Here is a 94,903-nt window from a genome sequence, read left to right on the forward strand (position 1 = left end):
GGATCCGAATTAGGAAAATTATATCGTAAACTGGAACAAGTAAACCATGGTCTCGAAGGGTTTGGTTTTTTTGATTGGAATGAAGAAAGTGGTCTGCACGGTCATTTTTTAGGCGATTTCCATGAATTCGTTACAGCTGAAAGCAAGGAAATAATAGACGACTACATGGATTTATTAACAAAGAGACCAATCTTTAATAAACCTGAAATTAAAGAGGCAATTCTACGAATATGTGAAAATCGTTTAATAGAGATTGGTTCACCCGTACTAACAAATCAAGATGCATCACCAGAAAACTGGTTAGTGGATAATGGACAATTTCGGATCATTGACCCTTTACCTATCTTATATATAGGTGAAGTAATGGCAGCAAACTTTATGAACCTATATGAAACATTATTTGTGGAACTTGCGCATACAGAACGGTATGGTAAACACCGTTTTCATGAATGTAGGGAAACATTACAATCGATAGCAAATGGTTTTGAACTGGGCTATTGTGGACAGAACGCTGATTTAATCCGCAAATTGAGAGGTGAACAGATTATTCAAGTCCTGAATTGCGCCGTCAGCCACAATCAAATGTTTATTGAAGGTTTGAACGAAGAACAAATTATCCGTTACGGCACAAAAGAAGATGTTGAAAATCGGCTGACTGTATTTGCCGAAAAACTAATTGAATTACAAGACCAGGTATAAATTTTTATCATGGTTAACCTGATTTTTTATAATGAAGTTACGAGTAAGAAACATATCTCATACAATTAACCCAGATATGAGGAGCGAAATGACAAAGGTCATTTTGCTCTTTTTTGTATGACGTAAATGCCAAAAGGTCAGACTGAGACCGATAGAACACTCAAAGATGTAGAGAAGCGCTAAAATTTTTTAGATTTTCAGAGTTGTAGAATTGCGTTTATAGAACTATACTGATGTGTAAAGATAGATGATGACAAGTGTCAAGACAAGGAGAGCTCGCATGACGACAATAAGAGAAAAAGAGAATAAACCGATTTCCCGGAATAAATTATTGGGAATTGCCGGTCTTGGGTGGATGTTCGATGCGATGGACGTAGGAATTTTATCTTTCGTTATAGTAGCACTCGCGAATGAATGGGCTCTAACTCCTGGTCAAATGGGATGGATAGGAAGTGTAAACTCCATCGGAATGGCAGTGGGGGCCTTTGTGTTTGGGATATTCGCTGATCGGATTGGACGGAAGAATATTTTTATCGTGACACTTGTTCTATTTTCAGTGGCGAGTGGATTGTCCGCGTTGTCTGCTTCCCTTACAATCTTTTTGATATTCAGATTTTTTGTAGGAATGGGTTTAGGTGGGGAACTGCCTGTTGCATCTACATTAGTATCTGAAAGTGTGGAAGCAAAAGAACGTGGTCGAGTCGTGGTATTGTTGGAGAGTTTCTGGGCAGCTGGATGGCTGATTGCAGCAATTATTTCTTATTTCGTTATTCCAGTCCATGGCTGGAGAGTTGCCTTAATCATTACTGCTTTGCCAGCAATATATGCAATTTATCTACGATTGAACTTACCGGACTCTCCGCAATTTACGGCAAAACGAGTTCGGGAGCGCACATATGCTCAAAATATTAAAGCGGTATGGTCAAAAGCTTATGCAAGGCCAACGTTGATGTTGTGGATCTTATGGTTTACAGTTGTGTTTTCATATTACGGAATGTTCCTATGGTTGCCGAGTGTCATGGTAATGAAAGGCTTTACGTTGATTAAAAGTTTCGAGTACGTGCTGATCATGACTATTGCACAATTACCAGGTTATTTTACTGCAGCATGGTTAATTGAAAAAGCAGGTCGTAAATTCGTGTTAGTCACTTACTTACTAGGCACAGCTACCAGCGCATTTGTATTTGGGAATGCGGATACTACGATGTTATTGATTGTATCTGGCGCGTTCTTGTCGTTCTTTAATTTAGGTGCATGGGGTGCTTTATACGCGTATACACCTGAACAATATCCTACTGTTATTCGAGCAACTGGTACCGGTATGGCGGCTGCTGTAGGACGAATTGGCGGGATTTTAGGACCATTATTGGTAGGGACACTTATTACAAGGGGCTACGATATCGGTTGGGTGTTCGGCATTTTCTGTATCGCAATCGTTATTGGTGTGTTGGCAGTTGTTTTACTGGGGAAAGAAACGAAACAGCTGGAACTCGAATAATACAGACGGGAGATTCTCTTTAAAAGGGAATCTCCTTTTTTATGGTTTTCTTTGAAATTGGATGGAAACCTTTCATTCTCCGTAAACGTATAACAAGTTAAAGGGGGATTTGGAAATGAGTGTAAGAGAATTCGATATAAATATCAGTCCCGTTGAGGCAATGAACAAAATTCATAATGGGGTGATCGGAGGAAGCATTTCGGGAAAACTAGTAAACTAGTAGATTACTATGAACGCGTTTCTGGAGATCATCAAGTTGTGGTATTTGTTCTGGAAAAATTCTTCATGCGAACGAGTAATCGCTCTTCCATGACGGTAACCATTGATAATTTCGGTGACGCAACGAAAGTGCATGCCGTGGCATCCGGAAGTTCTGAAAGTCCGTTTTTTAGATTTGATTGGGGAGCGGGCGACAGTTTTGCGAATAGTGTGGAAAATGCGCTGGCACAACATATTATAAGTTGATAGAATAAAGCTACTAAATATGTGTGGTAAGGGAGAGTCGGCTATGTTCAAAAGAATTGACACCGTTTTTTTACCAGTGCAAGACACAAAACGCTCAATCGAATGGTTTAAAGAGAAGTGTGGATTTAAATTGCGATGGCATGATGAGGAAAATGGTTATGCAGCAATGGACATCGGGAATGGAGAAACAGCTTTTACGCTCGTGAGAAATCCACAAATGGGTTCGAGTAAACCTGAAGAACATGAATGGTTCAATCTCTATACAACGGATATTCATGCTACCCATCATTTCATGTTAGACGCAGGAGTCGATGCAACACATGTGCAAACTGGAGGAAACGTAGAATTCTATCAATTTAAAGATATTGATGGCAATACGATTGGAGTCTGTTCATTTGAAGAAGACGCAGCTTAAGCATAGAAAAATCCTGATTGTGGGATCGGGAGGAGCTGGGAAATCCACGTTATCTCGCCAATTGGGTGAAAGGCTGGGTTTGCCTGTCGTGCATTTGGATGCTATGTTTTGGCAACCAGGATGGAATCCTTCACCACGTCCTGAATTTATGGAAAGAGTAAAGAAGGAATTAGCGAAACCCGAGTGGATCATTGATGGAAATTATGACTCCACCATCGAATTACGTGCGCAGTATGCAGACCTTATTATCTATCTTGATTTCTCGAATGTCGTATGTCTCTATCGCGCATGTAAACGTGCGTGGATATATCGAGGGACAACACGGCCGGATATGGGGAAAGGTTGTCCAGAAAAAATAGATTGGGATTTTGCCCGGTGGATTTGGCGTTACCCAAAAGATGCACGGCCTGAGATGCTCGCTGTTCTAGCCAAAGTCCAGACAGACGTCATAACACTGAAAACACCAAATGAAGTGGAACAATGGCTACAACAAATAGATGACATAAAAAAGAGTGAATCATCCACTTAAGGATGATTCACTTTTTTTTATGATGTTTTTAACGTCGAGTAAACGACAAGGCGATCTTCGTAATAAGAACCTTTTTTATTGTATTCAACAGTACACGTGATGAGGTTCAATCTACTGCCAGTGCTGAATCCGAATATCTCTCTAAGGGGGGATTCATCAACCGGGTAGATTTCAACTCGATCCACAATGAATACAAGTTTCGCACCATCAAATCTATCCGAACCACAACAGAATTCGCCTCCTTATCACTTGGAAAAGGTTTAAATCTTCCTCAATTTGGACATTGTATATTTAAGAGAGTTCATAATCTGCGGTGGTAGTATCGTATGCATACTCAACATTCAGACTGTCAACTTTCCATCTCAAAAAGGTAGGGATTCCTTTTAACGTTAAATTTGTGTGTATAAGCAATCCTCCTGTATTACGAATAAATAATTCAGAATATTCGTTAAATGAATATTAAAATATTTATTCAAAACTGCTAATTTAATATACTATCAAAAATTTCGACAGTCTAATTAAAAGAAGGAGAGTGAAGGCATGGCGAAGAGAGTGAAGAAGTTTTCTAGACGTGATTTCCTGAAAACTTCAGGGGTGGCAACTGGTGCACTTATTGGAGGGGGAATTCTTGGTGGTTTGATTGGCTACAATTCAAAAAATGCAACGACTACGCCGACTGAAACCAAGCATGGAGGTCACACGGAAACGGGGACGACGGATAAAGGTCTAATGTTTTTTACAAGCGAGCGAGAGTTTCAAGTACTAGCCAACGCAACTGAACGGATTTTTCCGAAAGACGATTTAGGTCCTGGTGCTATTGAGCTTGGGGTACCGTATTTTATCGACAGTCAATTAGCAGGGCAGTATGGTAGTAACTCTAAGGAATACATGCAAGGGCCATTTGCTATTGGTGCGCCTACCCAGGGATATCAAAGTCGTCTGACACGTGCTGAAATCTTTAGACAAGGTATTGCAAAAATGGAAGCCGAGTCGTCGAGCAGATTCGATAAAGGATTTTCGGATCTAGAAGGTGCACAAATGGATGAAATATTGACAGCAATTCAAAAGGACGAAATAAAAATGGAAGGAACAACATCTGCATTTTTCTTCCGTCTACTTCGGACTGCAACACTGGAAGGTGCTTATTCAGACCCTATGTATCGTGGGAATAATAATATGGACGGTTGGAGAATGAAAGAGTTTCCTGGCCACCAAATGGCTTATATCAATGTAATCGACAAAGCGGAATTCCAAAAAATCGAACCACAATCTTTAAGTGGGAAGCACTAGGACAGGGGGGAATTAAATGGTAAAAACTTTACCGAAAGTAGACGTTGTGACTGTAGGAGTTGGATGGTTAGGGGGAATCATAGCAGCCGAATGTGCAAAGGCAGGCTTGAAAGTAGTAGGCTTGGAGCGCGGAAAAGAACGAAGTACTGAAGATTATATGAAGGTGCATGACGAATATAGATATGCAATAAGGTACGAACTCATACAGAATCTATCAAAAGAAACGATAACCATTCGGAATAACCGTGGGATGCAAGCACTTCCGATGCGACAATTAGGTTCATTTCTTTTAGGAGAGGGACTTGGAGGCGCGGGTACACACTGGAATGGACATACATGGCGTTTTCTTCCTTACGACTTCCAAATAAAGACACTAACAGAAAAAAAATATGGTCCCAAAAAGTTGTCTTCAGACTATTTACTTCAAGATTGGGGTATTACATATGATGAGTTGGAACCCTACTTTTACAAGTTTGAAGAAACCGCCGGAATCTCAGGTGACGAAAAAAATCCATTTGCGGGCAAACGGTCAAACCCATTTCCAACGCCACCGATGAAGAAGACACCAATATTGCAAAAATTTGAAACGGCAACGTCCAAACTTGGCTATACACCATTTATGCTACCGTCAGCAAATTTGTCAGAAGCGTATACAAATCAGGATGGACAAACGATCAATGCCTGTCAATACTGTGGTTTTTGTGAACGTTTTGGTTGTGAATATGGGGCAAAGTCATCTCCTGAAGTTACGGTCGTTCCAACGGCAAGAAAAACGGGGAATTTTGAAGCACGCTTTGAAGCCAATGTGGTGGAAGTCATCAAGAGCGGAAATAAGGTTACTGGCGTCAGGTATTTGAACACGTTGTCGGGTGAAGAGTTTATTCAGCCTGCTGAAGTGGTTGTTCTAACAAGTTATGTCATGAATAATGCAAAATTATTAATGATATCGAAAATTGGTGAGCAATATAATCCGGATACCGGGCGTGGAACATTAGGTAAAAACTATTGCTATCAAATTTTACCGGGCGCAACGGGTTACTTTGAAGAACAAATGAACACGTTCATGGGGGCAGGTGCACTGGGGATAAGCATTGATGATTTTAATGGCGACAATTTCGATCATAGTGATTTGGATTTCATTCATGGTGGGAGCCTCTCTCTCCTTCAATCAGGTGCAAGACCGATTGAAACAAATCCGATTCAAAAAGATGTACCTACGTGGGGCGCGGAATTCAAGAAAGCGTCCATATATAACTATACCCGTACTCTTTCAATTGGGGCACAAGGAGCATCCATGCCACATAAAGAGAACTACCTATCATTGGATAGTAAATATAAAGATGCATACGGTTTACCTCTTCTTCAAATGACATATAATTTTACCGATCAGGACCGTGCGCTTCATAAATATATTACGGAAAAGTCTGCTGTTATCATGAAAGAAATGGGTGCAAAAACAGTCGAAAGCCGAACCCCGATCACGGATTACGATATTGTCGCCTATCAAACGACGCACAATACGGGTGGGACAATTATGGGTAGCAGTCCCGAAAATAGTGTAGTGAATAATTATTTGCAGCATTGGGATGCGGAAAATCTATTCGTTGTAGGTGCGGGTAACTTCCCACACAACGGAGGATACAATCCTACAGGTACGGTGGCAGCATTTGCGTATCGTGCTTCGGAAGGCATTATCAAATACAGTAAATCGGGTGGATCACTCGTATAAAAAAGGAGGAATACAAATGGGTGGATTAGGAGCAATAGGAGTACCGGGATTAATCATTATTCTTGTCATTGTACTCATCGTATTCGGACCAAAAAAATTACCAGAAATCGGATCGGCAGTAGGTAAGACATTCTCGGAATTTAAAAAGTCGACAAGAGGTCTAATGGATGACGACGAGCCAGTGAAAAAAGATGAAAAGAAATCTGAAATCGTATAGAAGGTGTAGATATGGACCCATACGAACATCACGACAAGAAAATACTAAGTCCATTGGACAAGAAATTGGTGGAAGAAGTAGGCGCAACAACTGAAATGGTTGATGAAGATGCGATTGAAAGCGACGAAGGCACCCTAGTGGATCATCTAACGGATTTACGGAAACAAATCATTAAAAGTGTGGTCGTGTTTCTTTTTTTCTTCATTGTTGTATTATCATCCATAAACCTATGGTTTCCATTAGTGACTAGAGGCAATGAACTGATTGTGCTTGGGCCACTTGAAGTGGTGAAATTCTATATGTCGATTTCCAGTGCACTGTCTCTCGGTTTTTCACTACCCTTTATCTTTCATTTTCTCGGGCAATTCGTTAAACCGGGATTGAATCATACAGAGAGTCGATTTATTGGTATTTACTCTCCACTTATGCTCGTCCTGTTTGTGGTTGGTATTTCATTTGGATATTTTGTTGTGAATCCCTTGAGTTATCAATTCTTGATTAATATTGGCGAAGTGAATTTTGAAGTGATGGTTTCAGCAAGTGAATATATTCACTTTTTATTAATGACGACGGTCCCGCTAGGCCTGCTTTTCGAATTGCCTATCATCGCAATGTTTTTGTCAGCCATAGGCGTTTTGACATCAGTAAATATGAGAAAGGTTCGAAAATGGTCTTATGTGATACTGGCGATTATTTCGACAACAGTGACACCACCAGACTTTATTAGTGATTTCATGGTGCTGATTCCGATGATATTGTTGTATGAAATCAGTATTTTGTTAGTCGCAAAACTTGAACGCAAACAAATTTCAGCCAAAGAATTATCCATCTCCCAAGACTAGGGGGATGGATTTTTTTTGTTTATCGTACATTTACGCTAGCGGCATGTTTTGCATGAGCAAAAAAGTATGAAAACCACATACTTGTGGGTCTCACGCTTGGGCCCACATGAAGTGGCGTTTTTAACCTTCGTCTTTGCTTGCCAGGCGCAAATACACTCTTTCATTTGTTCCTATAGCTTCTTTTAAACATTAATAGTTAAGGAATCAGCGCCACTCAAGCGGAATAACGGGATGGCGAGACCCGATTCCCGAATTTTAAAGAAAAGAATGTTCTATTAATCGACTGGCATTCGTTCACAATCATTTTAAAATTTTCTAAAAAGAGTGACATTTCCGGAGAATTTGTGTAATATCTACTATTAAAAACGATAGGGAGATAGAATCGGATGAAATTCAATGTGTTTATTCAACCTCAGGAATTTGAGGATAAAGCTAAACCGTTTCTAAAGCAAAATGAAGATTTATACAGTTTGTTTAACGGTGTGCTGCAGGGAATAAAAGCAGGTCGTTATGAAAATCCATTCATGGCTACGGTCGAAGAGGATGATCAAGTCGTGGCTCTCTTTCAAATGACACCCCCTCATCCACTGAATATTATTGTGGTTGATGAAACAAAAATGGCTGACATTTTGTCATATGCGGCGCAAGAGATTTCTAAAAGAAAAATTCCAGTTCCGTCGGCTGTCGGAGTGAAGCGTGTCGTAAATGCTTTTTCAGAAAAATGGCAGGAGCTGACGAAAAGTAAAGCCCGATTATTGATGGATCAAGGCTTGTACCGTCTGGATAAAGTCGAACAATCACTCGAAAAAAGTTCGGGATCTTGGCGCTATGCGCGAAAAGACGAAGCGCCATTACTGGCAACTTGGTATAAAGTGTTCGAACAGGATACGGGACTTAAAAGTTCCCCACCTGAAGTGATTAATGAGCGCGTCATACAGTTTCTTGAGGATCAGGAAGTATTCTTTTGGGAAGACAACGGGAAAGTCGTATCAATGATGAAAAAAGCACGTCCTTCTGATCGAGGGGTTACCGTATCATTTGTTTTTACTCCTCTCGAGGAAAGAAAAAAAGGCTATGCGCGGACGATGGTCGCTGCTGGAAGTGAAGAGTTGCTCAAAACATATGACTTCTGTGTACTATATACAGATATGTTGAACCCGACGTCCAACAAAATTTATCAGGAAATCGGTTACCGGAAAATTGCGGATTCCATTCACTTAGAATTTTTACCGGAAGATGGGCAATGAACTGTATTTTTTGCCGCATCATAAAAGGTGAGCTGCCAGCGAGAGTGGTAAAGGAAACAGAGGAAGCCATTGCATTTTTGGATATTGACCCCATTCAGAAAGGCCATGTGTTGGTTTTGCCAAAACGTCATGTGCCGGATTTAACAGACATGACAATAGAAGAAAATATGGTGGTTATGTCTCTTTGTCAAAATGTCATGAAATCCATAAGGGAATGTTATCCTGCAGAGAGTGTAACGATTATGCAAAACAATGGAGCGTGTATGGAAGTTCCGCATGTCCATTTTCATATCATACCGAGGTTTTCAGAAGATGGCTTCAAAGTGGTGGAACCTGTTATTGAAATAAGTAATGGTGAAATGGACGAAATTGCGCGTCAATTGAAAAGAAATATGGTATAATTTTGTTACTAAGTATGAAGGGACGATGGGTGACTGATGGATATCTAATCTGATTTCTATGCAAATGAACATTTTTGCAAAACGGAAATTGGATTCGTCTGCCCATTTATCCCATCATCTTAACTCTTTTTGTACATAAAGAGCTTTTTTGTGATGACTATAAATGATCAGTGAATCCTTCCGTACAAAAACGGAGGATTTTTTTATTTCTCCGAAATTGGAGGGATCATGATGACCTTACTAGGAAAATTACAGAACGTATCGATTCAATTTGGAAGTAAAACAATCTTGAAAGATGTGACGATGGACATCAGGCAAGGGGGATGCATTGGAATTGTCGGCGCAAATGGCGAAGGAAAATCAACCTTGCTGTCAGTCCTTGCGAACGAAAAGGAACCAAGTGAAGGGTTTATTCAGTGGTTCGGTGGCATACCGTCGATGCATTATTTTAAACAGCAAGTATCTGAACCACAAGAATTTTCCCCTGCTCAAAAGAGGGAATTGCATAAATGGCAAGTTCCAAAAGGTCGCTCATATGAATTAATGAGCGGTGGTGAACAAATGAAACAGAGGCTAGTGCAAGCTTTTTCAAATCAAGTTCAGTTACTGATTTTAGACGAACCGACAAATCATTTGGATCAGCAGAGCTTACATGAATTAATAGCGCAAGTTAAGCGTTTCAAGGGGACTGTTATGGTCGTTTCACACGACAGGCATTTCCTGGATGAAGTGGCTGATGGGATTTGGGAAGTGGAACATCAAGGTGTCAAAGCGTATGAAGGGAATTATTCGGTTTATTGCACTCTAAAAGAAGAGAGGCGAAAAGCGCAAACTCATCTATTTGAGGTGCAACAGAAAAAAATTGCCCAGATTGATGAACAGATTTCTTCTCTTCAAAATTGGTCTGCAAAAGCTCATTCACAATCGACCAAGCAAGAAGGATTTAAAGAACATTATCGGGTAAAAGCAAAAAGGATGGATACTCAAATCCGTTCGAAACGTAAGAGGCTTGAAGGAGAAAAAGCAAAAGCCGAGCTCAATCGTCCAACAGAAGAGAAAGCAGTGTCATTTTCGATTGAAGCAAACCGTAAGCAAGGAAACCGAGTGATTGAATCCAAGTCCGTCACTAAGACTTTCGGAAGTCACACACTTTGGAAAGATGCTTCATTCACCATTAAGCAAGGTGAAAGAGTTGCACTCGTGGGACCGAATGGATGTGGAAAGTCCACTTGGTTGAAAATGCTGATGGAAGAAGAACCGTATGAGGGTGAACTGTGGAGAACAAAAGCGATGCGTATAGGCTACTTGCAACAGTCCATAGATGATTTACCGGAAGAGAAAACTCCGGAAGAATGGTTTGTCCCTCATGATTTTGACTCCCGGGGAATGATTCAAACTTTGATGATCAATCTGGGATTCGGGAAAGATCATTGGCGATTGCCGATCAAGTCCATGAGTATGGGAGAGAAATTGAAATTAAAATTAATGGCATTCATGCTCGAACAAAAAGATGTATTGCTACTGGACGAACCGACAAATCACTTGGATTTACCTTCGCGTGAACAACTGGAGCAAACTTTGTCTACGTATCCAGGGACCATTATCGTTGTGACGCATGATCGATACTTTCTTGAGAAAATCGCCACAAAACTCCTGGTCTTTGAAGGTGGATGCATGAAAAAAATCGACATGACTTTTAAAGAATGGCAAAATCGCCAAGTTGAAACGGCACAACAGCAACAACTGTTGAAGCTCGAAACAGAAAGACAGGCAATCCTAGGCGAAATCAGTTTTATATCCAAACAGGATTCGAAATATGAGGTACTTGACCAACGTTTCAATGAATTAACTGCTCAAATAAATGCTTTAAAGTAGTAAGCTGCATCCACTCGATTACACTAATCGAGTGGATGTGTTTTTTTATGAATAAGTCTAAGAAAATATGCATATTTCATATGATTAACGGGTAATAGAAAAAGGATATACATACTGAAGCTTAAAAGGGGCAGAGGCTGTGATTCGATTTAATAAAGTAACGAAAAGGTTTGCGGATGGGACGGAAGCATTAAAAGATGTTTCATTGACCATTCCGACAGGCATGTTAACGGTGATTATCGGTCCCAGTGGATGCGGTAAAACCACATTGATGAAGATGATTAACCGACTGGAAGTACCTACCACAGGCGATATATTAATTGATGACCAATCTATTAAAAATCAAGATGAAGTGGGACTTAGAAGATCTATAGGTTACGTCATTCAGCGTATCGGCTTATTTCCCCACATGACTATCGCTAAAAACGCTGCATTGGTACCTACATTAAAAGGGTGGACTGCAGAAAAGACACAGGCCCGTGTCAACGAACTGATGGACATTGTTGGACTCGATCCGGAAACGTATTTGAACCGATTTCCACTTGAATTGAGTGGAGGTCAGCAACAACGTGTAGGCGTAGTACGTGCACTGGCTGGGGACCCGAACATTGTCTTAATGGACGAACCATTCAGCGCTCTCGATCCAATCAGTCGTGAACAACTTCAAGATGAATTGCGAAATCTTCAACAAGAAATTCAGAAAACCATTGTTTTTGTCACGCATGATATGGATGAAGCGTTGAAAATAGCTGACCATATTATTGTATTGCGAGATGGAAAATTGGAACAAGAGGGATCTCCAGAAGAGCTTATCCATCAACCTGCCAATGAATTTGTACGGAATTTTATCGGTGAAGAACGCATTAATCGTAAACGGTCATTTGGCAAATGGAAGATTGGGGAGTTGTCACCGTTTTACACTCAATCCAATATGAGAGAACAAATTGTTTCTATTAACTCTTCAGATGACGTGGAACAAGCAATTACCTTATTGGAAAAGCCCCATACAGATGTATTGGCGGTTTATACGAATGAAGAATTTGTCGGCTATCTTGACCAATCTTCGTTGTTGAAGGCAGTACTCGCAAAGGAAGAAGGTGCTTCTTCTTATGACTGATTTTTTGGATACGCTCCAAAGTCGCTCTGATCTTATTCAACAAGCGTTCCTCGAACATATCTATTTATCTTTCGTGGCACTGGCTATAGGCATTGCGATTGCCTTGCCGCTTGGAATGATGATTGCACGCTATCGAAAATACGCAGAACCTGTAATAGGCATAACTGCAATATTTCAAACGATACCGAGTTTAGCATTATTCGGTTTCTTGGTACCTCTCATCGGAATAGGCTCAAAAACAGCACTCATTGCACTTATTATTTATGCTTTGCTACCAATCCTCCGCAACACCTATACAGGGTTGACTAGTGTTGACTCATCGATTATTGAAGCGGGACGCGGAATGGGAATGACACGGACCCAGATATTAAAACAAATTGAGTTTCCGCTTGCTTTGCCATTTATAATGGCAGGTATTCGAACAGCTACCGTCTTGACAGTTGGGATTGCAACACTCGCCACGTTTGTGGGTGCCGGTGGTTTAGGGGATGTCATCTATCGAGGGTTGCAATCGTATAATAACTCGCTCGTTCTTGCCGGTGCACTTCCGGTAGCATTACTGGCTATCAGTTTCGATTTATTATTGAAATGGGTTGAAAAGAAAGCGACACCAAAAGGGATGAAAACACATTAGGAGGAAATGACATGAAGAAAAGGTTAGCGGGTATAGTACTTTTAACATCGTTAGCGTTAGTTGGCTGTGGCTCATCAAACGATGCTGGTGGCGACGTAAGTGAACCGATTGTAATCAGCGGGAAACAATTTACCGAGCAGTTTATTTTACCCCAAATACTCGGCCAGTACGTGGAATCCAAAACAGATTACAAAGTGGAGTATAAAGAAGGGTTAGGCGAAGTGGCGATATTGACACCTGCGCTTGAAAAAGGTGATATCGATGTCTATGTAGAATATACGGGAACAGGGTTGCAATCGGTTTTGGAGGAAAAGTTGGAACAAGATGAAAGCTCCGAAAGTATTCTGGAACGTGTTCGTAAGGGATATGAAGAAAAGTTCGGTGTCACATGGTTGGAACCATTGGGCTTTGAAAATACGTACACTTTAGCTTACAGCAAAGATAAACCTTATAATGCTGAGACCTATTCTGACTTGGTTGAAGCGTCGAAGTCAGAAGACATCGTGTTCGGTGCACCTCATGCTTTTTATGAGCGACCTGGGGATGGTTATGATGCATTGCTGAAAGTGTATCCGTTCGAATTCTCTGGTGAGGAAAGTCTGGATCCAAACGTAATGTACGAAGCGGTTAAACAAGGAGATGTTGATGTCATTACGGCCTTTACGACAGATGGCCGAATTGAACGATTCGATTTAGCCATCACAACAGACGATAAAGGTTTCTTCCCTAAATATGATGCAGCCCCACTTGTTCGTGAGGAAACACTCAAAACGTACCCTGAACTTGAAGATGTGTTAAACGAATTAGCAGGAATGATTTCTTTGGAAGATATGCAAAAGATGAATGCACGTGTCGATATTGATGGTGAAAAAGCAGAGGATGTAGCACATGACTTCTTGATTGATAAAGGTCTAATCAAGAAATAACTAATAGATGTAAAACAAAAAGCGCAACTCCTCAAGAGCTGTGCTTTTTGATCTTTACATAGTGTTTGGAATAGTTTCTTGTTTTTGTTGAACGAAAGGCCATAATACTTCGGCCCATACTTTATATCCGCGATCGTTCGGATGAATGCCATCCTTTAACGTAGATGGAAGGGTTATGTTTTTTGAAGACATATGGTAGAGCATAGCACCATGTGTATCAAAATAACGCCATCCCTGTTTTTTGATATAGGCAGCCGTTTCATCAACATAATCTGTAAACTTCAGGCCAAACTGATTAAGTGTTGGTCCAAATTTATTTTCGGTGCATGGATTTGGCGAAAGAAAAACGATGCGAGTTTCCGGTAATGCTTCAGCGTACAATTTGTATAGAGAATCCAATGATTTAAACGTATCATCCAAAGACACATTTTTATTGTGGTTATTAATTACAGATGTCTCAATAAATAAAACATCCGGTTGCTCTTTCAATATGGGAGCAGTCACATGATCTTCGAGTAACCTTACCGAAGTATAGCCTGAGTAACCATGATTTGAGATGATGAGGTCTTTCAGAGAATGGTTCGTATTTCGAAGATTTGCTTCGATACGTCCACGCCATGTTTTCGATTGATGGGAAGATCCAGATCCGCGTGTGACACTACTGCCAGTAACGGCCATTTTTGCTTGTCCTGAAATCATAGAACGGAAAACTAGATAATCGGCCAATGATTGGTTCGGATTGTATTTTGGATCGTACGTTTTAATGAGTGTTGGATTTGCGCTTACTTGATCTTGCTTTGTATCCGTTCTTGTATAAAAGAAGAGGAGTGAGCCCGCTGCAATCCAAATTAACCACTTCCAGTTGTTCATGCAGTCAACTCCTTATTAGCTTGTTTAAATAATATAATATTCAGTTAACTGTAATTCAATAGGAAAATAGATGTATGCAAGGGCGATTTATACTGATTTAGACGGTATTGGGTACTTTATGGCATTTTTCTTCATTTTTTCACGGGCCGCTAACATTAAATCTTCACCGATTACATCGGAGAACTGAAGCAAGTAAATGAACACGTCAGCCATTTCATCCACGATGGCTTGTTTGTCGTGAGCAATAGCTTCTTCGCCTGAACGCCATTGAAAGCATTCTAAAAGTTCACTTGCTTCCAATGAAATAGAAATGGCCAGACTACGTGCATCATGATTGCCTTCCCATCCACGATCGTCTCTAAATTGATTGATTTCATTTATTATCTCTTTCATTCTTATCATCCCCGTTTCAATAAAATTCAATGTATGCGCTTATTATAATAAGGCTATGTTTGTTGATAATGGATAGAAAATACGTGATTGCAGTTGAGCCTAGCAAGAATATGGTCAAAGGTGCTTGACCATATTCTTTGCTCCTACGATTATCGTCGAAGTGATGCTCCATATCACTAAATAGTAAGTGATGCTATCTTACTTACTGTAGTGGAAAGCGTCAGCCTGTTTCTGCATCGCTATAGCTTAACATAGTTAGTCTATAACAATAGAAAGGGGAATGTACATGAATTTCCAACCTATATCAGCCGACTTTTTTCAGCAAGCAACTATTAATCTTGCGAAAAATCTAATCGGACAATACATCGTCCATCAACATCCATCGGGTTTGGTCGTGGCCAAAATAATAGAAACGGAAGCATATATGGGACCTGAAGATCGTGCGGCTCATAGCTTCGGAAATCGTAGAACGAAAAGAACGGAAGTCATGTTTGGGGAAGCTGGCCTTGTTTATACCTATCAAATGCACACACATACATTGATGAATATCGTGAGCGGACCTGTCGGTAAACCCCAGGCTGTGTTATTACGCGCCGGTGAACCTATTGAAGGTCTCGACTTAATGCAACAATTTAGGGGGACAACCCCGATGAAAAATTGGACAAATGGGCCAGGTAAGCTTGCAAAAGCACTGGGAGTGGGCATGGGTTACTATGGCCACCATTGGTCAGAAGAACCTCTTTTCATTGCACCTGGACCGGGTAGTGAAGAAGTGGAAGTGGGTCCGCGTGTTGGCATTCAGAATTCTGGTGAAGCAGTTCACTATCCATATCGTTTTTCAGAAAAAGGACATCCAATGGTTTCAAAATACCGATAAGATGTTTAACGGTATATTTCAGTGGAATAATTAGTAGGAACAAACTTTAAGGAGTGAGTTGGAAATGGCGAAAATTGCAACTTTAATCACGAAAATGTTTGAAGACATTGAGTATATGGATCCCACGAGAGCTTTTAACGAAGCAGGTCATGAGGTATTTACAATTGAAAAAAAAGCAGGGAAAGAAGTGAAAGGCAAACAAGGGGAAGCGATGGTGAAGATCGATCACGGAGTCGATGATGTTAAACCAGAAGACTTTGATGCACTCTTTATCCCTGGTGGATTTTCACCTGATCTATTACGGGAGGACGAACGGTTTGTAGTATTTTCAAAAGCGTTCATGGATGCAAAAAAACCAGTATTTGCAATCTGCCACGGACCACAGTTACTAATTACAGCAAAAACTTTGGAAGGTCGAGATGCCACAGGCTATAAATCGATTGCTCAAGATATGTTGTACGCGGGAGCAAAATATGTGGATAAAGAAGTTGTGGTTTGCCAAAATCAATTGGTCACAAGCCGACAACCAGATGATATTCCTGCTTTTAACCGAGAGTCCTTGAAGTTACTAGAACAAATATAATCGGAAAATGTCTCGCATTAGCGAGCCATTTTTTTATATTATACTAGTAAGGAAGTAAATCTCTTGTTAAAGAGCTTATCATTTACTGGGGTGAACAGGTTTCATCTGAAAAAAATTACTAGTTCATTCCAAATAGGATACGGTATTTAGAAACGACATGTTCATGAGGTGAAAGGTATGAAGGAAAGTAATGAGTCACACAGGGCAAGAATAAATGAAGTGTTTGACTATTTGCATGCACATCCCGAAGTAAGTTGGAAAGAAGTTGGAACAACTGCTTACTTGAAAAAATTAATCGAACAAGAAGGGTTTACCGTTCAAACATTCGATGAATGCACGGGTCTTGTCGTTGAAGTAGGAGAAGGGGAAACGTGTATAGGGATTCGAGCAGACATGGATGCCCTTTGGCAAGAAGTGAATAGCGTATTCAAAGCAAATCACTCATGCGGTCATGACGCACATATGACAATGGGTGTTGGAACCTTGCTTGCGATGAAAGAAATAGGATTTCCCGAGGGTATTCGTCTTAAGTGGATTTTTCAGCCGGCTGAGGAAAAAGGGCAAGGTGCATTGAAACTATTAAGTCTTGGCGTTTTGGACAATGTTGATTATTTATATGGAGTTCATCTTCGGCCCATTCAGGAAATACCGAACGGGACTGCATCAGCTGCCATCTGTCATGGTGCTGCAGGTTTAATAAGAGGCACTATTCAGGGGGAGGATGCCCATGCGGCAAGACCTCATCTTGGAAAAAATGCCATTGAAGTCGGTGCTGCTATTATTCAGGGTTTGCAAGCAATAAGAATGGATCCACTAATCCCATGTTCCGTAAAAATGACCAAACTACAAGCCGGAAGTGAGACAGGTAATATCATTCCGGGAAAAGCATCCTTTACACTTGATTTGCGGGCTCAAACAAATGATGCCATGCGTACACTTCGAACAAAGGTATGCGAAGTGATTCAAAGTGTGGAATCAATATATCATGTAAAAATCCAATATATTGTCCATGAAGGATTGGTAGCGGCAATCGTGAATGAAGATGCCTATCATTTGATGGCAGAGGCAATCAGCGAAGTAATCGGTGCCGATAATTTACAACCTCGAATTGAAACTCCTGGTGGTGAAGACTTTCATTTTTATTCCTTATATAAACCAAATATAAAAGCTACGATGTTAGGTCTCGGCTGTGATTTGTCCCCAGGACTCCATCACCCGAACATGACATTCAATCACAACTGCTTACATACCGGAATCGCAATACTCACCCAAACCATTTTGAATACAATTAAATCGATTTCTGCAAAATAAGATTGCCTTGGCAATCTTATTTTTTTGTATGGATCTAATAACCGTCGGTATTTATAATTCAGTATTGCATACATAAGTGAATGCTTATATAATCGTATTATTATTAATGGATTAGGAGACGCTTATGGACTATATAGCACTAGAACAGTATTTAAAAGGCATTGGTGACCAAAATCGGTTAAGAATCTTAACGTATCTCATGCATGAGTCATTATGTGTCTGTGAGTTAACGGAACTTCTTGAAATGACGCAACCGGCAATCAGTCAGCATATGCGAAAGCTAAAGGCTGCAGGTATTGTGAGTGAAGAAAAGCGTGGTCGTTGGACAATTTGGTCATTAAACGTTCGTCATCCACAATATCCGGTATTAATACATTTGCTCAGTTTACTACCTACGCCTGCACGTACGGTAGAAGATTTAATTATAGAAGGCAAAAAAGTCATGTGTGAGGCATAAGTGGAGGAACTAAAATGGTTTTATGGTTAGCAAGTATAGTTTTTATCGTGACATTAATTTTTGTCATCTGGCAACCGAAAGGGTTATCGATTGGTTGGTCGGCGATGGCTGGAGCGGCAATCGCACTTCTTGTAGGTGTAGTTAATTTTCAGGACGTCATTGATGTAACAGGATTCGTCTGGAATGCAACACTGACGTTTATAGCGTTGATTATTATTTCATTGATTTTGGATGAAATCGGTTTCTTCGAATGGTCGGCACTTCATATGGCCAGCTTTGCAAATGGAAGTGGCATTCGCATGTTTTTGCTCGTGACTCTACTTGGGGCTACAGTCGCCGCTTTATTTGCGAATGATGGTGCAGCTTTAATCTTGACGCCGATAGTGTTAGCAATGGTACGTGCACTTGATTTCAAAGAGAAAATGATTTTACCATTCATCATGGCTTCTGGATTTATTGCGGATACCACATCCTTGCCATTTGTGATCAGTAACTTGGTGAACATCGTTTCAGCTGATTTCTTTGGCATTGGCTTTATCGAATATGCGTCACGGATGTTAGTACCAAACTTATTCAGTGTAGCGGCAAGCATGCTCGTCCTGTATTTGTTCTTTGGTAAATCAATTCCAAAACACTTTGACGAAAAAATGTTAAAAGAACCAAAGGAAGCATTGAAAGATATCCGGATGTTCCATATTTCATGGTACGTACTGAGTGTATTACTAGTTGGATATTTCTTGAGTGAATCATTGAATATTCCCGTTTCCTTCATTGCCACTGCAGTAGCATTGATTTTCTTATTCCTTGCCCGCAAAAGCAAAGCCGTTCACACACGGAATGTCATCAAAGGGGCTCCGTGGGCTATCGTTTTCTTCTCTATTGGTATGTATGTTGTTGTATATGGTCTTCGCAATGTAGGCTTAACATCAGTGTTGACTGATTTAATCGAATGGACAACCAGTCATGGCCTATATGCAGCAACGATTGGGATGGGCTTCATAGCGGCAATTCTATCATCAATCATGAACAATATGCCGACGGTCATGATTGATGCAATTGCCATTGCCGATACGAATACATCCGGCGTGATGAGGGAAGCGTTGATGTATGCAAATGTCATCGGGTCTGATTTAGGGCCGAAAATGACGCCAATCGGTTCTCTGGCAACGTTATTATGGTTGCATGTTTTAAGTCAAAAAGGCGTAAAAATCTCTTGGAGCTATTATTTTAAAGTAGGGGTGTTATTAACCGTTCCTACACTATTCATTACTTTAACAGGACTGTATATATGGTTGACGATAATTCACTAAAAAGGATGAGACTGATGGAAAAGAAAATTTTTTACTTTTTATGTACAGGCAATTCATGTCGTTCACAGATGGCAGAAGCTTTTGGTCATATGTACTTAGGTGACGAGTTTGAAGTTTATTCTGCTGGTATCGAAGCTCACGGTCTTAATCCAAATGCGATTAAAGCAATGGATGAAATCGGGATCGATATTCGCAACCAAACATCAGATGTTATCGACCCAAGACTTTTGAACAAAGCAGATTTCGTGGTTACTCTATGTGGTGACGCTAATGACAAATGTCCCATGACTCCACCTCATGTGACTCGTTGGCACTGGGGCTTTGACGATCCTGCCCGAGCTAAAGGAACTGAAGATGAGAAATGGGCGGTATTCCAACGCGTGCGTGACGAAATTGGAGCACGTATCAAACAATTCTCTAACACAGGAAAATAAACCAAAAGAGACATCGTGGGATCCTCCACGATGTCTCTTTTAAAAATTTTTACCCATATAAAACTCGTTTACGTAACTTCCATCAATGAGTAATGAGTTAGGGCGGTTGCCTTCAATTCTATAACCCATTTTTTTATATAGTCCCAAGGCACGTTCGTTTTTCTCCACGACTGTCAGTTCCAAGCGGGTTATCCCAACTTCATGTGCCCAAGTCTCTGCTTTTTTCATTAATGATGTCCCCACATTTTGTCCATAATACGCTTGTCGTACACCGATTACGAGCGAAGCGCGATGATGCGCCCGGGGGGCAGGACCGGCAATCAATGCAACGAAACCAGCGAATTCGCCATTAAGAATGCAAACAAACATCCCGGAGTTTGCGGATTTTTTCCACTCACCGATACGTTTGCGAATGGACTGGACGGTCATTTTTCGTTCATCTTTTCCAAATAACATAAAATCCGATTCTGCATCAATATCTTGATACAGACGAATGATTGCACGTGCATCGTCCAAGTCTACGGGACGTATAATTATAATATTTTCGGGTTTATTTGAAGAAGAAGGATCATAATCGAATGCTTCGGTTACTTTAACAAAAGTTACGGCTCTACCTAAGTCAATGCGTTTTACTGTATAATCTGAGTCAATCCACGCCAAGAAATGAGATGCAGGAGGTTTCGTCTTTTTCCACCAGCTACTATTTAAATAAGCTGCGTTTGGCAATTGTTGACCGACAATATTTTCGATTGATGTATATGTAAGGGTGACTTCATTTTGATTAGCTTCTTCAAAAAAAGTTGCTAGTGGAATATACTTCTTCTCCAGTTTCTTTACCATTATTGACCTCTTTTCTGTATCAAAAGCAATGTGTTTAGATTAGTATAATAATATCACTTTTATCTAATGTAATCACTACTAAATTCATACTATATTCATAATATATCACTAAAAAAAGAAATTATCGCCTATAAAATGTAAAAAAATATTGAAATTTATAATATTCCTGTTTTGTAACAGTATCTAAAGTCCTAAGGAGTGAATGATATAAATGATTAGAAAATTGATTGAAGCCGATCGTCAAATAACGATGGATTTCGTAGGGCAAAAACCTGCAGAGAATGTTTTTATTATTGGGGATATTGAAGGGCATGGATTCCATTCAAACATCCAGACGCTTTGGGGTGACTTTAATGAAAAAGGGGATCTAAGGGGCGTTTTATTAAAATACGATCAAAACTTTATTGTGTATGCACCAGCTGCTTTCGATGCAGAAGGATTTGCCAATATTATTAATAAAGATTTATCCTTCAGCTATTTATCGGGAATTGAAGAAATGGTGAATCAATTAGCGCCTTACATAAAAATTCCACCTAAAAAACCTCGCGTTCTCTATTATGCAAAATGTGAGACGGTAGAACACCTGCCTGCAATTCCTGCTGACATCAACTTGGAAAAAGCTCAAGCGGATGATGCCCGTGCAATCATCGCGCAAATGAAAGCAATTCCAGAGTTTTCAGAAGGCAATTCCAGCGTTGAGAATAAACGAGAATCACTGAAAAAAGGTCTGGCCCGTGCATACTTAATCAAAAATAATGGAGTCATTGTAAGTTCAGCTTCAAGTACAGCTGAAAATAGTCAGTCTGCCATGATCGTAGGGGTAGGGACATTGCCTGACTATCAGAAGAAAGGGCTCGCAACTTACTGTATGTCCAAGCTTTGTAGAGAGCTGCTAGAAGAAAATAAAATGTTGTGTCTGTTTTATGACAACCCTGCTGCAGGTGCAATCTATAAGCGAATTGGCTTCGTTGATATCGGAAAATGGTGCATGTGGACATATTAAAATACACGAATCTGTTGAATGGGAGAAGTGTACGATGGTTTAATAGAGGAAAGAGATTGCTAGAGGAGTTTGAATGCAGTGCTTCACTATAAAACATACATCGTTTCTCCTGATGCACCGTGGGTGTCATTTGTTCACGGCGCAGGAGGAAGTTCTTCCATATGGTATAAACAAATTCGGGAATTCAGAAAAGAACACAACATCTTATTAATTGATCTTAGGGGTCATGGTAAATCAGCTCGCGGCCGTTGGAAAAAAGGCGATTCATTTGCCCATATTGCCGAAGAAGTGATAGATGTTCTTGATGAATTGAATATTGAACAAACACACGTGATTGGCATGTCACTTGGGACAATCGTTGCCCAAACAATGGCTGAACGTTTCCCTGAGAGAATCTCATCGCTGATTTTAGGAGGGGCCGTTATCCGCCTGGATATCCGAACTAAGCTTTTACTTTGGACCGGGCGTGTGACGAAGCGCTTCATCCCATATATGCTGTTGTATAAATTGTTTGCCTGGATTATCATGCCAAAGAAAAGACATGAAGAATCCCGACTAGTTTTCGTTAACCAAGCAAAAAAGATGTGTCAAAAAGAATTTATCAAATGGTTTTCGTTAACCAAGCTAATCAATCCCTATTTAACAAGGCTTCAAATGAAAACGAATGCCATTCCGACTCTATTTTTAATGGGGGAAGAAGATTACTTGTTTATACCGCCGGTTGAAGAATTGGTGAGACGGAATGAGGAATTTAAACTAGTTAAGATTAAAGATTCTGGTCATGTCTGCAATATCGATCAACCGGAAAGATTCAATGAATTGTCGATTGATTTCATTTCTGCTATACAAAAAAACAAAGCTATCACCGCAGTTGGGTGATAGCTTTTTTGCTTTGTTAAACGGTAAATTAGCGTACATTTGCTCTTGCCGCACGTTCCGCATTAGCCAACAAGTATGAAAACCACATACTTGTGGGTCGTCCGCGAAAAGGGCACATTAAAATCAACCGTAAAAGTTAAACATAGCCTTTTGTTTTATGCGTGAGCTGGTTCCAGAGTAACTGCCGGCCCGAAAAATTCGAAGTGTACATTTTCTTCAGAGAAGCCTAACTCATAAAGGCTATTCACGACTGCTTTCATGAATGGTACTGGACCGCAAACGTAAATATCACTATTTGCAAGTACATTTTCCGCTAAGAACTCTTTTGTGATGAGTTGATTATTATCGGAATACTGTGTGGCATAAGTCGTATCTTCCATAACGGATAGTAATGTATGAACTTCCTTGTCAAATGCATGTAATGACATATTTCTCGCTCCATGTAGGAAAGAAACAGGACGACTTGGTGAGTTTTTTGAAATCGTCTGCAACATACTCATCATTGGCGTAATGCCTACTCCACCACTGATTAAAGTGACAGGTTGTGAACTATCGACGTTTAAATAGAAATCTCCCGCCGGTGCACTTACTTCAATTTGATCTCCGATTTCAACAGTGTTGTGCAGGTAACAAGATACTTTACCATTTGGATTCATTTCACTTTCCTTTTTCACGGAAATACGGAATGTTTCATTCCCTGGTGCTTGTGACAGACTGTATTGACGATTAAACATATATGCTTCACCCGGAATGGATAAACGCACCGTAATGTATTGACCAGGTTGGTACGTAGTGACAGCTGAACCGTCTGTCGGTTTTAAATAGAAGGAAGTAATAATATCGCTTTCTTTTACTTTATCTACGATGACAAAATCTTTGAACTCATTCCAACCATTGGATTGTGTAGCCGCTTCTACATACATTTCATTTTCGACTTGAATGAATACATCTGCAATAACGCCGTAAGCTTCTCCCCAAGCATTAATGATGTCGTCAGTCGCTGCATCACCCAACACTTCTTTAATTGCGCCTAATAAATGTGCTCCTACAATCGGATAGTGTTCCGCTTTTACACCTAGTGAACGGTGTTTATGTGCAATTTGTTTGACTGCCGGAAGAAGGACGGCTAAATTGTCGATATGTTGTGCCGCTGCATAAACAGTATTGGCAAGAGCCGTTTGTTGGCGTCCTTGTTTTTGATTGGCATGATTAAATATGTTCAGCAATTCTGGATGTGCAGAGAATAAATTTTTGTAAAAAACAGTGGTAATATTCTGGCCGTGCTCAGCTAGAACTGGGACAGTTGATTTTACGATAGCGATTGTTTGAGAAGATAACATGTTTGTTTCCTACCCTTCATCATTTGATACTTTCACCATACGCCTGCCTGTTTCTTAAAGCAATATATAAAATACATCTTTAGTATTTCAGACACATTTCTTTCACGGAAAAGACATAATAGCTATAATGATGTAGGAAGAAAGAGCGGTGAAATAATGCGAATGACAATGTATACCGATTTTTCCCTCCGCGTCTTGATGTATGTGGGGGCGAAAGGAAAATCGGAACTATCGACCATACAGGAAATTTCAACTGCCTATGGAATATCAAAAAATCATTTAATGAAAGTCACATATGAGTTAGGAAAACACGGATATATAGAAACAATCCGGGGGCGGGGAGGCGGAATACGTCTGGCTCTCCATCCTGAATCCATAAATATTGGAAAAGTCGTAAGAAAAACAGAAGACGATTTTTATTTAGTAGAATGTTTCAACTGTGCCACAAACCAATGTATCATCACCCCCGTCTGCAAATTGAGAAGAGTATTGCGTGAAGCAATGGTGGCGTACCTAGCTGTTTTGGATGGCTACACCTTGCAAGATTTACTCGTCAATAAAGAAGAGATTGGAGCCATTTTGTTTACGAAATAGGTATGATAAAATAAAAAACGTGAAGTTTGAATTATTGGAGGATACACATGGAAAAGGTATATGTACTAGGACATAAAAACCCAGATACAGATTCAATTTGCTCGGCGATCGTTTACGCTCATTTGAAGCGTGAATTAGGCATGGACGCAGTAGCGGTCCGTCTTGGCGATGTACAAAATGAAACTGCATTTGCTTTGGACAAGTTTGGTTTTGAAGCACCGCTTTTAATTGAGAAAGCATCACCAGATGTAAAACAAGTAATTTTAGTCGATCATAACGAAAAACAACAAAGTGTAGATGATATTGATGATGTTCAAGTAATCGAAGTTATTGATCATCACCGTATTGCGAACTTTGAAACAGCAGACCCATTGTATTTCCGTGCAGAGCCGGTTGGATGTACAGCTACGATTTTAAATAAACTGTTTAAAGAAAATGGTGTAGAAATTCCACCAAACATTGCGGGCATGATGCTATCGGCAATCATTTCAGATTCATTGCTATTTAAATCACCAACTTGTACCGTTCAAGATATTGCGGCAGCAAAAGAACTTGAAGTACTTGCAGGAGTAAATGCAGAAGAGTACGGTTTGGCGATGTTGAAGGCGGGAGCAGATTTAAGCGACAAGACACTTGAAGATTTACTGACACTCGATGCAAAAGAATTCGGTATGGGTAAATACAAAGTAGAAATCGCACAAGTAAATGCAGTTGATGTCAATGATGTAATGAGCCGCCAAGCAGAATTGGAAGATTTAATTTACCGTAAAATTGCTGAAAAAGAACTTAACTTGTTCTTCTTCGTTGTCACAGATATTTTAAACAACGATTCAGTTGCCTTGGCTTTAGGCGCCCAAGCTGAAAAAGCAGAAAAAGCTTTCGGCGTTCCGTTCATCAATAACGTTGCTTTATTAAAAGGTGTTGTATCACGTAAAAAACAAGTTGTTCCTGTATTAACAGAAGCATTAAGTGAATAAGAAAAGTATAAAAGCCGATTCCTTAAGGGAATCGGCTTTTAAATTGCGAGAAAGATAAATGGTTGCTCAGTCTTACTTTTGGGCAAGAACGTCAGAAGACTATCCTTGCGTTGACTCTCTAGTCAAACTAAAGTTCCAGAAGATGACGTAAATATCGATTCGGTTCTTTCAGGAAATCTGCTGTCAAACGTACATGCTCCACTTCATTAAAAGTTGTGGGTGTCAGTTCATTTTCGTTAATTTCGAGTAGTGTGGCCCCTGGATACGCCATGACAATTGGAGAATGTGTGGAAATAAGGAACTGGGCACCATCTTTCACCATGTCATGTAACAAGGCTAGGAATGTAAGTTGTTTATTTGGCGATAAAGGTGCTTCAGGCTCATCCAAAATATAAAAGCCATTAGGTTTGAATCTTGCTTGGAACAAATCAAGAAAACTTTCTCCGTGCGACCTTTTATCCAGACCCTGACCATATAAGTGGCGAAGCTCAGAATATGTACGTGCGTAGGGCAATACTTCAAGGCTATGAGGATTCCGTTTTTTAATTTCTTGGATGGCAATTCGCGCTTCTTCCCGCATATTGGCGAGCTCTCTTGTATAGGTAATGAAATCGGATGCCCTGAAGAAAAAACCATTGCGGGTTCGTACGGACCAAATCAATTTGAGCTCATCAGCCAGTTCATAAGCGTGTGAAAACGACTTATCTTGCTCCATATATTCACCGCTAATCAGGATGCTATCACTTGCTGCAGCAATACCTTCAAGCAACGTTGTTTTCCCGGAGCCGTTATCACCTGCAAGTATGGTAACGGGATGGGTGAACTTGAGTGATTCAAATGCCTCGATAAGAGGAAGATTAAATGGGTATTGATCTTGTACCGTACGACGTTTTCGAACAATTTCCCGTAAAATCATGGTCAAAAACACTCCTTTAAGAAACACTTTAGCACATTAACAAAAAGAACCGCACCATAAGTTCGGGCCGAGCAGAAAAATTGCACTGCCTATTCGAACGCACTACAATAACCATGAGGTGAATGGAATGAAAATTGAAGTATGGTCGGACTATGTATGTCCATTCTGTTATATAGGAAAACGTCGGATGGAAGAAGCAATCGCTACTACCGGGTTGGCTCACAATATCGATGTTCAATTCAAAGCGTATGAACTGGATCCAAATTCGCCAGCGATTTCGGACAAGTCGACATATGAAATGCTTGCCGAGAAGTATCAGACGACTCCTGAAGCGGCGAAACGAATGACAGCTTCGGTTAGTCAACAAGCACAAACAGTAGGCTTGACATATGATTTTGATCGTATTAGTCCAGCCAATACGTTCGATGCTCATCGGTTGGCGAAATGGGCGGAAGCACAAGGTAAACCGGCTGAAGTAAGCGAACGTTTGCTTAAAGCATACTTCATTGAAGCACAAGAAATCGGCCGACATGAAGTACTGTTAAATTTAGCAGAGGAAATCGGCTTGGATCGTAAGCAAGCTGCTGAAATATTATCCTCGAATGCATACGAGGCTGAAGTGAATCAAGATATCCAGGAAGGTATGTCCATTGGTGTGCAAGGCGTGCCGTTTTTCGTCATCAATCGAAAATATGCAATTTCTGGAGCGCAACCTGCTGAAGCATTTGCCGATGCTTTAAGAAAAGTAGCAGAAGAAGAAGGTATTTCTACCAAGCTTCAACAATTGGGACAAGACAATGTGGGCATTTGCAAAGACGACAATTGTGAAATCTGAAAAATGGAGAGCAAAGTTTTTGACTTCTCTAATGCTCTCCTTTAATATTGCATCATATCTCGAATTGAAGATAAATAATTTTAAGATATATAACTTTCTAATAAAAGGAGATCTTCCATATGAATGTTTTAGTAGTAAAAGCAAATAACCGTCCTTCTACAGAAGGCGTTTCAAGTAAAATGCACGATGTATTTTTAAATGAAGTGACTAATGCAAAAGAATTGAACATCAACACATTTGATGTATTTAAGGAAGATATGCCTTATTTCGGTCAGGATTTCTTTGATGCGATGGCAAAATCAGCTCAAGCTGAACCGTTGAACGATCTTGAACAACGTATCTTGACTGCAGCAAATAAAGCAATGGATGCTTTTTTGGATGCGGATGTTGTGGTATTCGCATTCCCACTATGGAATAAAACGATTCCAGCTCCATTACAAACGTTCATTGATTACATTTACCGTGCGGGTGTAACATTCAGCTTTAGTGAAAATGGACCAGTTGGTTTAGTACCAGATAAAAAAGTCATTATTTTAAATGCACGTGGTGGTGTTTACTCGACACCAGAAATGGCACCATCTGAAATGAGCGTCAACTATGTGCGCATGATCATGAATTTCTTCGGTATTACTAATATTGAAGAAGTCATTATTGAAGGGCACAATCAATATCCAGACCGTGCAGAACAAATTATTGCAGATGGAATGGCTGAAGTGAAAGCTGTGGCAACTCGTTTGGCGACAGTAACAGTTTAAAATGCAAAAAGGATTGGGCACATTGTGTCCAATCCTTTTCTTTTTACTCTTCTTTTTTCTTTCGCTCAAACCCTTTAAACCGCGATCCTTGAAAAGTGAGCATCCCCAAGTCTTCTTCGGCTAGTAACCCAAACTGGGAGCCATCAACGCCCAGTTCCATACGATCTCCACTTTGTACTTGAAACGTCACGTAATACCACGTGCTTGCAGACGAATCTCCATGACCGCCGGAAGTTTCAGTGCGTTTCGTTACGACTTCAGCCGGTACGGTCAATACCGGTGATTGATTGTTTTTCGACCATTGAGATATTCCTTTGATTATGACAAAAATAAAAGTCCCGATTACTAAAGTGAAAATGAGAATGAAAAATGTAAAGAAAATGCCTGTTCCGAGTCCAGAAAACATAAATGAATCCATAATTTACAACCCCCCCTGTAGTAAATGATACGTATTACGAGTAAAATAGTTTCAATATTACAAAGAGGGTGACAACCATGATTCGCTATCCAAATGCTCTTCAACCAGGACAGACTATAGGATTCACTGCTCCTTCCTCCGGTGTTGAAGAAGTACTTCACCACTTGATTCATCAGAGCCAGAAACAGTTTGAAAATCGAGGCTATAACATAGAAATTGGGGAAACGGTGTGGACACAGCATAAAGCCGCTTCAGCCACGAAAGAAAAGCGAGCGAAAGAACTGAATGCGATGCTTCAAAACAAAGATATCCACACAATTATCCCTCCGTGGGGAGGGGAAATCCTACAGGAGATTTTGCCGCTTATTGAGTGGGAGCAAGCACAACCAAAATGGATTCTTGGCTATTCGGATACAAGTACTCTGTTGTTCGCATTGACATTGAAGACGGGTATTGCAACCGCACACGGAACGAATTTCGTCGACGTGAGAAGTGACGAATGGGATCCAACTACGAGTAAATTCTTGGATGTCCTATCTGCTGAAGAAGGAGCAACCATCCATCAAGCTTCTTCTGTCAACTATCAATCTGAATGGTCTCATGATAGACAACCAAAACCGTACGTTTTCAATCTTGATACTGAGACGAAGTGGGAAACAGTTTACAATCGGCCGGTAGAAATGAAAGGTCGCCTTCTCGGTGGTTGCATGGATACCATTCACCATTTAATCGGTACACCTTACGGAGACGTGAAAACGTTCCAGCAAACATACTTGGCAAATGAACCAATCGTGTGGTTCCTTGAGAACTGTGAAATGTCCGCAACAGATTTCCACCGTACGCTAATGCAAATGCAGCAAACCGGTTGGTTTGATTATGCATCCGGAATCGTTTTTGGACGCACACCAGCAGGTCAGGAGGTTGGGGGATTCACCACGCTTGATGCAATGGAAAGATTGGCAGAATCGACAAACTTACCTATTATCTATAATGCTGATATAGGTCATGTGCCGCCGCAGATGACTTTCGTCAATGGAGCGTATGCAGTGATTAAAGCTTCAGACGGTAAAGGTGAAATGATCATGACATTGAAAAGATAACAAAAAGCTGTTCTTCCCTGAAATAGAGAAGAACAGCTTTTCTTATGATAATCCTTGGCCTAATGCAAATTCTTTGTACAACTTATGATCTTTGAATAGTTCACTGTGAGTACCGAAGCCTGTAATTTGCCCTGCTTCTAAAACGATGATTTGATCTGCATGAAGAACCGTGGCCAGTCGATGCGCTATGATTAATGTCGTTCTGCCTTCCATTAACAATTGCAAAGCTTCCTGCACTAAAATTTCTGATCCGCTATCCAAGTTGGATGTGGCTTCATCAAGAAGTAAAATCTGCGGATTGTATAGCAATGCTCGTGCAATGGCGATTCGCTGGCGCTGTCCCCCTGATAATTTCATCCCTCGTTCACCTACCAAAGTTTCAACACCTTGCGGTAGATTTTCAATAAATTCCCACGCATTTGCCGCAATCGCCGCTTCTTTCATCTGTTCAAATGAAGGTCTTTCTTCCAGACCGTAAGCCATGTTGTCCAGTATGGAGCCATTCATTAACGGACTTTCCTGCGAAACATAACCAATTCGGCCACGCCAGTCACCTAATGGGAGATCTGTGATTGATGTCTCTCCGATCAAAATGTGTCCACAACTCGGTTCGTAAAAACGTTCTAATAACGAGAAGATAGTCGTTTTTCCGCCGCCGCTTGGTCCCACAAATGCCGTAACTGTTCCAGGTTTGGCTTCGAAAGAAACGTTTCTCAGAATCTTTTTTTCTTCTGAATAAGAAAAATGAACTTGTTCAAATCGCAAGGTTTCTTTTTTTATTAGTGGGGGACCGAACGAATCAATTGGAAAAATTGTGTGGATGATGAACTTTCTGTCTTCAAAGTGTATGTCGTCCCTTCGTATCATTAAAATTAGTTAGTAATACCCAATTTTAATACTAATCTATCAGAGAAACATTGACTATCTTCCGACATTAATCGACAATAATATAGGAGATGAATATTGCATACATTTGGCATTTATATACAACATTTGTAAAACGAATGAATTGGGATAGATAGGGGAGGTGACAATGTGTCAAATAGACAAGTACAAGCTTATTTTTTGTTGGTTATCATTTTATTGACAGTTGTTACCTTAACTATTTTTAATTATAAATCTTCAAAAGAATTTGTCCAAGAAACTGTAAAAAAAGAAAATCGTTTATTACTTGATAACTTTACAGATGAAACAAATAAGTTCTCAAATGAACGTGTAGCCGAGCTTGAGTTGATAGCTGATTACATAGCGTTACTTAAAACAGAAGAAGACATCGTTCAGTTTCTGAAGAATCAGCGTGAAAAAATGCCGTTTTTTTCTTCACTAGGTTTCATAACACCTGAAGGGGAAGTGTTGGCGGGAGATGGTTCTCGTTTTAAAGTGAATCAACAAGAATCTTTTGATCGTGCTTTGCAGGGGGAGCTGGTCTTTAGTGAATTATTTCCTTACTATCAAGATTCCACACAGTTGGTAAGTGCAGTCCGAATTCCTGTATTCCAAGACGGCAATATCATTGGCGTACTCTCTGGAGTATTCAATATGGGCAATCTAGTTGGTGCGATCGCATCAGATTCAAACTTACCGGGGACATTATTTTTATTTAGAGGGAATCAAGTGATTTTCTCTAATTCCAATCATGATTTTGAAACAGCTGTACCTAATGGATCTCAAGTCCTGTCCCAAATAAACGCAACCGGACAAGGGACCATCATAATAGACGAGAATAAAGCACATTATGTTATGTATCAGCATACTAGTGGCGGTTGGACATTTGTAGTTGACTCCTATAAAGAGAAGACTGTTCAGCAGATTTCCTCCATTTTTTGGCGTAATACGATGATTGTAGTATTAGCAATTATCTTTCTTTGTAGCATTCTCTATTATTTGAAACGTAATGAACAACGTGAAGAAAACATGTTGAAACGTGATTTATTAACGAATTTGCCAAATCGGGTAATGTTAGAAGAACGTTTAAAAAAAGGATTGAACCCACAGAATTTTAAAAGGTTCACCTTGTACTTTATCAATTTAGATAGATTTAAAGATATAAATGAACGAAATGGCTATCAGTTGGGTGATAGAGTGCTATTTGAGACAAGTCGAAAAATCCAGGCATTTGCCGGCAAGAATGAGTTGTACAGAGTTGGCGGAGACGAATTTGTTCTGCTTGTACCCGCTCATTCGGAAGAAGAATTACGAACCAGGGGACTTGAACTAGTGAAATTAATGGAAGTGCCCATCGAATTATCTTCAACGGAAAGTATGTGGGTAACATTCAGTGTCGGGATTCGTAAGTCTCAATTAGGTGACTGGCCAGATCTAATGATGCAAGATTCAACATTTGCAGTACAAGAAGCAAAAAAACAAGGCGGAAACCGTGTTGTCTTCTTCTCTCAGGAGCTTGCCAATCAAAATGAGCGTGTTCGCTTGATTGCTAACAATGTGGTTCATGCGTTAGCCAACAATGAATTTTTCATGGTCTATCAGCCGGTTTATGATTTATCTACGAAGAACATAACGAGCTATGAAGCTTTGTTGAGGTGGAAGTCTCCAACTATTGGACAAGTGTCCCCTGTGGAATTCATACCTTTATTGGAAGAAAGCGATTTGATTATTCCTGTTGGAAAATGGATTTTGCGCCAAGTGACGGCACAACTGAATCGTTGGGAAGCAGAAGGACACGAAGATTTTCAAGTGGCTGTCAATATCTCCGTCAAGCAAATGATGCATCCCGATTTTTTATATGATGTAAAATCCATTATTCACGAAGCTAACATATCTGCACAGCGATTAATTTTTGAAATTACGGAAACCGTGGCAGTACAAAATAGTGAACTAGCCAATCAAATTTTGACCGAGTTAAACAATCTAGGTGTCAAAACAGCACTGGATGATTTTGGTACCGGCTATTCTTCTTTATCAATATTAAAAATCTTACCAATCCAGCAACTAAAAGTAGACCGATCATTTATCGTGAAAATGGAACTTGAAGAAGACAAATCACTGGTGATTTTACAAGGGATTTTGGACATTGCTCGAAATCTTGGAATGACTACTGTAATGGAGGGTGTAGAAACACCCGAACAGCTCGATTTATTGAAAAATATGGGTGCTCAAAAAATCCAAGGTTTTCTCATCAGTCAAGCCGTAGTGGCGGAGCTTGCAATTGAACTGCGAAAACAAACATGGCTGCATTAAAAAAGGAACTTCTCTCGAATGAAGAGAAGTTCCTTTTGCATTCTTTTTTAATTAGAATTTTTCTACGTTATCTCATGTCTAGTTCCAAGCGCCAACTCGTACATTATTGGAAAGAAGGCTTTCAAATCAACCTTCCAAAGCCGGCGTCGAGTTGGAGTGGCGCTTTTCACCTTTCAATTAAGCAGGATTTGCTTCAAGTTCTACAGTGATTTTAATGTCTTTTCCTACTAATACACCGCCAGTTTCAAGCGCTTGGTTCCATGTCAAACCAAAGTCGTCACGGTTGATTTTCGTTTCAGCTGTGAATCCAACTACTTCTTGGCCCCATGGGTTTGTGCCTTTACCTTCGTATTCAGCTTCAAAGACAACCGGTTTCGTGATGTCTTTAATCGTTAAATCTCCAGCAATTTTATATTCGTCGTCATTTTTCGAGATGTTGTTAGCCACAAATTTGATTTCCGGAAACTCTTCAACATTGAAAAAATCACCTGAACGAAGGTGGTTGTCACGATCTTCGTTACCTGTATTAATACTTGCCACGTTGATGTTGAAGGCAATATTTGCATTAGTTAAATCTGCTTCATTCGCTACTACAGTTGCACCGAAATCACCGAAATTTCCACGTACTTTTGATACCATCATATGTTTTACAGAAAATCCAATACTTGAGTGAGCTGCATCGACATTCCAATTTTTCATTTTTTATTCCTCCATGTTGTTTTTTATTTTCTATAAACTACTATATGCAGGTAATATCTCGATGTCAATAGTTCTTAATTAAAATATCTCGAATTAAAGATAATTATTTTTTATTAATTAACGACAATATTTATCTCTCTAAAAGTAAGTTGTTAAAAGTAACCTGCTATTAAAAGGTAATTAAATTACTGTATGGTTTACGTGGGTTTTTATTTACGTTATAATGACTAACTATAGAGGTGATTTCATTGAAAGAAACTACATTATGCCCACGTTTATCAAAAGCGATGGAACTCATCGGGAAAAGATGGACTGGCTTGATTTTATATCAATTATTAGAAGGTCCTCAGCGATTCAACGAAATTGAATCAGCTTTGCCGGTTAGCGGACGTCTTCTTTCCGAACGCTTGAAAGAACTTGAAAAAGAAGGATTAGTTAAAAGACATGTTTTTGCCGAAGTACCTGTGAAAGTTGAATATTCTTTGACAGATAAAGGAAAAGGGCTGAAAGATGCAATTGCCAACATCGAACAGTGGTCAAAAGTATGGTTATCTTAAAATTACTTGTCAAATAGATCGTCAATACGCATACTATATAATGGAAAGTGTTAAGGGAAAGGATTTGGCTTTTCATGACTAAACAGCGTTGGTTTGACGATTTAACAGAAAAAATTTCACACGAATGTGTAAAAATAGATGAACCACTTTACTTGCACACGATGACAAAAATGGGTGGCCGGGCCGATTTATTTGTATCTCCGACTACCGAAGAAGAAGCAATTTTTGTTGTGTCATATTCCCATCAACAACAGATACCCATGCTTTTGCTAGGGAATGGATCCAATATGGTGGTCCGAGATGGTGGAGTACGTGGAATTGTCTTGAATTTGTCTAAGTTAAATGAAATAAAAATTGATGGTACGCGTGTATATGCTCAAAGCGGTGCTGATATCATTGATGTATCTAAAGCGGCAGCAAAAGAAACCTTATCAGGTCTCGAATTTGCGTGTGGTATCCCAGGTTCAGTCGGTGGTGCAATGGCCATGAATGCGGGCGCATACGGTGGCGAGATAAAAGATGTTATTTTCCAGTGTACTGTATTGACTCATGAAGGGGAAAAGCTGGTCTTATCGAAAGATGAGCTGGAGCTGGATTATCGCATGAGTGTGATTACGAAAAAAGGCTATTATGTATTATCTGCAGAATTTGACTTAGTTAGTGGCGATCAACTAACCATTGATGCGAAAATAGCAGATTTGACACATTTACGTGAATCTAAACAACCTTTGGAATATCCTTCAGCAGGAAGTGTGTTTAAACGTCCTCCAGGTTATTTCGCTGGGAAACTTATTCAGGATTGCGAGTTGCAAGGCAAAGGGTTTGGTGGAGCTGAAGTGTCGACGAAACATGCAGGCTTTATTGTAAATAAAAACAATGCCACTGCTACTGACTATATTCAAACGATTGAAATGGTCAAAGAGAAAGTAAAAGAACAATTCGGTATTGAATTAGATCTTGAAGTGAAAATTGTAGGCGAAAATGAATAAATGAATAAATAAAGAAGCCTCTAATTCCATTGGGATTAGAGGCTTCTTTCATTCCGTTAAACTAAAGATACAATCTGTGCGAAGAATTATTGAAATAATACAAGTGGGATGGACTGTGACAGGTCATGTCCACTTGTTTTTTATTTGGAAGGACTTTTTTGGTCAAAGTCGAAATAATATAGTAAGAAAGTATCAGGGGGAGAAAGAAGTGAAGAGGAAGAGAAAAATAGGAAAGTGGATTGCTTGGATTGTCGGCAGCATAGCGCTGATTCTTTTAGCCGCAGTCATTTTTTTGAATGCCTACATCAGTATATCCAAACCGCAAATTGAAGGGAACATGGCAGTGGATGTACTGGACAAGGAAGTAACGGTTACCCGTGATGAACAAGGGGTACCTCATATCAGCGCGAAAAGTGATGCGGATTTATATCGGGCTCAAGGATTCGTGCAAGCACAGGATCGCATGTTTCAAATGGATTTAGCGCGACGGCAAGCTAGCGGTCGTTTATCAGAAGTGGTGGGTGCAGCAGCGGTAACAACAGACCAGTTCTTCCGTACGTTCAGTTTGAGAGAAGCTGCAAAAGATTCTTGGGATGGATATGACGAAGGCGCAAAGCAAGTGCTCTCTTGGTATGCAGAGGGCGTGAATGCGTACATGGAACAGGCGAGTGAGCAAGGCAAACTGTCATTTGAGTTTAAATTACTGGGATATGAGCCTGAGCCTTGGACAGAAGTAGATTCTTTAACAATCGGAAAATTCATGGCGTATGATCTTGGCGGAAATTGGTCGAGTTTAGCTGTTCGCCACTGGGCACTGGGGAACTATCCTGAAGATAAAGCTCGTGAGTTATTCATTACATATCCAGAAGATAAACCAGCGATTATTACAGCGAATTTAGAGAATCAAGTACCAGTTGCAGGTCAAATTGACCCTACTATTGTTCCTAACGAATTCAATGGTAGCAATAACTGGGTGGTTTCCGGAGATAAAACAAAGTCGGGCCTTCCATTGCTTGCGGACGATCCGCATTTAGGATTAAGCACGCCGTCCATTTGGTATCAAATGCATCTCCAGTCACCAGAGCAAAATGTAAGCGGTGTCATCTTTGCGGGAATACCAGGCATTATTTTGGGACATAACGACGAAATCGCTTGGGGTGTAACGAACGTTGGCCCTGATGTTCAAGATCTTTATATCGAAACACCAAATCCTGAGAACCCAACACAATTCAAATATGAAGGGAAATGGGAACAGGCTGAAGTTCGTAACGAACCGATTAAAGTGAAAGATGGTGAAACGGTTGACTTCGAAGTTGTCGTTACCCGCCATGGCCCAATTATTTCAAATGTAATGTTTGATGAAGAAGAACCAACGGCGCAGTTCTCCATGCAATGGACAGCACTGGAGCCCACGCGGGAACTACAAGCCGTGCTGAATATGAACAAGGCTTCTAATTGGGATGAGTTCGAAACGGCATTGGAGGATTTTCATGCTCCCGCACAAAACTTTGTTTTTGCAGGAAAAGATGGAACCATTGCGTACAAAGCGAATGGTCGTATTCCGATTAGAAAATCGGGGGATGCCCAGTTGCCAGTACCAGGTGATTCCGAGGAATACGGTTGGCAAGGGTACGTTCCGTATGATGAACTACCGACTGTTGTGAATCCTGATGAAGGGTATATCGCAACTGCAAATAATCAAGTGGTAGACGATTCGTATCCTTATCACATTACCGACTTTTGGGCTCAATCCTACCGCTATGAACGGATTGCGGAAGTATTGGAAGAAGGCGATGATTTCACGAAGGAAGATATGATGGCTCTTCAAATGGATCAACATAATCTACAGGCACGAGAGTTCTTAAAAGAGATGGTTGCATCCGTTGAAAAAATTGATAAAGAAAATAAATATGATGATATAACGGATATGTTAAAAAAATGGGATCAAGTGGACTCCGTTGATGCTGCTGCACCTCTCGTTTTCCATAAATGGATCAAACAGTTGCCTGCCACTCTATTCAAGGATCAAATGCCAAAAGATATTTACGATTTATTGGCAGGGAAAGGCAATATTACGGATGCCATGATGCGTGAAAGTTTCCAAAATCAAGAAGGGGCATGGGTGAAGGAGCATGGTGGGGTGGATAAGTGGATGATGGATTCATTTGAAACGGCCGTCAATTCTATTACGGAGGAGTTTGGCGAAAAATCGGATGACTGGAAGTGGGGAGATTACCACCAACTCACATTTGACCATCCATTAGCAGGTGCGTCACCAATTTTTGCTTATTTCTTGAATCCATCACATGTACCGATTGGTGGTTCCAATATTACGGTTCAAGCTGCAGGGTTTGCGGCAGATGGCTCGGTCGATCACGGGGCTTCTTGGCGTTTTGTAGCAGATATGAAGGACCTATCAAGTGCCCATCACATCGTAGGACCTGGTCAAAGCGGTCATATGAAGTCAAAATGGTTCCATAATCAAGTGAATGACTGGGCTGAAGGAGACTATCATGAAACGATGGTAAATGGTGACATACAGGATTCCCATACGTTAACATTAAAACCATAAGAGGGTATGTTAGGGCGTGTTAATCGTATGAAGGAATTTTTATTAGTGGGCATCGGTGGAATGATTGGTGCATTATTGCGTTATAGCGTGATGTTGGCGACGCCAGATACGCTTGTTTTATGGATAGTAAATCCAATCGGTAGTTTCGTTTTGGGATGGTTGGCAGGACGTGCTGCCACTACCGGAAAACCTGCTTCCGTTTTATGGACAACAGGAGTTCTCGGTTCATTTACTACATTTTCAACTTTTTCTGCAGAATGGCTAGATCTGATGCAAAATCATTTTTTGTTGGCAATGGCTTATGGTCTTGGCATGACATTGACTTGTTTTGTTACAGCCGCGTTAGGCTATAAGTTTGGAGATGCATGTAAATGACACTTTTCTCAATAGTACTTGGTGGTTGTTTTGGCGCAATGTTGAGATATGCCATTTCCCTAAAAATCCAAGGTATGAAAGGAATTCTGTTGATTAACTGCGCAGGTTCCTTCTTGATGGGCTTATCCCTTTATATAGCCGTGGAAACGAGCTGGTTGCTCATATTTTGGACGGTTGGTTTTTTAGGTGCATTCACAACTTTTTCGACTTTTGCCGTTCAATTCATTGAAAGCTGGTCGAAAGGACAGCAACGCAAAGCAGTAGGTTATGCATTTTTCACCCTCGCCGGCGGTTTTTTGTCCGTCACCCTCGGATGGTGGATTGGAACTGTTATATAGCGATAATAGAGGGAAATATGAAAGCAGTAAAGGGTCTTCCGTGAGAACGGAAGACCCTTTTTATTAAAAAGCCCCTTTTTTAATGACTCTGCCTGAACGGCCCGTTGTAGTTTCAGCGAAGCGAATAGACTGATAAACAGATTCTTCCGTAGCTTCAATCACCGCTTGAAATAGTTCATTCATAAGAGGATGGTCATCCCTTAATAACGTTTGTGTTTCAAACGGATGACCTGATTCATGTGAAATGATATTAGCATTAGAGAATGCGATAACAATGTCACCACTGCCGTTATGTATGTGTGTACCCGTTCGGCCGAGTCCGATTGCTGCACGTTTCGCCATTCGTTTCAATTGACGTGCGTCTAGAGGAGCGTCGGTTGCAACAATGATAATGACGGACCCATCTGGTTTGTCCAAATTGTCTTGTGCCCAATTTGCCATTCGACACTCATGAGCACGACCGAAATTCGTTAGTGTAAGAACTCCCACGGTAAAAGCGTATTCTTCATGTTTAGCAATTCGCGATGAACTGCCGATGCCTCCTTTCACCCCGTAACAAATCATCCCGGTACCAGCACCAACTGCACCTTGTTCAAAACTACCAGGTGTAGCGTTCTCCAGAGCTTCAATCGCATGTTCGGGACGAACCGCCATAAGGCGCATCGAATTTAAATGACTATCGTTGCATTCTCCCACTACCAAATTAAGCGAACTCGTGGAATCTCCGATTGCTGGATTTTGTTCCAACATGAAGGAGAGTGTGCCCTCTAATACCGCTCCGACACTGAATGTATTTGTCAGCATTATGGGCGATTCCATTAATCCTAGTTCTTCAAGTTGAATGAGACCGACCGTCTTGCCGAAGCCATTCAGGACAAAACTTGCAGCAGGTACTTTATGTAGGAATGGATTTTGCTCATGTGGCAATATCGCAGTGACCCCTGTACAAATCGAATCTTTTTCATCCAAATATTGTTTCAACGTGACATGTCCCACTTTTACACCGGGTACATCTGTAAGTAAATTTAATGGACCTTTTTCCACTGGATCATCTCCTGAACTAACATAAAGACTGACCAATGAATTGGTCAGTCTGAGTTCGAGTTTATAGTAAGTACTGAATTCATTTGCTTCAAGATATTTATTTGATTAGTAGGACAGGTGAATGTACACGTTTTGCCACTTTATGACTTACACTACCAAGCACCATTTCCTGTAGGGTATTTAACCCCCGGCTGCCGATTACCACGATATCGTAATTTTCCTGGTTCGCATGCTCCACAATGACAGGACCGGCTTCACCATGCAGCAATTTAATTTCAGTTGAAATCCCTTTGGACGTAAATAATTCTTTTATAGGCATAATCTTGTTTTTGCGATCTATATGCAACTCTTCACTACTCATGCTATGAATGACATCAGTCCTTGTTTTATCGTAATCCAAAACATATAACAAGGTAACATGCGCATCCGGACTTGAGCTCGCCAGGAAAACAGCGTGAGTTGCTGCTCTCTTCGAATGTACAGAACCATCTACGGCCACCAAAATTTGTTTATACATCCTCAACCCCCCTTAGTGAAGTGATTCTTCTCTGACCTTTGCTTTACTTGAATTGTTAAATTCAAACCTTATATACATGATATATATTCTCTAGAGTGAAAGCTAAATCCTTTATTTGCGCAGATACATTTTTTTATTTGGAGTAAGCAAAGCAATCTTTGAGTACTTCCAAAGAATCAAAACTACGGAGAAAGAAATTTGTGCAACCTGGAATGCCATTCTGTCTACCTGGAACCCCAAACTGTCAACCTGGATCACGAAACTGTCTACCTGGAACCCAAATGTGTCAACCTGGACCTCGATTCCAAATCATAACGCTTAAGAAATGGCTCATGACCTGGAAAAACTTCCATATACCATACAATTGAGCCGAAAAGCATTGCGTATTATTAAAGAAAACATTATGTTTGCAATAGGCTTAAAAATAGTGGCGTTACTGCTGATCATTCCAAGGTGGCTGACTCTTTGGATTGCGATCTTTGCAGATATGGGGGCAACGTTACTCGTTGTATTGAATTCAATGAGATTACTGCGCATTCAAAAGTAACGCAGTTCGGGGGAAGAGCATGCGATTAACAGAATGGACAATGGAAGAGCAAGAACAACTGATACATTTTATGACCACAAATACCTGGCCTTTTCACGGAAATTCAAATCCTGCGAGAGAAATTATTGAAAAGACTATTGAAGAGGGCGGGTACGAATCAGACGAAGTCAAAACGTTTTGGGTCGAAAATGATGATCAGCAAAAAGTTGGTATTGTAAAAGTGTTCGATTTGCAAGATGAAATACCCGTATTTGATTTGCGGATTGCTGATAGTTATCGGGGTCATGGATACGGTCCCGCTGCTTTAATCAAAGTGGCGGAATATGTATTCAATTTGCCTGAAAAGAAAATTCGTGTGGAAGGGCATACTCGACAAGATAACTTTGCCATGCGCAAAACGTTTGAACGTGCAGGGTTTGTAAAAGAAGGTCATCTTCGAAAAGCTTGGTTTTCACCAAAAGAAAATTCCTATTATGATGCTATTACGTATGGAATAACAAGGGAAGACTTTATTGAAGGTACGACTACCCCGGTCTTGTGGGATGATCAGCAAGTACCTGAGCAATCGGAAGCGAAAGTACATGTCGCGATGCGTAATTTCCCAGATTCATTTGAATCGGAGAGACTCTTTATCCGTGCACCAAAAGTTGAAGATGCACCACTGGTGTGGGAAAGTGTCAAAGTATCCCACAAAGCCCTCCAACCGTGGATGCCATGGGCACAAAGTAGTCAAAAAATCGAAGACACAACTGAAAATACAAGACAAGCTGTTGCCGATTTTGTCACAAGGAAAGATTTGCGACTTCATTTGTTTTTAAAAGAAACAGGTGAGTTTATTGGAGCAAGCGGCTTTCATCGTATAAATTGGGACATACCTAAAGTTGAAATTGGGTACTGGTTGGACAGTCGATTTGAAGGGAAAGGCTATATGACGGAAGCGGCTGAGCGCTTGACTGAATTTGCTTTCGAAGAGTTGGGAGCCAGAAGAGTGGAAATTCGGTGCGATACAGATAATGTGAGAAGTCGGGCTGTCGCTGAACGATTAAAATTTACGTTAGAAGGAATTCTGAAGCAAGAGTCGCTATCTGCGGATGGTAAATATATACGTGATACTTGTATCTACGCCAAAATCAAATAACATAAGAAGGGATGTCCGTAATATACGGACATCCCTTTTGTTACAGTTTTCGTTTACCCGTTACTAATTGTACGACTAAAATGATACCTGCAATTAATAAAATCAAGTGAATCAGACCGCCGCCAATATTAAATACAAGTCCTAATAACCAAATAACTAGTAATACGACGATGATCATCCATAATATTCTACCCATTCAAGCTCATCCTCTCTGCATTTAGGCCGCTTTTATATTGGTAAAGTACCCCTGATATTTTCGCCATAAACCACTCAAACTAAAATTATTATAATTAAGTTGTTTTTTGTACGTTTCGGCATATATAGCTTGCACAACCTACATAATTAGGAGATGCAACTTTGTAATTAACTCTTTTGGGGAGTATCTGCTGTTAATGATCATTCAGCGTCTGTGTAGATTTTAGCATCCTGTTGCACTTTGCTTTATTCATTGAGAACGATAAGCGACTATAGTACACTTATATAAGCTATGGAAAGAGAGGAACAGAGTGATGCCGACACCTAGTATGGAAGACCATATTGAACAAATCTATATGCTGATTGAGCAAAAAGGATATGCGCGTGTATCGGATATCGCTGAATCTCTTTCAGTTCTTCCTTCTTCTGTAACGAAAATGGTTCAAAAACTCGACAAAGATGGATACTTGATATATGAACGCTACCGAGGTCTGATGTTAACACCGAAAGGGTTGAAATTAGGAAAGCGGTTGGTTAAGCGTCATGATTTGTTGGAACAATTTTTGCGTTTAATTGGCGTACAGGAAGACAAAATATATGAAGATGTTGAGGGAATAGAACATCACTTAAGCTGGAATTCGATCGATCGTATTGCAGACTTGATTCAAGCGATGGAAGAAAACCCTGACTTTCTTCAAAAACTAGAAGAACTTAAAGAACAGCAACAATCAGAATAGGAAAAAGCGAAAGGAGTTGTCCGCTATGAGCGAAAGCGAAATGATATCTGGAGAAATTGTTGACTTACAGATAAAGTCACAGGAATCTTCTAAATGGATACTATCCAATGGTGAAATTGAAGTACCAATCAATGGATCTGAAGCACCTGAAGGAGTTCAGGAAGGCGATACAATTAAAGTATTTTTATTTAAAGACCGTCGTGGCAATTTAAGTGCAACTTCCACATTGCCACATATCACAAAAGGTACTTACGGATGGGCAAGAGTCATTAAAATGGACGAGCGTGAAGGTGCAGTCGTCGATATCGGCAGTTCACGTGAAGTAATTGTGAAACCATCTGACTTGCCATTATTAAAAGAGCTATGGCCAAAAACTGGTGATCATTTATACATGACATTGAGAACCGATTTTAAAGGAGACTTATTCGGTCGACTGGCAACCGAAGATCGCGTAGCTGAAACATTCGTGGAAGCACCTACATCTGTAATGAATGAAAATTTGAAGGCTAGAGCATACCGCTTATTGCCAATCGGTTCGTTTTTCATCAGCGTTCCTCAAGGGTACAGAGTATTTGTTCACCACACGGAACAAATGGCTGAACCACGTATAGGTGAAGAAGTTGATATTCGGGTGATTGGTGTGAAAGAGGATGGGTCATTGAATGGCTCGATGCTGCCACGAAAACAGGAGCGCTTGATGGATGATGCAGAAACACTGTATCGTTACTTGCAGGATGTTGGCGGTAAAATGCCATTTACTGATAAATCGACTCCAGATGAAATTTACGACATGTTCAATTTGAGCAAAGCTTCTTTTAAACGTGCACTAGGAAAGTTAATGAAAGAAAAGAAAATAGAACAAAAAGATGGTTGGACTTTGGTCAAATCTGACATTTAAGTTTAAAATACACCTTCAATGGGCACAAAAAGAATGGGGAGAAAAATCTCGCCGAAACTTTTTGTGCCTATTCGTCGTATTATCAAAAGGGAAGCATATTCATAGACAGAATGGCTTGACCCATCACAATAAGAATTGTTCGTTCTGAGAGGAGAAATATCAATGAAAAAGAATATTGTCCGCTTTGCTTCATTTCTATTAGCTGCCTCGTTGCTAATGCCTTCAGGTGCTTTGGCAAGCACAGGTTCCTCATCTTCTGGAGATGTAATTAATGAAAAATTTGGCATGCCAATCGTCGTGTACGGAGCTGATTTAACAGAAGCTGAAAAACAAAGTGTCAAAGACAGTCTGAATGTGACGAGTGAAAGTGAAGTCGAAGAAATCTCAGTAACTGGAGATGATTTAGTTAAGTATATTAAAGATGGAGATTCATCAGCCCGTATGTTTTCATCCGCAAAAATTACACGCGAGGATGCAGGCAAAGGCTTAGTGATCAAAATCGTGACAGAAGAGAATATCACGCAAGTAACCGCTGAAATGTACGAAAATGCAATGTTAACTGCCGGAATCGAAGATGCAACGGTTGAAGTAGCAGCACCAAAGAAAGTAACGGGTCATTCCGCTCTAGTGGGGATTTACAAAGCATATGAAGTCAGTGGAGAAACATTGGACAAAGAGCGTACGGATGTAGCGAATGAAGAACTTTCCGTGGCAACCATTTTAGCTGATAAATCGGGTATTGATGATGCAAAAGTAAGTGAACTGTTAACGGAGATTAAAAAAGACATCGCAGAACAAAATCCTGCAACTAAAGAAGAAGTTGAAAAGATTGTTCAAAATCAATTGGAGAAACTCCAAATTGAGTTAAGTCCAGAAGACCGTCAATTATTGGTCGATTTAATGGATCGTATTCGACAACTGGATATCGATTTCAGTAAATGGTCTGATCAATTGAATGACTTAAGCAAAACAATTGAAGATAAAATCGGCAACATTGTTGATAATGAAGGCTTTTGGCAAAGTGTTAAAGACTTCTTCAATAGTTTAATCGATTCCATTCGGTCATTATTTAATTAAGTGAAAAACCTCCCAAGTGGAGGTTTTTTTTCATGAAGTGAAATGTTTAAATCTTGTACATGCAGCTACTTTCTAGCAAGGCTAAATTGGTCTAGCTCCAGTGCCAGAAAGGCGAAATATACGTTTTCTTCCTTCCGTCGCCAGTATCAAACTAGAGCGGAACTTTTCGCTTTTCTACATTGAAACAGAACAATTGCGCATCCTTTAATTGCGTGATAAACTAAAAGAAAAAATATCTCGAATTCGAGATATTATTATATAGGAGGAATTATTATGGAATTGGCCGGTATTCACCATGTATCAGCAATTACAGCGAACGCTGAAAAAAACTTTGATTTCTTTACTCGTATAATGGGTATGCGACTCGTGAAAAAAAGTGTGAATCAAGATAACACATCGTCATATCATCTGTTTTATGCGGATGCGGTAGGTACACCTGGGACGGATATGACCTATTTTGATATTCCGCACGCAGCAAAAACGGTACCTGGTGTTTCAAGCATCAGTAACACAGCTTTTCGCGTAAAAAGTGAAGATGCCCTGGCTTTTTGGAAAGAACGCTTTACGGAACACAATGTTTATTTCGAAGAAGTGATTGAACGTTTCGGAAGAAAAACGATGTATTTTGAAGACTTTGAAGGATCACGTCTCATGTTGGTAGTTGATGATGGAAAAGGAGTACCTTATGGAATTCCTTGGACAAAATCAGCGGTTCCTGAAGAATTTGCAGTTGTTGGATTAGGGCATGTCACTTTGACTGTTCGTAAAGCGGAACAAACACAGCTTGTCTTGACTGAAGTATTAGGTTTTACAAAAGTAGGCACGTATCCATCACCTATTCAAGGCATGCCTGAGATTACGGTTTTCTCCACTGGGGAAGGTGGGCCTGCGTCAGAAGTGCATATTGAAGAACGTCCCGATTTGCCAATGGAGCGACCAGGTCGTGGGAGTGTCCATCATGTGGCGTTCCGGGTAAAAACGTTTGAAGACTATGATAAATGGGAAGAGTTACTCCGTTCAAAAGGATTTATGACTTCTGGCAAAGTTGATCGCTACTACTTTAAATCAATTTATTTCCGTGAACCGAATGGAATATTGTATGAACTGGCAACTGATGAGCCAGGGTTTGCTACTGATGAGTCAATGGATACATTAGGTGAAACCCTTGCATTGCCACCGTTTTTGGAATCACGTCGTGAACAAATTGAAGCCTCACTTCGCCCGCTTTCATTGAAAGAGTAAATTATGCTACACTGAAAAAAAGGAGTGGTGGTAATGGAGTTCCAGTTTAAAGAATTAGGTCATGATGCATACGCATTTGTGCATGAAAAAGATGGTCAGGCCTTAGGGGAAATTACATGGACGTTGCTTGGGGATGTAATGGTGATGGATCATACATTTGTTTCTCCGGCACTTCGGGGGCAAGGGGTAGCTAAACAATTACTCGATCGTTCAGCAGCATATGCTCGGGAAAACGTATATAAAATGGAAGCAGTTTGTTCATATGTCGTGTCTGCTTTCAATCAATCAGATGAATATGAAGATCTTAAAGCATAAAAAAGGCAATCCGCTAATTCATTTAGTGGGTTGCCTTTTATGTCGACTTCGTCATATTGTTTATCCCTCACATTTGAGTAAAAATAAATAAAAAACCAGTTAATACGGAAGCACCTACCATTGTGTACATGAAATCTGATTGACTGAAGACTAATTTCTTTTCCATCGTGCATCATCTCCCTCCATTATGGTATTACTAATTGTGTACCCGTGCATTCCACGTTTAAAACAGGTTTATTCATAATTTCTTAAGGGAATATTGAATAAATGAAACCATATTACTTGTGGTTCGTACATAATATAGTAAATAAAATTTAAGAGGTGAATGCTTTGAGCAGAGCGGGAGAAGTAACATTAGGTGTAATTGGTACTATATTAAACGGCATTTTATTAATTTTTGCGACGCTTGCAGTTGTGGGGGCATCCAATGCAAACCCCGATGAATTGAAACAAATGTTCGAAGAAGAAATAATGTTATCCGATCCGTCCATGACAGCTGAAGACATTGCGATATTTAATGATGCTGTTGATGTCGGTCTGAATGTAGTCGGCGTGGTAGGATGGGTAATTGTTGTAACTTTACTTATCAGCGTCATCTTAAGTATATTGGGCGTTGTGAAAGTGTCCAAAAACAAGAGTCCGAAAGCTGCAGGAATCTTATTCATCTTTGCAGGGTTATTGTCAGGTATTTTGTTATTGGCGCCAATTTTGTTCTACATTGCAGCAATTATGTGTTTCGTGCGTAAAACACCTGTAGAAGATTCTTACTACAACAATGAAGTGCAACATCAAAATTAACCACAACAACCATTAAAAAAAGTGGAAAGCGCTAATCAGTCTAAATCTGGCGCTAACCATATTCAGCTTTTACATGAGAGTTTTAAGTTTAGTAGCTTAACTAGATAAGAAAACGCCTGTTAACATTTAACTGTTAACAGGCGTTTTTAAATTATAAACATATTTAGCTGTCGATAAAGGGTGTCCTTCAAAAAACTCATCGAACTCTTCGACACATGTAAAATTACTACGTTCATAGAATGTACGACCTTTTTGATTTTCGCTTTCAACGTAAACAAATAATTGTTGAGCATCTTGAATGTGTTGCAGTCCTTCATTTAATAACTGCTTCCCATATCCTAAATGCTGATGCGAAGGCAATAAATAAATGGCTGTCAGTTCGGCATCTCCATCTTCATCTACGCGCGTGAAATTGGCAAACCCAATAATTTCGTTATCATGAATAGCGACATACACAGATGTTTTTTCTAAACGTTTCATCATCATGGCATTTGAATAAGCCCGTTCAATAAATAAATCTTGAATTTCAGCTGGAATAATACCTTCATAAGTATCATGCCAACTAATCTTAGCGATTTGCTGTACCGCAGCAATATCGTCTTGTTTCATCGCTCGTATCAAATCGTCTCACCTCAAAATTCTTTCAACTATCATACCAAAGATTTCACTTGTATGCCATAGCTGTGAAATAATATCCTCAAGGGGAGTGGAAAATATGTGGACAATCAAATCATTTCAAGAGTTATCAACATACGAACTTTATACATACTTACAATTGCGAGTGGATGTCTTTGTAGTAGAACAATCATGTCCCTATCCCGAGATAGATGGATACGATATGGATTCATACCATCTCGCTTATATTGAAAATGGTGAATTGCTTTCATATGCACGCATTTTACCTGCCGGGATAAAATATAACCGTATTTCAATTGGTAGAGTGATTGTGAACAAAAAAGCACGGGGGAGAGGGCTGGCAAAGCAATTAATGGAACAGGCAATATCTTTTAGCAGTGAGAAATGGCCAAACGGTGATATTCAATTGCAAGCTCAAACGCAGCTGAAACATTTTTATGGAACTTTTGGCTTTGAGGAAATTTCGGAAGAGTATAACGAAGATGGAATTCCACATGTCGACATGCTATTGCACAAATGTTGATAATGTCATCATTTTGTCATCATTATGAAGTGTTGAACATGAAAATAACGGGTATCTAATAGTTATAAAAAGAAATTAGATTTTTTGGAGGATTGGTGACAATGGGAAAAGGAAATAATCGTACATTACTGTTAGCCGGACTAGCAGCAGGAGCATATGCTTACTTTAGTAAACCTGAAAATCGTGAAAAAGCACTAGTGGCTTTCAATAATACGAAAACAAAATTCAATACCTATATGGAATCACAAAAAATGAATAAAACAGAATTGACGAAGGCAGGTCATTCAGAACCTCATGATATTGACGACAATAAAATGGTAGGCGAAGGTGCCATGACAAGTGTTCATTATTACAATCAGTCAGTCCAGGATAAAAACAAACAATCGGATTCAAATGATACAGATCCAATTGAAAAGAAATTGGATAAGGAGAATGAATAAAAAAGAAGGCTACGCTACGAGCGAGCGTACCTTCTTTTTTTATGAAGGTGATTAAGGTCAAAAGTATCGCCGTTAAACATACTAAAGAACTATTCGCGTGATTACATTTAGAATCCGAGGGATCTTCGGAAATAACTAGCATATCGCTGACTGACAGGAATTCTGGTTCCATCAGTCATCTCCAGTAAAAAAGTCGAATGGGAATCAGGTTGAATTTCTTTAATGAATGCGATATTGACTATGTATGAACGGTGACATCTGATAAAGGTTTCCGAAGAAAGAAACAATTCCAATTCACTTAAATTAAAACGGTGATAACCTTCCTTACTTTCGGTTTTCACAAACGTTTTTCTTAACTGGGTCTCCAGGAAAAGGACATGTTCATGTTTAACAGGATACCAATTTTCCTCCGTTTTTATCGTCATATATTGACTTAAAAATGGAGAAGGTTGATGGGGAAGTATTGCAGTTACTGCACCTTTGGTTTTACCTTCTTCGATAATGGGGATACTCATTCCATAATAAGAAACACCAAAAAGATCAGGATCTATAAACTCGTTCACTTTTTGACCATATAAAAGAGCTTTATATGTTGCCGTTCCTTCTTTTATCGGATCACCTGGAAGTATTTTTAAATCAATTCTTTTACTCGGTTGATAATACACATACTCGTTGGTATTTGATATCGCAATGGATGCTTGCTCAGGAAAAAACTCCTGTATGACTTTCATGATTTCATTAATTGATTTTGTGTCCAATTACTGCACCTCATTTTTAAACGAAATTCTCTATTTCACACTATTTTACCATATAAAACACTTAGGGTCAGAGGAGGTATTTTCCTTGAAAAAAGCCTTGTTTATGATAAATCCTTCATCAGGTAAAGAATTAGCAGAAACCTATATGCAAATAAATGGTAACTAATATTTGTATAATATCTGTTAAAAACCTAATATATTAAATGTCTCTTGTTTCATTTGATGGAGCATGTCGTGTAGGTGTGATAAAATACCTAATAATACAGAAAATTTACAAAAAAGAAAAAAGTAATAAAACTATATTCATAGAAGACAATTAATTATATAGTTAACTTATATGGTGAAATACGGGTGGTGAGTTTTTATGCAGTTAAATCAATCAACAGGCAGTGAAACAATAGCTAAAAAATATATGAGTGAAATTGAAATATCCTCTCAGTTTGAAGGAATAGATGATTTCTTTGAATTGGAAGCTAAGCTTTTGTATGAAATTCACCATTTGGAAACGGAACAAGCAAAGAAAACCTTGCATCTAATTATCGATCTAATATCTCTGAGAGCAGGTAAGCAGACGATTCGTGGAGTTAAAAATTACTTCAATGTGCTGTCATCCATTATGGCGAGGAAATTATATGAAAACCAAGTGCCTTCAAAAAAGGCTTTTGCTTTTAATGCTGCCTGTATCGAAATGATTGATTTTCATATGAGTGACGCGGCATTCCTTCAATTTGCAGATGATTTAATCGATTTTTTTGTGTCCGTAATTTCCGAAAGAAAACAACCTACCTTCAGTCATCAAACCGTAAATAAAGTAATTTTGTTTATTAACGAGGAAGTAGAATCTGAATTGACAGTAGAAGATATTGCAAAGCATTTCCAAGTCAGCACGAGCCACCTATCACGAATTTTCCGGGAACATGTTGGGATTACGCTGGTAGAATATTTAAATGTCAGACGTGTGGAAGAATCACAATACTATTTGCGCCATACAAACAAAAGTATTTCAGCGATTTCAAGACAATATCATTTCTGCAATCAGAGCTATTTCACCCGAATATTTAAGAAATATACAGAGGTTACTCCTAAACAATTTCGTGACCAAAAAGAACATGAATATTTTAGGTTTACATTACCAACAACAGTTTAAAGAGTCGTCCATACGACTCTTTTTTCTCTGGATTTGAAATTTGGTAGTCATATAAGGTATACTTTTCTATAGTTTAAAAGATGAAGGTGAACCTATTGAAGAAAAAAATCGGATTACTGTCAATGCTTGTGATGGCTGCCGTAGTTTTAAGTGGTTGTTCGGGTGTTGAAAATAAGGAAGGGTATTTCTATGACTTTTTAGTATACCCTTTTGAATATTCGCTTAACTTTTTTGGTGATTTGTTTAACGGAAGTTTCGGCTTAGCTATTATTGCGATTACTGTATTGATTCGACTTATATTAATGCCTTTAATGTTGCGTAACTATAAAAATCAACAAGGCATGAAAGTCAAAATGGATGCAATGAAGCCAGAAATGGATGAAATCCAAAAGAAAATTAAAGCATCGAAAGACAAAGAAGAGCAAATGAAGTTACAGCAAGAGATGATGGGACTTTACCGTAAACATAATGTAAATCCATTAAATATGGGTTGCTTGCCTATGTTGATACAAATGCCAATCATTATGGGACTTTATTTTGCGATTTTGCATTCTCCAGAAGTAAAGGACCATCAATTCTTATGGTATAGTTTGGGATCACCTGATATTATCATGACGTTGATTGCAGGTGCTGTTTACTTCTTACAAGCAAAAGTGTCATTATGGACCGTTCCTGAACAACAAAAGCAGCAAATGAAGATGTTTGTGTATATCTCACCAATCATGATTATGTTCGTGTCATTTACATCGATGGCAGCTTTACCACTTTACTGGACAGTTGGTGGTTTACTGTTAATATTCCAAACCTATTTAGGACGCAAGTTTTACTCGAATCATCCTGAAAAAGCATTAGAAGAATAACATGAAAAAGTCGGTGGCACATTGCCCCGACTTTTTTTCTAGGAGAGAGCATGATGAAGACTAATTGGTTAATCGGTTTACTCATGACCGTTTTAAGTATATTGGCCATTGTATTTACTATTAAAGGGAACATTAACATGGCTGTTTTGTTCATGACCGCGATATTTGCCATAACGAATGGTTATCGTGCGATGAAGTTAAAAGAAAGTGGATTTGGCAAAGAGGCTAAGTGGATGAAATCGGTAGCCATATTGTTTGTACTTACATTTTTCGTAACACTTTTAATGATGTTTCTTTAAAAGTGTATAAACTATAAATTTTAAGCCATCATGCTAATGAGAGACTATATTCATGCATGGAGGTTTTTAGATGAAAAAATGGATGATAGTATGTGTTGCTATACTTATATCAGGATGTATTCCCCAAAAAGATTCAATTCCAGTAAGTGGTGTGATTGAACATTCTCTTGCAACCACTATTGTAGATGCCACTGGTAAAGGAATAGGTTCAGCAGAGTTAACCGAAACAGAATCGGGGGTTAGAATTCATCTAATGCTGAAAGGACTGCCACCAGGAGTCAAAGCGGTTCATTTCCATGAAGTAGGAAAGTGTGAAAATCCGAAGTTTACAACTTCAGGAAGTCATGTGAATCCTGCAAAAAAACAACATGGTTTTGAGAATCCCAAAGGGTTTCATGCCGGAGACCTTCCTAATTTGACCGTGAACGAAAATGGCGAAGTAGATTTAGAAATTACTTCTCCGCATGTGACACTAGAAAAAGGAAAATCAAATTCATTACTTGATGATGATGGAAGTGCATTAGTGATTCATGAAAAAGCAGATGATTATGTGACGGATCCTTCAGGGAACTCGGGAGATCGAATTGCTTGTGGAATACTCAAATAAAAAACGTTCGTAGCCTTTAACGGTTACGAACGTTTTTTCTGTTTATTGTCTCTGTTTTTGTCTCGGGTTCTATCTTCTTTACGGTTTTCTAAGAGTTCATCTAATTGATGCATTAATAGTAGCACATCGAATTTTGAGATTCGTGACATATAGACACACTCCTGTCTCGATTTTGTTACTATATGATTCGTATTGCAAGATAGTTTTCTGTCCGTCTAATGAAAAAAGTTATTAATATGAGAACTTTTTTCTTGTAAGCAGTACGATAACGATGGATGGGATGGAACATAACGTCATGCCCAAGAAAGCGGCCCCTGGATGAATTTCATATAAATATCCGCCTGCCAACGTCAATATAGCAGTACTTAAACTAAAGGCAAATGCGGCATACATTCCTTGAGCCGCAGGGATGTCACTGGGAGATAGACTCCTTGAAATATACTGGATAAAGGCATAATGCGCCACACCAAAAGAAGCAGCATGAAGCAACTGAGAGATGTTAAATACCCAAACGTTGGGGAAAAGAAAGATCAATACCCAACGAATAGTGGATCCGATGCCGGCAATCAAAAACATGGTAGACACTTTGGTGTTGGCGAAGAGTTTATCTGCTCTAGTGAAAAATAAGATTTCCAAAAGAACCGCGACATTTAAAACTAACCCAATATATAAACTGTTCACGCCAAGATCTTGTAAGTAGATATAACCAAAGTTGTAATAGGAAGCATGGGCTCCTTGAAGTAATATAGCAAGGATCAACACGGTTACAAAAGGTTTGGAAGAAAGTAAACGTTTGAAATTGGATTTTCTGTTTTCTCCATCAATAGACTTGTGTTTCAAGGTAAGAGAAACAGGAGCTGGACGGGTATGCGAAACCCACATAAAAGCAAGTCCAGCCAACATAACCCATAGAATAGCCTGTTCCGACCATATTGCCACAACCGCTCCGATGAGTAAGAGACCTACCGTATAGCCAATTGAACCAAAGGAACGACTTTTTCCGTAATGTATTTGTTCATTTTGAATTAAAACCGACGCGCTACTTTCCATCGCAGGAAGCAAATTTGGATAAACGAAATTAAAAGCAATAGTGATAAGTAGTAATGACACAAATGTGTTGGCGGGAATATACAATGCCATGACCAACAATGACAAAAATGCCGTCCACATCATCACTACACGAAGAGAGAAGATTTTCGTAGCTGAAGGAAATAACACAAATGTAGATATGGCACGCGCCAGCATCCCTGCACCCATAATAAGACTTGCATGAGAAACGGAAAGTCCTTTTTCAGTTGTTAACCAGCCTGTCCAAAAGGGAAGGAATACGCCCCATGTAAAGAAGAAAGCGAAGAAATTAGTAGATAACCATTTTTGCGAATTTATCATAAATGAAACCTCTTATCTATTTCAATTGTCTAATGTATTATAGCGAAAAAATATTGATGGGTGTCATCTACAAACAATTTAATGGTAAAATAAATATAAGTAAAATGAAAGAAGGCTTCTCATGCAATCTCCAAAATACCGTTTTAATAAAAAAGATAAAAAGAATTGGCCAATCGTCCTCGCTGTTATTCTAGGTTTCCTTGTATTACTTGCACCTGTGGTTTGGATGGGATTACACAACTGGAGTCTGGATGAAAGTATAACCGCTATGGATTTTCGAAAAACAGGTGAACCTGAACCATCACATAGTACGGACAAACCGGTGGATGAAGTAAATGAAGACCCAAATCAAACTCAAAAGCCGGAACTGCCTAAAGAAACTATCCCTCCAAAGAAACCGGAAAAGACTGAAACACCAGTCGAGCCGAAAGAAAGTCCATCACCACCAGTTGAAAAACCAGCAAGCGATGAATATATACCAAATCAAAAATATCCATCAACCCCGACACTCGTAGAAGGGTTTGTTATTGCAAATAAACACTATCCATTACCAACAGACTACAATAAAGGCGAAGATTCAAAGGCCCGTGAAGCTTTCGATCAAATGGCAGCTGCCGCTAAACTTGATGGCTTTGAACTGGTAGCATTCAGTACGTTCCGTTCTTTTGAGCGACAAGAGACATTATATAATCAATATGTTGCGAAAGACGGTCAACAAGCTGCAGACCAGTATAGTGCACGCCCGGGATACTCTGAGCATCAGACAGGTTTGGCTTTCGATATCGGGGAGAGAAACTTTGAACAGCACTGGGCTTCTGCTTCTTTTGGAAAAACACCAGCTGGCCAATGGATTGCAAATAATGCCCATAAGTATGGGTTTATCATGCGATATCCACTTGGGAAAGAAGAAGTAACGGGCTATATGCACGAGTCATGGCATTTCCGTTATGTAGGTGTAGAGCCTGCTACGGATATGTTTACAAACAAACAGACGCTAGAAGAATATTTAGATCTATAAATGAATAAAGCAATCACCAAAGAAGAAGAGGATTCGTTCCTCTTCTTTTTATATTGTATCGATATGTTAATATGGTTTTTCATAATCTGGATGTTGTGTAAAGTGTCTAACCTCACACTCTTCCGGGAACCACTTTGCGTACCAATGTATAAGATGGGGTAAAAGGAGTCCATACATGACGGTTAGTGAAAATACCCAATATGTCTATACGGTTCAGCCTAGTGATACCCTGTACAGCATTGCCAGGCGTTTTGGCAGTACAGTCGCTGCTATTGAACAAGCAAACTCCCTATATCCGCCCTTCACCGATCCTGGCTTGATCTTTCCCGGTCAAGTACTCATAATTCCAGGGGGAAGATTCGGTTTTCAAAATGAAGTGTATTACGTAGTCTCCCCAAGTGACACTTTGTTTTCCATAGCACAACGGTTCTCTGTGTCTACTGACCTTTTATTTGGCATTAACTCACAGATAGCAAATCCCAATTTTATTTTTTCAAACCAAGTCATTCTTGTCCCGGCATTCATATATGAAATATCTAGTGGAGACTCATTATCGCGAATTTCCAGTCAAACAGGAGTGTCTCTGGAAAAGATAATTAGAGCGAATGAACGTCGGGCAGGATTTTCCCCTGAAGTGCTGTATCTTGGCTATCGCTTACTTATACCGTTACCTGCTTCCCGCAACATACTGGTCCTACATCCATTGCCAGGGGATGTACTTCAATCAGGTGGCTTAATTCAAGGAATGGCAAGGGCTTTTGAAGCAAATGTACTTTATAGCATCTTGGACACACAAGGAAATGTGGTATCCAAGGAGAAAAGCATAACAGCCCGTGCAGCCGGACCTGAATATGCTGAATTCTCCACCAATGCTCAATTCGAGCTTAAACCCTCCACGCCTACAGGTGAATTAAGAGTCTATACACGAAGTGCCAATGATGGAAGCATTCAAGATTTGGTAAGAGTAAAGGTTCGGTTTGAAGAATAATAAATAGTCTATGTTAAACTATCCTGTTGTTTATCGTACATTTTCGCTTACCGGATCGTCCGCGGAAAGGGAGCCGATTCCCTCTCTATTTTTATATCTATATTAGCTAACCGTATAGTTTAAAAGAGCATGAATCAAAAAAGACACTCAAATTTCTGAGTGTCTTTTTCTTGGTTATATATTATCGATTATCAATCGTTTCTGGATACATGTCGTGATTCATCATTCGATGTGCAGCCATCTCTTCATATTTGGTACCAGGTTTTCCATAGTTCGTATAAGGGTCAATACTGATGCCTCCACGCGGAGTGAATTTACCCCAAACTTCGATGTAGCGTGGGTCCATCAGTTCAACCAAGTCGTTCAAGATGATATTCATGCAATCTTCATGGAAGTCTCCATGATTTCTAAAGCTGAACAAATATAATTTTAGTGACTTACTTTCGACCATTTTAATATCAGGAATATAACTGATATAAATCGTAGCGAAATCGGGCTGGCTCGTGATTGGACATAATGAAGTGAACTCCGGGCAATTGAACTTCACGAAATAGTCTCTATATGGATGTTTGTTATCGAATGATTCCAACACACCGGGATTATATGAAAAATCATATTGTACATTTTGATTCCCTAATAAACTGATTCCTTCTAAATCTTCTTTTTGACGGCCACTCATCTTATTTCCTCCTAGTTAGACACCGCGTTTATTTCCCCAAACTAATGCGTGCAATTGGGGCAATACTTTAGCATCGTTCATAATAGTAGATTTCATGGCACGGTCAATCAGCCATTCAAATCGGGTCAATAGAGTCGAAACCAATGCTTGGTCATCGACGGTTAGTACATCTTCATTTCCGACCTGCAAGTAAAAAGGAACGGCCGGATAACGCATGTGTATCATTTCTGCAAAATCAAAGTCTTCTTCATTGAAAACGACAACCTTCAGACTGATATGGGAGTCTTTTAAAGTCATCATGAAAGTATCAAGTTTGTTAAAATCAGTCACCATTAGCGAGCTCGGTGGTTTTGGGGAAATCGTGATATCATCGATTTCTGTTAGCCAGTCTTGCCAAAATGATCCTTGTGTTTCAATGGCCACTTTCCATCCTTGCTCGTGACATTGGTTGACGAATTCACCCAACCCTTTATGAAGAGCGGGATTGCCCCCTGAAATCGTTATATGTGAAAAAGCGTCTCCGCCGATTTCTTTGAGCGAAGAAATGATTTCCTCTGCTTTCATCGCAGTACTTTTACCGGTTCCATCCCAAGTGAATTTGGAGTCACACCATGAACATGAATAATCACATCCGCCCGTACGGACAAACATCGTCTTTTGTCCAATGACCATTCCTTCACCTTGTATGGTGGGTCCGAATATTTCCATCACAGGTATTTTCATAGCAGATCCTCCGCTTTTGGACGATACACAACATAGCTGGTAGGGGTTTCACGAACCACAACTTGAATACATTTTGGTTGGTTGGACAAAGTCATCAATTTCTGTTGGATGGTCGTCCAAATCACTTGAGCTACTTGTTCGGTCGTAGGGTTATTCTGTTTGAATTCTGGATGATCATTCAGCACTGTATGATCATATTTTTTGTGAATGAGATGTTTAATCACTTTGAAATCAATAAGAAAACCCATTTCATCCAGTTCGTCTCCAGCAATCGTAATGTTGATGAAGTACGTATGGCCGTGCATATATTGGCAGTTACCCGCGTCGGCATGTGGAATGAAATGCGCCGCAGACAAATGCATATCTTTGTTTAATTCAAATCGGTAAGTATGAGGTGTTTGTGGGTAAAATTGCTGAATCACTGGGCTCCACTCCCTTGTTTTTCTTCAAGGTAAGTTGTTAACCCATTTTTGCGCAATACGCATGACGGGCACTCGCCACAGCCATCCCCGCGAACTCCTTCATAACAAGTGAGTGTTTTGGTGCGGACGAAATCCAACGCGCCTAATTCATCAGCGAGTTTCCATGTTTCCGCTTTATTCAACCACATTAATGGTGTTTGGAATTCAAGTGAAGTATCCATAGCCAGGTTAATGGAAACATTAAGTGCTTTTACAAATACATCACGACAATCTGGGTATCCACTGAAATCAGTTTCACAAACGCCTGTAATGATATGGCGTGCCCCAATTGACTGAGCATAAACGGCCGCAAATGATAGGAATAAATGATTTCTTCCTGGGACGAATGTTGATGGCAATTCACCATCGACTGCATCGGTTACTGCAATGTCATCTCTGGTAAGTGCATTGGCAGATAACTGGTTGATTAGTGTCATATCCAACACTTTAAATGGCACGTTTAATTCCTTGGCAATTTCTTCTGCACATGTAATTTCTTCGATATGTCTTTGACCGTAGTCAAACGTAACTGTATACACTTCTTCGTACTGTGTTAAAGCCCACAGTAGACAAGTGGTACTGTCCTGGCCACCACTAAAGACGACCACTGCTTTTTCTTGTTTCATTGCTCATTTCTCCTTTTGAAGAATGAGTATTCGACATCTCTATTTAGGTGATTCAGTTTTTGAACATCACATATAAACATGAAAATGGCAGTCACCGAGCGAATCGGCGGATGCATGAACTGAATTGGGGCTGATTAAGCACAAAAAACTGTAATGCTAAGCAACAGTTTTCACCTTAGTTTTTTATAGAGGGAGTTTGCGAACCTCTTCCTATTTTGTTACATCGTACATAATAGCACAGAACGGATAGAGTGCATATAAAATGGGGGCTTTTAATCGTGTTGAACCCGTTGCACCAAATAAAAAGGCATGAAGATTAAATTATCTTCATGCCGGTTTTAAAGTAGTCATTATTAAAGAATAGGAGATAGAAGTCTGGAGAAAGACTCCTTCAATTTAATTATTCTTGTCCGGGATTCATAAAGTTCCCATGTTAACTCCTTGGATAACAACATATCCTGCTCAAATAACTCAGCCAATTGATGGGAAGTTTCCCGATCATAAATAAAGGCATTCACTTCGAAGTTTAATTTGAAACTGCGTACATCAATATTTGCTGTCCCAACAGTTGAGGCTTCATCATCGACTACAATCATTTTCGTATGCAGGAAACCATTGTCGTAAATATATACTTTTGCCCCTGCTTTTATTAGATTGCCGACGTACGAGTAAGTTGCCCAGTAAACAAACATATGGTCAGGTTTATTTGGAATCATAATCCGTACATCAATACCGGATAGACAAGCAATGCGAAGTGTATCCATAAAACTCGCATCGGGAATGAAATAAGGTGATTGAATATAAATATATTTCTTAGCCATCGTAATTAACTTCAAATAACCATTTTTGATTTGTTCCCACTCTGAATCAGGTCCACTTGAAACAATTTGCAAGCCGACTGATCCTTTCAAAGGAATAGCAGGGAAATAACGATCGGAGTATTCGATATCCTGTTCCTTCGATGCCGCTTGGTTCCAGTCCAAAATAAATCTTGTTTGCAAAGGGTGAAGAGCACTGCCTTCAATGCGTAAATGTGTATCGCGCCAATAGCCGAATTTGCGGTCTAATCCTAAATACTCGTCTCCTACGTTAAATCCACCAATATAGCCGACGCGTCCATCAATTACAACGATTTTGCGATGATTACGGTAATTCAGTCGAGGATTAAGGAGCGGCATGATCGAAGGGAAAAATGCTTCCACTTCGCCACCTAAATCCATAAGTTCCTTGAAATGTTTTTTACGAACTCCCCGTGAGCCCATATCATCAAAAAGTAAACGGACCTTCACGCCTTGCTTTGCTTTTTTAATGAGTACATCATAGATGCGACGACCGAGACCGTCTAAACGGAAAATATAATATTGAATATGAATGTGGTCTTTCGCGTGTTCCAGGTCTTCTAATAAAGCGGAAAACTTTTCATTTCCATCATTGTAAATCGTCAATGCATTATCCTGTGTTAGTACAGCATGATTGTTACGTAAGTGCATGTAAATCATATCTTGATAGTCTTGGGAATCGTCAAGACGATACTCAAAAGTTCCTTCTTCGATGGCATCAATTTGATAATCTATCAAGTTATCAATCCCGATTTTACTGCGACCTTCCCATCGGAATAAATGTCTTTTGCGTAATTGTCTACCCAACAACAAATAAAGAATGAATCCTAGGATAGGAATAAAAAATAAGACCATTAACCATGCCCAGGTTGAAGAGGCATCTCGCCGCTCAAGGAAGATTAACACAATGGCTAGAAAAATATTAAGTATGATAATGGCGGAAAAGCCGATGCCGAGTAAATTGGCAGCCATATAGTCCCTCCTAAATAAACTGATTTGGTCATATTTAAGTATAGCTTAAAGTAACATAAGAAAGAAGGGGGTGAAAAATCGAACAGTTAAATGAATGTTTCTCGACTCCTTAAGCTTTTGGCGCATGTGTTGACTTTATTATGAGCAGGGGGGATTATTTTGGATTATTTATTTATCTTTATCAATGCCGCCATATTGCTACTCTTAATTGGACTTCTTATATATATGGGACGGAAGCATATTTCATTTTCAAAAAGGGTGTTCACAGGACTTGGCTTAGGGATTGCATATGGTCTAGTTTTACACTATGTATATGGGACAGATTCTGAAATACTGAGTGAATCAGTCCAATGGTTCAATCTAGTTGGAAATGGTTACATCAAATTGCTTCAAATGATTGTTATGCCATTAGTGTTCATTTCTATCCTTTCAGCCTTTACCAAGATTACAATCGGGAAAAATTTCGGCAAAAAGACGGGTCTTATTTTAAGCTTATTGATTGGTACTACAGCAGTTGCTGCTGCAGTCGGAATCCTTTCAGCGGTTGTATTCGATTTGGATGCTTCCCAAATTGTGAGCGGAGACGCTGAAACCGAGCGCGGTGCTTACATTGAAATGCGTACGGCAGAAGTGGCTGATCGAACATTGCCAGAACAGATTGTTGATTTGTTACCAGGAAACCCATTCCTTGATTTCACAGGTGCACGACCGACTTCCACTATTGCTGTTGTCATTTTTGCTGCATTTTTAGGCTTCGCTTATTTAGGAATAGCTAGAAAAGAAGTAGAACATGCGGCGGTACTAAAAAGTACCGTGGATGCAGTGTATGCATGGATCATGCGTGTTGTGAAAATCATCTTACGTTTGACGCCATATGGAATTTTGGCCATTATGGCACGCACCGTGGCCATGTCTGATTTTGATGCCATTTATGATTTAGGTAAGTTTGTTATTGCATCATATGTCGCACTGATTATTATGTTTGCTATTCACTTATTGATCGTTTCACTTTCTGGATTAAACCCATTCACTTACGTGAAAAAAGCAGCTGAACCATTATTGTTTGCTTTCACTTCACGATCAAGTGCAGGTACTTTACCACTGACAATCAATGCTCAAACTACTCGTTTAGGTGTACCAGAAGGTATTGCTAATTTTGCAGGTTCATTCGGGTTATCCATTGGCCAAAATGGTTGTGCAGGTATTTATCCTGCGATGCTTGCGGTCATGATTGCGCCAACAGTAGGACAAAATCCATTAGAGCCGATGTTCCTGTTAACGTTGATTGCTGTCGTAGCTATTAGTTCGTTCGGCGTGGCTGGGGTTGGCGGAGGCGCAACTTTTGCTGCTATTCTCGTATTGTCCGCATTGGATTTACCTGTTGCATTAGCCGGGTTACTAATTTCAGTCGAGCCTTTAATTGATATGGGACGTACAGCGCTAAATGTAAGTGGCGCTATGGTGTCAGGTGTTACGACTTCTAAAATAACAGGCGAACTGGATACTGATATGTACAATGAAGCAATCGATAACCAAACAGTGTAAGGATATAACGTTTTATTGAATGACGGGGGTACTCCATTAGTGTATAACACTTTTGGGGTACGCTCGTTTTTTACTTGTTTCATATTGTAATTTTGCATGAAGCTTAGATAAAACACTCCTGACGTCCGTATCCTGCTACGTCTGTAGACGGATTAATTACATACGCCTCCTTGATATCCTTAAGTACATAATATTACGGGTAAGTGAGCGGGAGGAATTCATATGTTTGCTATCGTCAAACCACAAGGGTTTTTTGGTTGCAGAAGAGACATGAACTTAGAAACGACCGTATCGTCTGAAAAAACGGGCAGGGTGGAAGTTGCCCCGTTACCGATGGACGTGAAAGAAAAGGATTCAAACAACCATAAGATTTTATGAATAAGGGCCGTGCAAAGGATATGCACAGCCCATCTTTTTATGAGGATGGGGGTTTTAAAGGGAACTGTATAAAATTTCTTTAAAATGACAGAACTTCCAGTCCCCTTAAACGTCCAATTTAATAAAGTGGAAGGTGCATGCAATGTATTGGTGTAAAATCGCTCGAACAGAGAAAGAATTTGAGGCAATAGCTAAACTGAATTATGAAACATTCGTAGAGGAGATACCTCAGCATGAACACCATCCTAGTGGCAAACGTACAGACGAATTCCATGCTGAGAATACATATTTAATCGTACTGAAAAACCAAGAACTAGTGGGAATGATTGCCCTTCGTGATGAACGCCCATTTTCCCTGGACCGCAAAATGGGACCGGTAGAACATGGGCTTCCTGAAGAAGCGTTGGACGGCAAATTATGTGAAATACGATTGCTTTCGGTCCGCAAAGATCATCGGAACGGTCGTGTATTTTTCATGCTAGCACGTGCATTGGCTGACCATGCCTATGAAAAAGGCTATGGGGCAGCTGTCATTTCAGGAACCGTCCGGGAATTAAAACTTTACGGTCAACTCGGTTTCAAAGCGTTTGGAAAACCTGTAGGGAGTGGGGAAGCCGTTTTTGTCCCCATGTATTTGACTAAACAGCATTATGAACAATCGGTTGCTGCTCGCTTTCAAAGCAAGCGCTATACTTTCTACCCGGGTCCGAATGAATTAAGTGTGGAAATGAAAAAAGCTTTTCAGCGCTCACCGATCTCCCATCGATCATATCAATTTGAAGCGTCTCTGAAACGGGTACGGACCATGCTCTTGGAAATGACAGGGGCATCACATGTTCATTTGCTGGCAGGAAGCGGGACACTTGCCAATGAAGCCATGATCGCCCAAATTACACAGCTCAAATCTAAAGGGGTAATTTTGGTTAATGGTGCATTTGGGGAACGTTTGAAACAACAGGCTCAAAGATGGGGTCTGGCGTACGACACTATTGAAATGGAGTGGGGAGAGCCATTCGATTATTCAGAAGTGGAACATCATTTGAAGTCTGGTATGTACGGATGGATTTTACTGACTCATGGGGAAACCTCCACAGGGATGCTGAATGATGTGGCTCCGATCAAGAAACTTTGTAAAGAACTTGGAATCAAAGTGTGTATGGATTGCGTCAGTTCGTTCGGCGCAGTTCGCTTTCAGCTTAAAAATATATACTTGGCAACGGGTGTAAGTGGGAAAGCCATCGGTTCGATGTCTGGAATGGCAATGGTTTTTTCAAATCACATAATCGAAGAATCACACACCATTCCAACATATTTGGATCTCGGGTGTTATTCGAATGGTCAAATCCCATTCACTTATTCTTCTCAAATGCTTGCAAGCCTTGAGATTGCGTTGGGTGCATACAAGCAAAATGAACGTTATGACTTGTTAAATACCCGCTATCAAACGCTTTTAATGGCGGAAACCAACAAAGAGCTTGAATTTTTGACTGGGCAGGGCTATCCAATGATTGTGACCCTCAAAGTTCCGTCGAAAACGGAGTACCTTGTCAAGGATGCGAGACTTTCCGGATTTGATCTTCATGCTCAAAGTGAATATTTGAAGCAAAGAAAGTGGGCCCAACTGTCACTCATACAACCAGATTTTGAAGAAGCTTTCGAGAAATTCCTATTGTGGCTTCATCATTACAAAGCATATGAAAAGCAGTGAACTCAGAAGGAGTCACTGCTTTTTAGCAAGTCGTTATACGTATGGAGAATAAACGTTTTATATGGTGTTTCGGGTAACGGTAGAATCAAGTCATGACCAATCTTGGCTTCATTCACCGCTTTTTCTTTATCACCAAGTTTGGCGTAGCATTTCGCACGATAGGCATGAACCTCATAACTCATTGATAAATCAAGTGGGTGATGGATATAGTCGGGTATTTTATATTGGTTTAGTAGCGTCAGCGCTTTATTGATTTGACCCAGCCCATATAATGATTTTCCTTTTTCGAGCAGGTAGTGGTTTGTATCCTCTGTATTCTTATATAGTTCGTTTCCGAGTTCTAGAAAACGTTCGATATGGGTCAGCGCTTTATCGTACTCATGTGCATAGGAATTGTAATAATGTGCTTCCAGTAATTCTGCCATGGCTGTGGAATAAAGATTTTCTGCGAATTCCCCGTATTGTCTGACCTTGCGGAGATAGTATTCACGGTCCGCATCGTTTCCGTTGATAATGGCCTGGGCTCCAGCAAATCGATATAAATCGTCGATGCGGTAAAAAATTCGTTCTTCTTTTGAGTAAATTAAGGCTTCATTCATTTTCAACTGGGATTCTTCATATTTGCCAACTGCGGAATATAAAATGGATTCAATGTACATGTAGTCAAGGGTGGTCACGGCATCCAGTTTGATGGAGGGTGAATCAAAACGGGCATGCTCTTCCAAAATAATCGACAAGGCTTCTTCGTAAGCGTGTAGGTTGAACTTGATTAACCCTTTAAACATCGCTAGCGATGCCCACTGATTGTATAAATGCAATTGCTCGTAAAGTTTCATTGCCTGATTATAATAGGTTTCCCAATCATCACGTTTTAAATAGTAGCCGCATTTACTGTAAATCTCGAGTAAACGTGCTGATTCGTAACTGATTGACAATTTATCGACAACCGGCTGCACGAGTTCAGTGATTTGTTGGTGTTCGTCCATTAAATCCGAGAAATCCACTTTATATAATTTTTCCACTTTGGCCAACAAACTTCTTTTTTCCGTTTGACTGACGTCTTCCATCAATTCGGACGATTCAATCCCAAGTCTTTTTGCAATATAAGATAAACTCTCCATAGAAGGTTGGGCTTTGCCGTTTTCAATTAAACTCAACATCCCTTTTGTTAGCTGATCTCCAGCTAATGCTTCCAATGTGAGTTTCTGTTGCTTGCRTAATTTTCTGATGCGTAATCCAAGTGAATCCATAACAATCGCTCCATTTCTAATTAGTTTAATTATATTAAACTTTTGGTTGCAAGGGAAGTTTTTTCGTGTTATTATTTGTTTAATTAAATTAAACTTTCGAAAAGGGGAATGAGTCATGGAAGAATCCATGAAGTTAAAAAAAGCGACCTATCACTTGTGGACGTTCACCATTAGTAAATTAATTTCGACGTTCGGTGTCAGTGTCTTTTCGTTTGGAATTAGCTTTTATATTTTATCGGTAACAGGTTCTGCAACTAGCTTCGCTATAGTGCTGATCTGCAGCATACTGCCAAGAGTTCTTGTTGCGCCGTTTGCAGGGTATGCAGCGGATAAATATTCGAAAAAAATGATCATTATCGTTGCACAGATATGCAGTGTGTTGGCGGTAGGCGGGTTATTGGTTGTTAGTTTAACTTTTGGTCTTTCACTGATCGCCATTTATATTACGCAAATCATTTTATCAATTACCTCGTTGTTTTCTGGGGTTACATTCAGTTCTTCCATTGCAAATTTGGTGGATGATGCAAGAATTCAAAAAGCGATGTCTTTCAATCAAATGTCAATGTCAATCGCATCAATAGGAGGACCTGCGGTAGGAGGTCTATTGTTCGGTCTGGTATCCATGAAAATGTTCCTCATCATTCACATGGTCAGTTACATCATTGCTGTCATTCTTGAATCCACTATGGATTTCAATTTGTACTCGAAGAAAGCGGCTGAATTTATAGAAGAGAAAAAAGAAACGATGCTTGAAAACATGAAAGCTGGCATCACTTACTTGAAACAGCACAGGGTACTTTCGGTAATCGTATGGGTAGCGTTAGTAATCAATTTCTTTTTCGGTGCGTTTACGGTTGGTTATTCTTACATCCTCGTAGAAGAACTGAAGGTTCAATCCGCCCATTTCGGTATAACGGAAGGAGCACTGTCTATCGGAATGCTCTTGGCTTCCATTTATTTATCCGCACGCAAGGATATTAAGTTTCCGCTTATTGTCTCGAAAAGAGGGATTATTATAATGGGGCTTCTGATGGCCACTGCCACGCTGCCCTTACTTGTGACTCTTTCTTATATGGGGATTGTCAGTTTCTATTTCGTTCTCATGTTCTCATTCGGTGTCGCTATGATTTTTGTTAATACACCGATTGGCGTCATGATGCAAAAACAAATAGCGGAGGAGTACAGAGGTCGGGTTTTCGGACTCCTTGAAACGATGGCTATGTCATTGATGCCACTTGCGATGGTGTTGTTCGGTTTCTTATTCGATATCGTACCTGCACAATATGTATTGCTTGCTTCAAGCTCCATTATGTTGGCAGCCGTCATTTACATGCTTCGACCATCCGTTATGAAACAAGCACATCCGGATTTGGAAGAAGAAATGGTTTCTGAACCAATTAAAGCCGTATCAACTCATTAAAAAAATCCAGCCCCTCAAATCATGAGGAGGCTGGATTTTCGTTTTTCAATGACTTACTGGAGTTGCGGAACAAGATAATTAAGACAATAGAAATCAGCGCAAGAACAGCTGATAAAACATATACGTTATCTGGCTGTACGGTAAAAATCCATGTGAACAGAAGGGGACCGATAATACGACCCATATTGTCCATCGAATACGTCATGCCTGCCGCTGTTCCATATCTGCCACCAGACTCTTTTGTCGTCAATGAAACCAATACTGTTCGTGCAAGTGCATTTCCGGCCGTAAAGACACTGAGTGCAAAGCCGGCCCACAGAAGGCTACCTGTAAATAGCAATAGTATCAGTCCAATGGCTGTTACTACCTGTGCCGCCATAATCCATTTCGTTTCCTGACCATTTTTCACACGTCGAACGACACCGCCTTGAATAACGGCATCTACTAAACCACTTGCCATAAATAAATAGCCGAGTTGCAGAGGAGTAATCGATATTTTATCAATCTGGAACAACTGGAATGTAGCTTCCAGACCTGCAAGCAGAAACGTCACCATAAATGAGAACAAGAAGAGGTAGCGAATTCGATACTGCCAGAGTTTGTTGGCATCTTTTGGCACAATGGCTCTTTTTCTTGCTTCCCCTCTAGATGCCGGTTCTTTTAATAAAAGACCCGCATACACCATCAAGGCTAATATCAATAAAGCCGAAACAATGAAGGGAAGTTGCAGTGTAAGGCCACCAAGGACACCGCCAATAGCAGGTCCGAAAATGAAACCGAGTCCGATTGACATCCCAAGCAAGCCCATATATTTGTTGCGTTCTTCTTCAGTCGTCATATCAGCTACAAACCCGGTAACGGCTGTATATAATGCACCGGAAAAAATACCTCCGACGATTCGTGAGACATACAACATCGGCAGCTGCTCAATAAAGAGAGCGAAAATCAAAAAACTCATACTGAAACCTAATAGGCCAATCAGAATTAATTTTTTTCTTCCTGTTCGATCCGATAATGAACCCCACAGTGGAGCTGTAAAGAAGGAAGCTAATGCATAAATCGTCAGTAATCCGCCAACGTGAACTTCACTGTAACCCTGCTCCAAAACTACCTCAGGCAAAATTGGAATGATGATTCCAAAACCTAAATACACAAAAAATTGTACAGACATCAATAACAAAATGGCTTTCTTCATTCAAAAGAACCCGCTTTCTAAACTCAATCCATATAATTCATTTTACTCGCAAATCAACCTTCAAACAACAAAGGACAAAAAGAAAAGTGTGAAGCGCATACCTAACCTGAGGGTGCGTGGAACTAGACATATAAAAACTTGAAAGAAAGATAATACATATAAAAATTCATGCTTTATTATATGTGGAAAAAAACCCGCAGATCGTATTCTGCGGGAGAAAATTAAAGTTTAGCACGTTGAAGACGCAGTGCATTTAATACAACCGAAACCGAACTAAATGCCATGGCAGCCCCAGCAACCCATGGTGCGAGTAATCCGACAGCCGCAATCGGGATGCCGATTGAATTGTAGGCTAATGCCCAGAATAAATTTTGTTTAATATTTCGTACTGTCAACCGACTCATGAGTATTGTCTCAGGTACACGTAGTAAATCTCCGTGCATCAATGTTACGTCTGCCGCTTCCATCGCAACGGCCGTTCCAGTGCCCATGGCAATTCCGATATCAGCAACGGCTAAAGCTGGAGCGTCATTGATGCCGTCACCGACCATGGCAACCTTGCGACCTTCATCTTTCAGTGAAGTGATGACTTCCGCTTTTTTCGTAGGGAAGACACCTGCAACGACATGCTTGATGCCAACTTGTCTCGCAATCGCCTGCGCGGTTGTTTCCTGATCGCCAGTTAACATCACCACGTGAATGCCCATTTGCTGTAACTTTTGAATAGCTTCCTTTGAAGTTTCTTTTACTTGATCGGCGATTGCAATCGTGGCGACATGAACATCATCAACGGCCATGAACATGACCGTTTTCCCATCCTGTTCGAGTGAAGGAGCTTGATCCAATGCCGAGTCTAACTCGATCGTGTGGTCAAACAAAAGTTTACGTGTACCAATGACAATTGCTTTGGAATTAATAGTACTCTTAATGCCGTGCCCTGGAATCGCCTCAAATGAAGAACTCTTATACGGGATTTCATTGATTTCCTTGCCAAAAGAAGTAATCGCATGTGCTACTGGATGCTCAGAATTACTTTCGGCAGCCGCAGCCAACAGAATAAGTGTTTGTCGATCCTGTTGATTTGCAACAATAAACTCTGTTACAGCAGGTTTACCTTTTGTGATGGTTCCAGTTTTATCGAACACAACCGTATTTATAGATTTTGTGTTTTCCATTGCTTCAGCTGTCTTGAATAATATCCCAAGCTCAGCCGAGCGACCTGAACCCGCCATAATTGAAGTAGGAGTTGCAAGCCCAAGCGCACATGGACAAGCAATGACCAGTACAGCAATAGTACTTTCCAGTGCCGAGGCAAAGTTACCGATGTCCACAAAAAGGTACCAAACTACGAAAGTCAGAAGAGCAAGACCTACAACAACCGGCACAAATATACCCGAGATTCGGTCTGCCAATCTTTGTATCGGAGCTTTGGATCCTTGTGCTTCTTCAACCACACGGATAATGGAAGACAGAACGGTTTCTTTACCGATCTTTGCAGCTTTTATTCGCAGTGCTCCATTCGCATTGATTGTTGCAGCGAAGACTTCATCATTTTGTGCTTTTTCAACAGGCAAACTTTCTCCGGTAAGCATGGATTCATCCACCGCAGATGAACCGGAAAGGACAACGCCGTCAACAGGAATGGATGCACCTGGCTTAATAAGCAAGATATCGTCTTTTTGCACAGATTCTATAGGGATTTCACGCGTCTGGCCATTTTCCTCAATTATGGCTATTGACGGTTGAAGATTCATTAATTTCTTTATAGCATCTGAAGAATGCCCTTTCGCACGCGCTTCGAAGACTTTCCCTAGTAAAATAAGGGTAATCAACACTGCACTTGTTTCGAAATACAGCCCGAGCATATGTGTTTCCCCGTGTCGCAAGCTATCCAATACGAGATAAACACTGTAAAAATAAGCTGCCGAAGTACCGAGAGCAACTAAGACATCCATATTGGCACTCTTATTGCGAAGTGCAAAATACGCCCCTTTATAAAACATCCAGCCAATCCAAAATTGAACCGGTGTCGCTAATGCCCATTGAACAAATGGATTCATTAAAAGCTCTGGAACATATAACGATGAAGTAAATGAAAAATGTCCTAACATTGTCCATAAAAGGGGAAGTGATAGAATGGCAGAAATCCAGAACAAACGAGTTTTCTTTTGAATGTCAGCCTTTTTATAATCAATGGCTTCGGCCTTTGCATCATTTTTGAAAGTTGCATCGTACCCTAAATCTTGGATTTTCTTCACAATGTCATGTGGGTTTGTCTGATTAGGATTAAATGAAATCTTTCCTGTTTCAAGCGCTAAATTTATGGCTGCTTCATTTACACCAGGCAATTTACTCAATCCTTTTTCAATACGGGTTGAACAAGCTGCACAAGTCATTCCTTGAATTCTCAGGTCAACTTGCTCACTGATTACGTCATAGCCAAGTCCGCGTACTTGGTCTTCTAACTGATTCGGTTGAATGGTTTTCGCATCGTATGTAATATGTGCTTTTTCAGTTGCAAAGTTAACGGTAGCGGAAGATACACCTTCCATTTTCTGAAGCCCTTTTTCAATCCGATTTGCACAGGCTGCACAAGTCATACCGGTTATCGATAATTCTTGTTGAGTTTCAATCATAATTTTACCTCCTTATATATACCTTTACGGGGTATATAAAATGTTGAAAAAAAACTGCGAATTTCGCAGTCTTATTTTAATATTTATTTAGCTACCGAGTATCCTTGCTCTTCAATCGTATTCGTAATTTTTTCAACTTCAACTACGTCTTTGTTAAATTCAACACCCACTGTGCCGTTTTCCAGATGTACCTGCACGTTATCAACACCAGAAATTTTTGTAACACTGCTTTCAATTGCTTTAACACAATGTCCACAAGACATACCTTCCACTTTTAATGTAACGTGATCTACCATTGGAATTCCTCCTCGTTATTTTCGCATTAGTTTTTGAACCGTTGTTAGTAATTCATCCAGCACATCATCTTCGCCTGCAGCTAATCGTTCTTTCACACAGCCTTTTAAATGACCATCAAGAAGAACTTTTGCAACACTGTTTAAGGCAGATTGAGTTGCTGATAATTGGGTAATAATATCATCGCAATACACATCTTTATCAACCATGCCTTTAATCCCGCGTATTTGTCCTTCAATTCGGTTTAGCCGGGTGGTTAAATCTTTTTTTATGGAATCTGGATGATGGCTTTTTCTACAAGTCGTTGGTTCTAGAGGTTCCTCAGGTGGTGAAGCATCAGTATTAGTGGTCATGATTTTATCACCTCCAGATTTTCTTAAGTATAAAGTACCGTCGGGGGGTATGTAAAGAAAAGAGAATCAAAAATCCCCAAACTTGAAAAATAAGTTTGGGGGGTTGTTTAAAGATGTCTCGGTTCTGAAATTTCATGGAGAGCTTGAGAAGCTTCATGTGCTGTCTCACTTGGTACAGATAAATCTGCAAGAGCTACGAAGCCAACAAGTTGTTCATTCTTGATGACAGGCAGTCGGCGGATACGGTGTTGCGCCATGATTTCAGCCGCTTCCTGAGAAGTAGATTCAGGACCTACAGAAATGACTTCATCCGACATGACATCTTTTACAAGACGCTTGCCATTTTTTGCAACAGACCTTGTAACGATATCTCGGTCAGTAATCATCCCGATTACACGTGAACCTTCAACTACTGGCATACATCCGATGTCCAAAGCACGCATGCTTTGGGCAATTTCCGATATTAAATCGGTAGGTGTACATGTCACGATATCTCGTGACATGATGTCTTTAATTTTCACAAGAATCCCTCCTTATAATAATGGTTAGTATGATTTACAAAGGACTAAAATATGTAACAAAATTGAAAGATTTAAAAAAGGCTAAACGTGGTATAATAAGTGTATAAAATAGAAAGTCAAATTAATAAAACGATTTTCTTGAACCTGAACCTTTTAGTAAATGAATACGTTCCTAAACTAGAGGAAAGATAGAGGTGGATTGGATGACGAAAGAAGTTGATTTGCGAAAAATCGTTTCGAACTTGTCAAAGTTGGGTGTCACCGTAACGCTTACCAAGTCTCGTCTCGAAATGTTAAAAGCACTCGCTGCACCAACTCAGACTCCACATGCTCAAGGCTGAATCCACAACTTAGATCACACATTCGAGACACCTACTCAAAAGTAGGTGTTTTTTTATACGAACTTTTGATAATTTTTAAAATGATTCTTATAAAAATTAGTGGGAACCGGCTCCCTTTCCGCAGACAAAACAGCTAGCCTCCTAACTGTTATGTAGTTTGCATACTTGGTGGCTCATACGGAACGTGCGGCTAGCGCAAATGTACGTTAAACAAAAAAGGATTACGCGATAATTGCGTAATCCTTTCTTATTATTCATCGTCAGAAGAACCAAACATATACGTGCGGTGATGGAATTTCATGCTGAACACCAATCCTAAAGCCAGCATATTCCCCATTAACGAACTACCCCCATAACTGATAAAAGGAAGCGGGATACCCGTTATCGGTAATAGCTGAATGGTCATCCCGATGTTTTGGAATACGTGGAATGTTATCATGGCAATAATGCCGGCACATACATACGTACTAAATGGATCTTTCAGCGTTAATGTAATTTTGGTCAAGTGGTAAATCAGCAAGAAAAACAGACTCACGACAATACTTGCACCAATAAATCCATACTCTTCACCGATTACCGTGAATATAAAATCCGTATGATTTTCAGGAACGTATACTTCACGTCCTTGATAGCCTTTACCGGTAATTCCACCAGAGCCGATTGCGGTCATCGCATTAATCAAGTTATAGCCTTCCGATGTTGAATAGGAATACGGATCAAGCCATGAATAAATACGACCGAACTGATAAGGCTTAAAGCCGAATTTTTCCGAAAGAAAATCCTGCATGAAAACAGCCATCCAGAGCAAGGAACCTCCGATTAAAGCGGTTCCCGCAAAAATCGGAACAATCAACTTCCATGTGACACCACCCACAATAATCATTGCTGCGGTGATGGCCAAAAATACAAGTGAAGTACCAAGGTCTGGCTGTTGCATGATGAACAGTAAAGGTATAAGTGCCGTCGCCATGATTTTCCCCAATAGAATCAGGTCTGTTTTCATTGTTTTTAACACGAAATTTTCATGATGATTACTAATCATGCGTGCCATTGCTAAAATAAAGAACGTTTTCATGAATTCCGACGGTTGAATGCTCCCGATACCCGGTAAGTGGAACCAACTTTTTGCTCCACCACGTTTTTCAGCGATTTGACCTTCGCCGCCCGGTGCCAAAACAAGGGCAATTAAAATGAGAATCCCAATAGCATAAAGAACCCACGACATCTTTTTATATTGTTCGGGTTCGAATAACATAGTGAATCCTATAATCACTGCACCCACGATGTACCATAAAACTTGTCTAGGGATGAAATTAATCGGGTATTGACCTGATGTTTGTGCAGACGAAATTGCGAACAAACTTACAATGAATAGCAGTAATAATATAAAAGCCAACGTCCAGTCGAAACGATCAGCAAATCCTTTGTTATTTTCCATAGTTGTCACCTGAATTTCTAATTTAAAGTTATAACTTATCAATTATACCGTAAAAGATAAGCAAATGCTTGTGCAGTATGTACTGACGAAGAACATCTTAAAATGTTTCATTCTTCTCAAAGTGAGATTATAATGAAAGGAGGAATGGAGTGATGATAATGGTGAAAAAGGCACGTGATACAGAAGATTACCTTCACCATATTTATATACATATGAACGAGGCTGATCAATTTGTGATCTTCAGCGGTCTTACAATGCAACAATTTGTCCAAAATGCAGGACCATTGCAACATCTATTGTTACTTAAGCATGAATACGAAGATAGTTCTTTTAACATGCATACCCAGCTGGAATTTGTACCAGATGAAGAGGTCTTGTCATTTACCAAAGAATTTATGGATAAACCAACTGATTTGAGATGGATTGATTTTGCAGATGAACGCAGACTCAATATGTTAACGCCTCAGGAACAAGCAGAACTATTATATATCGGGCATAAAAAAGAACCGATTCGATCACCATTTTATTATCAACTCCAAAATCGATACGTCTATTTATCCAATGAAGAAGAGAGTATGACGAAAATTTATTTTCGTGAATTGAATGATTCAATTCATTTGGTCGTTAATATACTAAATCAAGTGGTCCGTGACAAAGAGAGGGGTGCTCCTTTTTGGCGCAGGAAACAAAAAGAAGGTTACCCTGAACTGACGGTGGACCAATTTATTACACATAAACCTTTGATGAAGGAAGGCGTACTGCTTTCGTTATTCAAACTCGAAAAATCAAAAGCAAGCTATGATTTAGAAATCCGTTCTTTGCCAGAATCGGTATTCCCCGATGAAATATGGGACGAATTAACTGCAGTCATGAAACAAAATCCGGACGAAACCATCCGATTCTAACTACAATCCCTTGCAAAGATGAGTGCAAGGGATTGTTTTTTGATTAGTGTACGTGGGTAAACATGGTTCATGTTAAAATAACAGTATCCAATATTGTGGAGGTATTAAAATGAAAAAAAGAATAGGTTTATTATACGGTGGGAAATCTGCCGAACATGAAGTATCTTTATCGACAGCTCGTGCAGTGACACAAGCTTTAAATTTCAATGAATATGATGTGTTTCCAATATACATTACACATGAAGGCGAATGGCGTAAAGGTGCCCAATTATTGGCGCCGGTAGAAACAATTGAACAATTGCAATTTGATAATACATTCAATCAAGAATTGCCTAATAATATTTCCAGCTTCTTACCGTCTCAACAAGAGACAGACGCAAACGCGCTGGACGTGATTTTCCCTCTTTTACATGGACCAAATGGCGAAGATGGAACTGTACAGGGATTGCTTGAAGTATTGAATCTTCCTTACATCGGTAATGGTGTTCTAGCATCTTCTGCCGGAATGGATAAAGTCATCATGAAACAGCTCTTCGCGATTGCTGGTCTGAAACAAGTACCATTCGTTCATTTCATCCGTAAAGAATGGCAAAAAAACCAAGAGAATTTGATTGGAAAAATGGAGAAAGAACTAGCTTGGCCAGTTTTCGTTAAACCGGCAAACCTCGGTTCAAGTGTGGGAATCAGCAAAGCCTCAACTCGTGAAGAGTTAATCGAAGCTGTGGATATGGCATTGAAGTACGATCGCAAAATTATCGTCGAACAGGGCGTTAAAGCACGTGAAATTGAAATGGGTGTACTAGGTAACGATTCGCCGAAATGTTCTGTGCCAGGTGAAATCAAACCGTTGAAAGATTTTTATGATTACCAAGCAAAATACAAAGACGGCAACACGGCGATGATAATTCCTGCGGACGTCACTGAAGAAGTGGAAGCTACTTTGCAAGACAACGCAATCAAGGCTTTTAAAGTATTGGATTGCTCAGGACTAGTGAGAGCTGACTTCTTTGTAACAGATGCAGATGAAGTGCTAATTAATGAAGTGAATACATTACCTGGCTTCACGCCATTCAGTATGTTCCCATTGTTATGGCAACACACAGGCGTGAATTACGCGGAATTAATCGATCAGCTGATTGAGCTTGCCATCGAAAGACATGCCGAAAAACAACAACTACACTATACAATGGATTGAGTGTGAATAATTTTGAAAAAATCATTACAAACAGTTGCTGAGTGGTTACACATAAATGACGAAGTAACACCGGATGTCACGGTAAGTGGCGTATCGATCAATACTAAAACCATTCAACCTGGAGATTTATTCATTCCGTTCAAAGGTGAAAAAGTGAATGGTCATCAATATGTGACTCAAGCTTTTGAAAAAGGAGCATCAGCAGCTCTTTGGCAGAAGGATGAACCAAATCCTCCACAAAATCTTCCTTTGCTTTTTGTAGAAGACAGTGAAATAGCGTTGCAGCAAATGGCACGTGCATATCGGGAAAATCATCCGGCAACGTTCATTGGCATTACGGGATCAAATGGGAAAACATCCACTAAAGACTTGGTGGCGGGTGTACTATCTCCTTATTTCCGTGTCCAAAAAACGGCAGGAAACTTCAATAATAACTTGGGATTACCGATTACGATCTTGTCGTTGGATGAAGACACAGAGTTTGCCATCCTTGAAATGGGTATGAGTGGCTATGGAGAAATTGAGTTCCTTTCAAACTTGGCTAAACCGCATCACGTTGCGATAACCAACATCGGTGAAGCCCATATGCAAGACTTAGGTTCGCGTGAAGGAATTGCCAAAGCGAAGTTTGAAATCGTTGCCGGTTTACAAGGTAATGGTTGTCTATTTTATGATGGAGACGAACCGCTTCTGAAGCCATTCATTCAAAAGTTCAATGATGAAAATGGATCTTCTACTATTAAAACCATTTCATTCGGGACAAATACGTCAAATGACATTTCAGCACAATCGATTCAAGCGACGGAGAATGGCAGTGAGTTTGATGTGACTGGACTGATTGACTCACATTTTATGATTCCGGTTTTAGGAAAGCATCAAGTCAAAAATGCATTGGTCGCGATATTGATTGCCAAAGAGGCTGGCTTATCAAACGAACAAATTCTAGATTCCTTGAAAAATGTTTCACTTACAGATATGCGGATGCAAGTCATTCCTGCTAAGAACGGATCATTGTTTATCAACGATGCGTATAATGCAGCACCGACTTCTATGAGTGCCGCTATTACCTTTATTCGTGAAACAACAATTCGTCCTGAAAAGTGGTTGGTTCTTGGGGATATGCTGGAACTAGGTTCTGAAGAACAGGCCTATCATGAAGACTTAGCCAATCAGATTAAATCGGAAGATTTTGCTGGTGTTTGCTTATATGGTTCACGCATGAAATGGTTATATGACAAGTTGCAGAAATCGTTCGATGAAAGACATCTAATTTGGTCGGAAAAGGATTATGAACCAATTCGCACTATGTTGGAAAGCCATACATCAGCAGATTCCATCACTTTAATAAAAGGATCTCGTGGAATGGCACTAGAACATGTGATTAATTAATACTTTACTCAAAAGGAAACTCTGCTTAATGGAGTTTCCTTTTTGTATGTTCAATATGGTCGCATGAAGCGTTTAAAAAAAGGTGAACTGGGTATCACAACTGTATCGAACAAGTCAGAGTTGCGATTCTAAAGGGGACTGAAAAAAATGAAAACCGGTCTATTATGCATTCATGGATTTACAGGAGGTCCGTATGAAATTGAGCCTTTTGTGCAAAATATTGAAGAGAAAACGGATTGGATTGTCAAAGTCCCTACGTTGCCTGGACATGGACCTACATTATCATTAACAGAGTTGACGGCGGAAAATTGGATGATGGAAGCTGAACTGGCCTTGAGACTATTGCAAAAGCAAGTGGACAGAGTGGTCGTTGTCGGTTTTTCAATGGGTGGACTGATTGCCCTTTATTTATCTTTGCGCTACAAGATTGACCGTCTCGTTCTTCTCAGTGCATCTGCTAAATACATTAATGGCGTTCAAATATTGGAAGATGTTAAAGATATCGTAGCTGATGTCGTGCAAGGGAATCTTTCAACCAATGCGTTTTACCATTTATACGAATACAAATTAACTCATACGCCAATTCGAGCCGCGATTGAGTTTATGCGAGTCGTAAAAATGGTCGAGCCTTATTATGAGTCAGTCACAGTACCGGTATGTATTGTGCAAGGCAAAAAAGATGGGATTGTTCCATTCACTTCTGCACAATATTTGTACGATCGATTGGGTTCAGAAGAGAAAAGCATGGTTATTTCAGAATGCGGCAAGCATCTCATATGCTATAGCGAGGATTGCGATGAATGGTTCGATGAAGTGTTAAGTTTTTTGGAAAAGAATGAGAAAACTAATTATTACGACTGTGGTTGATTAATTGCATATTGTCTTTATCCGTGTTAAAGTGATTAGAGCAATGGATACATTTTGTGTAAAGACTCTTCGGGTTTTGATGAAGAGCTCTTTTTTTTGAACATAACGGTTTGTTCAATTTTTTAGGGTAGGATGTTTAGTTTCAAACATCAAAAATGTGAGCTATCACAATAGCCTCGTTCTCAATAAGAACTTTACAAAGGCTACCAACAGGTCACAAGAGACAGCGTGATGCATACGCTTTGAACATGCTCCCCACTGATCGAACCGCTCGGCAAAAGACCGGGCTTTCCTTTAAATATAAGTCCCCTCTGATAACTCTACAGAGAATTTTAAGTAACGGAAACGTTCCTCGTATAGGCTCGAATTTGCCGCAACTTCATCTGAAAATGTAACCATTTGTCAAATGTAAACAAAAAGGAGATTAAATTTTGACAAATTTTTCAGAATTAAATATTAGCGAATCAACATTAAAATCCGTAAAACGTATGGGTTTTGAAGAAGCAACACCAATCCAAGAAGGTACAATCAAATTTGCAATGGAAGGCCGCGATATTATCGGTCAAGCACAAACAGGAACTGGTAAAACAGCAGCGTTTGGTATTCCATTGGTTGAAAAGGTTGACCCGAAAAACTCTAACATCCAAGGTTTAATTATTGCACCGACTCGTGAATTGGCGATCCAAGTTTCTGAAGAACTTTACAAAATCGGCCAAGACAAACGTGTGAAAATTTTATCTGTATATGGTGGACAAGAAATCGGACGTCAAATCCGTGCATTGAAAAATAACCCACATGTAATCGTCGGTACACCTGGTCGTATTCTTGATCATATTAACCGTCGTACATTGAAACTTGATAACGTTCAAACGCTTATTTTAGACGAAGCGGATGAGATGTTAAACATGGGCTTCATTGAAGATATCAACACAATTATGGAAAGTGTTCCAGCAGAACGTCAAACATTGTTGTTCTCGGCTACAATGCCAACACCAATCCGTAAAATTGCTGAAAAATTCATGAAAACGCCTGAAGTAGTTAAAATTCAATCAAAAGAAATGACAGTTGAAAACATCGAGCAATTTTTCGTTAAATCGCATGAGCGTGAAAAATTCGATATCCTTTCTCGTGTTATTAACGTACACCAACCTGAACTTGCAATTATCTTCGGTCGTACAAAACGTCGCGTAGACGAATTGTCACATGCTCTAAGCATCCGTGGTTATTTAGCAGAAGGTATTCATGGTGATTTAAGCCAAGCGAAACGTATGTCAGTTCTTCGTCAATTTAAAGAAAACAAAATTGACATCCTTGTTGCAACAGACGTAGCTGCTCGTGGACTTGATATCTCTGGTGTTACTCACGTTTACAACTATGATATTCCACAAGATCCTGAAAGCTATGTTCACCGTATCGGTCGTACAGGCCGCGCAGGTAAAAGTGGTGTGGCAGTAACTTTCGTTACTCCACGTGAAATGGGTTACTTACGTATCGTTGAAGAAACAACGAAAAAACGTATGTCACCACTTCGTCCACCAAGCTCAGATGAGGCTCTAATTGGTCAACAGCGTTTAGCGGTTGAATCATTATCTGAAATTGTAGACAAAAACAATATCGGTGATTACCGTTCATTCGCAACGGAATTACTTGAGAAATATGAAGCAGTTGACGTAATCGCTGCTGCATTGAAATCAATGACTCGCGAACCAAGTGATACACCTGTATCAATCTCTGAAGAACGCCCATTGCCAGCTCGTAAAGAGCGCAGCGGTGGTGGCGGACGCAGCGGTGGCGGTGGCTATAAAGGCAACAACCGTAGCGGCGGAGGCAGATCTTCTTCAGGTTCAGGTCGTAGCTCAGATCGTGGTCCATCTCGCCGTACTGGCGGTCGTGACGGAGCTTCTTCTTCTTCTTCACGTGAGGGCTCTTCAAGCCGCGGTGGACGTCCACGTACATCTTCACGTCGTGAAAGCTAATTAAATTTCAAAAACCACAGTCCTTATGGGCTGTGGTTTTTTTAGATTGTGAATGGTTGAAACGCGAATAGACAACCCAGAACTGATAATACATCTCTACCATTATCTTTTTTATGAAACGTTTTTACTGTAGAATCGTATGCATAGTAGAAAGTAGGTGTTCACATGAGAAATGAACCAATTAATCAGATCTCACCAAAAGGATTAAAGGTGTGGAGATTGTACGGCTTGATGCATTCCGCCATTATATGGTTATTGGCAATAGGTGCCGGAGTTTTAAATTGGTGGTTGGAAGGGCCATGGTGGGTATGGGTTATTTGTGTAGTGCTTCCTATACTATATACATACATTTTTGTTTATTTATTTCCTAAATTACGATGGCTTCGTTGGAGATATGAAGTTAGGGAACAGGAGATTGAACTTCAGCACGGACTCTTTGTCATCAAGCGGACACTAGTGCCAATGATCCGGGTCCAGCATGTAGATACGGAACAAGGACCCATTTTACGCAAATATGATTTAGCTTCTATTACAATCTCGACTGCTGCAACAAATCATACGATTCCGGCACTTATTACAAGTGAAGCGGACGAAATGAGAATTCGCATATCGACACTTGCAAGGGTGGCGGAAGATGATGTCTAACGAACGTTTTAAACTCCATCCAATTTCAGCAGTAGTAAATTTCATTAAAGGCTTAAAGGATTTAATTTTTCCGTTTGTCTTAATTTTTGTTGTAAATGGATTTCAAGGCGATTCCTCGGGAGGCGGCCATTGGACGGATTTTGTTCCTTATATTGTGGGGTTTTTGGTACTGGCGTTCATTTTGGGTAGTGGAATCATCAAGTGGAAACGTTTTGTTTACTGGTTTGAAGAGGATGAATTACGGATTGAATATGGATTGTTTGTAAAGAAAAAACGCTATATTCCTTTTGAACGTATTCAAAGCTTGAACTATACCGAAAGTATTTTACATCGACCTTTCAAACTTGTAAAAGTAACGATCGAGACCGCTGGTTCAGGATCTGCAAAAGAAGCGGAAGCAGAACTTACAGCCATTACCAGAGATAATGCAAAGCGGATCGAAACAGAATTGGCGAATGCAAAAAAACGTAAAACGTCTATAACGAAAGCTGAAGTAACATTAACGGAAGATCAAAACCATGAATCGGTCTTAGATTCTGCTGTTCCAATTTATAAAATGTCCATGAAGGATTTAATCATTCTGGCCACTACATCTGGAGGGATTGGTGTCGTATTCTCTGGGTTAGCTGTGTTCATGTCCCAGTTTTCGGATATCATTCCGTACAAGGAGATTTACGATGAGTTCGTTGTATTTCTGAAATTCGGCTTTTTCATTGTGGCAATTAGTATTTTTATGGTTTTATTGTTCGCATGGTTAATTTCCGTCATTCTGACAACTTTAAATTACTACCAATTTACGATTGTCCAGGAAAACGACCAGATTGTTTTGACTCGCGGTTTGCTGGAGAAGAAAAAAGTTTCCATTCCGATTGGGCGTGTTCAAGGGATTCGTATTGTCGAGAATCCATTGCGCCAATTATTCGGCTATTGTACGGTTATTGTTGAAAGTGCAGGGGGTTCCCTAGAGGAGCATGATAAAAACATAAAACTATTCCCGCTTGTTAAAAAAAGTGAAATCAAACAACCGTTAAATCAATTGTTCGTTGATTTCGACTTTGAACCTGAATGGACATCTTCTCCAAAACGAGCTAAATCATTTTATTATCGTATTGACTTCTTATGGATGATTCCAGTGATGGTTGCGGTCAGTTATTTTTACTATCCATATGGATTATTGTCATTATTACTGTTTCCGATTGTGATCCTATTGGCTCTGTGGCAACATCATTCTGCTGCATTTGCACTTAATCGTAACCAGTTATCTTTGCGATACAGAGGGATTAGTAAATACACGTTCTTCATCGAAAAGAAAAGAATGCAATCTCTTCAAATGAAACAAAGTCCTTTCCAAAAAAGAAAAAAGCTCGCTTCCATTCAAACCACAATCAAGTCGGGAATGCTTGGAACAACTGCTAAAGTGGATCATTTAAACGTAAAAGATATTGAGGAAGTCATGACTTGGTACGAACCTTCCAAGTATGAAGCTATAGAAAAAGGACAGCCACAATAAGGCTGTCCTATCTTTTTCTCTTTTTCCAGCTAATGATTCGTTGAGGATGGAAGTAACTAAGTCCAATCAGGAAACCAACAGCCAAACCGCTTAAATGAGCGGTAGCGTTAATGTTTGGTGTTAAGAAGGTCATGACGATACTGATGACAATGATCGGTAAAATGATTTGACGAAGTTGGGGTAATGTTTTGCGTGCATAGTACACCAGTGCACCAAAAGCCCCGAGCAGTCCGTAAATAGCACCACTTGCACCAACATGAACATAACTAGCGTCTTGCAAAAGGAAAGTTGCAACGGTACCGAATAATCCTGCCATGAAATAAATGGTTAAGAAACGGACTTTTCCTGCGAGCTTTTCAAGTTCAGGTCCAAACAAATATAGTGAAAACATATTGAACAGTAAATGCATTAAACCTGCGTGCAAAAACATTGGCGTGATGAAACGCCACCATTGTCCATCGGAGATTAGGTAATTGACACCTGCTCCATAATTAAATAGCACTGGGCCAAGGACTGGGACTAATGTAAGCAAATGAATGATAACATTAAGGGCAATAATTGTAGAAACCACTGGGTAAGACTTAATGTATTGTGAAAAATTTTCTGTACGACTAAACATGAATTCACCTCGAATTTCTATGTAAATATTATACCGTGAAAATGCCATGGGTTGAAAGGAGAAGTGTTGCATGATTAAAGGAATTGGCTTGGATGTGACAGAAATTGAACGTATCAAAGATGCACATATGCTTACGACTAAATTTAAAAGCCGTATTCTGACTGTACGTGAATTGGAGCGCTTTACTAATTTGAAAGAAGCAAGACAACTTGAATTTTTAGCTGGTCGTTTTGCAGCGAAAGAAGCATTTGCAAAAGCATTAGGGACTGGCATTGGAAAGCATTGCAGCTTTCAGGATATTGAAGTGATTTCAAACAATGTGGGAAAACCTGTCCTGTATTTTAAAGGACAAGAAGTCAACGGTCATGTGAGTATTACACACACAAAACAATTCGCCGCAGCCCAAGTAATATTGGTTGAATAATCCCTGTCCCTCTTTCATAAGATGTTTTAACGGATCGATATGAGAAAGGGTGGATTTATGCGTAGCCGTTTATTTGCAGGGTTAGTTGTACTGTTAATGCTTTTGTTAACAGCATGTGGGGCAGAGTCAAAAGAAGATGTGTTGAAGAAGTTGAGTAGTAAATGGGTTGACACGAAAGGGTATGAGTTAGAAGCACAGATGCAAATCAGTACAGGTTCTGAACCACGTCTTTACGATGTCAGTGTGTGGCACACAAAACCAGAATTTTACCGTGTGAAAGTTAGCCAAGCGGAAGAAGATGTTTCACAAACGATTGTTCGAAATAAAGAAGGCGTATTTGTGATTACCCCTACATTAGGTAAGACTTACAAATTCCAGAGTGATTGGCCGGAAAAAAATAGCCAAGCCTATTTAATCGGGTCTTTAGCACAAGATATTAAAGCGGATAAAGGGTCGAAAATGACAGAAAACAAAAATTCGTATATCTTTGAAACAAAAACTAGAAACAGTCATCAGAAAATGTTGCCGACACAACAAATCCATATCAGTAAGAAAACATTACTTCCGACAAAAGTATCTATCTTAAATGATCAAAAACAAGAACAAATCTTGATTACTTTTGATAAGATTACATTAGGAACTTCAAGAAGTGCTGCCGATTACAAAGCGGATATGCCTTCTGAAGAAAAAACAGAGAATGAAACTGCAAGTAAAGATGCTGAGGTACCAGTATTCAAAACGCATTACCCTGCTTTACAGTGGGAAGGCGTAGATAAGCTGGAGGAAAAAGTGATTAAAAATGATACACAAGAACGAGTAATCATGACGTATGGTGGTAAAAAAGAGTTTACGCTCATTCAATCTCCAATTACGAAAAAATCTGCTGACTTAGTACCTGTTTTTGCTGCTGGCGACCCTGCCGATCTTGGATTTGCAATCGGGGCCATCACAGATCAATCAATCACTTGGGAACAGAACGGCATTCAATTCTTCTTAGCAACAGATTCGATGTCTCGTGAAGAAATGATAACAGTGGCTTCATCGATGACTGCAGATGATTTAAAATAAAACAATTATTCTAACTATCGTAATTTAAATGAGGTATAGCCATGCAACCATCTAATTTTTATCGACCAACATTCGCACAAATTGATTTGAATGCAATAAAAATGAATATACTTAATCTGAAGAAACATATTGGTCCATCTAGTGATGTGATCGCGGTAGTAAAAGCAAATGCTTATGGACATGGTGATTATGAAGTTTCGACTGCTGCAATAGAAGCGGGGGCAAGCATGCTTGCCGTTGCCACACCAGATGAAGCGATTCGGTTGCGGGAAAGTGGCATCGAATCGCCCATTCTTGTGTTAGGTGCATCTCCCCCATCCTTTGCAAATGCTGCCAGCCAGCACGATATTATGCTTACCGTTTTTCAAAATGATTGGTTTCTTCACATTCCGTCCTTACCCAAAAAGCTGAAAATACATATTAAAATTGACACTGGCATGGGTAGGTTAGGTGTAACTACGGAATCAGAATTAAGCACGCTTATTCAAACTATCAATCATCGACAAGATGTCGTGATTGATGGCGTCTTTACTCATTATGCGACGGCTGATGATGAAGATATGGACCAATTTACACGTCAGCTAGAAAAGTTCAAAACGTTTTTGCATTGCTTTCCTGAAAAACCACGATGTATTCATACTGCGAACAGTGCAGCTGCATTGATGCACAAAGAATCATTATTTGACTCAGTACGGTTTGGGATCTCGATGTACGGAATATCACCATCAGCACATGTTGATAATGGACTTCCTTTTCCATTGGAAAAAGCAATGAGTTTGCAAACTGAAGTTGTGCATGTCAAGAAAGTGGTTCAAGGTTCTACCATCAGTTATGGTGCTACTTACACTGCCGATGAGGAAGAGTGGATAGCCACACTTCCAATCGGTTATGCGGATGGTATGCTCCGGGGGTTGAGTGGACAAGAAGTATTGATTCAAGGGAAACGCTTGCCGGTCATCGGAAGAATTTGTATGGACCAGTGTATGGTTCGTCTGGATGGACATGTTCCGGTTGGCGAACCAGTTGTGTTAATTGGAAGACAAGGAAATGAACTAATAACTATTGAAGAGTGGGCACAGAAACTGCAAACAATATCGTACGAAATTCCTTGTGTACTGACGAATAGAGTGCCAAGGACATATCCGCAATAGTGTTCGACATAAACCGACCAAACTAAAAATATTGTCAGATATTTTCCTTCTTTGTCTTCTCATACCAAGTTTTGAATGGTAAGATAGAAAAGTATTGAAAAGAGGGACGGGTTTGTCGGAGGTGTTGACTGTGAATGAAAAGAGAGAAACAAAGGAAGTTATCGTAAAACTCCCACGAAAATTTGTGAACGATCTTGATAGACAGAAAGAGCAACAACTGGCTGAGCCAGGAGAGTTTGTTTATATTTCGACAAAAAAAGTGATTAAACAGGTTCAACCCAATCTTATACGAGAAGCGATGATCAAGGGCTACGTGGAAATGTCCCATATCAACTTGTCAATTGCAAGCGAGTGTCTGCATTTGGAATACGAAGCGGAGCATACGGTGGAGCGTCTCGTAAGCGGAGGATGAAATCTTGAACGTAAAACGTGGTGACGTTTTTTTTGCTGACTTATCACCAGTAGTCGGGTCTGAACAAGGTGGAACAAGGCCCGTTCTGGTGATACAAAACGATATCGGGAATCGTTTCAGCCCTACAGTCATCATTGCGGCTATCACTGCGCAAATTCAAAAAGCAAAATTACCAACACATGTAGAAATCAATGCTAAAAAGTATGGGTTTGAACGGGATTCTGTTATTTTGCTTGAACAATTGCGTACGATTGATAAATCGCGGCTGACGGATAAAATTACCCAGCTGGATGATGTACTGATGGAAGAAGTAGATGAGGCGCTTGAAATTAGTCTCGGCCTCGTAAAGTTTTAATCATACATAATAAAGGACATCGTGCGCAGATTTTGTGTACGATGTTTTTTTGGTCCCAATTTAAAAAACGTGTGTAGTTGGCAATTTTCAGATACAATAGCAGGAACATATGAATTTGATTCGAGGAGGCTTCACCAAACTGTATGAATAAACAGATGGCAACATTCATTCAAGATAATATAGATGAAATACTTGTCAGATGGCAGGAATTAATGAAAGACGATTCAGAGGAACGATTCTTTCAAATAATGTCGCAAGATGTCATCGACAAAACAAGTCGTGAATTTGCAGAGTTAATGATTTCCAACCTATTTGAAGGTGAGAAAAACTATGTGAATCGTCTGAACGAATTTACAAGCAAAGTTGTTCGTTTTGGCTGGTCAATCAGCTTTGTCATGAAAGCAATCACTCATTTTTCACAAGTTGTTTACGATATGTTGGAACAAAATGAAACCATCACAGAGAGCAATATGAAGGAATATGTTTTGGTTTTCGCTAATTGGATTACACCTATGCGTGATGGCATTGTAGAAACGTATGCTAAAACATGGGAACGTACTGTGCAGTTGCAAAAAATTGCGTTACAGGAACTTTCAGCATCATTGATTCCGGTTTTTGACAAAATATCAGTTATGCCACTTGTCGGCACAATCGACACAGAGCGTGCAAAACTGATAATGGAAAACTTGTTGGACGGTGTCGTAAAACATCGTGCTGAAGTCGTGTTGCTGGATATAACGGGCGTACCAGTTGTGGATACAATGGTTGCACATCATATCATTCAGGCAGCAGACGCAGTTCGTTTAGTTGGGGCGAAGTGTATGTTGGTCGGAATTCGTCCTGAAATTGCACAAACAATCGTCACTTTAGGAATTAATTTGAAAGATTTCACTACTACAAGCACTTTGCAACGTGGTGTTGAACAAGCATTGGCATGGACAAACCGCAAAATCGTGGAGGTGGAAGAGGATTGAACTTACGTATTCCAATTTTAAAATTAAAAGACTGTCTGATTGTTTCAATTCAATGGGAGCTTGATGATCAAACGGCGTTACAATTCCAAGAAGATTTACTTACCAAGATGCATGAAACAAGTGCGCGTGGAGTAGTTATCGATTTAACACCAATCGACTTTATAGACTCTTTTATCGCTAAAGTTCTAGGAGATGTCATCAGTATGTCTGGATTAATGGGTGCCAAAGTGGTTATTACAGGAATTCAGCCTGCGGTAGCAATTACACTTATCGAATTGGGAATTCGTTTAGATGATGTGATGACAGCATTAGACTTAGAGAATGGTCTTGAAAAACTCCAACGAGAATTGGAGGCCTAAGTATGGGGTATCGGTCTTCTGTAGAAATTTTAACTGAGTGGGACATTGTTGCTGCTAGACAACTTGGTCGGAATGAAGCAAAAGAAGTGGGCTTCGGCACGGTTGATCAGGCACGTATCACAACAGCAATCAGTGAACTGGCTCGTAATATTTACTTATATGCGGGAAAAGGTAAAATCGAAATTGAACGTATATCAGAAGGCGGATCATTTGGCATTATTATTATCGCATCAGACGAAGGACCGGGAATTCCCGATGTTCGTAAAGTGATGGAGGATGGCTTTTCTACTTCTGGTGGATTAGGTGCTGGTATGCCTGGAGTAAAACGTTTAATGGATGATTTTAAAATAGACACAGTTTTAGGTGAAGGAACCGTAATAAAAGCGACGAAGTGGATTCGTTAGGAGGTTAGATTAAATGCCTCAAGAAATTGAAAGGCAATATAAGGAAATACTCCGACAATATGTCATGCGTCAAACAGAGCAGAATTTATATGCAGGTCAAAACTTCAGCCGTCAACTTATACAAAAAAACATAGCTCCCGAAGAGGTAATTAGCATACATAAGGCAGCACTAGAAGAAATGTTCCCGGAGTTGCCAATGAATGTTTGGAATTCATTTGATTTGCTAATTGAAATGATGATTCGTTATGGGCTTGCTCATGCGGAACATCAGAGCTTGTTGGAACAGCAGGAAGAAATGAAGGTTGAAATGGACTTAGCTGCCAATGTTCAACGAACTTTATTGAAAACAACTGTTCCGGTAGTTTCTGGTTTGGAGATTGGTCTTGTTTCTGTGCCGGCTCGTAAAATGAATGGGGATTATATTTATTTTCTCAGCGACGATTTGAATAATGCTGGCGTTGCAGTTGCTGATGTCATCGGTAAAGGAATTCCTGCTGCACTATGCATGTCCATGATCAAATATGGGATGGACAGTTTGCAGGATGCAACTTCCGATCCCAAAAAAGTATTGGATGTTATCAATCGAATTGTTGAGAAAAGTGTCAATGACGATATGTTCATCTCCATGTTTTACGGTCGCTATAATGTTGAACAATCAACCTTTACATACGCCTCGGCAGGTCACGAGCCTGCCCTTTTTTACGATGCTCAAAAAGAAGAGTTCTCTGAACTTCATGCAAAAGGTCTTTTGCTGGGTGTTGTACCGAATGTCACCTATACACAACACGATGTCAAAATGGAATGTGGCGACTTTGTCGTGATGATGACGGATGGTGTGACGGAGTGCAGAACGGATGAAGGTTTCATTGAACAGGAAATCATAGCGTCTTTGATTTATTCCTTACGTCACGAATCTGCTCAAACAATTGTAGATACCGTGTTTAAAGAACTGGAAAAGATGCAAAATTTTGAGCTTCGTGATGACTTTACACTCGTTATTTTCAAAAAAACATGTTAAAAGGTTTCAAAAAGATATCGAAGTGGTATTAAGTAATTATCAATTAAGTTACAGTGGATGGACGGGGTGTCAATAGATGAATATTCAAGTCGTGTTAAAAGAAGAAGAGAATTTCGTTAAAGGTTTTATTAGCGGAGAAATCGATGCATTTACAGCACCGATGCTTCGTGAAAAATTAGCTACTGTGCAGCCAAATGAGGGCTTGCAAGCAGAATTAGACATGTCGGATGTAACATATATGGATAGTACTGGATTGGGTGTTATTGTTGCGTTTTTCAAGAATATTAATGCTATTAACGGCCATGTTAAGTTAACGGGATTATCGCCTCGTCTAAAGAGATTATTTGATATAACGGGTCTTGGTGAAATTATGGATATTGAGACAGACGATAAAGGTGGAAACTAATCATGAGACCATTTGATTATGTAGAGATTCGAGTGCCTGCAAAACCCCAATACGTGGGTGTTGCACGTTTAACTATATCCGGATTGGCCAGTCGAATTGGCTTTACATACGATGATATCGAAGATTTAAAAATCGCTTCTTCAGAAGCAATCACTAATGCCGTGCAACATGCTTACACTGGAGTTGATGAAGGTGAAGTCGTTGTCGGATGTGCACTCTATCCAGACAAAATTGAAATCATGGTATCAGACCATGGTAAAAGCTTTAACTTTGAAGAAACAAAAGCCAAAGTTGGACCCTATCACGAACAACAAGAAGTACAGTTTTTACGTGAAGGTGGACTTGGTCTGTATTTAATTGAAACATTAATGGATGAAGTGAAAGTCCACCACCAAGAAGGCGTAACAGTCTTTATGACAAAGTATGTCGGAGAAGAGCAGGTGGAAGAGAATGTCGAAACTATCTCCTCCTAATCATCAAACTAAAGAACAAATTCTCGAGTGGATTAAAGCGTATCAAGAGTCTGAAGATGCAGAAGCTCAAACTAACCTGGTGATAAATTATCAACGACTGGTTGAGTCCATTGCACGAAAATATTCAAATGGGAAATCATATCACGAAGATATTGTACAAGTTGGCATGTTAGGTTTACTTGGTGCTATCCGTCGATACGACCCTGAGTTTGGCAGAACGTTTGAAGCCTTTGCAGTTCCAACAATAATTGGCGAGATTAAACGCTTTCTGCGTGATAAGACATGGGCAGTACATGTTCCACGTCGCATTAAAGAGCTCGGACCACGAATAAAATCTGCTGTTGAAACGTTAACCACAGAACTTCAACGTTCACCAAAAATCGTTGAAATCGCTGAATATCTTGAAGTAGATGAAGATGATGTATTAGAAGCAATGGAAATGGGTAAAAGCTACCAAGCTCTTTCGATGGACCATTCTCTTGAATCTGATTCGGATGGAAGTAGCATTACTTTATTTGACGTTATTGGCCAGCAAGATGATGGTTATGAAAAAACAGATCAGCGTATGTTAGTAGCAAATGCACTCAGTGTTCTTTCTGAACGGGAGAAACAAGTCATCCAATTTACATATATTGATCAGCTAAGCCAGAAAGAAGCCGGTGACAAACTCGGCATTTCCCAAATGCATGTTTCCCGATTACAACGAAAAGCTATTAAAAAGTTACAAGATGCAATTCTTGCAGCTGGTGGAGTGTCGTAATGAACTCGATACGACATCCTTTTTTAGAGGTATTCGTCTATCAGGAAGCAAAAGAGGGAAACAATGAATCGGGAGATACGTATTTCACGTATATGAATGAGGAGTATTTTTTATGTGCAATTGCTGATGGCTTAGGCAATGGACCAATTGCGAGACAATCATCTGAAATCATTCCGATGATTTTGGCCGAATACCATCATGAAACAATTGATGAATTATTGCTGAGATGCAACAAATTAATGTTCCAAAAACGTGGCGCTGCTGTAGCGATTGTCAAAGTCGACTTTTCTGCTAAGACCATTGCATATAGCTGTGTAGGAAACATCAAGTTTTATATGACTAGAAGAGATGACGATAAAATGATTTACCCACTACCAGTAATGGGCTATTTATCGGGAAGACCTCAAAAACTTCGAACTCAAATTTATTCCTATAAACCGGGTGATCTGTTCCTTTTCCATTCCGATGGTGTCGTCTTAGGGAACCCTAAGAGCACGATGAGAAGTAGTACAGGAGCTTATGATTTGTATCAAACATTAATACAAACAATTAAACATGGTGACGATGCAACATTTATCGCCAGTAGCCTGCTCCAATAAAATGGAGCGGGTTTTTTTGTGTTTAAAATTGGTTTGGATTTCGTTTCATCCAAGATTAGCTATGTATAGCTCCACGCGTCACTTAGTGCTCTGAAATGCGAAGCATTCTTTGCATCTGCTAAGCGCCTATTCATTTCCTTGTGTCAGGCAAGAGAGGCGCTTTACGCTTTTCTTATGTTAAAATAAATGGATGTAAAGCGAAAGGATGATAAGTCACATGGACGCTAAACAAATGATGCAACGAATAGCTAAAGAAACAAATGTACGCCCAGCACAAGCCCAGCAAGTTATCGATTTACTGGAAGAAGGTAATACGGTTCCTTTTATTGCACGCTACCGAAAAGAAGCGACAGGCTCACTGGATGAAGTACAAATTAAAGCGGTTGAAGATCGTTACCGTTACATACAGCAACTAGAGCAAAGAAAAGAAGAAGTGCTGCGCTTGATCGATGAGCAAGGGAAATTAACTGAAGAATTAACCCAAGCCATTCAGGCAGCCTCTGTATTACAAAGACTCGAAGATTTGTACCGACCATATAAGCAAAAACGCAGAACAAAAGCGACAATAGCAAAAGAAAAAGGATTAGAACCTTTAGCTTTTTTATTATTAAAATTTTCCCAAACACAGCCGGTAGAGCTAGCAAAAGACTTTATGAATGAAGAAAAAGAAGTGATGAACGCTGAAGAAGCATTGCAAGGTGCGCGTGATATTTTAGCGGAACAATTTGCGGATGACGCGAAAATACGTGAGAAAATCCGAAACTTAACTCGTGCAGAAGGATCAATTGTATCCACTGTGAAAAAACAAGAGGCCGACGAGAAAAGCGTATTCGAAATGTATTATGATTACACGGAGCCAGTAAAGAAAATTGTGCCCCATCGAGTTCTTGCATTAAACCGTGGTGAAAAAGAAGATATTTTGAAGGTCAATTTGCTTACACCAGTGGATAGAATCATTAGTGTCATGCGCGATGAGTGGATTCCAACGCACAGTTCCTCGCCAAGCATCAGTCAAGTAGCTGAAGCGATTGAGGATTCTTATAAACGCCTGATTGCTCCATCAGTCGAGCGGGAAATTCGCACGGAGCTAACAGAAAAAGGGGAAACACAAGCCATTCATATCTTCTCTGAAAACTTGCGAAACCTTTTATTACAGCCGCCATTGAAAGGTAAAGTCGTTCTTGGGGTAGATCCGGCCTATCGTACAGGTTGTAAATTAGCTGTCGTGGATGATACCGGGAAGCTTCAGGAAGTATCCGTCATTTATCCACATCCACCAAAAGCAGATCCGACAGCGTCCAAAAAAACCATTTTGGATGTATTGAAGCGATACCCTGTTTCAATCGTTGCCATAGGTAACGGAACAGCCTCCCGTGAAACGGAGCAATTCGTCGCGGAATGTTTGAAAGAAGCAGATCGTGAAATTGCTTATGTCATTGTAAACGAAGCTGGCGCCAGTGTTTATTCGGCTTCAGACACTGCTCGTGCGGAATTTCCTCATCTTCAGGTAGAACAACGCAGTGCAGTATCGATTGCTCGAAGACTACAGGATCCGCTATCAGAATTAGTCAAAATTGAACCTAAAGCAGTAGGGGTTGGTCAATACCAACACGACGTCTCGCAGAAAAAACTAAATGAATCATTAACATTCATAGTAGAAACTGCCGTTAACCAAGTGGGTGTTAACATTAACACAGCCTCTGCATCGTTATTACAATATGTTTCGGGTCTCTCCAAAACCGTAGCTGAAAATGTCATCATCATGCGAGATGAAAATGGCAAGTTTACTTCACGCGCACAACTGAAGAAAATTCCGCGTCTCGGCGCCAAAACATACGAGCAAGCTATTGGGTTCTTACGTATTCCTGAGGCAAAAAACCCGTTTGATGCGACTGGTATCCATCCAGAAAGTTATCAAAGTGCTGAAGAGGTATTGAAAACTGCAGGTTTGAAGAAAGCACAAATCGGCACGAAAGAAGCTGAACTCGCTCTTAATGAAATAAATTTGAAAGAGTTAAGTGAACAATTGGATATTGGGGAAATTACGTTGAAAGATATCGTGGATACCTTGAAAAAACCGACACGTGATCCACGTGATCAATTCCCTCAACCATTGCTGAAAACGGATGTTCTTCAAATGGAAGACTTGGCAAGTGGAATGGAATTGCAAGGAACAGTTCGCAACGTTGTTGATTTTGGTGCATTTGTAGACATCGGCGTTAAACAAGACGGACTCGTGCACATTTCCAAATTGAAAAAAGGCTTCGTCAAACATCCACTAGACGTCGTTGCTCTTGGTGACATTGTGACAGTATGGGTGGAACAAGTCGAAAAAACAAAAGGACGCATTTCTCTTACAATGCTTCCGCCAGTAAAACAAAACTAAAAGGAGCCTGCCTATCATGAATCGGTAGGCAGGTTCTAATGTATTCAAAGGATGGGGTGGCATGACGAACGAAGAACTACATCAACTGGTAGTGAGCATCTCTGAAAACGTGTTTCATAAGCCTTTTAAACATGAAGCTTATTTCAACAGTCGTCTCAAAACAACAGGTGGCCGATATATACTTCAATCACATCACATTCAAATCAATCCAAAATCATTCGAATTATATGGGCTAGAAGAACTTGAAGGAATCATTCGCCACGAATTGTGCCATTATCATTTACATATAGAAGGAAAAGGCTATAAACATCGCGATAAAGATTTTAAAGATTTATTAAACGTGACTAAATCTCCGAGATTTTGTGCAAACTTAGTGTCGGTAAAAAGAAAGAAAAGAGTAGCCCAACATGTCTATGGATGTATCTCTTGTGGTTTGCTGTATAGACGGAAAATTCGTTTAAATACCAACAAATACCGCTGTGGCAAGTGTTCTGGACGATTATTAAAAGTGGAATAATATTTCTTTAGAGAAAATGGCCAAAAGTGGTTGACGAGGAAGAAGTACCTCACTATAATAAGAAAAGTCGGTTGGTTACATAACATTATTCCGAAGTAGCTCAGTGGTAGAGCACCGCACTGTTAATGCGATGGTCGTAGGTTCGAGTCCTACCTTCGGAGCCAATATGGCCCCTTGGTCAAGCGGTTAAGACACCGCCCTTTCACGGCGGTAACACGGGTTCGAATCCCGTAGGGGTCACCATTCAAATTATAAACAAACTATGTTATACTCTACATAACGATTTTGAGAAAAAGATGTACAAGCATTCATGCTAAAGTAGTCTCTTCTATAAAGAAGTCGTGAGGGTCGTACAACTCACATTCCGAATTACTTCTAAAGTAATCGCGAGGGTGGCGTAATTTACTTCTCATAATACTTTCATTAAAGTATTCGCGAGGGTGGCGCAAATCTCCAAACGAAGATGGCGATTAACATCGAAGCAGGCGAAAGCCGATGCAGATGTCAAGCTCACTATAAACGTTGAGTCATAGTGTTTATAACAATCATATTATCGCGGGGTGGAGCAGCACGGTAGCTCGTTGGGCTCATAACCCAAAGGTCGCAGGTTCAAATCCTGCCCCCGCAACCAAATGGTCCCGTGGTGTAGCGGTTAACATGCCTGCCTGTCACGCAGGAGATCGCGGGTTCGATTCCCGTCGGGACCGCCATTTTTTATTGGGGTATAGCCAAGCGGTAAGGCAACGGATTTTGATTCCGTCACGCCCTGGTTCGAATCCAGGTACCCCAGCCAAATGTTTTTCTAAGTTTGCGAGCCATTAGCTCAGTTGGTAGAGCATCTGACTTTTAATCAGAGGGTCGTAGGTTCGAATCCTACATGGCTCATAATTTTGTTGTTGACTTCTTGAATTAACGTGGTATACTAAGTATTGTCGTTAAAACATCAAGCGGTCGTGGCGGAATGGCAGACGCGCTAGGTTGAGGGCCTAGTGGGAGAAATCCCGTGGAAGTTCGACTCTTCTCGGCCGCACCAAAAACACTAGCGCCCGTAGCTCAATTGGATAGAGCGTCTGACTACGGATCAGAAGGTTGTGGGTTCGACTCCTGCCGGGCGCGCCAAAATACCTTCTATATAATATAATAACGCGGGTGTAGTTTAGTGGTAAAACCTCAGCCTTCCAAGCTGATGATGAGAGTTCGATTCTCTTCACCCGCTCCATATAATTACCTAATGAACCTTGAAAACTGAACAGCAAAACGTCAACAATAAAGCGGAACACACTTCGGTGTGGGAAGCAAAAACTTGAACTTAATTGTTCATTTTAAAACGTCATTAATTTGACGCCAGCAACAAAGTCGAGCTAATCGACTCACCTATTATGGAGAGTTTGATCCTGGCTCAGGACGAACGCTGGCGGCGTGCCTAATACATGCA

Annotated in this window: 102 protein-coding genes, 9 tRNA genes, 1 rRNA gene, 3 pseudogenes and 1 riboswitch (1 of these 116 only partly in view); of the genes and pseudogenes, 87 read left to right on the forward strand and 28 right to left on the reverse strand. The window is 40.0% G+C overall.

Annotation, left to right across the window (positions count from 1 at the left end; translation table 11 throughout):
• The 15 genes and pseudogenes from AC1DSK_RS04645 to AC1DSK_RS04715 form a co-directional block, all read left to right on the forward strand.
• Positions 1-699: the 3' portion of a hypothetical protein gene (locus tag AC1DSK_RS04645; RefSeq protein ID WP_477546820.1), read on the forward strand. It extends 357 nt beyond the left edge of the window; only the last 699 of its 1,056 coding nucleotides appear in the window; its start codon lies beyond the left edge, outside the window; it ends in the stop codon at positions 697-699.
• 280 nt (positions 700-979) lie between these two features.
• Entirely contained in the window at positions 980-2,197 is a 1,218-nt protein-coding gene (locus AC1DSK_RS04650) for an MFS transporter (protein ID WP_477546821.1), read from the forward strand.
• A 219-nt stretch (positions 2,198-2,416) separates the two neighbouring features.
• Positions 2,417-2,662 (forward strand): annotated as a pseudogene (locus AC1DSK_RS04655) (DUF6054 family protein); the annotation flags it as partial.
• Between the two features lie 43 nt (positions 2,663-2,705).
• Complete coding sequence (locus tag AC1DSK_RS04660; RefSeq protein WP_477546822.1) at positions 2,706-3,077, forward strand: VOC family protein; 372 nt, start codon at positions 2,706-2,708, stop codon at positions 3,075-3,077.
• Positions 3,058-3,606, forward strand: a complete 549-nt coding sequence (locus AC1DSK_RS04665) for a DNA topology modulation protein (protein ID WP_477546823.1) — start codon at positions 3,058-3,060, stop codon at positions 3,604-3,606. The genes AC1DSK_RS04660 and AC1DSK_RS04665 overlap by 20 nt, the downstream gene beginning before the upstream one ends.
• 540 nt (positions 3,607-4,146) lie before the next feature.
• Positions 4,147-4,896, forward strand: coding sequence for a gluconate 2-dehydrogenase subunit 3 family protein (locus AC1DSK_RS04670; RefSeq protein ID WP_477546824.1), 750 nt, complete (start codon positions 4,147-4,149; stop codon positions 4,894-4,896).
• Positions 4,897-4,912: 16 nt separating this feature from the next.
• Positions 4,913-6,625 (forward strand): GMC family oxidoreductase, encoded by a 1,713-nt coding sequence (locus tag AC1DSK_RS04675; protein WP_477546825.1) that lies wholly within the window; start codon positions 4,913-4,915, stop codon positions 6,623-6,625.
• Positions 6,626-6,641: 16 nt separating this feature from the next.
• Positions 6,642-6,842, forward strand: coding sequence for a twin-arginine translocase TatA/TatE family subunit (gene tatA / locus AC1DSK_RS04680; RefSeq protein ID WP_016429671.1), 201 nt, complete (start codon positions 6,642-6,644; stop codon positions 6,840-6,842).
• Positions 6,843-6,853: 11 nt separating this feature from the next.
• The gene (tatC, locus tag AC1DSK_RS04685) at positions 6,854-7,684 is read left to right on the forward strand and encodes a twin-arginine translocase subunit TatC (protein ID WP_477546826.1); all 831 of its coding nucleotides are present in this window, start codon (positions 6,854-6,856) and stop codon (positions 7,682-7,684) included.
• A gap of 386 nt (positions 7,685-8,070) precedes the next feature.
• On the forward strand, positions 8,071-8,931 hold the full coding sequence (locus AC1DSK_RS04690; protein WP_477546827.1) for a GNAT family N-acetyltransferase: 861 nt from the start codon (positions 8,071-8,073) through the stop codon (positions 8,929-8,931).
• Positions 8,928-9,332, forward strand: a complete 405-nt coding sequence (locus AC1DSK_RS04695; RefSeq protein WP_477546828.1) for an HIT family protein — start codon at positions 8,928-8,930, stop codon at positions 9,330-9,332. Before AC1DSK_RS04690 ends, AC1DSK_RS04695 begins: the two co-directional genes overlap by 4 nt.
• 228 nt (positions 9,333-9,560) lie before the next feature.
• The gene (gene abc-f, locus AC1DSK_RS04700) at positions 9,561-11,207 is read left to right on the forward strand and encodes a ribosomal protection-like ABC-F family protein (RefSeq protein WP_477598088.1); all 1,647 of its coding nucleotides are present in this window, start codon (positions 9,561-9,563) and stop codon (positions 11,205-11,207) included.
• A gap of 139 nt (positions 11,208-11,346) precedes the next feature.
• Positions 11,347-12,324 carry an ABC transporter ATP-binding protein gene (locus AC1DSK_RS04705; RefSeq protein ID WP_477546830.1) on the forward strand — a complete coding sequence of 326 codons (978 nt, stop codon included), beginning with the start codon at positions 11,347-11,349 and terminating at the stop codon, positions 12,322-12,324.
• Positions 12,317-12,958, forward strand: coding sequence for an ABC transporter permease (locus AC1DSK_RS04710; RefSeq protein WP_477546831.1), 642 nt, complete (start codon positions 12,317-12,319; stop codon positions 12,956-12,958). Before AC1DSK_RS04705 ends, AC1DSK_RS04710 begins: the two co-directional genes overlap by 8 nt.
• An 11-nt stretch (positions 12,959-12,969) precedes the next feature.
• A complete protein-coding gene (locus AC1DSK_RS04715) occupies positions 12,970-13,884 on the forward strand; it encodes an ABC transporter substrate-binding protein (RefSeq protein WP_477546832.1) in 915 nt (304 codons plus the stop codon).
• Between the two features lie 54 nt (positions 13,885-13,938).
• Here the strand turns inward: AC1DSK_RS04715 and AC1DSK_RS04720 are convergent, their stop codons facing one another.
• Positions 13,939-14,754 carry an SGNH/GDSL hydrolase family protein gene (locus AC1DSK_RS04720; protein WP_477546833.1) on the reverse strand — a complete coding sequence of 272 codons (816 nt, stop codon included), beginning with the start codon at positions 14,752-14,754 and terminating at the stop codon, positions 13,939-13,941.
• A gap of 87 nt (positions 14,755-14,841) precedes the next feature.
• Entirely contained in the window at positions 14,842-15,147 is a 306-nt protein-coding gene (locus tag AC1DSK_RS04725; RefSeq protein WP_477546834.1) for a nucleotide pyrophosphohydrolase, read from the reverse strand.
• A gap of 286 nt (positions 15,148-15,433) precedes the next feature.
• Here AC1DSK_RS04725 and AC1DSK_RS04730 point away from each other — a divergent pair, with 286 nt between their 5' ends.
• The 6 genes from AC1DSK_RS04730 to arsC all read left to right on the forward strand — a co-directional run bounded on the left by AC1DSK_RS04730 (position 15,434) and on the right by arsC (position 20,119).
• Positions 15,434-16,024, forward strand: a complete 591-nt coding sequence (locus AC1DSK_RS04730; protein ID WP_477546835.1) for a DNA-3-methyladenine glycosylase — start codon at positions 15,434-15,436, stop codon at positions 16,022-16,024.
• Positions 16,025-16,088: 64 nt separating this feature from the next.
• Positions 16,089-16,607, forward strand: a complete 519-nt coding sequence (locus AC1DSK_RS04735; protein ID WP_477546836.1) for a type 1 glutamine amidotransferase domain-containing protein — start codon at positions 16,089-16,091, stop codon at positions 16,605-16,607.
• Positions 16,608-16,784: 177 nt separating this feature from the next.
• On the forward strand, positions 16,785-17,918 hold the full coding sequence (locus tag AC1DSK_RS04740) for a M20 peptidase aminoacylase family protein (RefSeq protein WP_477546837.1): 1,134 nt from the start codon (positions 16,785-16,787) through the stop codon (positions 17,916-17,918).
• 124 nt (positions 17,919-18,042) lie between these two features.
• On the forward strand, positions 18,043-18,375 hold the full coding sequence (locus tag AC1DSK_RS04745) for an ArsR/SmtB family transcription factor (protein ID WP_477546838.1): 333 nt from the start codon (positions 18,043-18,045) through the stop codon (positions 18,373-18,375).
• A gap of 14 nt (positions 18,376-18,389) precedes the next feature.
• Positions 18,390-19,685 (forward strand): arsenic transporter, encoded by a 1,296-nt coding sequence (locus AC1DSK_RS04750; protein WP_477546839.1) that lies wholly within the window; start codon positions 18,390-18,392, stop codon positions 19,683-19,685.
• 14 nt (positions 19,686-19,699) lie between these two features.
• Complete coding sequence (gene arsC, locus AC1DSK_RS04755; RefSeq protein WP_477546840.1) at positions 19,700-20,119, forward strand: arsenate reductase (thioredoxin); 420 nt, start codon at positions 19,700-19,702, stop codon at positions 20,117-20,119.
• A gap of 39 nt (positions 20,120-20,158) precedes the next feature.
• On the opposite strand, the gene AC1DSK_RS04760 is transcribed toward arsC, so the two are convergent.
• A complete protein-coding gene (locus AC1DSK_RS04760) occupies positions 20,159-20,959 on the reverse strand; it encodes an N-acetyltransferase family protein (protein ID WP_477546841.1) in 801 nt (266 codons plus the stop codon).
• A gap of 211 nt (positions 20,960-21,170) precedes the next feature.
• Here AC1DSK_RS04760 and AC1DSK_RS04765 point away from each other — a divergent pair, with 211 nt between their 5' ends.
• Entirely contained in the window at positions 21,171-21,962 is a 792-nt protein-coding gene (locus AC1DSK_RS04765; RefSeq protein WP_477546842.1) for a GNAT family N-acetyltransferase, read from the forward strand.
• 78 nt (positions 21,963-22,040) lie between these two features.
• Positions 22,041-22,841, forward strand: coding sequence for an alpha/beta fold hydrolase (locus AC1DSK_RS04770; RefSeq protein WP_477546905.1), 801 nt, complete (start codon positions 22,041-22,043; stop codon positions 22,839-22,841).
• A 155-nt stretch (positions 22,842-22,996) separates the two neighbouring features.
• Here the strand turns inward: AC1DSK_RS04770 and hmpA are convergent, their stop codons facing one another.
• Positions 22,997-24,181, reverse strand: coding sequence for an NO-inducible flavohemoprotein (hmpA, locus tag AC1DSK_RS04775; protein ID WP_477546843.1), 1,185 nt, complete (start codon positions 24,179-24,181; stop codon positions 22,997-22,999).
• 156 nt (positions 24,182-24,337) lie between these two features.
• On the opposite strand from hmpA, the gene AC1DSK_RS04780 reads away from it, so the two are divergent.
• Both AC1DSK_RS04780 and AC1DSK_RS04785 read left to right on the forward strand, forming a co-directional pair.
• Positions 24,338-24,775: an RrF2 family transcriptional regulator gene (locus tag AC1DSK_RS04780; RefSeq protein WP_016429691.1), complete on the forward strand. Its 438-nt coding sequence runs from the start codon at positions 24,338-24,340 to the stop codon at positions 24,773-24,775.
• A gap of 47 nt (positions 24,776-24,822) precedes the next feature.
• Complete coding sequence (locus AC1DSK_RS04785; RefSeq protein WP_477546844.1) at positions 24,823-25,752, forward strand: manganese-dependent inorganic pyrophosphatase; 930 nt, start codon at positions 24,823-24,825, stop codon at positions 25,750-25,752.
• A gap of 127 nt (positions 25,753-25,879) precedes the next feature.
• On the opposite strand, the gene AC1DSK_RS04790 is transcribed toward AC1DSK_RS04785, so the two are convergent.
• Entirely contained in the window at positions 25,880-26,668 is a 789-nt protein-coding gene (locus AC1DSK_RS04790; protein ID WP_477546845.1) for an AAA family ATPase, read from the reverse strand.
• 127 nt (positions 26,669-26,795) lie between these two features.
• Between AC1DSK_RS04790 and AC1DSK_RS04795 the strand changes: the two genes are divergently transcribed.
• Both AC1DSK_RS04795 and AC1DSK_RS04800 read left to right on the forward strand, forming a co-directional pair.
• The gene (locus tag AC1DSK_RS04795; RefSeq protein WP_477546846.1) at positions 26,796-27,503 is read left to right on the forward strand and encodes a DsbA family oxidoreductase; all 708 of its coding nucleotides are present in this window, start codon (positions 26,796-26,798) and stop codon (positions 27,501-27,503) included.
• A 119-nt stretch (positions 27,504-27,622) separates the two neighbouring features.
• Positions 27,623-28,258: an FMN-dependent NADH-azoreductase gene (locus AC1DSK_RS04800; protein ID WP_477546847.1), complete on the forward strand. Its 636-nt coding sequence runs from the start codon at positions 27,623-27,625 to the stop codon at positions 28,256-28,258.
• A 43-nt stretch (positions 28,259-28,301) separates the two neighbouring features.
• On the opposite strand, the gene AC1DSK_RS04805 is transcribed toward AC1DSK_RS04800, so the two are convergent.
• Entirely contained in the window at positions 28,302-28,676 is a 375-nt protein-coding gene (locus AC1DSK_RS04805; RefSeq protein ID WP_477530946.1) for a DUF2500 domain-containing protein, read from the reverse strand.
• Positions 28,677-28,753: 77 nt separating this feature from the next.
• Here AC1DSK_RS04805 and AC1DSK_RS04810 point away from each other — a divergent pair, with 77 nt between their 5' ends.
• Positions 28,754-29,776: a S66 family peptidase gene (locus AC1DSK_RS04810; protein ID WP_477546848.1), complete on the forward strand. Its 1,023-nt coding sequence runs from the start codon at positions 28,754-28,756 to the stop codon at positions 29,774-29,776.
• Positions 29,777-29,818: 42 nt separating this feature from the next.
• Here AC1DSK_RS04810 and AC1DSK_RS04815 read toward each other — a convergent pair.
• Positions 29,819-30,550, reverse strand: a pseudogene (locus AC1DSK_RS04815) (ABC transporter ATP-binding protein); the annotation flags it as partial.
• Between the two features lie 261 nt (positions 30,551-30,811).
• On the opposite strand from AC1DSK_RS04815, the gene AC1DSK_RS04820 reads away from it, so the two are divergent.
• Complete coding sequence (locus AC1DSK_RS04820) at positions 30,812-32,974, forward strand: bifunctional diguanylate cyclase/phosphodiesterase (protein ID WP_477546849.1); 2,163 nt, start codon at positions 30,812-30,814, stop codon at positions 32,972-32,974.
• Positions 32,975-33,151: 177 nt separating this feature from the next.
• On the opposite strand, the gene AC1DSK_RS04825 is transcribed toward AC1DSK_RS04820, so the two are convergent.
• Entirely contained in the window at positions 33,152-33,673 is a 522-nt protein-coding gene (locus tag AC1DSK_RS04825) for a YceI family protein (RefSeq protein ID WP_477546850.1), read from the reverse strand.
• Positions 33,674-33,921: 248 nt separating this feature from the next.
• Between AC1DSK_RS04825 and AC1DSK_RS04830 the strand changes: the two genes are divergently transcribed.
• The 5 genes from AC1DSK_RS04830 to AC1DSK_RS04850 all read left to right on the forward strand — a co-directional run bounded on the left by AC1DSK_RS04830 (position 33,922) and on the right by AC1DSK_RS04850 (position 38,504).
• The gene (locus AC1DSK_RS04830) at positions 33,922-34,230 is read left to right on the forward strand and encodes a winged helix-turn-helix transcriptional regulator (RefSeq protein ID WP_016429701.1); all 309 of its coding nucleotides are present in this window, start codon (positions 33,922-33,924) and stop codon (positions 34,228-34,230) included.
• A gap of 74 nt (positions 34,231-34,304) precedes the next feature.
• Positions 34,305-35,219, forward strand: coding sequence for a UDP-N-acetylmuramate dehydrogenase (gene murB, locus AC1DSK_RS04835; RefSeq protein ID WP_016429702.1), 915 nt, complete (start codon positions 34,305-34,307; stop codon positions 35,217-35,219).
• A gap of 208 nt (positions 35,220-35,427) precedes the next feature.
• Positions 35,428-37,791, forward strand: coding sequence for a penicillin acylase family protein (locus tag AC1DSK_RS04840; protein ID WP_477546852.1), 2,364 nt, complete (start codon positions 35,428-35,430; stop codon positions 37,789-37,791).
• 27 nt (positions 37,792-37,818) lie between these two features.
• Complete coding sequence (locus AC1DSK_RS04845; RefSeq protein WP_477546853.1) at positions 37,819-38,166, forward strand: fluoride efflux transporter FluC; 348 nt, start codon at positions 37,819-37,821, stop codon at positions 38,164-38,166.
• Positions 38,163-38,504, forward strand: coding sequence for a fluoride efflux transporter FluC (locus tag AC1DSK_RS04850; RefSeq protein ID WP_477546854.1), 342 nt, complete (start codon positions 38,163-38,165; stop codon positions 38,502-38,504). Before AC1DSK_RS04845 ends, AC1DSK_RS04850 begins: the two co-directional genes overlap by 4 nt.
• Positions 38,505-38,567: 63 nt before the next feature.
• Here the strand turns inward: AC1DSK_RS04850 and AC1DSK_RS04855 are convergent, their stop codons facing one another.
• On the reverse strand, positions 38,568-39,548 hold the full coding sequence (locus AC1DSK_RS04855; RefSeq protein ID WP_477546855.1) for a P1 family peptidase: 981 nt from the start codon (positions 39,546-39,548) through the stop codon (positions 38,568-38,570).
• 97 nt (positions 39,549-39,645) lie between these two features.
• Positions 39,646-40,065 carry a universal stress protein gene (locus tag AC1DSK_RS04860; protein WP_016429707.1) on the reverse strand — a complete coding sequence of 140 codons (420 nt, stop codon included), beginning with the start codon at positions 40,063-40,065 and terminating at the stop codon, positions 39,646-39,648.
• A 325-nt stretch (positions 40,066-40,390) separates the two neighbouring features.
• Between AC1DSK_RS04860 and AC1DSK_RS04865 the strand changes: the two are divergent.
• Together AC1DSK_RS04865 and AC1DSK_RS04870 are read left to right on the forward strand one after the other, a co-directional pair.
• Positions 40,391-40,612: pseudogene (locus AC1DSK_RS04865) on the forward strand (cation-transporting P-type ATPase); the annotation flags it as partial.
• Between the two features lie 19 nt (positions 40,613-40,631).
• Positions 40,632-41,750, forward strand: a complete 1,119-nt coding sequence (locus AC1DSK_RS04870; RefSeq protein WP_477546856.1) for a GNAT family N-acetyltransferase — start codon at positions 40,632-40,634, stop codon at positions 41,748-41,750.
• Positions 41,751-41,790: 40 nt separating this feature from the next.
• Here AC1DSK_RS04870 and AC1DSK_RS04875 read toward each other — a convergent pair whose 3' ends face one another.
• Positions 41,791-41,946, reverse strand: a complete 156-nt coding sequence (locus AC1DSK_RS04875) for a lmo0937 family membrane protein (protein ID WP_477546857.1) — start codon at positions 41,944-41,946, stop codon at positions 41,791-41,793.
• 313 nt (positions 41,947-42,259) lie between these two features.
• On the opposite strand from AC1DSK_RS04875, the gene mntR reads away from it, so the two are divergent.
• The 6 genes from mntR (at position 42,260) to AC1DSK_RS04905 (ending at position 47,012) form a co-directional block, all read left to right on the forward strand.
• Complete coding sequence (mntR, locus tag AC1DSK_RS04880) at positions 42,260-42,682, forward strand: transcriptional regulator MntR (RefSeq protein ID WP_016429711.1); 423 nt, start codon at positions 42,260-42,262, stop codon at positions 42,680-42,682.
• A gap of 25 nt (positions 42,683-42,707) precedes the next feature.
• On the forward strand, positions 42,708-43,580 hold the full coding sequence (locus AC1DSK_RS04885) for a CvfB family protein (RefSeq protein ID WP_477546858.1): 873 nt from the start codon (positions 42,708-42,710) through the stop codon (positions 43,578-43,580).
• 162 nt (positions 43,581-43,742) lie between these two features.
• Positions 43,743-44,657, forward strand: a complete 915-nt coding sequence (locus tag AC1DSK_RS04890; protein ID WP_477598091.1) for a DUF1002 domain-containing protein — start codon at positions 43,743-43,745, stop codon at positions 44,655-44,657.
• Between the two features lie 273 nt (positions 44,658-44,930).
• Entirely contained in the window at positions 44,931-45,899 is a 969-nt protein-coding gene (locus AC1DSK_RS04895) for a ring-cleaving dioxygenase (RefSeq protein WP_477530955.1), read from the forward strand.
• 33 nt (positions 45,900-45,932) lie between these two features.
• Positions 45,933-46,214, forward strand: a complete 282-nt coding sequence (locus AC1DSK_RS04900; protein ID WP_477546860.1) for a GNAT family N-acetyltransferase — start codon at positions 45,933-45,935, stop codon at positions 46,212-46,214.
• Between the two features lie 330 nt (positions 46,215-46,544).
• On the forward strand, positions 46,545-47,012 hold the full coding sequence (locus AC1DSK_RS04905) for a DUF4064 domain-containing protein (protein ID WP_477546861.1): 468 nt from the start codon (positions 46,545-46,547) through the stop codon (positions 47,010-47,012).
• 126 nt (positions 47,013-47,138) lie between these two features.
• Here AC1DSK_RS04905 and AC1DSK_RS04910 read toward each other — a convergent pair whose 3' ends face one another.
• Positions 47,139-47,621, reverse strand: a complete 483-nt coding sequence (locus AC1DSK_RS04910) for a GNAT family N-acetyltransferase (RefSeq protein WP_477546862.1) — start codon at positions 47,619-47,621, stop codon at positions 47,139-47,141.
• A gap of 106 nt (positions 47,622-47,727) precedes the next feature.
• Here AC1DSK_RS04910 and AC1DSK_RS04915 point away from each other — a divergent pair, with 106 nt between their 5' ends.
• Both AC1DSK_RS04915 and AC1DSK_RS04920 read left to right on the forward strand, forming a co-directional pair.
• Positions 47,728-48,171: a GNAT family N-acetyltransferase gene (locus AC1DSK_RS04915; RefSeq protein WP_477546863.1), complete on the forward strand. Its 444-nt coding sequence runs from the start codon at positions 47,728-47,730 to the stop codon at positions 48,169-48,171.
• A 101-nt stretch (positions 48,172-48,272) separates the two neighbouring features.
• Positions 48,273-48,611: a hypothetical protein gene (locus AC1DSK_RS04920; RefSeq protein WP_477546864.1), complete on the forward strand. Its 339-nt coding sequence runs from the start codon at positions 48,273-48,275 to the stop codon at positions 48,609-48,611.
• A gap of 107 nt (positions 48,612-48,718) precedes the next feature.
• Here the strand turns inward: AC1DSK_RS04920 and AC1DSK_RS04925 are convergent, their stop codons facing one another.
• A complete protein-coding gene (locus AC1DSK_RS04925) occupies positions 48,719-49,369 on the reverse strand; it encodes a LytTR family DNA-binding domain-containing protein (RefSeq protein WP_477546865.1) in 651 nt (216 codons plus the stop codon).
• A gap of 364 nt (positions 49,370-49,733) precedes the next feature.
• Between AC1DSK_RS04925 and AC1DSK_RS04930 the strand changes: the two genes are divergently transcribed.
• The 4 genes from AC1DSK_RS04930 to AC1DSK_RS04945 all read left to right on the forward strand — a co-directional run bounded on the left by AC1DSK_RS04930 (position 49,734) and on the right by AC1DSK_RS04945 (position 52,282).
• Positions 49,734-50,516 carry a helix-turn-helix transcriptional regulator gene (locus AC1DSK_RS04930; RefSeq protein WP_016429722.1) on the forward strand — a complete coding sequence of 261 codons (783 nt, stop codon included), beginning with the start codon at positions 49,734-49,736 and terminating at the stop codon, positions 50,514-50,516.
• Positions 50,517-50,611: 95 nt separating this feature from the next.
• Complete coding sequence (gene yidC, locus AC1DSK_RS04935) at positions 50,612-51,376, forward strand: membrane protein insertase YidC (RefSeq protein ID WP_477546866.1); 765 nt, start codon at positions 50,612-50,614, stop codon at positions 51,374-51,376.
• 53 nt (positions 51,377-51,429) lie between these two features.
• A complete protein-coding gene (locus tag AC1DSK_RS04940; protein ID WP_477546867.1) occupies positions 51,430-51,675 on the forward strand; it encodes a hypothetical protein in 246 nt (81 codons plus the stop codon).
• Between the two features lie 70 nt (positions 51,676-51,745).
• Entirely contained in the window at positions 51,746-52,282 is a 537-nt protein-coding gene (locus AC1DSK_RS04945; RefSeq protein WP_477546868.1) for a superoxide dismutase family protein, read from the forward strand.
• 23 nt (positions 52,283-52,305) lie between these two features.
• On the opposite strand, the gene AC1DSK_RS04950 is transcribed toward AC1DSK_RS04945, so the two are convergent.
• A complete protein-coding gene (locus AC1DSK_RS04950; protein WP_477546869.1) occupies positions 52,306-52,431 on the reverse strand; it encodes a hypothetical protein in 126 nt (41 codons plus the stop codon).
• A gap of 82 nt (positions 52,432-52,513) precedes the next feature.
• Entirely contained in the window at positions 52,514-53,671 is a 1,158-nt protein-coding gene (locus AC1DSK_RS04955; RefSeq protein ID WP_477546870.1) for a 3-phenylpropionate MFS transporter, read from the reverse strand.
• A 121-nt stretch (positions 53,672-53,792) separates the two neighbouring features.
• On the opposite strand from AC1DSK_RS04955, the gene AC1DSK_RS04960 reads away from it, so the two are divergent.
• Positions 53,793-54,689, forward strand: coding sequence for a M15 family metallopeptidase (locus tag AC1DSK_RS04960; protein WP_477546871.1), 897 nt, complete (start codon positions 53,793-53,795; stop codon positions 54,687-54,689).
• Positions 54,690-54,864: 175 nt separating this feature from the next.
• Positions 54,865-55,677, forward strand: coding sequence for a LysM peptidoglycan-binding domain-containing protein (locus tag AC1DSK_RS04965; RefSeq protein WP_477546872.1), 813 nt, complete (start codon positions 54,865-54,867; stop codon positions 55,675-55,677).
• A gap of 181 nt (positions 55,678-55,858) precedes the next feature.
• Here the strand turns inward: AC1DSK_RS04965 and queF are convergent, their stop codons facing one another.
• The 5 genes from queF to cls all read right to left on the reverse strand — a co-directional run bounded on the left by queF (position 55,859) and on the right by cls (position 59,977).
• Positions 55,859-56,356 carry a preQ(1) synthase gene (gene queF / locus AC1DSK_RS04970; RefSeq protein WP_016429730.1) on the reverse strand — a complete coding sequence of 166 codons (498 nt, stop codon included), beginning with the start codon at positions 56,354-56,356 and terminating at the stop codon, positions 55,859-55,861.
• 15 nt (positions 56,357-56,371) lie between these two features.
• Complete coding sequence (gene queE, locus AC1DSK_RS04975; RefSeq protein WP_477546873.1) at positions 56,372-57,079, reverse strand: 7-carboxy-7-deazaguanine synthase QueE; 708 nt, start codon at positions 57,077-57,079, stop codon at positions 56,372-56,374.
• Entirely contained in the window at positions 57,076-57,501 is a 426-nt protein-coding gene (gene queD, locus AC1DSK_RS04980; RefSeq protein ID WP_016429732.1) for a 6-carboxytetrahydropterin synthase QueD, read from the reverse strand. Before queD ends, queE begins: the two co-directional genes overlap by 4 nt.
• Positions 57,498-58,166, reverse strand: coding sequence for a 7-cyano-7-deazaguanine synthase QueC (queC, locus tag AC1DSK_RS04985; protein ID WP_477546874.1), 669 nt, complete (start codon positions 58,164-58,166; stop codon positions 57,498-57,500). The genes queD and queC overlap by 4 nt, the downstream gene beginning before the upstream one ends.
• Before the next feature lie 169 nt (positions 58,167-58,335).
• Positions 58,336-58,379: riboswitch (PreQ1 riboswitch) on the reverse strand.
• Positions 58,380-58,519: 140 nt separating this feature from the next.
• A complete protein-coding gene (gene cls / locus AC1DSK_RS04990; RefSeq protein WP_477546875.1) occupies positions 58,520-59,977 on the reverse strand; it encodes a cardiolipin synthase in 1,458 nt (485 codons plus the stop codon).
• A 225-nt stretch (positions 59,978-60,202) separates the two neighbouring features.
• Here cls and AC1DSK_RS04995 point away from each other — a divergent pair, with 225 nt between their 5' ends.
• From AC1DSK_RS04995 to AC1DSK_RS05005, 3 genes are all read left to right on the forward strand, one after another.
• Positions 60,203-61,522: an L-cystine transporter gene (locus tag AC1DSK_RS04995; protein WP_477546906.1), complete on the forward strand. Its 1,320-nt coding sequence runs from the start codon at positions 60,203-60,205 to the stop codon at positions 61,520-61,522.
• Positions 61,523-61,744: 222 nt separating this feature from the next.
• Complete coding sequence (locus AC1DSK_RS05000; protein ID WP_477546876.1) at positions 61,745-61,900, forward strand: hypothetical protein; 156 nt, start codon at positions 61,745-61,747, stop codon at positions 61,898-61,900.
• 142 nt (positions 61,901-62,042) lie between these two features.
• Entirely contained in the window at positions 62,043-63,608 is a 1,566-nt protein-coding gene (locus AC1DSK_RS05005) for a GNAT family N-acetyltransferase (RefSeq protein WP_477546877.1), read from the forward strand.
• Positions 63,609-63,610: 2 nt separating this feature from the next.
• On the opposite strand, the gene AC1DSK_RS05010 is transcribed toward AC1DSK_RS05005, so the two are convergent.
• Positions 63,611-64,858, reverse strand: coding sequence for a helix-turn-helix domain-containing protein (locus AC1DSK_RS05010; RefSeq protein WP_477598093.1), 1,248 nt, complete (start codon positions 64,856-64,858; stop codon positions 63,611-63,613).
• Positions 64,859-64,973: 115 nt separating this feature from the next.
• On the opposite strand from AC1DSK_RS05010, the gene AC1DSK_RS05015 reads away from it, so the two are divergent.
• A complete protein-coding gene (locus AC1DSK_RS05015) occupies positions 64,974-66,278 on the forward strand; it encodes an MFS transporter (RefSeq protein ID WP_477546879.1) in 1,305 nt (434 codons plus the stop codon).
• Between the two features lie 19 nt (positions 66,279-66,297).
• On the opposite strand, the gene AC1DSK_RS05020 is transcribed toward AC1DSK_RS05015, so the two are convergent.
• From AC1DSK_RS05020 to AC1DSK_RS05040, 5 genes are all read right to left on the reverse strand, one after another.
• Complete coding sequence (locus tag AC1DSK_RS05020; protein WP_477546880.1) at positions 66,298-67,473, reverse strand: MFS transporter; 1,176 nt, start codon at positions 67,471-67,473, stop codon at positions 66,298-66,300.
• 221 nt (positions 67,474-67,694) lie between these two features.
• A complete protein-coding gene (locus AC1DSK_RS05025; RefSeq protein ID WP_477546881.1) occupies positions 67,695-70,109 on the reverse strand; it encodes a heavy metal translocating P-type ATPase in 2,415 nt (804 codons plus the stop codon).
• Between the two features lie 83 nt (positions 70,110-70,192).
• Positions 70,193-70,405 carry a copper chaperone CopZ gene (gene copZ, locus AC1DSK_RS05030; protein ID WP_477546882.1) on the reverse strand — a complete coding sequence of 71 codons (213 nt, stop codon included), beginning with the start codon at positions 70,403-70,405 and terminating at the stop codon, positions 70,193-70,195.
• 15 nt (positions 70,406-70,420) lie between these two features.
• Positions 70,421-70,756 (reverse strand): metal-sensitive transcriptional regulator, encoded by a 336-nt coding sequence (locus tag AC1DSK_RS05035; RefSeq protein ID WP_477546883.1) that lies wholly within the window; start codon positions 70,754-70,756, stop codon positions 70,421-70,423.
• Between the two features lie 107 nt (positions 70,757-70,863).
• Positions 70,864-71,277, reverse strand: coding sequence for a CBS domain-containing protein (locus AC1DSK_RS05040; protein ID WP_342542893.1), 414 nt, complete (start codon positions 71,275-71,277; stop codon positions 70,864-70,866).
• 203 nt (positions 71,278-71,480) lie between these two features.
• On the opposite strand from AC1DSK_RS05040, the gene AC1DSK_RS05045 reads away from it, so the two are divergent.
• Complete coding sequence (locus AC1DSK_RS05045; protein WP_477546884.1) at positions 71,481-71,618, forward strand: Lmo0850 family protein; 138 nt, start codon at positions 71,481-71,483, stop codon at positions 71,616-71,618.
• Positions 71,619-71,868: 250 nt separating this feature from the next.
• Here AC1DSK_RS05045 and AC1DSK_RS05050 read toward each other — a convergent pair whose 3' ends face one another.
• Positions 71,869-73,056, reverse strand: a complete 1,188-nt coding sequence (locus AC1DSK_RS05050; RefSeq protein WP_477546885.1) for an FtsW/RodA/SpoVE family cell cycle protein — start codon at positions 73,054-73,056, stop codon at positions 71,869-71,871.
• A gap of 152 nt (positions 73,057-73,208) precedes the next feature.
• On the opposite strand from AC1DSK_RS05050, the gene AC1DSK_RS05055 reads away from it, so the two are divergent.
• The 7 genes from AC1DSK_RS05055 (at position 73,209) to AC1DSK_RS05085 (ending at position 81,543) form a co-directional block, all read left to right on the forward strand.
• Complete coding sequence (locus AC1DSK_RS05055) at positions 73,209-73,961, forward strand: hypothetical protein (RefSeq protein ID WP_477546886.1); 753 nt, start codon at positions 73,209-73,211, stop codon at positions 73,959-73,961.
• 109 nt (positions 73,962-74,070) lie between these two features.
• Entirely contained in the window at positions 74,071-75,156 is a 1,086-nt protein-coding gene (locus AC1DSK_RS05060) for a D-alanine--D-alanine ligase (RefSeq protein ID WP_477546887.1), read from the forward strand.
• A 12-nt stretch (positions 75,157-75,168) separates the two neighbouring features.
• Positions 75,169-76,545, forward strand: a complete 1,377-nt coding sequence (locus AC1DSK_RS05065) for a UDP-N-acetylmuramoyl-tripeptide--D-alanyl-D-alanine ligase (RefSeq protein WP_477546888.1) — start codon at positions 75,169-75,171, stop codon at positions 76,543-76,545.
• A gap of 147 nt (positions 76,546-76,692) precedes the next feature.
• Complete coding sequence (locus AC1DSK_RS05070; protein ID WP_477546889.1) at positions 76,693-77,412, forward strand: alpha/beta hydrolase; 720 nt, start codon at positions 76,693-76,695, stop codon at positions 77,410-77,412.
• A gap of 431 nt (positions 77,413-77,843) precedes the next feature.
• A complete protein-coding gene (gene cshA / locus AC1DSK_RS05075; protein ID WP_016429751.1) occupies positions 77,844-79,388 on the forward strand; it encodes a degradosome RNA helicase CshA in 1,545 nt (514 codons plus the stop codon).
• 165 nt (positions 79,389-79,553) lie between these two features.
• A complete protein-coding gene (locus AC1DSK_RS05080) occupies positions 79,554-80,033 on the forward strand; it encodes a PH domain-containing protein (RefSeq protein ID WP_477546890.1) in 480 nt (159 codons plus the stop codon).
• Entirely contained in the window at positions 80,026-81,543 is a 1,518-nt protein-coding gene (locus tag AC1DSK_RS05085) for a PH domain-containing protein (RefSeq protein WP_477546891.1), read from the forward strand. Before AC1DSK_RS05080 ends, AC1DSK_RS05085 begins: the two co-directional genes overlap by 8 nt.
• Before the next feature lie 7 nt (positions 81,544-81,550).
• Here the strand turns inward: AC1DSK_RS05085 and AC1DSK_RS05090 are convergent, their stop codons facing one another.
• A complete protein-coding gene (locus AC1DSK_RS05090; RefSeq protein ID WP_477546892.1) occupies positions 81,551-82,162 on the reverse strand; it encodes a rhomboid family intramembrane serine protease in 612 nt (203 codons plus the stop codon).
• A 70-nt stretch (positions 82,163-82,232) separates the two neighbouring features.
• Between AC1DSK_RS05090 and acpS the strand changes: the two genes are divergently transcribed.
• From acpS to AC1DSK_RS05215, 25 genes are all read left to right on the forward strand, one after another.
• On the forward strand, positions 82,233-82,586 hold the full coding sequence (gene acpS / locus AC1DSK_RS05095) for a holo-ACP synthase (RefSeq protein ID WP_016429755.1): 354 nt from the start codon (positions 82,233-82,235) through the stop codon (positions 82,584-82,586).
• A 57-nt stretch (positions 82,587-82,643) separates the two neighbouring features.
• Positions 82,644-83,654 (forward strand): LolA family protein, encoded by a 1,011-nt coding sequence (locus AC1DSK_RS05100; protein ID WP_477546893.1) that lies wholly within the window; start codon positions 82,644-82,646, stop codon positions 83,652-83,654.
• 41 nt (positions 83,655-83,695) lie between these two features.
• Complete coding sequence (alr, locus tag AC1DSK_RS05105; protein WP_477546894.1) at positions 83,696-84,805, forward strand: alanine racemase; 1,110 nt, start codon at positions 83,696-83,698, stop codon at positions 84,803-84,805.
• Between the two features lie 130 nt (positions 84,806-84,935).
• Positions 84,936-85,217: a transcriptional regulator gene (locus tag AC1DSK_RS05110; protein ID WP_477546895.1), complete on the forward strand. Its 282-nt coding sequence runs from the start codon at positions 84,936-84,938 to the stop codon at positions 85,215-85,217.
• Positions 85,218-85,221: 4 nt separating this feature from the next.
• Positions 85,222-85,572, forward strand: a complete 351-nt coding sequence (locus AC1DSK_RS05115; RefSeq protein WP_016429759.1) for a type II toxin-antitoxin system PemK/MazF family toxin — start codon at positions 85,222-85,224, stop codon at positions 85,570-85,572.
• 143 nt (positions 85,573-85,715) lie between these two features.
• Positions 85,716-86,546: an RsbT co-antagonist protein RsbRA gene (locus AC1DSK_RS05120; RefSeq protein WP_016429760.1), complete on the forward strand. Its 831-nt coding sequence runs from the start codon at positions 85,716-85,718 to the stop codon at positions 86,544-86,546.
• The gene (locus tag AC1DSK_RS05125) at positions 86,543-86,905 is read left to right on the forward strand and encodes an STAS domain-containing protein (RefSeq protein WP_016429761.1); all 363 of its coding nucleotides are present in this window, start codon (positions 86,543-86,545) and stop codon (positions 86,903-86,905) included. Before AC1DSK_RS05120 ends, AC1DSK_RS05125 begins: the two co-directional genes overlap by 4 nt.
• 2 nt (positions 86,906-86,907) lie before the next feature.
• Positions 86,908-87,309, forward strand: coding sequence for an anti-sigma regulatory factor (locus tag AC1DSK_RS05130; protein WP_016429762.1), 402 nt, complete (start codon positions 86,908-86,910; stop codon positions 87,307-87,309).
• A 13-nt stretch (positions 87,310-87,322) separates the two neighbouring features.
• On the forward strand, positions 87,323-88,327 hold the full coding sequence (locus AC1DSK_RS05135) for a SpoIIE family protein phosphatase (RefSeq protein ID WP_477546896.1): 1,005 nt from the start codon (positions 87,323-87,325) through the stop codon (positions 88,325-88,327).
• 76 nt (positions 88,328-88,403) lie between these two features.
• On the forward strand, positions 88,404-88,733 hold the full coding sequence (locus tag AC1DSK_RS05140) for an anti-sigma factor antagonist (RefSeq protein WP_477546897.1): 330 nt from the start codon (positions 88,404-88,406) through the stop codon (positions 88,731-88,733).
• A 2-nt stretch (positions 88,734-88,735) separates the two neighbouring features.
• Positions 88,736-89,206, forward strand: a complete 471-nt coding sequence (rsbW, locus tag AC1DSK_RS05145) for an anti-sigma B factor RsbW (protein WP_016429765.1) — start codon at positions 88,736-88,738, stop codon at positions 89,204-89,206.
• Positions 89,184-89,966, forward strand: a complete 783-nt coding sequence (gene sigB / locus AC1DSK_RS05150; RefSeq protein WP_016429766.1) for an RNA polymerase sigma factor SigB — start codon at positions 89,184-89,186, stop codon at positions 89,964-89,966. Before rsbW ends, sigB begins: the two co-directional genes overlap by 23 nt.
• Positions 89,966-90,565, forward strand: coding sequence for a PP2C family serine/threonine-protein phosphatase (locus AC1DSK_RS05155; RefSeq protein ID WP_477546898.1), 600 nt, complete (start codon positions 89,966-89,968; stop codon positions 90,563-90,565). The genes sigB and AC1DSK_RS05155 overlap by 1 nt, the downstream gene beginning before the upstream one ends.
• A gap of 217 nt (positions 90,566-90,782) precedes the next feature.
• The gene (locus tag AC1DSK_RS05160) at positions 90,783-92,951 is read left to right on the forward strand and encodes a Tex family protein (protein ID WP_477546899.1); all 2,169 of its coding nucleotides are present in this window, start codon (positions 90,783-90,785) and stop codon (positions 92,949-92,951) included.
• Between the two features lie 61 nt (positions 92,952-93,012).
• Complete coding sequence (locus tag AC1DSK_RS05165) at positions 93,013-93,468, forward strand: SprT family protein (protein WP_477546900.1); 456 nt, start codon at positions 93,013-93,015, stop codon at positions 93,466-93,468.
• Positions 93,469-93,557: 89 nt separating this feature from the next.
• Positions 93,558-93,632, forward strand: a tRNA-Asn gene (locus tag AC1DSK_RS05170).
• Positions 93,633-93,636: 4 nt separating this feature from the next.
• A tRNA-Glu gene (locus AC1DSK_RS05175) sits at positions 93,637-93,711 on the forward strand.
• A gap of 311 nt (positions 93,712-94,022) precedes the next feature.
• Positions 94,023-94,099 (forward strand) — tRNA-Met (locus tag AC1DSK_RS05180).
• Between the two features lie 3 nt (positions 94,100-94,102).
• Positions 94,103-94,178, forward strand: a tRNA-Asp gene (locus AC1DSK_RS05185).
• Positions 94,179-94,186: 8 nt separating this feature from the next.
• Positions 94,187-94,261: transfer RNA gene (locus tag AC1DSK_RS05190), tRNA-Gln, on the forward strand.
• Between the two features lie 19 nt (positions 94,262-94,280).
• Positions 94,281-94,353: transfer RNA gene (locus AC1DSK_RS05195), tRNA-Lys, on the forward strand.
• 62 nt (positions 94,354-94,415) lie between these two features.
• A tRNA-Leu gene (locus AC1DSK_RS05200) sits at positions 94,416-94,501 on the forward strand.
• A gap of 9 nt (positions 94,502-94,510) precedes the next feature.
• Positions 94,511-94,587, forward strand: a tRNA-Arg gene (locus AC1DSK_RS05205).
• Between the two features lie 26 nt (positions 94,588-94,613).
• Positions 94,614-94,687 (forward strand) — tRNA-Gly (locus AC1DSK_RS05210).
• A 157-nt stretch (positions 94,688-94,844) separates the two neighbouring features.
• Positions 94,845-94,903: ribosomal RNA gene (locus tag AC1DSK_RS05215) — 16S ribosomal RNA — on the forward strand; the annotation flags it as partial.

The sequence above is a fragment of the Paenisporosarcina sp. P4_B8 genome, from assembly GCF_056402175.1.

Coding starts and splice junctions, on each gene's coding strand:
- AC1DSK_RS04845 (WP_477546853.1), top strand. CDS start 37,819: ATGAAGGAATTTTTATTAGTGGGCATCGGTGGAATGATTGGTGCATTA.
- AC1DSK_RS05160 (WP_477546899.1), top strand. CDS start 90,783: ATGGACGCTAAACAAATGATGCAACGAATAGCTAAAGAAACAAATGTA.
- mntR (WP_016429711.1), top strand. CDS start 42,260: ATGCCGACACCTAGTATGGAAGACCATATTGAACAAATCTATATGCTG.
- AC1DSK_RS04715 (WP_477546832.1), top strand. CDS start 12,970: ATGAAGAAAAGGTTAGCGGGTATAGTACTTTTAACATCGTTAGCGTTA.
- AC1DSK_RS05035 (WP_477546883.1), bottom strand. CDS start 70,756: ATGACCACTAATACTGATGCTTCACCACCTGAGGAACCTCTAGAACCA.
- AC1DSK_RS04785 (WP_477546844.1), top strand. CDS start 24,823: ATGGAAAAGGTATATGTACTAGGACATAAAAACCCAGATACAGATTCA.
- AC1DSK_RS04920 (WP_477546864.1), top strand. CDS start 48,273: ATGGGAAAAGGAAATAATCGTACATTACTGTTAGCCGGACTAGCAGCA.
- AC1DSK_RS04800 (WP_477546847.1), top strand. CDS start 27,623: ATGAATGTTTTAGTAGTAAAAGCAAATAACCGTCCTTCTACAGAAGGC.
- AC1DSK_RS05140 (WP_477546897.1), top strand. CDS start 88,404: ATGAATATTCAAGTCGTGTTAAAAGAAGAAGAGAATTTCGTTAAAGGT.
- AC1DSK_RS04955 (WP_477546870.1), bottom strand. CDS start 53,671: ATGATAAATTCGCAAAAATGGTTATCTACTAATTTCTTCGCTTTCTTC.
- AC1DSK_RS05000 (WP_477546876.1), top strand. CDS start 61,745: ATGTTTGCTATCGTCAAACCACAAGGGTTTTTTGGTTGCAGAAGAGAC.
- AC1DSK_RS04870 (WP_477546856.1), top strand. CDS start 40,632: ATGCGATTAACAGAATGGACAATGGAAGAGCAAGAACAACTGATACAT.
- AC1DSK_RS05080 (WP_477546890.1), top strand. CDS start 79,554: ATGAGAAATGAACCAATTAATCAGATCTCACCAAAAGGATTAAAGGTG.
- AC1DSK_RS04940 (WP_477546867.1), top strand. CDS start 51,430: ATGAAGACTAATTGGTTAATCGGTTTACTCATGACCGTTTTAAGTATA.
- AC1DSK_RS05060 (WP_477546887.1), top strand. CDS start 74,071: ATGAAAAAAAGAATAGGTTTATTATACGGTGGGAAATCTGCCGAACAT.
- AC1DSK_RS04900 (WP_477546860.1), top strand. CDS start 45,933: ATGGAGTTCCAGTTTAAAGAATTAGGTCATGATGCATACGCATTTGTG.
- AC1DSK_RS05015 (WP_477546879.1), top strand. CDS start 64,974: ATGGAAGAATCCATGAAGTTAAAAAAAGCGACCTATCACTTGTGGACG.
- AC1DSK_RS05090 (WP_477546892.1), bottom strand. CDS start 82,162: ATGTTTAGTCGTACAGAAAATTTTTCACAATACATTAAGTCTTACCCA.
- abc-f (WP_477598088.1), top strand. CDS start 9,561: ATGATGACCTTACTAGGAAAATTACAGAACGTATCGATTCAATTTGGA.
- AC1DSK_RS04760 (WP_477546841.1), bottom strand. CDS start 20,959: ATGGTAAAGAAACTGGAGAAGAAGTATATTCCACTAGCAACTTTTTTT.
- AC1DSK_RS04860 (WP_016429707.1), bottom strand. CDS start 40,065: ATGTATAAACAAATTTTGGTGGCCGTAGATGGTTCTGTACATTCGAAG.
- rsbW (WP_016429765.1), top strand. CDS start 88,736: ATGAGACCATTTGATTATGTAGAGATTCGAGTGCCTGCAAAACCCCAA.
- AC1DSK_RS05130 (WP_016429762.1), top strand. CDS start 86,908: ATGGGGTATCGGTCTTCTGTAGAAATTTTAACTGAGTGGGACATTGTT.
- queF (WP_016429730.1), bottom strand. CDS start 56,356: ATGAGTGGCCGTCAAAAAGAAGATTTAGAAGGAATCAGTTTATTAGGG.
- AC1DSK_RS04735 (WP_477546836.1), top strand. CDS start 16,089: ATGGCGAAAATTGCAACTTTAATCACGAAAATGTTTGAAGACATTGAG.
- AC1DSK_RS04805 (WP_477530946.1), bottom strand. CDS start 28,676: ATGGATTCATTTATGTTTTCTGGACTCGGAACAGGCATTTTCTTTACA.
- AC1DSK_RS04730 (WP_477546835.1), top strand. CDS start 15,434: ATGAATTTCCAACCTATATCAGCCGACTTTTTTCAGCAAGCAACTATT.
- hmpA (WP_477546843.1), bottom strand. CDS start 24,181: ATGTTATCTTCTCAAACAATCGCTATCGTAAAATCAACTGTCCCAGTT.
- AC1DSK_RS04890 (WP_477598091.1), top strand. CDS start 43,743: ATGAAAAAGAATATTGTCCGCTTTGCTTCATTTCTATTAGCTGCCTCG.
- AC1DSK_RS04950 (WP_477546869.1), bottom strand. CDS start 52,431: ATGTCACGAATCTCAAAATTCGATGTGCTACTATTAATGCATCAATTA.
- AC1DSK_RS04780 (WP_016429691.1), top strand. CDS start 24,338: ATGCGAATGACAATGTATACCGATTTTTCCCTCCGCGTCTTGATGTAT.
- AC1DSK_RS04825 (WP_477546850.1), bottom strand. CDS start 33,673: ATGAAAAATTGGAATGTCGATGCAGCTCACTCAAGTATTGGATTTTCT.
- AC1DSK_RS04720 (WP_477546833.1), bottom strand. CDS start 14,754: ATGAACAACTGGAAGTGGTTAATTTGGATTGCAGCGGGCTCACTCCTC.
- AC1DSK_RS04850 (WP_477546854.1), top strand. CDS start 38,163: ATGACACTTTTCTCAATAGTACTTGGTGGTTGTTTTGGCGCAATGTTG.
- AC1DSK_RS04790 (WP_477546845.1), bottom strand. CDS start 26,668: ATGATTTTACGGGAAATTGTTCGAAAACGTCGTACGGTACAAGATCAA.
- AC1DSK_RS04915 (WP_477546863.1), top strand. CDS start 47,728: ATGTGGACAATCAAATCATTTCAAGAGTTATCAACATACGAACTTTAT.
- AC1DSK_RS04965 (WP_477546872.1), top strand. CDS start 54,865: ATGACGGTTAGTGAAAATACCCAATATGTCTATACGGTTCAGCCTAGT.
- queE (WP_477546873.1), bottom strand. CDS start 57,079: ATGAAAATACCTGTGATGGAAATATTCGGACCCACCATACAAGGTGAA.
- AC1DSK_RS04810 (WP_477546848.1), top strand. CDS start 28,754: ATGATTCGCTATCCAAATGCTCTTCAACCAGGACAGACTATAGGATTC.
- arsC (WP_477546840.1), top strand. CDS start 19,700: ATGGAAAAGAAAATTTTTTACTTTTTATGTACAGGCAATTCATGTCGT.
- alr (WP_477546894.1), top strand. CDS start 83,696: ATGCAACCATCTAATTTTTATCGACCAACATTCGCACAAATTGATTTG.
- AC1DSK_RS04670 (WP_477546824.1), top strand. CDS start 4,147: ATGGCGAAGAGAGTGAAGAAGTTTTCTAGACGTGATTTCCTGAAAACT.
- AC1DSK_RS04960 (WP_477546871.1), top strand. CDS start 53,793: ATGCAATCTCCAAAATACCGTTTTAATAAAAAAGATAAAAAGAATTGG.
- tatA (WP_016429671.1), top strand. CDS start 6,642: ATGGGTGGATTAGGAGCAATAGGAGTACCGGGATTAATCATTATTCTT.
- AC1DSK_RS04910 (WP_477546862.1), bottom strand. CDS start 47,621: ATGAAACAAGACGATATTGCTGCGGTACAGCAAATCGCTAAGATTAGT.
- AC1DSK_RS04750 (WP_477546839.1), top strand. CDS start 18,390: ATGGTTTTATGGTTAGCAAGTATAGTTTTTATCGTGACATTAATTTTT.
- AC1DSK_RS05165 (WP_477546900.1), top strand. CDS start 93,013: ATGACGAACGAAGAACTACATCAACTGGTAGTGAGCATCTCTGAAAAC.
- AC1DSK_RS05020 (WP_477546880.1), bottom strand. CDS start 67,473: ATGAAGAAAGCCATTTTGTTATTGATGTCTGTACAATTTTTTGTGTAT.
- murB (WP_016429702.1), top strand. CDS start 34,305: ATGACTAAACAGCGTTGGTTTGACGATTTAACAGAAAAAATTTCACAC.
- AC1DSK_RS05085 (WP_477546891.1), top strand. CDS start 80,026: ATGTCTAACGAACGTTTTAAACTCCATCCAATTTCAGCAGTAGTAAAT.
- AC1DSK_RS04930 (WP_016429722.1), top strand. CDS start 49,734: ATGCAGTTAAATCAATCAACAGGCAGTGAAACAATAGCTAAAAAATAT.
- AC1DSK_RS04740 (WP_477546837.1), top strand. CDS start 16,785: ATGAAGGAAAGTAATGAGTCACACAGGGCAAGAATAAATGAAGTGTTT.
- AC1DSK_RS04795 (WP_477546846.1), top strand. CDS start 26,796: ATGAAAATTGAAGTATGGTCGGACTATGTATGTCCATTCTGTTATATA.
- queC (WP_477546874.1), bottom strand. CDS start 58,166: ATGAAACAAGAAAAAGCAGTGGTCGTCTTTAGTGGTGGCCAGGACAGT.
- AC1DSK_RS05045 (WP_477546884.1), top strand. CDS start 71,481: ATGACGAAAGAAGTTGATTTGCGAAAAATCGTTTCGAACTTGTCAAAG.
- AC1DSK_RS05050 (WP_477546885.1), bottom strand. CDS start 73,056: ATGGAAAATAACAAAGGATTTGCTGATCGTTTCGACTGGACGTTGGCT.
- copZ (WP_477546882.1), bottom strand. CDS start 70,405: ATGGTAGATCACGTTACATTAAAAGTGGAAGGTATGTCTTGTGGACAT.
- acpS (WP_016429755.1), top strand. CDS start 82,233: ATGATTAAAGGAATTGGCTTGGATGTGACAGAAATTGAACGTATCAAA.
- AC1DSK_RS05120 (WP_016429760.1), top strand. CDS start 85,716: ATGAATAAACAGATGGCAACATTCATTCAAGATAATATAGATGAAATA.
- AC1DSK_RS04765 (WP_477546842.1), top strand. CDS start 21,171: ATGATTAGAAAATTGATTGAAGCCGATCGTCAAATAACGATGGATTTC.
- AC1DSK_RS04885 (WP_477546858.1), top strand. CDS start 42,708: ATGAGCGAAAGCGAAATGATATCTGGAGAAATTGTTGACTTACAGATA.
- tatC (WP_477546826.1), top strand. CDS start 6,854: ATGGACCCATACGAACATCACGACAAGAAAATACTAAGTCCATTGGAC.
- AC1DSK_RS04660 (WP_477546822.1), top strand. CDS start 2,706: ATGTTCAAAAGAATTGACACCGTTTTTTTACCAGTGCAAGACACAAAA.
- AC1DSK_RS05055 (WP_477546886.1), top strand. CDS start 73,209: ATGATAATGGTGAAAAAGGCACGTGATACAGAAGATTACCTTCACCAT.
- AC1DSK_RS04690 (WP_477546827.1), top strand. CDS start 8,071: ATGAAATTCAATGTGTTTATTCAACCTCAGGAATTTGAGGATAAAGCT.
- AC1DSK_RS04710 (WP_477546831.1), top strand. CDS start 12,317: ATGACTGATTTTTTGGATACGCTCCAAAGTCGCTCTGATCTTATTCAA.
- AC1DSK_RS04725 (WP_477546834.1), bottom strand. CDS start 15,147: ATGAAAGAGATAATAAATGAAATCAATCAATTTAGAGACGATCGTGGA.
- AC1DSK_RS04650 (WP_477546821.1), top strand. CDS start 980: ATGACGACAATAAGAGAAAAAGAGAATAAACCGATTTCCCGGAATAAA.
- AC1DSK_RS04675 (WP_477546825.1), top strand. CDS start 4,913: ATGGTAAAAACTTTACCGAAAGTAGACGTTGTGACTGTAGGAGTTGGA.
- AC1DSK_RS04895 (WP_477530955.1), top strand. CDS start 44,931: ATGGAATTGGCCGGTATTCACCATGTATCAGCAATTACAGCGAACGCT.
- AC1DSK_RS05005 (WP_477546877.1), top strand. CDS start 62,043: ATGTATTGGTGTAAAATCGCTCGAACAGAGAAAGAATTTGAGGCAATA.
- AC1DSK_RS05155 (WP_477546898.1), top strand. CDS start 89,966: ATGAACTCGATACGACATCCTTTTTTAGAGGTATTCGTCTATCAGGAA.
- AC1DSK_RS04745 (WP_477546838.1), top strand. CDS start 18,043: ATGGACTATATAGCACTAGAACAGTATTTAAAAGGCATTGGTGACCAA.
- AC1DSK_RS05070 (WP_477546889.1), top strand. CDS start 76,693: ATGAAAACCGGTCTATTATGCATTCATGGATTTACAGGAGGTCCGTAT.
- AC1DSK_RS05100 (WP_477546893.1), top strand. CDS start 82,644: ATGCGTAGCCGTTTATTTGCAGGGTTAGTTGTACTGTTAATGCTTTTG.
- AC1DSK_RS04875 (WP_477546857.1), bottom strand. CDS start 41,946: ATGGGTAGAATATTATGGATGATCATCGTCGTATTACTAGTTATTTGG.
- AC1DSK_RS04995 (WP_477546906.1), top strand. CDS start 60,203: ATGGGACGGAAGCATATTTCATTTTCAAAAAGGGTGTTCACAGGACTT.
- AC1DSK_RS05135 (WP_477546896.1), top strand. CDS start 87,323: ATGCCTCAAGAAATTGAAAGGCAATATAAGGAAATACTCCGACAATAT.
- sigB (WP_016429766.1), top strand. CDS start 89,184: ATGTCGAAACTATCTCCTCCTAATCATCAAACTAAAGAACAAATTCTC.
- AC1DSK_RS05025 (WP_477546881.1), bottom strand. CDS start 70,109: ATGATTGAAACTCAACAAGAATTATCGATAACCGGTATGACTTGTGCA.
- AC1DSK_RS04695 (WP_477546828.1), top strand. CDS start 8,928: ATGAACTGTATTTTTTGCCGCATCATAAAAGGTGAGCTGCCAGCGAGA.
- AC1DSK_RS04945 (WP_477546868.1), top strand. CDS start 51,746: ATGAAAAAATGGATGATAGTATGTGTTGCTATACTTATATCAGGATGT.
- cls (WP_477546875.1), bottom strand. CDS start 59,977: ATGGCTGCCAATTTACTCGGCATCGGCTTTTCCGCCATTATCATACTT.